This window comes from Streptomyces sp. AK02-01A, from assembly GCF_033795305.1.
Lineage (GTDB): Bacteria > Actinomycetota > Actinomycetes > Streptomycetales > Streptomycetaceae > Streptomyces.
Genome location: NZ_JARBAE010000016.1, coordinates 57,672 through 162,036, shown reverse-complemented (window position 1 = coordinate 162,036; position 104,365 = coordinate 57,672). Strand labels below are relative to the sequence as shown.

At 69.9% G+C, this 104,365-nt stretch carries 92 protein-coding genes and 2 pseudogenes (1 of these 94 running past the window's edge); 47 read left to right on the top strand and 47 right to left on the bottom strand.

All coding sequences use genetic code 11. The features are described 5' to 3' along the window. Positions 1-47 precede the first annotated feature (47 nt). From PV679_RS17680 to PV679_RS17660, 5 genes are read right to left on the bottom strand one after another with little or no spacing between them, the layout of a single operon-like run. Complete coding sequence (locus PV679_RS17680; RefSeq protein WP_319681239.1) at positions 48-1,484, bottom strand: mucin-5B; 1,437 nt, start codon at positions 1,482-1,484, stop codon at positions 48-50. Beyond that, positions 1,484-2,440 carry a substrate-binding domain-containing protein gene (locus PV679_RS17675; RefSeq protein ID WP_319681238.1) on the bottom strand — a complete coding sequence of 319 codons (957 nt, stop codon included), beginning with the start codon at positions 2,438-2,440 and terminating at the stop codon, positions 1,484-1,486. The genes PV679_RS17680 and PV679_RS17675 overlap by 1 nt, the downstream gene beginning before the upstream one ends. Before the next feature lie 11 nt (positions 2,441-2,451). After that, complete coding sequence (locus tag PV679_RS17670) at positions 2,452-3,489, bottom strand: ABC transporter permease (RefSeq protein ID WP_319681237.1); 1,038 nt, start codon at positions 3,487-3,489, stop codon at positions 2,452-2,454. Next, positions 3,486-5,006: a sugar ABC transporter ATP-binding protein gene (locus PV679_RS17665; RefSeq protein WP_319681236.1), complete on the bottom strand. Its 1,521-nt coding sequence runs from the start codon at positions 5,004-5,006 to the stop codon at positions 3,486-3,488. The genes PV679_RS17670 and PV679_RS17665 overlap by 4 nt, the downstream gene beginning before the upstream one ends. Then, a complete protein-coding gene (locus tag PV679_RS17660) occupies positions 5,003-6,406 on the bottom strand; it encodes an aldehyde dehydrogenase family protein (protein WP_319681235.1) in 1,404 nt (467 codons plus the stop codon). Before PV679_RS17660 ends, PV679_RS17665 begins: the two co-directional genes overlap by 4 nt. A gap of 404 nt (positions 6,407-6,810) precedes the next feature. Here PV679_RS17660 and PV679_RS17655 point away from each other — a divergent pair, with 404 nt between their 5' ends. Beyond that, positions 6,811-8,547 (top strand): TIGR03767 family metallophosphoesterase, encoded by a 1,737-nt coding sequence (locus PV679_RS17655; protein ID WP_319681234.1) that lies wholly within the window; start codon positions 6,811-6,813, stop codon positions 8,545-8,547. A 31-nt stretch (positions 8,548-8,578) separates the two neighbouring features. On the opposite strand, the gene PV679_RS17650 is transcribed toward PV679_RS17655, so the two are convergent. Together PV679_RS17650 and PV679_RS17645 are read right to left on the bottom strand one after the other, a co-directional pair. Continuing rightward, a complete protein-coding gene (locus PV679_RS17650) occupies positions 8,579-9,151 on the bottom strand; it encodes a TetR family transcriptional regulator (RefSeq protein ID WP_319681233.1) in 573 nt (190 codons plus the stop codon). Beyond that, positions 9,148-10,632: an MFS transporter gene (locus PV679_RS17645; protein ID WP_319681232.1), complete on the bottom strand. Its 1,485-nt coding sequence runs from the start codon at positions 10,630-10,632 to the stop codon at positions 9,148-9,150. The genes PV679_RS17650 and PV679_RS17645 overlap by 4 nt, the downstream gene beginning before the upstream one ends. A gap of 204 nt (positions 10,633-10,836) precedes the next feature. Here PV679_RS17645 and PV679_RS17640 point away from each other — a divergent pair, with 204 nt between their 5' ends. Continuing rightward, a complete protein-coding gene (locus tag PV679_RS17640) occupies positions 10,837-12,090 on the top strand; it encodes a DUF4032 domain-containing protein (protein WP_319681231.1) in 1,254 nt (417 codons plus the stop codon). 49 nt (positions 12,091-12,139) lie between these two features. On the opposite strand, the gene PV679_RS17635 is transcribed toward PV679_RS17640, so the two are convergent. From PV679_RS17635 to PV679_RS17625, 3 genes are read right to left on the bottom strand one after another with little or no spacing between them, the layout of a single operon-like run. After that, positions 12,140-13,156: an NAD(P)/FAD-dependent oxidoreductase gene (locus tag PV679_RS17635; protein ID WP_319681230.1), complete on the bottom strand. Its 1,017-nt coding sequence runs from the start codon at positions 13,154-13,156 to the stop codon at positions 12,140-12,142. Beyond that, complete coding sequence (locus PV679_RS17630; RefSeq protein ID WP_319681229.1) at positions 13,153-13,704, bottom strand: isoprenylcysteine carboxyl methyltransferase family protein; 552 nt, start codon at positions 13,702-13,704, stop codon at positions 13,153-13,155. The genes PV679_RS17635 and PV679_RS17630 overlap by 4 nt, the downstream gene beginning before the upstream one ends. Positions 13,705-13,720: 16 nt before the next feature. Continuing rightward, entirely contained in the window at positions 13,721-14,773 is a 1,053-nt protein-coding gene (locus PV679_RS17625) for a type III polyketide synthase (protein ID WP_319681228.1), read from the bottom strand. Between the two features lie 172 nt (positions 14,774-14,945). Between PV679_RS17625 and PV679_RS17620 the strand changes: the two genes are divergently transcribed. Together PV679_RS17620 and PV679_RS17615 are read left to right on the top strand one after the other, a co-directional pair. Then, positions 14,946-15,824 (top strand): UbiA family prenyltransferase, encoded by an 879-nt coding sequence (locus PV679_RS17620; protein WP_319681227.1) that lies wholly within the window; start codon positions 14,946-14,948, stop codon positions 15,822-15,824. A 166-nt stretch (positions 15,825-15,990) separates the two neighbouring features. Then, complete coding sequence (locus PV679_RS17615) at positions 15,991-16,167, top strand: hypothetical protein (RefSeq protein ID WP_319681226.1); 177 nt, start codon at positions 15,991-15,993, stop codon at positions 16,165-16,167. Positions 16,168-16,283: 116 nt separating this feature from the next. Here the strand turns inward: PV679_RS17615 and PV679_RS17610 are convergent, their stop codons facing one another. Then, the gene (locus PV679_RS17610; protein ID WP_319681225.1) at positions 16,284-16,988 is read right to left on the bottom strand and encodes a dienelactone hydrolase family protein; all 705 of its coding nucleotides are present in this window, start codon (positions 16,986-16,988) and stop codon (positions 16,284-16,286) included. 76 nt (positions 16,989-17,064) lie between these two features. Continuing rightward, complete coding sequence (locus PV679_RS17605) at positions 17,065-17,706, bottom strand: phospholipase (RefSeq protein ID WP_319681224.1); 642 nt, start codon at positions 17,704-17,706, stop codon at positions 17,065-17,067. Positions 17,707-18,291: 585 nt separating this feature from the next. Between PV679_RS17605 and PV679_RS17600 the strand changes: the two genes are divergently transcribed. Further along, complete coding sequence (locus PV679_RS17600; RefSeq protein ID WP_319681223.1) at positions 18,292-20,265, top strand: ABC transporter ATP-binding protein; 1,974 nt, start codon at positions 18,292-18,294, stop codon at positions 20,263-20,265. Positions 20,266-20,361: 96 nt separating this feature from the next. On the opposite strand, the gene PV679_RS17595 is transcribed toward PV679_RS17600, so the two are convergent. From PV679_RS17595 to PV679_RS17585, 3 genes are all read right to left on the bottom strand, one after another. Beyond that, on the bottom strand, positions 20,362-21,462 hold the full coding sequence (locus PV679_RS17595; protein WP_319681222.1) for an acyltransferase family protein: 1,101 nt from the start codon (positions 21,460-21,462) through the stop codon (positions 20,362-20,364). 229 nt (positions 21,463-21,691) lie between these two features. Next, the gene (locus tag PV679_RS17590; protein WP_319681221.1) at positions 21,692-22,546 is read right to left on the bottom strand and encodes an SRPBCC family protein; all 855 of its coding nucleotides are present in this window, start codon (positions 22,544-22,546) and stop codon (positions 21,692-21,694) included. Next, on the bottom strand, positions 22,543-22,860 hold the full coding sequence (locus PV679_RS17585; RefSeq protein ID WP_319681220.1) for a metalloregulator ArsR/SmtB family transcription factor: 318 nt from the start codon (positions 22,858-22,860) through the stop codon (positions 22,543-22,545). The genes PV679_RS17590 and PV679_RS17585 overlap by 4 nt, the downstream gene beginning before the upstream one ends. A 392-nt stretch (positions 22,861-23,252) precedes the next feature. On the opposite strand from PV679_RS17585, the pseudogene PV679_RS17580 reads away from it, so the two are divergent. Beyond that, positions 23,253-23,660: pseudogene (locus PV679_RS17580) on the top strand (hypothetical protein); the annotation flags it as partial. Between the two features lie 229 nt (positions 23,661-23,889). On the opposite strand, the gene PV679_RS17575 reads toward PV679_RS17580, so the two are convergent. Further along, entirely contained in the window at positions 23,890-24,291 is a 402-nt protein-coding gene (locus PV679_RS17575; protein ID WP_319681219.1) for a BlaI/MecI/CopY family transcriptional regulator, read from the bottom strand. A gap of 313 nt (positions 24,292-24,604) precedes the next feature. On the opposite strand from PV679_RS17575, the gene PV679_RS17570 reads away from it, so the two are divergent. Both PV679_RS17570 and PV679_RS17565 read left to right on the top strand, forming a co-directional pair. Then, the gene (locus PV679_RS17570) at positions 24,605-25,222 is read left to right on the top strand and encodes a phosphatase PAP2 family protein (RefSeq protein ID WP_319681218.1); all 618 of its coding nucleotides are present in this window, start codon (positions 24,605-24,607) and stop codon (positions 25,220-25,222) included. Further along, positions 25,219-25,929, top strand: coding sequence for a phosphatase PAP2 family protein (locus PV679_RS17565; RefSeq protein WP_319681217.1), 711 nt, complete (start codon positions 25,219-25,221; stop codon positions 25,927-25,929). The genes PV679_RS17570 and PV679_RS17565 overlap by 4 nt, the downstream gene beginning before the upstream one ends. 43 nt (positions 25,930-25,972) lie before the next feature. Here PV679_RS17565 and PV679_RS17560 read toward each other — a convergent pair whose 3' ends face one another. After that, positions 25,973-26,461: a GNAT family N-acetyltransferase gene (locus PV679_RS17560; RefSeq protein ID WP_319681216.1), complete on the bottom strand. Its 489-nt coding sequence runs from the start codon at positions 26,459-26,461 to the stop codon at positions 25,973-25,975. 289 nt (positions 26,462-26,750) lie between these two features. On the opposite strand from PV679_RS17560, the gene PV679_RS17555 reads away from it, so the two are divergent. The 3 genes from PV679_RS17555 to PV679_RS17545 all read left to right on the top strand — a co-directional run bounded on the left by PV679_RS17555 (position 26,751) and on the right by PV679_RS17545 (position 28,684). Further along, complete coding sequence (locus PV679_RS17555) at positions 26,751-27,107, top strand: PRC-barrel domain-containing protein (RefSeq protein ID WP_319681215.1); 357 nt, start codon at positions 26,751-26,753, stop codon at positions 27,105-27,107. 27 nt (positions 27,108-27,134) lie between these two features. After that, on the top strand, positions 27,135-27,299 hold the full coding sequence (locus PV679_RS17550; protein WP_319681214.1) for a hypothetical protein: 165 nt from the start codon (positions 27,135-27,137) through the stop codon (positions 27,297-27,299). 320 nt (positions 27,300-27,619) lie between these two features. Continuing rightward, the gene (locus PV679_RS17545) at positions 27,620-28,684 is read left to right on the top strand and encodes a hypothetical protein (protein WP_319681213.1); all 1,065 of its coding nucleotides are present in this window, start codon (positions 27,620-27,622) and stop codon (positions 28,682-28,684) included. Between the two features lie 68 nt (positions 28,685-28,752). On the opposite strand, the gene PV679_RS17540 is transcribed toward PV679_RS17545, so the two are convergent. From PV679_RS17540 to PV679_RS17520, 5 genes are all read right to left on the bottom strand, one after another. Beyond that, positions 28,753-31,614, bottom strand: coding sequence for a discoidin domain-containing protein (locus tag PV679_RS17540; RefSeq protein WP_319681212.1), 2,862 nt, complete (start codon positions 31,612-31,614; stop codon positions 28,753-28,755). A gap of 111 nt (positions 31,615-31,725) precedes the next feature. Next, the gene (locus tag PV679_RS17535) at positions 31,726-34,374 is read right to left on the bottom strand and encodes a hypothetical protein (RefSeq protein WP_319681211.1); all 2,649 of its coding nucleotides are present in this window, start codon (positions 34,372-34,374) and stop codon (positions 31,726-31,728) included. Continuing rightward, positions 34,371-35,234, bottom strand: a complete 864-nt coding sequence (locus PV679_RS17530; protein WP_319681209.1) for a carbohydrate ABC transporter permease — start codon at positions 35,232-35,234, stop codon at positions 34,371-34,373. The genes PV679_RS17535 and PV679_RS17530 overlap by 4 nt, the downstream gene beginning before the upstream one ends. Next, on the bottom strand, positions 35,231-36,121 hold the full coding sequence (locus tag PV679_RS17525; RefSeq protein ID WP_319681208.1) for a sugar ABC transporter permease: 891 nt from the start codon (positions 36,119-36,121) through the stop codon (positions 35,231-35,233). The genes PV679_RS17530 and PV679_RS17525 overlap by 4 nt, the downstream gene beginning before the upstream one ends. Positions 36,122-36,383: 262 nt before the next feature. After that, positions 36,384-37,661, bottom strand: a complete 1,278-nt coding sequence (locus PV679_RS17520; RefSeq protein WP_319681207.1) for an ABC transporter substrate-binding protein — start codon at positions 37,659-37,661, stop codon at positions 36,384-36,386. A 662-nt stretch (positions 37,662-38,323) separates the two neighbouring features. On the opposite strand from PV679_RS17520, the gene PV679_RS17515 reads away from it, so the two are divergent. The 3 genes from PV679_RS17515 to PV679_RS17505 all read left to right on the top strand — a co-directional run bounded on the left by PV679_RS17515 (position 38,324) and on the right by PV679_RS17505 (position 41,052). Further along, a complete protein-coding gene (locus PV679_RS17515) occupies positions 38,324-38,989 on the top strand; it encodes a GntR family transcriptional regulator (protein WP_319681206.1) in 666 nt (221 codons plus the stop codon). A gap of 232 nt (positions 38,990-39,221) precedes the next feature. Continuing rightward, the gene (locus tag PV679_RS17510) at positions 39,222-40,412 is read left to right on the top strand and encodes a hypothetical protein (protein WP_319681205.1); all 1,191 of its coding nucleotides are present in this window, start codon (positions 39,222-39,224) and stop codon (positions 40,410-40,412) included. Between the two features lie 19 nt (positions 40,413-40,431). Beyond that, on the top strand, positions 40,432-41,052 hold the full coding sequence (locus tag PV679_RS17505; RefSeq protein ID WP_319681204.1) for a DUF1796 family putative cysteine peptidase: 621 nt from the start codon (positions 40,432-40,434) through the stop codon (positions 41,050-41,052). A 50-nt stretch (positions 41,053-41,102) separates the two neighbouring features. On the opposite strand, the gene PV679_RS17500 is transcribed toward PV679_RS17505, so the two are convergent. After that, on the bottom strand, positions 41,103-41,663 hold the full coding sequence (locus tag PV679_RS17500) for a helix-turn-helix domain-containing protein (RefSeq protein WP_319681203.1): 561 nt from the start codon (positions 41,661-41,663) through the stop codon (positions 41,103-41,105). Positions 41,664-41,767: 104 nt separating this feature from the next. On the opposite strand from PV679_RS17500, the gene PV679_RS17495 reads away from it, so the two are divergent. The 5 genes from PV679_RS17495 (at position 41,768) to PV679_RS17475 (ending at position 47,196) form a co-directional block, all read left to right on the top strand. Beyond that, positions 41,768-42,685 (top strand): NmrA/HSCARG family protein, encoded by a 918-nt coding sequence (locus PV679_RS17495; RefSeq protein WP_319681202.1) that lies wholly within the window; start codon positions 41,768-41,770, stop codon positions 42,683-42,685. Positions 42,686-42,885: 200 nt separating this feature from the next. Beyond that, positions 42,886-43,659, top strand: coding sequence for a DUF1963 domain-containing protein (locus PV679_RS17490; protein ID WP_319681201.1), 774 nt, complete (start codon positions 42,886-42,888; stop codon positions 43,657-43,659). Between the two features lie 95 nt (positions 43,660-43,754). After that, positions 43,755-44,636 carry a YhjD/YihY/BrkB family envelope integrity protein gene (locus PV679_RS17485; RefSeq protein WP_319681200.1) on the top strand — a complete coding sequence of 294 codons (882 nt, stop codon included), beginning with the start codon at positions 43,755-43,757 and terminating at the stop codon, positions 44,634-44,636. A gap of 197 nt (positions 44,637-44,833) precedes the next feature. After that, the gene (locus PV679_RS17480; RefSeq protein WP_319681199.1) at positions 44,834-46,168 is read left to right on the top strand and encodes a hemolysin family protein; all 1,335 of its coding nucleotides are present in this window, start codon (positions 44,834-44,836) and stop codon (positions 46,166-46,168) included. Then, a complete protein-coding gene (locus PV679_RS17475) occupies positions 46,165-47,196 on the top strand; it encodes a hemolysin family protein (RefSeq protein WP_319681198.1) in 1,032 nt (343 codons plus the stop codon). The genes PV679_RS17480 and PV679_RS17475 overlap by 4 nt, the downstream gene beginning before the upstream one ends. A gap of 103 nt (positions 47,197-47,299) precedes the next feature. On the opposite strand, the gene PV679_RS17470 is transcribed toward PV679_RS17475, so the two are convergent. Next, complete coding sequence (locus PV679_RS17470) at positions 47,300-48,109, bottom strand: SAM-dependent methyltransferase (RefSeq protein ID WP_319681197.1); 810 nt, start codon at positions 48,107-48,109, stop codon at positions 47,300-47,302. A 362-nt stretch (positions 48,110-48,471) separates the two neighbouring features. Here PV679_RS17470 and PV679_RS17465 point away from each other — a divergent pair, with 362 nt between their 5' ends. The 4 genes from PV679_RS17465 (at position 48,472) to PV679_RS17450 (ending at position 52,181) form a co-directional block, all read left to right on the top strand. Continuing rightward, on the top strand, positions 48,472-49,071 hold the full coding sequence (locus PV679_RS17465; RefSeq protein ID WP_319681196.1) for a sigma factor-like helix-turn-helix DNA-binding protein: 600 nt from the start codon (positions 48,472-48,474) through the stop codon (positions 49,069-49,071). Positions 49,072-49,073: 2 nt separating this feature from the next. Continuing rightward, positions 49,074-49,787 carry a hypothetical protein gene (locus PV679_RS17460; RefSeq protein ID WP_319681195.1) on the top strand — a complete coding sequence of 238 codons (714 nt, stop codon included), beginning with the start codon at positions 49,074-49,076 and terminating at the stop codon, positions 49,785-49,787. A 423-nt stretch (positions 49,788-50,210) separates the two neighbouring features. Further along, complete coding sequence (locus PV679_RS17455; RefSeq protein WP_319681194.1) at positions 50,211-50,906, top strand: hypothetical protein; 696 nt, start codon at positions 50,211-50,213, stop codon at positions 50,904-50,906. 81 nt (positions 50,907-50,987) lie between these two features. Further along, positions 50,988-52,181: an MFS transporter gene (locus PV679_RS17450; RefSeq protein WP_319681193.1), complete on the top strand. Its 1,194-nt coding sequence runs from the start codon at positions 50,988-50,990 to the stop codon at positions 52,179-52,181. 61 nt (positions 52,182-52,242) lie between these two features. Here the strand turns inward: PV679_RS17450 and PV679_RS17445 are convergent, their stop codons facing one another. Both PV679_RS17445 and PV679_RS17440 read right to left on the bottom strand, forming a co-directional pair. Further along, entirely contained in the window at positions 52,243-53,766 is a 1,524-nt protein-coding gene (locus PV679_RS17445) for an MFS transporter (protein ID WP_319681192.1), read from the bottom strand. A 311-nt stretch (positions 53,767-54,077) separates the two neighbouring features. Beyond that, positions 54,078-55,703: a M4 family metallopeptidase gene (locus tag PV679_RS17440; RefSeq protein WP_319681191.1), complete on the bottom strand. Its 1,626-nt coding sequence runs from the start codon at positions 55,701-55,703 to the stop codon at positions 54,078-54,080. A gap of 597 nt (positions 55,704-56,300) precedes the next feature. On the opposite strand from PV679_RS17440, the gene PV679_RS17435 reads away from it, so the two are divergent. Then, a complete protein-coding gene (locus PV679_RS17435; RefSeq protein ID WP_319681190.1) occupies positions 56,301-59,021 on the top strand; it encodes a glycosyl hydrolase family 95 catalytic domain-containing protein in 2,721 nt (906 codons plus the stop codon). A gap of 83 nt (positions 59,022-59,104) precedes the next feature. Here the strand turns inward: PV679_RS17435 and PV679_RS17430 are convergent, their stop codons facing one another. The 3 genes from PV679_RS17430 to PV679_RS17420 all read right to left on the bottom strand — a co-directional run bounded on the left by PV679_RS17430 (position 59,105) and on the right by PV679_RS17420 (position 60,997). Further along, entirely contained in the window at positions 59,105-59,305 is a 201-nt protein-coding gene (locus tag PV679_RS17430) for a CDGSH iron-sulfur domain-containing protein (protein WP_319681189.1), read from the bottom strand. Then, entirely contained in the window at positions 59,286-59,939 is a 654-nt protein-coding gene (locus PV679_RS17425) for a HemK2/MTQ2 family protein methyltransferase (protein ID WP_319681188.1), read from the bottom strand. Before PV679_RS17425 ends, PV679_RS17430 begins: the two co-directional genes overlap by 20 nt. Before the next feature lie 68 nt (positions 59,940-60,007). Next, positions 60,008-60,997, bottom strand: a complete 990-nt coding sequence (locus PV679_RS17420) for an iron-containing redox enzyme family protein (protein ID WP_319681187.1) — start codon at positions 60,995-60,997, stop codon at positions 60,008-60,010. Positions 60,998-61,220: 223 nt separating this feature from the next. Between PV679_RS17420 and htpX the strand changes: the two genes are divergently transcribed. From htpX to PV679_RS17405, 3 genes are all read left to right on the top strand, one after another. After that, entirely contained in the window at positions 61,221-62,126 is a 906-nt protein-coding gene (gene htpX, locus PV679_RS17415; protein ID WP_319681186.1) for a zinc metalloprotease HtpX, read from the top strand. 52 nt (positions 62,127-62,178) lie between these two features. Beyond that, positions 62,179-62,763 carry a PspA-associated protein PspAB gene (pspAB, locus tag PV679_RS17410; RefSeq protein WP_319681185.1) on the top strand — a complete coding sequence of 195 codons (585 nt, stop codon included), beginning with the start codon at positions 62,179-62,181 and terminating at the stop codon, positions 62,761-62,763. 266 nt (positions 62,764-63,029) lie between these two features. Continuing rightward, on the top strand, positions 63,030-63,578 hold the full coding sequence (locus tag PV679_RS17405) for an EF-hand domain-containing protein (RefSeq protein ID WP_319681184.1): 549 nt from the start codon (positions 63,030-63,032) through the stop codon (positions 63,576-63,578). Between the two features lie 84 nt (positions 63,579-63,662). Here the strand turns inward: PV679_RS17405 and PV679_RS17400 are convergent, their stop codons facing one another. The 5 genes from PV679_RS17400 to PV679_RS17380 form a co-directional block, all read right to left on the bottom strand. After that, positions 63,663-65,138: a pyridoxal-dependent decarboxylase gene (locus tag PV679_RS17400; RefSeq protein WP_319681183.1), complete on the bottom strand. Its 1,476-nt coding sequence runs from the start codon at positions 65,136-65,138 to the stop codon at positions 63,663-63,665. Continuing rightward, positions 65,020-66,411, bottom strand: a complete 1,392-nt coding sequence (locus tag PV679_RS17395; protein ID WP_319681182.1) for a hypothetical protein — start codon at positions 66,409-66,411, stop codon at positions 65,020-65,022. Before PV679_RS17395 ends, PV679_RS17400 begins: the two co-directional genes overlap by 119 nt. Positions 66,412-66,480: 69 nt before the next feature. Next, positions 66,481-68,157 (bottom strand): carbamoyltransferase N-terminal domain-containing protein, encoded by a 1,677-nt coding sequence (locus PV679_RS17390; protein ID WP_319681181.1) that lies wholly within the window; start codon positions 68,155-68,157, stop codon positions 66,481-66,483. 58 nt (positions 68,158-68,215) lie between these two features. Then, positions 68,216-69,013, bottom strand: coding sequence for a class I SAM-dependent methyltransferase (locus tag PV679_RS17385; protein ID WP_319681180.1), 798 nt, complete (start codon positions 69,011-69,013; stop codon positions 68,216-68,218). 24 nt (positions 69,014-69,037) lie between these two features. Continuing rightward, entirely contained in the window at positions 69,038-69,838 is an 801-nt protein-coding gene (locus tag PV679_RS17380; protein WP_319681179.1) for a class I SAM-dependent DNA methyltransferase, read from the bottom strand. A 262-nt stretch (positions 69,839-70,100) separates the two neighbouring features. Between PV679_RS17380 and PV679_RS17375 the strand changes: the two genes are divergently transcribed. From PV679_RS17375 to PV679_RS17365, 3 genes are all read left to right on the top strand, one after another. Further along, positions 70,101-71,129: a class I SAM-dependent methyltransferase gene (locus PV679_RS17375; RefSeq protein ID WP_319681178.1), complete on the top strand. Its 1,029-nt coding sequence runs from the start codon at positions 70,101-70,103 to the stop codon at positions 71,127-71,129. 1 nt (position 71,130) lies between these two features. Continuing rightward, a complete protein-coding gene (locus tag PV679_RS17370) occupies positions 71,131-72,105 on the top strand; it encodes an alpha/beta hydrolase (protein ID WP_319681177.1) in 975 nt (324 codons plus the stop codon). A 144-nt stretch (positions 72,106-72,249) separates the two neighbouring features. After that, positions 72,250-73,488 (top strand): threonine synthase, encoded by a 1,239-nt coding sequence (locus PV679_RS17365; protein WP_319681176.1) that lies wholly within the window; start codon positions 72,250-72,252, stop codon positions 73,486-73,488. 35 nt (positions 73,489-73,523) lie between these two features. Here PV679_RS17365 and PV679_RS17360 read toward each other — a convergent pair whose 3' ends face one another. From PV679_RS17360 to PV679_RS17345, 4 genes are all read right to left on the bottom strand, one after another. Next, positions 73,524-74,333 carry a family 1 encapsulin nanocompartment shell protein gene (locus PV679_RS17360; protein WP_319681175.1) on the bottom strand — a complete coding sequence of 270 codons (810 nt, stop codon included), beginning with the start codon at positions 74,331-74,333 and terminating at the stop codon, positions 73,524-73,526. After that, complete coding sequence (locus tag PV679_RS17355) at positions 74,314-75,438, bottom strand: Dyp-type peroxidase (RefSeq protein WP_319681174.1); 1,125 nt, start codon at positions 75,436-75,438, stop codon at positions 74,314-74,316. Before PV679_RS17355 ends, PV679_RS17360 begins: the two co-directional genes overlap by 20 nt. 227 nt (positions 75,439-75,665) lie before the next feature. Then, positions 75,666-75,812 (bottom strand): hypothetical protein, encoded by a 147-nt coding sequence (locus PV679_RS17350; RefSeq protein ID WP_319681173.1) that lies wholly within the window; start codon positions 75,810-75,812, stop codon positions 75,666-75,668. Positions 75,813-75,819: 7 nt separating this feature from the next. Then, entirely contained in the window at positions 75,820-77,154 is a 1,335-nt protein-coding gene (locus PV679_RS17345; protein ID WP_319681172.1) for a GAF domain-containing SpoIIE family protein phosphatase, read from the bottom strand. A gap of 210 nt (positions 77,155-77,364) precedes the next feature. Between PV679_RS17345 and PV679_RS17340 the strand changes: the two are divergent. From PV679_RS17340 to PV679_RS17320, 5 genes and pseudogenes are all read left to right on the top strand, one after another. After that, a pseudogene (locus PV679_RS17340) lies at positions 77,365-77,580 on the top strand (cyclase); the annotation flags it as partial. 473 nt (positions 77,581-78,053) lie between these two features. Then, positions 78,054-79,322 (top strand): polyprenyl synthetase family protein, encoded by a 1,269-nt coding sequence (locus PV679_RS17335; RefSeq protein ID WP_319681171.1) that lies wholly within the window; start codon positions 78,054-78,056, stop codon positions 79,320-79,322. 32 nt (positions 79,323-79,354) lie between these two features. Further along, positions 79,355-80,884, top strand: coding sequence for a phytoene desaturase (locus PV679_RS17330; RefSeq protein WP_319681170.1), 1,530 nt, complete (start codon positions 79,355-79,357; stop codon positions 80,882-80,884). After that, the gene (locus PV679_RS17325) at positions 80,881-81,888 is read left to right on the top strand and encodes a phytoene/squalene synthase family protein (protein ID WP_319681169.1); all 1,008 of its coding nucleotides are present in this window, start codon (positions 80,881-80,883) and stop codon (positions 81,886-81,888) included. Before PV679_RS17330 ends, PV679_RS17325 begins: the two co-directional genes overlap by 4 nt. Beyond that, the gene (locus PV679_RS17320; RefSeq protein WP_319681168.1) at positions 81,885-82,880 is read left to right on the top strand and encodes a DUF5914 domain-containing protein; all 996 of its coding nucleotides are present in this window, start codon (positions 81,885-81,887) and stop codon (positions 82,878-82,880) included. Before PV679_RS17325 ends, PV679_RS17320 begins: the two co-directional genes overlap by 4 nt. 25 nt (positions 82,881-82,905) lie before the next feature. On the opposite strand, the gene PV679_RS17315 is transcribed toward PV679_RS17320, so the two are convergent. Both PV679_RS17315 and PV679_RS17310 read right to left on the bottom strand, forming a co-directional pair. Next, complete coding sequence (locus PV679_RS17315; protein ID WP_319681167.1) at positions 82,906-84,519, bottom strand: FAD-dependent oxidoreductase; 1,614 nt, start codon at positions 84,517-84,519, stop codon at positions 82,906-82,908. Between the two features lie 79 nt (positions 84,520-84,598). Further along, positions 84,599-85,789: a lycopene cyclase family protein gene (locus PV679_RS17310; RefSeq protein ID WP_319681166.1), complete on the bottom strand. Its 1,191-nt coding sequence runs from the start codon at positions 85,787-85,789 to the stop codon at positions 84,599-84,601. A gap of 487 nt (positions 85,790-86,276) precedes the next feature. On the opposite strand from PV679_RS17310, the gene PV679_RS17305 reads away from it, so the two are divergent. The 4 genes from PV679_RS17305 (at position 86,277) to PV679_RS17285 (ending at position 90,985) form a co-directional block, all read left to right on the top strand. Then, on the top strand, positions 86,277-88,856 hold the full coding sequence (locus tag PV679_RS17305) for an ATP-dependent Clp protease ATP-binding subunit (RefSeq protein WP_319681165.1): 2,580 nt from the start codon (positions 86,277-86,279) through the stop codon (positions 88,854-88,856). A 353-nt stretch (positions 88,857-89,209) separates the two neighbouring features. Beyond that, complete coding sequence (locus tag PV679_RS17295; protein ID WP_319681164.1) at positions 89,210-89,608, top strand: hypothetical protein; 399 nt, start codon at positions 89,210-89,212, stop codon at positions 89,606-89,608. Between the two features lie 84 nt (positions 89,609-89,692). Further along, entirely contained in the window at positions 89,693-90,283 is a 591-nt protein-coding gene (locus tag PV679_RS17290; RefSeq protein WP_319681163.1) for a TetR/AcrR family transcriptional regulator, read from the top strand. 102 nt (positions 90,284-90,385) lie between these two features. Beyond that, on the top strand, positions 90,386-90,985 hold the full coding sequence (locus PV679_RS17285; RefSeq protein ID WP_319681162.1) for a GDSL-type esterase/lipase family protein: 600 nt from the start codon (positions 90,386-90,388) through the stop codon (positions 90,983-90,985). Between the two features lie 74 nt (positions 90,986-91,059). Here the strand turns inward: PV679_RS17285 and PV679_RS17280 are convergent, their stop codons facing one another. Beyond that, positions 91,060-91,749 (bottom strand): TetR/AcrR family transcriptional regulator, encoded by a 690-nt coding sequence (locus tag PV679_RS17280; RefSeq protein WP_319681161.1) that lies wholly within the window; start codon positions 91,747-91,749, stop codon positions 91,060-91,062. 220 nt (positions 91,750-91,969) lie between these two features. Here PV679_RS17280 and PV679_RS17275 point away from each other — a divergent pair, with 220 nt between their 5' ends. After that, positions 91,970-92,947, top strand: coding sequence for a quinone oxidoreductase family protein (locus PV679_RS17275; protein WP_319681160.1), 978 nt, complete (start codon positions 91,970-91,972; stop codon positions 92,945-92,947). A 92-nt stretch (positions 92,948-93,039) separates the two neighbouring features. On the opposite strand, the gene PV679_RS17270 is transcribed toward PV679_RS17275, so the two are convergent. From PV679_RS17270 to PV679_RS17260, 3 genes are all read right to left on the bottom strand, one after another. Beyond that, positions 93,040-93,861: an alpha/beta hydrolase gene (locus tag PV679_RS17270; protein ID WP_319681159.1), complete on the bottom strand. Its 822-nt coding sequence runs from the start codon at positions 93,859-93,861 to the stop codon at positions 93,040-93,042. A 214-nt stretch (positions 93,862-94,075) separates the two neighbouring features. Then, positions 94,076-95,107, bottom strand: a complete 1,032-nt coding sequence (locus PV679_RS17265) for a zinc-dependent alcohol dehydrogenase family protein (protein ID WP_319681158.1) — start codon at positions 95,105-95,107, stop codon at positions 94,076-94,078. Positions 95,108-95,211: 104 nt separating this feature from the next. Beyond that, positions 95,212-96,078: a helix-turn-helix transcriptional regulator gene (locus PV679_RS17260; RefSeq protein WP_319681245.1), complete on the bottom strand. Its 867-nt coding sequence runs from the start codon at positions 96,076-96,078 to the stop codon at positions 95,212-95,214. 285 nt (positions 96,079-96,363) lie between these two features. Between PV679_RS17260 and PV679_RS17255 the strand changes: the two genes are divergently transcribed. Both PV679_RS17255 and PV679_RS17250 read left to right on the top strand, forming a co-directional pair. After that, positions 96,364-97,824, top strand: coding sequence for an amidohydrolase family protein (locus tag PV679_RS17255; RefSeq protein WP_319681157.1), 1,461 nt, complete (start codon positions 96,364-96,366; stop codon positions 97,822-97,824). Between the two features lie 220 nt (positions 97,825-98,044). After that, a complete protein-coding gene (locus tag PV679_RS17250) occupies positions 98,045-99,016 on the top strand; it encodes a DMT family transporter (protein WP_319681156.1) in 972 nt (323 codons plus the stop codon). A 98-nt stretch (positions 99,017-99,114) separates the two neighbouring features. Here PV679_RS17250 and PV679_RS17245 read toward each other — a convergent pair whose 3' ends face one another. Beyond that, on the bottom strand, positions 99,115-100,596 hold the full coding sequence (locus PV679_RS17245; RefSeq protein ID WP_319681155.1) for an MFS transporter: 1,482 nt from the start codon (positions 100,594-100,596) through the stop codon (positions 99,115-99,117). A 94-nt stretch (positions 100,597-100,690) separates the two neighbouring features. Between PV679_RS17245 and PV679_RS17240 the strand changes: the two genes are divergently transcribed. From PV679_RS17240 to PV679_RS17230, 3 genes are all read left to right on the top strand, one after another. Beyond that, positions 100,691-101,197 (top strand): helix-turn-helix domain-containing protein, encoded by a 507-nt coding sequence (locus tag PV679_RS17240; RefSeq protein WP_319681154.1) that lies wholly within the window; start codon positions 100,691-100,693, stop codon positions 101,195-101,197. 97 nt (positions 101,198-101,294) lie between these two features. After that, positions 101,295-101,738 (top strand): BlaI/MecI/CopY family transcriptional regulator, encoded by a 444-nt coding sequence (locus PV679_RS17235; RefSeq protein WP_416069741.1) that lies wholly within the window; start codon positions 101,295-101,297, stop codon positions 101,736-101,738. 7 nt (positions 101,739-101,745) lie between these two features. Continuing rightward, entirely contained in the window at positions 101,746-102,675 is a 930-nt protein-coding gene (locus PV679_RS17230) for a M56 family metallopeptidase (protein WP_319681152.1), read from the top strand. A 56-nt stretch (positions 102,676-102,731) separates the two neighbouring features. On the opposite strand, the gene PV679_RS17225 is transcribed toward PV679_RS17230, so the two are convergent. Then, on the bottom strand, positions 102,732-103,187 hold the full coding sequence (locus PV679_RS17225; protein WP_319681244.1) for a TerB family tellurite resistance protein: 456 nt from the start codon (positions 103,185-103,187) through the stop codon (positions 102,732-102,734). Between the two features lie 121 nt (positions 103,188-103,308). Beyond that, the gene (locus tag PV679_RS17220; protein ID WP_319681151.1) at positions 103,309-103,434 is read right to left on the bottom strand and encodes a hypothetical protein; all 126 of its coding nucleotides are present in this window, start codon (positions 103,432-103,434) and stop codon (positions 103,309-103,311) included. A 19-nt stretch (positions 103,435-103,453) separates the two neighbouring features. Between PV679_RS17220 and PV679_RS17215 the strand changes: the two genes are divergently transcribed. Together PV679_RS17215 and PV679_RS17210 are read left to right on the top strand one after the other, a co-directional pair. After that, entirely contained in the window at positions 103,454-104,053 is a 600-nt protein-coding gene (locus PV679_RS17215) for an O-methyltransferase (RefSeq protein ID WP_319681242.1), read from the top strand. Between the two features lie 310 nt (positions 104,054-104,363). Continuing rightward, positions 104,364-104,365: a 2-nt sliver of an ABC transporter ATP-binding protein gene (locus tag PV679_RS17210; RefSeq protein ID WP_319681150.1), read on the top strand. The gene runs 790 nt beyond the window's last position; only 2 of the gene's 792 nt are visible here; only part of the start codon is in view: it crosses the right edge, with 2 bases visible at positions 104,364-104,365; its stop codon lies off the right edge, out of view.

Here is a 104,365-nt window from a genome sequence, read left to right as displayed (position 1 = left end):
CCACCCCCCGCCACCAACACCCGCAACCCCCGCCGGACGGCGACCCGTTACTTCTTGGGGACGTACAGCTTGATGTCCGTCAGGCTCGCGCTTCCCTCGTACACGTTGGTGTACAGGTCGCCGATCACGAAGGAGTCCGGGTACGCCGAACCCGCCGGCCACTGGTCGGGCCACTGCGCGCTGCCGTTGTTGTCGTTCTGGACGAGCGTGTTGTTGAAGCGGCCGTCGTACTCGCCCGGTTTGACGTTGTAGTGCCAGATCGGGTCGTTGCCGACGACGAAGTTCCGGTGGAAGCGGAGGGTCTTCTGGCCGGCGCGGGCGAAGTTGCCGCTGGCTTCGAGCGTGTAGCCGGTGGCGTCGCGCTCGATGGCGAACACGTAGTCCTGGCCCGGCATCAGTTCCGGCTGGAGCTCGGCCGCCGAGGAGAGCTGCTGCTCGGCCACGCCGCCTGAGCAACTGGTCATGAACCATTGCGAGTTGCCCGCCAGGCCGCCCTTGCCCGGGGTCCAGTTGGGCAGGCCGCTGATCCACATGTTGACCGTGTTGAAGCTGCTGTCCCGGTAGTTGTAGTACGTGTTCGTGCCCGAGTCGCAGACCCGCCCGCCGGTGCCGGTCCCGACGCGGTCGGGGTGCTGGGCGAAGGAGTCCATGAGCACCTTGCGGCGGTAGTGCCAGAAGTGGTTGTTGCGCGGCGCCGGGTTCGCGAAGTCGACGATCGACAGATAGTGGAAGCCGTTGTATCCGTAGTCGCCTTCGCGTACGTCCTGCCACTCACAGTACGGCGCCGAGGCGTCACCCTCCCAGCCCGGACTGTTGGAGCCCTCGCCCCAAGGATGCTGGGTCTTGCAGCCGTCCTTGCTGTAGCCGTTGATCCGGTTGTCGTAGTCGATGGTCCCGTTACGTTTTCCGCCGAAGTCGAGGGTCTTGAGCCGGTATTCGACACGGTACTGGTCGGGGAGCTGCCTTGTGGGGCGGAAGATGGCGCCGCCGGTGTGGTCGGGGACCTTGAGCTCGGCGACGGTCTTGCCGCCCGCCTTGCCGTTGGTGATGGACGGCGCCTTCTCGATCCGGCCGTCCTTGTTCCAGTCCCGGGCCGACAGTGAGGCGGTGAGCCAGCCGCCGTCGCCGACCTTGAACTCCTTGCGGTAGGTGGCGAAGGAGTTGAACGCGGTGTCCCAGGCGGGCCCGTAGTCGTTGCGGTACCACGCGCCGTTGTCGTCCATGATCGTGTCGAACGGCCGGCTGTATGTCTCGCGTGTCCAGGGCGTGCGGCCGGGGTCGAGCGGCTTGGCGAAGTTCTCGGAGTGCAGTAACCGCCAGGCCGGTGCCTTCGGCTTCTTGGCCGCCGGCCGGTCGTCCGGAGCCGCGGACGCGGTGCCGAGCGAGAGCGGTGCGACGAGTGCGCCGCAGACGAGGGCCGCCAGCGCGTAGTGGTGTTTTCTCCGCAGCCGCGCACGGGTGCGGCTCATGGGGGTGCGGGTCATCAGAAGTTGCCCTCCGGGTCGTAGTACTTCTCCGCGTTCTCCTTGGTGACACGTGGCGAGGGGACGACCGTGTCCTTCTCGGTCTTCTTGCCGTCGAGGATGTCCACGGTCCTGTCCAGTCCGAGGCTGCCGATCACATCGGCGTCGTTGAGGCCCGTGACCAGGTAGTTGGTGCCGTCCAGGATGGCCTTGAGCGCCTCCGCCTGTCCGTCGACGCCCGCCAGCACGATCTTGTCGTCGCGTCCCGCGTCCTTGATCGCGCGCTGGGCGCCCAGGCACATGGCGTCGTTCTCGCAGAAGACGGCGTCGATGTCGGCGTGGGAGGCGAGCAGGCTCTCCATCACGGTGAGTCCGCCGTCGGAACTCCAGTTGCCGAAGTCAGGAGCTTCGACGAGCTTGATGCCGGGTGCCTTCTCCAGCGCGGCCTTCACTCCGTTCGTACGGGCCTGGCCGATGCTGTTGTCGGCGGGGCCGCCCTTGACGAGGGCGACGGTGCCGCCCTCGGGAAGCCGCTGCACCAGGAATTCGCCGTTCTGCTTGCCGATCGCCTCGTTGTCCGGGCCGATCCAACTGCTGTACGTGCCGCTGCGGAATTTACGGTCGACCAGCACGGCCGGCTTGTCCGCCGCCTTGATGGAGTTGAGGACCGCCGGCGCGGACTCCAGCGGGCCGCCCGAGACGATCACGGCGTCGACGTCCTTGCTCAGCAGGTCCTCGACATTGGAGGCGAGCTTGGCCGCGTCGCCGCCCGCGTCCGTACTGACGATCTCGACGCCCTTCTTCTCCGCCTGCGCCTTGATGGCCCGGTCCATACCGTTGAAATAGGGCCCGCTGAGCGTGAAGTTGGCGATGCCGACGGTGTACGAGCCGTCGCCCTCGCCGCCGCCGTCGGAGGAGCAGCCGGCGAGGGCCGCGGTGAGGACTCCGGCCACCAGCACACCCGATGCTCTCTTCATGATCATGACAACTATGCCTTTCCGGGGTTCGGTGCGCCGGCCGGACGGGACAGACCGGTGCGCTGGACGAGGATGACGGCGACGATGATCAGGCCCTTGAGCACCTGCTGCCAGAAGCTCTGCACGTCGTAGAGGTTCAGCAGGTTGTTGATCAGCGCGAGCACGAGTACTCCGGCGAAAGTGGCCCGTACGGATCCCTTGCCGCCGGCCAGACTGGCCCCGCCGATCACACAGGCCGCGATCGCGTCAAGCTCGAAGGCGGTGCCCACGCTGGGCTGGGCGATACCGACCCGGCTGGCGAGGATGACACCGGCGAGTCCCGCGCAGGCGCCGCTGACCGTGTAGGCGAGCACGATATGGCGGCGGACGCCGATGCCCGCCAGGCGCACCGTCTCCGCGCTGCCGCCGATCGCCACCAGCGACCGGCCCGACGGAGTACGGCTGAGAAAGACGCCGCCCGCCAGAAAGACCACCAGCATGATCAGCGTGGAGACGGGCAGCGGTCCGAGCGCGGCCGAGCCGAGCTCGAAGAAGCCCTCCTTCTCCGGCGCGACAGGTGTCTCCGAGTAGACGAAGGCCAGGCCCCGGATGGTGGTGAGCGCGGCCAGCGTCACCACGAACGGCGCCAGCCCGAAGCGTGCCACCAGCGCGCCGTTGACAAGTCCGAAGGCCATCCCGGAGGCCAGACCGATCAGCATCGCGAGCGGCACGGGCAGTCCCGCCGACAGTCCGGCGGCCAGGATGCCGGAGAAGGCGACCACCGAGCCGACCGAGAGATCGATGCCGCCGGTGAGAATCACGGTGAGCATCCCGAAGGCCAGCAGGCCCGTGGTGACCATCTGTTTGAGCAGATTGGTGATGTTGCCCTCGGTGAGGAAGGCGTCGGTGGTCGACCCGGCGACCGCGACGAAGGCGATCAGCAGCGCGGCGAGCCCGGCCTCCACGGTCAGATCGCGCCCGGCCACGATCAGCCTGGGCAGCCGCCGGCGCGACGCGCCGGGCTCGCCCGCATTCCCTTGCTCCGCGGCCTTGGTGAGCTGTTCGGTCATGCGGCGTGTCCGATCGCGTGGGCGAGGACGGTGTCCTCGGTCGTACGGTCCGAAGAGAGGTCCGCGGTGATACGCCCCTCGTGCATCACCAGCACCCGGTCGGTGGCTCCCAGCACCTCGGTGAGGTCCGAGGAGATGAGCAGTACGGCCATTCCGCCGCGGGCGAGTTCATCGAGCATCCGGTAGATCTCGGCGCGGGTGGCCATGTCCACACCTCGGGTGGGCTCGTCGAGAAGAAGCACCCGCGCCCCGGTGAGCAGCCACTTGGCGAGCACGGCCTTCTGCTGGTTGCCGCCGCTGAGGGCGCGTACGGGAAGCTTCGCGGAGTGCGCCGGACGGATGTCCAGCCGCTCGACCATGGCCGCGACATCACGCCGTCGTCTGCCCATGTCCAGCAGTGGTCCCCGGGTGGTGGTGCGGAGCGTGGTGAGGCCGATGTTCTCCGCGGTGGTCAGTCCGAGGACCAGTCCGGTGCGCTTGCGGTCCTCGGTGACCAGGGCGAGTCCGGCGGCGATCGCCTCGCGCGGAGTGCGGAAGCGCTCGGCGTCGCCGCCGGCCGCTCTGACGCTTCCGGAGCGTGCGGGCTCGGCTCCGAAGACGCAGCGCGCCAGCTCGCTCCGGCCCGATCCGACCAGTCCGAACAGACCGGTGATCTCGCCGGCCCGCAAGGTGAAGGAGATGTCCCGGAACTCGCCGGGCCGGCTCAGTCCGGCGACGGTGAGCAGCGGCTCGCCGGTGTCCCGGCGCCGGGCGGGATAGAGCTGTCCCGGTCCCCGGCCCGCCATCAGCCGGATGAGTTCGTTCTCGTCGGTGCGGTCGGGCGCCGTCTCGGCGACCACCCGGCCGTCCTTGATCACCACAATCGAGGTGGCCAGTTCGGTCACCTCGGCCAGGCGGTGCGAGACGTACACGATGAGCACACCGCGCTCCCGCAGTCGGCGGATCAGCGCGAAGAGCGCCTCCAGATCGCTGCCGGCGAGTACGGCGGACGGCTCGTCGAGGACGAGTACCTTCGGCTCGCCGCCCTCGGTGACCAGGGCCTTGGCGATCTCCACCATCTGCTGTCTGGCGACGGTGAGCCGGCCCGCCTTGGTGCGCGGGTCGATGGCGCCGTAGCCGATGGAGTCCAGCAGATCGCGGGCGCGGGCGTGGGCCGCGCGCCAGTCGATGAGCCCGCCGAACCGCCGCGGGAAGTGGCCCATGAGGAGGTTCTCGGTGACGGAAAGCTCCGGGACGAGAGTCAGTTCCTGGTGCACGGTACGGATGCCGTGGACATGGGCGTCGTGCGGTGAGCGCAGCTCGACGCGCCGGCCGTCGAGCCACAGCTCACCGGCGCTCATCGGCTCGGCGCCCGCCAGGATCTTGATCAGCGTGGACTTGCCGGCCCCGTTGGCGCCGACCACGGCGAGCACCTCACCGGCCCGGCCGGTGAGGTCCACGCCGTGCAGGACCTCGGTGGGACCGTACGCCTTGCGCACGCCGCGGAACTCCAGAGCCGTCCGGGTCGTACCGCTCACCCGAACGCCTCCATCACCACGATGGTCTTCTGCCGGGTGAACTCCAGAGCCGTGTCGTGCAGGCCCTCCGCGGAGCCGCCGGTGTCGCCGGGACCGCCGAAGGGCAGGTTCTCGGCGCGCAGCGCGGTGGAGCCATTGATGATCACACCGCCGACGTCGAGCCGGTTGGCGAGAGCGAAGGCGCGCTGGATGTCGCGGGTGAAGACGGCCGCCTGAAGTCCGTACGGGGACTCGTTGGCCATCCGTACGGCGTCCAGCGGATCGGTGAACCGGGCGACGGGCGCCACCGGGCCGAAGATCTCCTCGGCGAGCGCCGGGCTGTCCGGCGGCACGTCGACCAGGACGGCGGGATCGCTGAAGGCGCCGTGCCGGGCTCCGCCGAGCGCCTTGCGGGCGCCGTCCGCGATCAGCGCGGCGACCGCGGCCTCGACCCGCTCCGCGGCCTCTTCGCTGATCAGCGGCCCCACATCGGTGCCGTCCGCGAGCTGGTCGCCGACGGTCAGTTTGGCGGCGCCGGCGAGCAGTGCGTCCACAAAGGCGTCGTGCACTCCGTCCTGGACGTACACCCGCTTCACCGCGCAGCAGATCTGGCCGTTGCCGCGGGCGAGCCGGCCGAGGACGACGGCCCGCGCGGCCTCTTCCACATCGGCGTCGTCACAGACGATCAGCGCGTCGTTGCCGCCGAGTTCCAGGTGCACCTTCTTCAGGGTGTCGGCCGCGCGGCGGGCGATCTCCCGTCCCGCGAACGTACTGCCGGTGAGGCTGACGGCGGCGGCGCCGGGGCGGGCGGCCAGCTCCTGGGAGACGTGGACGCCACCGGTGAGCAGTTGGTGGGCGCCCTCGGGTGCTCCCGCTCGTTCGACCAGTTCACCGATGCGCACCAGGGTGAGCGGGCAGCGTACCGGCGGGTGGACGAGGACGGCGTTGCCCGCGGCGAGTGCGGCGGCGGCCTTGTGGGCGTACAGCTCGACCGGGTAGTTGAAGGGCACCAGCGCGGCGACCGGGCCCAGTGGCTCCCGGACGGTGACGGCGAGGTGGCGCTCCAGGCCCGGGACGGCGCCCAGTGGGATCTGCCGTCCGAACAGCCGGGTCGCCTCGCCGGCGAAGCCCCGGAAGATCCGTACGGCCGCTCTGACCTCCTCGACGGTCTGGAAGAGGGGTTTGCCGTTCTCCGCGGCGAGCAGCCGGGCCAGGCTCTCGGCCTCGGCTTCGATCAAGTCGGCTGTGCGCAGGAGCAGTTGGGCGCGTTCATGGGCGGGCAGCGCGGCCATGGCGCGCTGCCCGCGCACCGCGGCCGCGAGGGCCCCGGTTAATCGTTCCGAGGTGAAGTCCTCGACTTCACCGAGACGTTCACCTGTTCCCGGGTTGTGTACGGACAGCGGTGCGGTACGGGTCGACATGCGTCGCTCTCCCTGTACGGGCCTTGGCGGATGCGGTCGGCTCTGCGGAAAGTGCTGCGATGCTGGCGCACCCCCATCAATTCGTCAACACATCTAACAAAATGGCTCGGCCATTGGCGCAAGGCCATCGGCCGGGTACCGCCGTCCGGGAGGCGCACCGGCCGGTGACGGTGTGGACCGAGGGGCCGCTTCCCTCTCCGGTGAACACAGAGTGACCGATTCCGGTCGGGCGGACGAGAGGCGTGCGACGGTTCTCCGACGCGGTGATCCCTGTGTGGTGATGGGCGCCGGCAGTTGGAATGTCGTTCACGCACAGGCCACGCCGGGTGTCAACCATCAGGAGGTAGCCAGGGGGCCGTCCCCCGGCGCGCTCGCTGATGCGCTCGCACTCGGGAGAACGCACCATGAAACGCATACGTTCCGCAGTCACCGCTGTCGACCGCCGTTCGTTTCTCACCGCGACGGGAGCGGTCGGCATTTCGGCGGGAATCGGACTGGCGCTCGGTGCTGGTGGCGGTTCCGGAGAGGCCGTGGCCGCGCCCGGGGCGACCATCGCACCGGCGGTCCCCCGTCCTCGTACGCCGGCCCAGCCCACACGCACCGTCCCGGCGCGTACGACTCTGGAGTCGGTCGCCGCGCCGCGCGACACCTCGGTGGCGTTCCGGCGGCTCGACGACGGTCCCGGCTGGCGCAGGCTCGTACGCGAGCAGCTCGCCACGCCCAGGGCCGGCCGCGACAGCCGGCGCACGGTGCTCAGCTCCTTCGTCCAGCTCACCGATCTGCACCTGGTGGATGTCCAGCACCCGGTCCGCACCGAGTATCTGCGCTCGCAGCAGCTCTCCGGATGGCGGCCGCAGGAGGCCCTCACCGTGCCGGGAGCGGTGGCCCTGATCGAGCAGATCAACGCTCTGACGGCCGGGCCCGCGACCGGGGCGCCGCTGTCCTTCGCCGTGACGACCGGAGACAACACCGACAACAACTCCCGGTCGGAACTGGACTGGTTCCTCGCGGTGATGAGCGGTGGCCGTATCTCTCCCAACACCGGTGACAGCCGGCTCTACGAAGGTGTGCAGAACTCCGACGAGCGTCTGTTCTGGCACCCCGAGGACGCCCTCCGCGACACCGACAAACACCTCGGCTACCCCAGGATCGACGGATTCCTGGCCGCCGCGATCAGTTCGGTCAACAGTCCTGGCCTGCGGATCCCGTGGTATTCGACCGTGGGAAACCACGACAGCCTGGCCAGCGGTGCCATCGCCGACCGGAGCGGTTTCCTGGCGGAGTTCGCCGTCGGCGCGCGGAAGCTGTACGGCGTACCCGACGCGGACGCCAAGGCCCTGGTGAAGATCCTCTCGAAGGGCAGCAACCCGGCGGGCGGTGAACTGGTCGATCTGCTGCGGCACTCGACGCGCCGGATGCGCTCGATCACTCCTGACCCGAGCCGGGCGCCGTTCGGGCCGCGCGAGTATGTGACGGCGCACCTCGACCCGGCGCGCGCCGGGGCCGGGCCGGTCGGCCATGGCTACACCGCCGCCAATCTCGACAGCGACACGCTCTACTACACCTTTCCCATGGGAAAGAACATCACCGGCATCAGCCTCGACACCACGGACCGCGCCGGGCACTTCACCGGCTCGCTCGACACGACTCAGCTCAACTGGCTGAAGCGGAAGCTGAAGGAGCTCCGCGACGGTTACGTCGTGGTCTTCAGCCACCACAACAGCTGGACGATGACCAACACCCATCCCGACCCCGCCCACCCCGGTCAGGCCCGGCACAACGGTGACGAGGTGGTCGCGCTGCTCAAGCGGAACCGCAATGTGCTGGCCTGGGTCAACGGCCACAGCCACCGCAACTCGATCCTCCCGCACGGCACGTTCTGGGAGATCTCCACCGCGTCGCACATCGACTTCCCGCAGCTCGCGCGGGTCATCGAGATCACCGACAACGGTGACGGCACTCTGTCCCTGTTCACCACTCTGATCGAGTCGGCCGCGCCGCACCGGACCGATTTCGAGGATCTCTCGCAGACCGGACTGGCCGCGCTCTACCGGGAGTTGTCGCACAACGCGCCGGGCTCCACCACCGCTCCCGCCGGTGTGTCCACGGACCGCAACACGGAGCTGCTGCTGAGCCGCTGACACCCGGCGGTAATGGTCACGCGCCGGGCGTTCAGCCGGTCACCAGGCGCTGGAGCGCGGGAGCGTACAGATCCGCGAGCCGCTCGGGCGTGGCCAGTGCCCCGGCGCCCGAGCGGTGCAGGCTGAGGGTGGCTCCCAGGCCGAGGAGCTGGCCGGCGATCAGCTCGGCCCGCAGTGTGCGGTCGTGGCCGGGCAGCAGCGCGGCCAGCCGTTCGGTGACCTGTTCGCGGAAGCGTTCGCGCAGCAGCGTGCGTTCGTCGTCGTTGCCCAGGGAGAACACGACACGCAGCAGCGGGTCGCCCTGCTGCGCGCGGCGGTGGCGCACCAGCGTCAGCACGAGGTGCCGGCCGAGGGTGTCCAGCGGCGCCGCGAGGAGCTGGTCGGCGGCGGGGCCGAAGTCGGCGATGGTGTTGAACAGCCCTTCCTTGGTGCCGAAGTGCTTGACGATGAGAGAGGCGCTCACACCGGCGTCCGCGGCGATGCCCCGCATGGTCACTTCGGCGTAGGGACGGAAGGCGAACGCGCGGCGCGCGGCGCGCAGGATCGCCTCCCGGCCGGTGCCCGCGTCGGCGACGGCCGTACCGTTGCTGACCTGCCCGTTCATGTGCCCTCCTGGGCGAGCGACGTCGACGGACGTCCGTCCTGTCCCGCCGTACGGTCCTGTCCGACGTTACCGGTGGGCAGGGCCCGCTGACGCGGCAGGCAGAGGGTGACGGCCAGCGCGAGGAGTGCCGCGCCGCCGGCGATGAGGAAGACCAGCAGATAGGCGTGGAGCGTGGGTGCCGTACGGCCGCCGACCTGGAAGGTGACATTGGCGAGGACGGCCGCGACGGCCGCGCTGCAGAAGGCCTGTCCGACGGAGCGCATCAGGGTGTTGAGGCCGTTGGCCGCGCCCGTCTCGGTGACCGGCACGGCGCGCATGACCAGGGCGGGCAGCGCGGAGTAGGCGATGGCGGTGCCGGAGGCGACCACGGTGGCGCCGAGGATGATCGTCCAGAGCTGGTGGCTGGTGAAGAAGCGCACTCCGTAGCCCACGGCGAGGATGGCGGAGGCGAGTGCCAGAGCGGTCTTGGGGCCGTACGTGGCGGAGATCCTCGCGGACACCGGCGACAGCGCGACCATCGACAGTCCGCCGGGCAGCAGGCACAGTCCGCTGACCACGATGGACGCGCCCAGACCGTAGCCGGTGTCCTGGGGCTCCTGGACCATCTGGGCGGTGGACAGGGAGTTGGCGTAGAAGGCGAAGCCGATCAGCAGAGCGGCGAGATTGGTCAGCAGTACCGCGGGCCGCGCGGACACCCGCAGATCGACCATGGGAGTGGTGACGCGCAGCTCGTGGAAACCCCAGACCAGTCCGATCACCACGGCGAGGACAAGCAGGCCGAGGGTCCGCGCGGACGTCCAGCCCCAGTCGCCGCCCTGGGTGACCGCCAGCAGCAGGCAGACCAGGGCCGCGGAGAGGCCCAGCGCGCCCAGCGCGTCGAAACGGCCGCGGGTGCGCAGCGGCGATTCGGGGACGCGGAGCAGTACCAGCGCGATGTCGAGCAGGCCGAGCCCGGCCGACGCCCAGAACATGGTGTGCCAGTCGTAGTGCTCGACGACAAGAGCGGCGACGGGCAGTCCGACGGCCGCGCCGATGCCCAGCGTCGAGCTCATCAGCGCGACGGAGGGCAGTACGCGCTCGGGAGGCAGTTCGTCCCGCATGATGCTGATGCCCAGCGGCACGACGGCCAGCGCCGCGCCCTGCAGGGCGCGGCCCGCGATGAGGACCGCGATGTGGGAACTGACGGCGCACAGTACGGACCCGGCGACCAGCACGCCGAGAGAGCAGAGGAGCACCCTGCGTTTGCCGTACATGTCGCCGACCCGCCCGAGCACGGGCGTGCAGATGGCTCCGGTGAGCAGCGTCACGGTGACCAGCCAGCTCGCGGCGGTGGGAGTGGCGCCGGTCAGTGCCGGGACATGCGGCAGGAGTGGTACGACCAGCGTCTGCATGACGGCCACCACCACTCCGCAGAACGCCAGGACGGCGACCATGAAACGGGGATGCGGGGCTTCGGCGGCCTTGGATATCGCTCCGGACATCTCTCTCCGTACGGTGAGTGTCTGACAGGGGTGCACAGGCGTTCACCCCACAGGGTAAACGCCTGTGCACCCCATCGGCGCCCGAAGAGACCCGGGCCCGCCCGGCACAGGCGTCCCCCGGCGCGGTGCGGCGGGTGCGACCCGGCACACTGTTCTGGGCGGTTCCGGTCCGGTCCCCGCCCGACGACCGCCGTGGGAGGCACGATGGCGCTGCAGATCAGCGCGACCAATCCGGAGCAGCCGGCCGTGCTGCTGGACCTGCCGTGGAACACTCCGCTCGACCAGTGGCCGCCGGAATGCCTGGTGGCGCTGCCGCGCGGTATCTCACGCCATGTGGTGCGCTTCGCGTCCGCCGGGCCCGAGGTGGTGGCGGTCAAGGAGGTGACGGAGCGCGGCGCGGTCCATGAGTTCGGGCTGCTGCGTGATCTGCACCGGCTGGGCATTCCCGCCGTCGACCCGGTGGCGGTGGTGACCGGCCGCGTGGACACGGACGGCAATCCGCTGGAGTCGGCGCTGATCACCCGTCATCTCAAGGGGTCCCTGCCGTACCGCTCGATGTTCGAGTCGACGATGCGGCCCACCACCGTCAAGCGGCTGATGGACGCGCTGGCGGTGCTGCTGGTACGACTGCATCTCGCCGGTTTCGCCTGGGGCGACTGCTCGCTGTCCAACGCGCTGTTCCGGCGGGACGCCGGGGCGTACGCCGCGTATCTGGTGGACGCGGAGACCGGTCAGATCCAGCGGAGTCTCAGCCGTGGCCAGCGCGACTACGACATCGAGCTGGCCCGGGTGAACATCGCCGGCGAGCTGATGGACCTGGAGGCGTCCGGTGCGCTGCATCCGTCCGTCGACCCGGTGCCGTTCGGAGCCGCGATCGTCCAGCGCTACGAGGACCTCTGGCACGAGCTGACCCGCGAGTCGGTGTATCCGGTGGACAAGCGGCACTACATCGACCGGCGGATCCGGCGGCTCAACGATCTGGGCTTCGACGTGGCCGAGATGCAGATCGAGCGGTCGCCGGTGGGCGACACCGTGACCTTTCTGCCGAAGGTGGTGGACGCGGGCCACCACCAGCGCCAGCTCCTGCGGCTGACCGGCCTGGACGCCGAGGAGAACCAGGCGCGGCGCCTGCTCAACGACCTGGAGAGCTGGATGGCCGGTGAGGACGACTACGCTCCCGGCGACCCGCTGGGAGCCCGGCCAGAGGTGCTCGCGCACCGCTGGGTCCGCGATGTCTTCCGGCCGACCGTACGGGCCGTGCCGCTGGAGCTGCGCGGCGAGATGGACGCGGCGCAGATCTACCACGAGGTGCTGGAGCACCGCTGGTATCTGTCGGAGCGCGCGGGACACGACGTCGGTCTTGAGACGACGATCGAGGACTACATCGCGCATGTGCTGCCGGAGACCTCGGGCGCGATGACGCCGGCGACGGACTCGTCGGCCGGCCTCTCGCCCTGACCCGGCGAGCGGCGCCCTGTCCGCCCGGAGGCGCCGCGCCGTACCACCGTCACTGGAGAGCGCGGACCGCCGCCGCGAAGACCGACGGCATCCGGGCCGCCGCCGGGACGATCAGGCGGGCTCCGGCCGCGTGCCCGCTGACCCGCAGCAGCCCTTCCGTCAGCAGCCGGTGGCGCCGGGTCAGCTTCCGCCATCGGCCCTCGTAGTCCTGCGGCCGTCCCGCCCGCAGGCATCCCACGGCCGCCTCCGCCGAGGCCAGTGCCAGCGCGATGCCCTCACCGGTGAGCGCGTCGACATAACCCGCGGCGTCACCCACGAGCAGCACGCGGCCCGCGCTGCGGCGGCGCACCCGCTGCCGCAGCGGGCCCGCGCCGCGCACGGCGTTGGCCGGTGGTCCCTCCAGCCGTGCCAGCAGCTCAGGAAAGCCGGCGAGATGGTCGTCGTAGCCGCGCCTGACCGTGCTCAGCACGGCCACCCCCACCAGATCGCCGGCCACCGGTGTCACATACGCCTCTCCCGCCGCCGACCAGTGCACCTCCACGAAGTCGGTCCAGGGCTTCACGTGGTAATGCCGGCGCTGGCCGTAGCGCCGGGGCCGCCGGTCGGGCAGATCCAGGCCGAGACGGTGCCGTACGGGTGAACGCAGCCCGTCCGCGGCCACCAGCCAGCGCGCCCGCAGTCCGCCCGCCGTCACGGAGTCGTCGTCCTGCTCCACCTCGCCGACCCGGCCGGTCACGATCCTGACGCCGGTCTCCTCGGCTCGCCGGGCCAGCGCCGCGTGCAGTTCGGTACGGCGTACGCCGAGCCCGGGTCCGTCGTCGAACGGAGCCTGCGCGCGGTGGAGTCCGCGCACATAACGGATACCGCGCAGCGCGTGGCCGGGAGGGACGTCGAGGCCGAGTGCGGACAGCGCGCGTACACCGCTGGGCATCACGCCTTCGCCGCATGCCTTGTCGACGGGGGTGGTACGCGGTTCGATCACCACCGCCTCCAGGCCGGCCAGCGCGGCGTGGACGGCCGTGGCGAGACCCGCGGGCCCGCCGCCCACGACCAGCAGGTCGATCACGGGCGGACGCCGGCGCTGCCCGGCTCGGCGCCGCCCGCGGCGAATCCCGGAGCGAGGGCGCGGTTCTCGCACCGTATCCGGACGGTCAGCAGCGCCGCGTTGAGAGCGGTGAACAGCAGCGCGGTCAGCCAGGCGCCGTGCACCAGGGGCAGCGCGAGGCCCTCGGCCACCACCGCGACGTAGTTCGGATGCCGCAGCAGGCGGTACGGACCGCCCGTCACCAGCGGGAGGCCGGGCACGACCAGTACCCGGGTGTTCCAGCGCGGCCCCAGCGTGCGGATGCACCACCAGCGCAGCCCCTGCGCGGCCACCACGACGGCGAACATCGTCCAGCCGAGCACCGGCTCGAACGCCCGGTCGGCCAGCCATACTTCGGCGAGACAGCCGAGGAGCAGCCCGGTGTGCAGGGCGACCATTGGCGGGTAGTGGCCCTGCCCGCGCTCGACGGCCCCGCGCGCCAGGCTCCAGCGCGTGTTGCGCCGGGCGACGGCCAGTTCGGCGACGCGCTCCGCACCGACCGCCAGGACCAGCACCGTGTACCAGATCATGTCTCGCCGTACCCCTCTACCAGCGGACCAGGACAAGCTCGGAGCAGAAGCCGGGGCCCATGGCGAGCAGCAGTCCCGGCGTGCCGGCCGGTGGCCGTCGCTCGGCCAGGGTGTCACGCAGGACATGCAGGATGGACGACGAGGACAGATTTCCCACCGCCGCCAGCGAGCGCCAGGTGACGTCGAGCGCGCCGTCGGGCAGATCGAGGACTTCCTCGACGGCTTCCAGCACCTTGGGCCCGCCGGGATGGCACACCCACGCGGTGATGTCCTCGCGGGTGAGGCCGTGGTCGGCGAGAAAGCCGTCGACGTTCGCGGCGAGATTCTTCCGTACGAGATCCGGGACGCTCGCGTCCAGGACGATGCGGAAGCCGGAGCCGCCGATGTCCCAGCCCATCGCCTCTTCGGTGTCCGGGTAGAGATGGCTGCGCGTGTCGATGACGACGGGCCCTTCGGCGCGGCGCCGGGCACCGCAGGCCACGACGGCCGCCGCGCCGTCGCCGAAGAGCGCGGTGGCGACGAGATTGGCCGGTGAGACATCGTCACGCTGGAAGGTGAGCGAGCACAGTTCGACCGAGAGGAGGACGGCCACATCGTCGGGCCGTCCCAGCAGATAGTCATGTATCCGGGCGATTCCCGCCGCTCCCGCGACACAGCCCAGGCCGAACATCGGCACTCTCTTGACGTCGGGACGCAGACCGAGCCGTCCCACCAGCCGCGCGTCCACGGACGGTGCGGCGATGCCGGTCACCGAGGTGAACATCAGGAGGTCCACGTCGCGCGGGGACAGACCCGCCGTGTCCAGCGCACCGCTGACGGTCTCGGCGCCGAGAGGTACGGCCGCCTCGATGAAGGCGTCGTTGACCGCGCCGAAGTCCTTGAAGTCGCCGTACCGCTCCAGAGGCAGTGCCGTGTGGCGCGTGTCCACACGCGCGCCGCGGTGCAGCCGGTCCAGGAGCCGGCGGTCGGCGCCGTCCGGCAGACAGGTCCTGGCGACCATGTCGGTGACGTCGTGTTGGCTGTACCGGTGCGGAGCGAGGGCTCCATGGACGCCTGCGATGCGTGTCATCTACGGTCCGAAGTCGGGAACGATGGACGTGCAATCCCTGCCCCGGCACCGTCACATCACACGCGAAGTCGCCTGTACGGCCCCGCGCCGACCGCCGCACGGGCGAGGCCGGACGGTTCGCCGTCCGGGCGGGCGCGGCCACGACGCGCTCCTCGGCACCTACGATGTGCGCGTGGACGCCATCGACCGGGCAGAGGCAGCCGACGGAGCACCGCGCGGCGCGGCGCCAGGACCGTGGCCGCGACGGGCGGTCGCTCTGCTGGGAGCGTGTCACCCGGGGCCGACGGCCGCGGTGACCCTGCTGGTCGCCGGGCTCGTGGTGGCGGCCGGGCAGGACCTGTCGGGTGGTGTGCTGGCGATCGCCGCCGTACTGACGGGACAGTTGTCGGTCGGCTGGAGCAACGACGCCGTCGACGCGGCGCGTGACATCGCGGCCGGACGCGGCGCCAAGCCGGTGGTGGCCGGGGCTGTGGACGCACGGGCCGTGGCGACGGCGGCCCTGGTCGCGCTGGCCCTGTGCGTGCCGCTGTCCCTGGCGTACGGCCTGCTCGCCGGGACGGTTCATCTCGTGGGCGTGGCGGCGGCGTGGGCGTACAACGTCCGGCTCAAGTCGACGAGGCTGTCCTGGCTGCCTTACGCGATCGGCTTCGCGGCATTGCCCGCCTTTGTCACGCTCGGTCTGCCGGGACGGCCGTGGCCGGCCTGGTGGATCGTCACCGCGGCCGCGCTGGTGGGGGTCGGCGCGCATCTCGGCAATGTGCTGCCGGACATCGAAGCCGATCTGGCGACCGGGGTGCGCGGGTGGCCGCAGCGGCTGGGACCGGGCGCGGTACGGCTGCTGCTGCCGGCTCCCCTGGTGGCGGCCACGGTCCTGCTGGCGGCCGGCCGGCCGGGCGCGGTCGGAGGCGTCGCCGTGGCCGTGGCGCTGGTCGCCGGGATCGGCGGATCGCTGACGGGGCGTCATCGTCCGAGGGTGCCGTTCGCCGCGGCGGTCCTCGTCGCGGCGGTGGATGTCGCGCTGCTGCTGTGGCAGGGAGCGGCGCTCTCCTGATCGCCGCCGGCACGGGTGGCTCGTACCGGCACGACTGATCCGGGTTCCAGCGGGCACCCGGCCGCCAGGGCCTTCGGGTCAGCCCGGCACGATCCGGGAGGTAGGCCCTCACGGTACGGCCACCGCGTTCAGCCGTGGCCGGCCGTCGGACACCAGGAGTGGACAGATGTTGGGCTTCGCGGCAGCAGTGCTCTTTGTCATCGCATTCATCATCAACGCCACCGAGACAGCGGTCGACACCATCTTCGCGCCGACGAGTCTGATGCTTCTCGGACTGGCCCTGCTCGCGCTGCACGTGGCCGGCATAGGGGCCGGCTGGGCGCCTCGGGGCCGCAGGCGCTGACACCTCGCGCCCGGTTTTCGGAACCGGGCTCCGCCGGGACGGGCCGGCCGTCACCTGGCGGGGCGGAACATCCGCCTCGCCGTGTGAGGGCCGGCCCGCCGTGCGCGAGAGGCCGGTCAGCTCGCCTTGGTGAGCTGGGCGCGCAGGAAGTCGAGCGTGCGCTCCCACGCCTCCGTCGACGATTCGGCGTGGTACGCCTCGGGACGGTCGTCGTTGAAGAAGGCGTGCCCGGCACCGGGATAGACATGGAACACCGGGACGATGCCCGACTGGGACTCGATCGTGGTGCGGAGCTCTTCGAGGGACTCGGGCGGCACGGAGGGGTCCAGCTCGCCGTAGTTGCCGAGGATCTCCGCCTTCAGGTTCGAGAAGTCGGGCATACCGTCCTTGATGACTCCGTAGAACGGAACCGCCGCGGAGACCCGCTGCTCCTTGGCGGCAAGGCTGAGCACGAATCCGCCGCCCATGCAGAAGCCGACGGCCCCGACCGTCTCGCCGTCCGTCTCGGGCCGTTCGAGGAGATAACCGACCGCGCCCGACAGCAGCTCCGTGCCTCGGTCGGTGGGCAGCTCGGACATCATGCGCAGCGCCTCGTCGGAGTCGTGCGCGACCTGGCCGCCGTAGAGGTCCGGAGCGAGCGCGACAAAACCGGCCCGCGCGAAGCGGTCGGCGATGTCCTTGATGTGCGAGGTCAGGCCCCACCATTCCTGGATGACGATGACGCCGGGTCCGTGTCCCGAGGGCGGTACGGCGAGATAGCCGTACGCGGTGGCCCCGGCGCTCGGGAACGAGACATTCTGCGGACTGGGTTCGGTGGACATGGAAGGCACTCCAAGTGTCGATCGGTTACATCAAGATCGTATGCCCGGAGCGGTGTGTCTCTCCGGGCGCCCGGGGTCAGCGGCTCGCTTCGGTGAGGAATCCGCGGATGTCGTCGAGTTCTTCGGCGCCGATCGCGTGGCCCAGGGCGGGATAGGTGCGTTCGGCCAGTTCCGCGCCGGACTTCTCGCGCAGCCACTGCCCGGTGCGGGTCAGCAGATCCGCCGGGATGACCGTATCGGCGGCGTCGCGTCCCCAGAGGACCCGGACGCCCGCCAGCCGGCCGGGCTCGGTGGGCAGCCCGGCGTCCCAGGGCAGGGTTCCGGAGAGCAGGACGGCCGAGGCGAAGCGTTCCGGCCGCGCGAGCAGCAGCGCGCCCGCCATGGCCATACCGCCGGAGAAGCCGAGCAGACCGACCGAGCTGTGCCGGGCGGCGACGGTGTCCAGCCAGTCGAAGAGCCGGCCGGAGCTGTCCGCGATGGATTCGGTGACGGGCCGCCCGATCCCCTGGTTGGCGAACCAGGCGTAGCCGTCGCCTTCCGCGATCGGCGCGCGCACGAAGGCGACGGTGATGTCCTGCGGCAGATAGGGAGCGATCCCGGAGAAGGAGCGCTCGTCGGCCCCGCGGCCGTGCAGCGCCACGAGCAGCGGCGTACCGTCGCGGGCGTCCTCCGCCCTCGACCAGTGGACGACGAGCGGGGACTGTTCTGCGTGTGACATGGCGGCGTTCTTCTCCCTTGTGCGGGGCCGCGGGTGACGGGCACGCGACGCGCTGCCGCCGCGGAGGCAGCCTACGCCACGTCATTTAACATTCAAGAAATAGTCCGCGCGCTGCGGCCTCGGACCCGAGTCGATCATGTGCCTTCGCAAGGAGCGACCGATCGCCCACCGCCGGGTCCGGCGGAGCGGGCCACCTTCTCCGTCCGGCGCCGGGACGCCGTTCCTCGTGCGTCGCGAATCGCTCCGGGGCCACGACTTCACGACCGCAACACAATCCCCCGATCGAGTGATCGAGCCCCTCGCGGGTGATTCGAACGCGGCATGACTCCCGGTCGGCCCGAGCCCGCACGGAGTACGGGATTCACTCGAAACTCTGTCCGACGATTCGTCCCTCGCCTCCCGTTACACGCCCTTGATCAGGTCCGTTGTCCGGTCGCCTGTACACGTCGTCGTCAGCTCAGGAGGACTCATGCATCCCGTTCCCACTCCCGTTGGCCGCGTCGGCGCACATCCCGCGTTCGAGTGCGGCGGAGCGGCGCTCACCGTGACCGTACGCCCGGTTGACGGAAAAGGCGGTGCCGCGGCATGAACCCGTTCCGCTTCGGCCGGAAGCCGTACGTCCAGAACTCGCCGCCCGAGCAGCTTCTCTTCGGCGGCCGTCTGAGAGGTTCCTGGGGCTGGACCACCCATGAGGGCGCCCGCCTCCAGACATCGTTCTGGGCGATCCTGCGTCAGGTTCCGAGGCTCATCGGCCACACGGTGTCCCTGGCCTGGCGCGCCGACCGTGTCGCGCTGATCGTCGTCGCGCTCGCGCAGCTCGGCCAGGCCGCGTCGACCGTCTTCGGGCTGCTCGCCACCAACCGGGTCCTGGTCAGTCTGTTCACGGCGGGCCCCACCGCCGAGCGCATCGCGCAGGCGCTGCCCGCACTGCTCTGGGTGGGCGGCGCGGGCGCGGTGACCGCCACGCTGCGCGCGGTCTCTCTCGGTGCCACCGGCCGGCTGGAGCCGAAGGTCGAGCGGGTCGCCGCGCTGACCATGCTCACCCCGGTGATCCGGGTGGAGATGGAGCATCTGGAGCAGCCTGACTTCCACAAGATCCTTGACTCGGGTCAGCACGGCCAGACCGCGGCCCGCCGGCTGATCCAGCACACACTGGGCGTCGTGGAGTCGCTGATGGCGCTGACCGCGGTCAGCGGCGTTCTGGCCGTGCTGCATCCGGTGCTGCTGCCTCTGCTGATCGCCGTCGTGGTCCCCAAGGCCTGGGGCACGGTCAGGGCCGCACGGCGTACCTACGAATCGATCCAGGTGTGGATCGAGCACGTACGGCAGCAGGGCGCGCTGCGCCGGCTGCTGATCTCGCAGAAGGCCGGACCCGAACTCCGGGTGCACGGGGCCGGTCCCTTTCTGCTGGAGCAGTTCGACCGGATGGGAGTCGAGGCGGCCGAGGAGCAGACGCAGTTGGCCCACCGGGAAGCGCGCACCGACCTGGTGACCTCGGCGCTGTCCGGGATGACCGCGGGAGTCACGTACGGACTGCTGGCCTGGCTGCTCACCCATGGCCATATGCCGCTCGCCTCGGGCGCCACGGCGGCGCTGGCGCTGACCAACGGCACCGCGGGCCTGCGCCGCATGGTCACCCATATGCACCAGCTCTACGAGCAGTCGCTGTTCATGACCGATCTGATCAAGGCCAGGGACGAGGCGCTGCTGCGCGCCATTCCGAGCGGCGGCAAGCCGGTGCCCGGACCGCCGGCGCTGATCGAGTTCGACCGGGTCTCCTTCACCTATCCCGGGCGGGAGACTCCGGCACTCGACGCGGTGTCCCTCACCATCCGGCGGGGCCAGATCGTGGCTCTCGTCGGAGTCAACGGCAGTGGCAAGACCACGCTCAGCAAGCTCCTCGCCGGCCTGTATCTGCCGTCGGAGGGACAGGTGCGCTGGGACGGCACCGATGTGCGCGAGCTGGACCGCGACCAGGTCTTCGACCAGGTGGCACTGGTGCTCCAGGACTACCAGCGGTGGCCGTTCACGGCGCGCGCCAATGTGGCCATCAGCCGTCCGTCCGAGATCCATGACCTCGGGCGTCTGGAGGCGGCGGCGGACCTGGCCGACGCGCACACGGTCGTCGGTGAACTCCCGCGCGGCTGGGACACCTTGTGCGAGAAGGGCTACGAGGGCGGAGTGGATCTGTCGGGCGGGCAGTGGCAGCGGCTGGCCCTGGCGCGCGCGTACTACCGGCGGGCCGCCGTCCTGATCTGTGACGAGCCGACCAGCAGCATGGATCCGGCGGCCGAGATCGCGGCGTTCCAGCAGATCCGCGAACTCGCCGGCGACGGGCAGACGGTCATCCTCGTCACGCACCGGCTGCACAGCGTCCGGTCGGCCGATGTGATCTATGTGCTGGACCGAGGACGTCTCGTGGAGGCGGGCGACTTCACCTCGCTGATGGCGGACGGCCATGAAGGCCCTGGTCTGTTCCGGAAGTTGTTCTCGCTGCAGTCCGAGCAGTACCGGATCGGCGGGCCGGGAGTGCCGGCCCAGGCCCGGTCTGACAAGTAGCGCCGTCCGTCCGGTCCGGCCGCTGAGCGGGCGCCGGCAGGTGTGCGGGGCGGTGGCCGTCGGCCACCGCCCCGCGTCACTTCCCGGTGCCCGGCGTCAGCTTCCGCCGCGCCGTCCGACGGGCTCCGCCTTGAACGCCCAGGCCATCTCGGGTTCCAGAGCGAAGCGGAAGATCCGCTGGACCGGTGGCGTGCAGAGCAGGGTGACGACCACGGCGGCGACCAGCGTGACGAAGACGGCGGCCGAAGGCCCGTGCAGCCAGTCGGCGTCGTACCAGTCCCAGGTGCTCGCGCTCTGGGCGAGGAATCCGTGCAGCAGATATCCGCAGAGCGTGCCGGCGCCCAGCGCCGTGAACCACATGCGACGTCCCGGGACCCAGGCGAAGAAGCACGCGGTCAGCACGAGGGAGCAGCCGAAGAGCGCGAAGGTCATCAGAATCCCGCTCCACCAGGGCGCTGCCAGTTCCTGGGCGCTGTCGCGGTGAAAGAACCAGGCCATGTTCATCCGGCTGACGGCCCAGTAGGCGAAGACAACGGTCGCGGCGAAGACCGGCACGGCCAGCACGCGCACTTCCCTGCGGCGGACGAGCTGGAAGTGCTCGGGCTTCAGCCGTAGTCCGAGCACGAAGAACGGCAGGAACTGCAGGACCCGTTGGAGGTCCAGATCGTCCCCGATGTCCGGTGAGACGGAGGCGAGCGCCGCGATCGCCAGGGCCAGCGGGACGGGGTGGCGCACCAGACGCCAGATCGGCGCCGTCATCCGCCAGACGAAGAGCGCGAGCAGGAACCAGGTCAGATACCACGGGTCGAGCAGGCTGACCGGCATGGACGGGTCGTCCGCGGCCCATCGGTGAAAGAGGCTGTAGGCGACCTCGAACAGGATGTACGGCACGGCGATGCCGGTGATCAGACGCCGCACGCGGTCGGGCCTGAAGTCGAAACCGCGCGAGAAGTAGCCGGAGATGATGATGAACGCCGGCATGTGGAAGGCGTAGACGACGACATAGAGCGCGGAGACCGCCCGGCTGCCGTCTCGCAGAGGCTCCCAGGCGTGGCCCACGGCCACCAGCACGATCGCCAGATATTTGGCGTTGTCGAAGAAGGCGTCCCGCTTCTTGGCCCGCGGCGCGGGCGCGGCCGCTTCGGCCGTCTTCTCAGCCGGTACGACTCGCGACGACCGCTCAGTGATCTGTGTCATGTCGCCTCCCGAGAGGAACCTCGGGCCGTGCATGTGCCTCTTAGCAGAAATGTGGGGGGAGAGAAGAGAGCGAACATTCAAGGCACCCTAACGCGGGCTCCCACCTTCCGTTCACGCGGGTGGCACGGACCGGGAAGCCGGTTGCCGGGCCTCCCCGTCCCCGCCTGCCCCGTGTCACGCGCCTCATGGCCTCTCCGCCGCCGGCCGTCCGGGCCCGCTCCGTCCGGGCCTACTGGTCGAGCAGCTCCGCCGCGAGCCGCTCGATCCGGGTCCGCCAGGCGGCCAGGGCCGCGTCCGTGTCGACATCCGGCGGTCCGGTCTGGGTGACGACGAGCCGTGCTCCGTGGCCCGTGCCCTCGCCCAGCTCCCAGCTCACCGCCGCGTCGGGATCCCACGTGTAGGTGAGTGATTTCGGCGCCCGGACCTCGGTGACATGGCCGGCCGGGACCTTCTCGGCGGTGAAACCCTCCGGGACGGGCAGCCCCGCCACCGGCTCGATGCCCGCCGAGAGCACTTCCCAGACCGTCTCGGCCGGCCGCACGAGCTGGCGTTCCAGACGGATCCGTTTGACGCCCGCCTCACTGTCGACGACGCCATGGCCCAGGCCGAACTCGCGTACATAGGACTCGTGCAGTTCGCCGGTGTCCCGGCCCGCCGGGACCGGATCGCCGTCCAGCAGCCGTTCCAGCGCGGCGACGCACAGATGCCAGCCGGAGGCGAAGCTCGCGGCGCCCGGGAGATCGTCGAAGGTGTGCACCAGGGTCAGCAGCGAACCCTCGCCGTCGGGCGTGATGGTCCAGCTCAAGTGGTCGGCGCCCCAGGTGAAGGCGAAGAGGCGCGGTTCGTCGACGCCGGTCACGGTGCCGGTCATCCCCGGCCCGCTGACGCCGGGAAAGCGGAAGCCCATCGCGCCGCCCGGTACGAGTTCGACACTCACCTCGGAGGGAAACCACTGCCGGAGACCGGCTGGATCGGTGATCGCCGCCCACACCTTCTCGGGAGGATGCGCGAGCCTGCGTTCCATCCGCAGCGCGGTCCGGCCGTCGGCGGTGGTCAGGGTGTCGTCGTGCGGGTTCGTGTTCATGAGGAGTCGTCCTCCATCGCGTCGAGATGCCGTTCGAGCGTGTCGAGAGCGCCGGACCAGAGATGCCGGTAGTGGGTGAGCCAGGCGTCGAGCTCCGCGAGAGGCTCCGGCCGCAGCTCGTACCAGCGGCGCTGAGCGTCCTGCCGGACGCGGACGAGTCCGGCCTCACGCAGCACTCGCAGATGCTTCGAGGTGCCGGGCTGGCTCAGCCCGAGGCGTTCCGTGAGTTCACCGACCCTGTGCGGACGCTCAAGGAGCAGGTCGAGGATCTTCCGCCGGTTCGGCTCTGCGAGGACCTCGAACGGTATGGGCATGGCTCGAACATACCGCATCAGCTATATAATCCTACGGACATACAGAGTGTGTCCCGGTTCGGAGCGCGGACGGGCATCCCGAGCGCTCCGGCCGCGCGCGGTCGGCGCCGAGGCCCGGCCAAGGCCTCCGCCGGGTCGGACCCTTCATGGATCATGCGCTTTCTCGTCCCAGGCCGTGGATTTCGGCCATAACACGGGACCGAAACGCCATTCTGGCCAAAATGGCGTCGTGACAGCGCGTCAACAAGGCATCCATAATTGTAATTTGGGGCGACCAAAGGCCAACCGCACTTCTCTCCCGGAAATCGCCCTTCGGCACCGCGTGACGTCACTGCCCAACAATTGCGGCCCAGGCCATCCGGCCCCCACAGAACGGCGCAAGGAGAGCGGCCGTGCATGACGAATTCCTGTGCCATGTCACCGCGTACGGAATCTGCGGCGGACAGCGTGTCGGCGTGCCCCTGGGCACTTATCGTGCTCCCACTCTGGCACTTGCACTGTGGTGGTTGCGAGATCGCGCGACATGGATCGCCGAGCGGCTCGATCCCAGCCCGGAAAGCGATCATTTTCCGGCCGAGGCGCTCGCTCCGGTGGCCGAGAGCGTGCCGGACGTACCGACGACGCTCCGGACATGGCGCGACGACATCGCCCATCAGGAAATGGTCGCGGAGCATCTGGCCGCCGGGCGTCTCATTCGTGTCGCCACCCGCGACGACACCACGGAATACGAACTGCTGGCCGAATCGGTGGACGCACTTCGAATGGACCGGGCACTTCCGGTTCTGATCACCCCGGCCTCGATGCCGGACACTTATCGCCGGGAGCGTCCCCGGGCCGCTTCCTCACTGAGCGCGGCGCATGAGTACCGAGGGAACTCCGGCGACACCGGGCACCGGGCGGCGAGAGAAGAATCGCCTGTCGCTCCCTCCGCGCCGGGCGCCACTTTGCAGTTGGGACAGACGGTACGGGTGATTCAGGGGTGGCGCCGACGGCGTACCTGAGCGCGGCTCGCGACACGATGTCGAACGCTCATTCCCCGGAGCTTCCGCTCCTCTCTTCCCGGTCCTCTCCGCCGTCCAGCAGGGAACGCAGCAAGCGCTCGTCGTCGTCGTTGAGCTGCGAGACAAAACGGGCCAGGACCGCGCCGCGGTCGTCGTCCTTCGCCAGCTCCGAGTGCATACGGCGGGCGGTCAGGCCCGGCGCGTCCTCGGTCGGCGTGTAGGCGAAGCCCCGCCCCGACCGGACGCGGGTGACGCTGCCCTTCTCGTACAGCCGCGACAGAATCGTGGTAACCGTGGTGCGGGCGAGCGACACTCCGAGCGCCTCCTGCACCTGGCCGGGCGTGAGCGGACCCGCGGCGGCCCACAGAGCCGCCAGTACGCCGGCTTCCAGCTCCCCCGCCGGCCGCCGCTCCGCGCTCTCGTCGCCCATGGGCACGATCCTCCGCCTCCTTCGTCTACAGTGACGTAGACCGTCTACAGCACTGTAGTCGGTTGGATCGTCATGCAGGACACCCCTGCCCACCATTATGGGAGCACCCTCCGATGGCCGTATCCGCGCTCGCGGCGACGCCGCAGGCCGTGAATCCCCTTGCCACGGGTTCGCGTCCCGCCGTCTCCGGCGTCCCGGGTGCCTCCCGCCGTCCGCCGCCCCGTGTCGCGCCGGCGGTGACCGTGTCCCCGGTTCCGCTCGCCTCGGAGACGCGGCGCTCGCGCCCCTTTCGCGCGCCCGAAGGAGAGATCCATTGACGCCCGACACCCTGGCGGCCTCGCACAGCGACGGCTGGTTCGACGACGGTGTGTACACCTATGTCAGCGAACTGACTCACCGCTCTCCCGGCTGGCTGGACACCGCGATCTCCGTCTGGTCCGCGTACGGCCTCGCTCTGTTCGCCGTGTTCCTGCTGGCCTCGTGGTGGCGCGCCCGGGCCACCGACCCGGCCAGGACCGCCATGGCCCTGGCGGCGCCTCTCGTGGTGCTCGCGTCCTTCGCGGCCAGTGACGCGCTCAAGGCGCTGGTACAGGAGCGGCGGCCGTGCCAAGTCCTGCACACGGCCACCATCGAGGCATGTCCACCACCGGGCGACTGGTCACTGCCGAGCAATCACGCCGCCATCGCCGCAGCGGCCGCCGTGGCCGTCCTGTTCACCGACCGCGCACTCGCGGCCGCCGCGATTCCCGCGGCGGTTCTGATGGCCGTGTCACGCGTGTGGGTCGGCGCGCACTATCCGCACGACGTGGTCCTCGGGCTGCTCGTGGGCGCGGTCGTGGCCGGTGCCCTGATGATCGCCGCACGGCGCTCCGCGCCGCTGGTGTCGCGACTCCGGGAGACCCGGCTGCGTCCGCTGGTGGCCTCACGGTGACACCGTCCGCGCCGAGGCCGCACCGGACATGGCGTACGCCGGCGCTGGTCGTCGCCGCCTGCTGTGCCGCGCTCTTCGCCGTGCTCGCCGTGGTCGTGAGCGGCCGGCACGGTGCGCCGTTCCCGCTGGACGAGAGCGCGCACACCTGGTCGGTACGGCACCGCCCGCCCGTCGCTCTCGCGGCGGCGCGGGCCGTCACATCCACCGGATCCGGACCCATTCCCTATCTGTGCGCCGTCGCCGCGGGGCTGCTCGCGGGCCGAGGTGTACGGCAGCGGCTGTTCACCGCGGCCGGCACCGTGGCCTTTCTCCTGGTGGAGCAGGCCGCGCGATACGGCGTGATGCGTGCCGTCGGCCGTCCCCGGCCTCCCATGGCGGACTGGGCGGCCCATGCCTCCGTCTTCGCCTTCCCGTCCGGACACACCACGACCTCGGCGGTGGTGGCGGGGCTGCTGATCTGGGCCGTGACCCGGCGCGGCCGCACGGTCCCGGCGTATCTCCTCAGCGCTCTGCTTGTCTGCTGGGCCGTGGCCGTGGGACTGAGCCGGGTCTATCTCGGTGTGCACTGGGCGACCGATGTCCTCGGAGGCTGGCTGTTCGCCGCCGCCTACCTCGGCTTCGCCTCGGTCCTCCTTCGCTCCGGGCGGCGGCCCGGAGCGACAACCGCCGGAAGAACCGAAGGGACCGGGAGGACACCAGGGACCTGACGGAGATGTTCCAGGGCCCATGGCGGCGGGCTGACTGCGGGATTCACAACGCGCGGTGCATGATGTGGAGCCCGACATAGCCCTTCGTCGGATGCCGGAAGCCCTCCGGCAGTGTGCCCAGTACCTCGAAGCCGAGCGACCGGTACAGCTTCACCGCGTGCGCATTGGTCTCGACGACGGCGTTGAACTGCATCGAGCGGAACCCCGCCGTACGGGCCCACTCGATCGTGTACTCACACAGCGCCCGGCCCACGCCTTGTCCCGAGTGCGCCGGGTCGACCAGATAACTGGCGCTCGCGACATGCGCGCCATTGCCCATGTGGTTGTTGTTCATCTTCGCCGTGCCCAGGACCGTGCCGTCCTCGTCGACGGCGACGACGGTACGGTTCGGCGCCGCCAGCAGCCACCAGTCACGGCCATCGGTCTCGCTCAGTCCGAGCGGATAGGTGAATGTCTCGCCCGCGGCGACGATCTCGTGGAAGAACGGCCAGATGGCGGCCCAGTCCTCCGTGGTGGCTTCCCTGATCAGCATGCGGACAGGATGCCGCCTCGGTCCGCGCGGGCGCCAGGCCGTTTCCAGGCGCGGACCGTCCGGCGAAGGTGCCGCCGACCGGGAGAGATCGCCGCGACACGCACCGCCGCGTAGGTCCCGGAACCGACGGAAACGGAAAACTGGGACGTCCGGCTGTTCCGTGCGCCCGCCGTGCGACCCGGGACGGCCCGCCAGGTGCCGGGGCCGGAAACAGGGGTATCCGGCATACAAGGGTGTCCGGCGGTCGGACGACGCACGCACCATCCAGCGGATAAGAGGCGAATCACCCGTGTTCAGAGCTGAAGACATTCGGGAGTGGCGCGGCCACGACGTGGTCGACGCCGACAGAAAGAAGATCGGCTCGCTGGAGGCCGTGTACGTCGACACCGCCACGGACGATCCGTCGTTCGCCACGGTCACCGTCGGTCTGCCCACCAAGCGGCGCCTGATCTTTGTGCCGCTGGCCGAGGCCACGGTCGGTCCGGGCTATCTGAAGGTCCCGTGGGACAAGAAGCTGGCCAAGGAGGCGCCCTCGATCGACACCGACGGGGAATTGCTCGCCGAGGACGAACCACGGGTGTTCGCGCACTACGGCCTGCCGTACAAAACCGGTCTGAACGGCGAGCGCCGCCTCGGCCGGCGCTGAAGCGCGACAGGACTGGAGCACTCCACGATGACCACCTTCCTTCTTCTGCTCCTTGTCGCCGTGGCGCTGGGGATCACCGGCATGACCATCAGCGGGCTGTCGTTTCTCCTGGTCATCGCCGTGATCGTGCTGATCGCCGATCTGGTGCTGCTGGGCGCGCGGTGGGGACGCGGCAGGCGCGTCACCCGTTAGGCCCTGTCCGGTCGGTCCTCGCGGCCCGCGGAACTCGATCTTCGCGGGAGCGGGCCGCTCACGGCGACGGGCGGACGGAGCGGACGCCCGTGCGGCGGACGGGACTTCCGGCGCCGCGCGCCGGAGCCTCCCCGGGCGTGCGACGTGCGGCGGACTTCCGGTGTGCCACTTCACGCCTGTCCGGTCGATTTTCACCGTGCGGAGCGCTGGGGAGGGATGGGACGTCCGTACGAGGCCGAGACGCCGTGACCGGGGGTGGCAGGGTTGGGAAAGCCGTCGAAATCCGCCGAATGTGGCGCGCGGGCCACGCGGGCTCCGCGATGACCGGCCGCACCGGGCCCATACAGGTCAGGCGATTCCGCGGCCCGCGCGGCAGCACCTTCCATCTGACGCTCGCCCAGGGCAATCCGCGGTGGCGCCTGCCGGCCGACGGAGCGCTGCGCATCCGGCCGGGTCCGGCCCATGAACCGGACGCGCGACGGCTCAGCCGCAGGCTCGCCCGGGAGACGCTCGTGCGGCACGAGACGCACCGTACGGGCTTCTGGGGCGCGAAGATCGTGGTCACCGGCGCGGACACGGTCGACGACGACCTTCTGCGCGCGATAGCGGAGATGCTGAACGGCCATGCGGGCACGCTGTACGCCGGTGCCGGGCTGGGTGTGACGGCCCGGCACCTGGAGGTGCTGTCGGAGATGACGCCGTATGTGCTCGGCGCGGCCGGAGGCGGTGTCGAACCCAGCACGGCCACGGCGTTCGGAGTGCTGGGAGCGGTGGAGGCATGGGCGCGTGGGTCCGTCGCGGGGCTGCGGGTACTGGTGCACGGCACCGGCAAGGTCGGGAGTGTGCTGGCCGGAGAGCTGGCCGCCGCCGGAGCCACTGTCCTGACCTGCGACACCGATCCTCGTGCCGCTGAGGTGCCGGGCTGCCGGCCGGTCGCCGACTGGTCCGGGCAGCGGGTCGACGTGCTGGTGCCGTGCTCGGTGAGTGATCTCATCGATGTCCGGCTCGCCCGGCGGCTGCGCTGCGGTGCGGTCATCGGCGCGGCGAGCGCCGTGCTCGCCGACGAGGATGTCACCTCCGGCGTTCTGCACCGGCGCGGAATCGTGCATCTGCCCGCGCCGCTGGTGAACGGCGGGGCCGCCATCGTGGACTCCATACAGCACTACGCGCCGGAGGCGTTCCGCGACGCGTCACCGCACCGCGTCTACGAGTTCGCCAGGGACACCGTCAGATCGGCGGCGGCGGAGCTGACCGCGTCGGCCCTGCGCGCCGGGCTCTCTCCGTCCGAGGCTCTGACCAGGAGAGCCCGGCCGCCGGGCGACGAGTACTGCGGACTGGGATTCGGCCGGACCGCGACGTGCGGGGACACACTTCGCAGTTCCTGACCGCCCGCCGGGCACCGAGGGCGAGTCGCTCCCCCGGTGCCCGGCCAGGACCTGTCAGTCGTGCGCCGTCAGGCCGCCGGGAGGAGGTGGTATGTCTGCCCCACCGCGGTCTGGACCGAGATCACACCGTTCGCCGTGGTGAACGGAACGGCACCGCCGTTCGCGTCGGTCACCGTGAAGGAGGTCGTCCAGGGGTTCTTGAGCTTCAGCGCCCCGCCCGCCTTGCTGATGACATCGACATAGCTGACCTTGTCGGACCGCTTGGCGCTCGACACCACGAACGCGCCCTTCTGACGGAGCTGGTAGAAGCCGGCGTCCTTGCCGGCGGGCCAGTCGGGGAAGAGCGTGATGTACTGCTGGTCGGTCTGGATGAGCATGCTGTTGATCGCCTCGGTCGCCCCGGACTTCTCGATACCGTGGTGCGGGTCGCTGATCCGCAGGTTCGGCGCGATACGCGCGTTGATGACCGACGTGAACTTGTCGATGAGCGACTGCGCCGGATAGCCGACCCTGGCCGCCTGGTTGAACACCTTCGGGAAGCTGTTCTCCTGGCCCCAGGAATTCATGGCGTCGAGAGTGTCGACCGCCGTCCGCAGCAGTGCCGGGTCGGAGTTGATGCCGAGCTGGTCGGCGGGCTGGACGAATTCGAGGTTGATGGTGTTGTCACCGGGATGGATGTCCCGGGTGTCGGAGCCCTGCATGGTGCCGGCGGTCGCCAGTGAGAAGACCGTCTTGCCGTTGTAGACCGTGGTCGGCTGGGCCGGCAGGTTGTTGAGGATGTTCTGCCAGGTCGTACGGCGGTCGGCGTCGACGCCGAGCTTCTGGCTTCCGGCGATCAGCGACGACAGAACCTGCTTGAGCAGCCCGAGGTCGGCGGAGGAGTTCTGACCCCAGGTGCCCTCGTGCGGACCGCTCCACAGGGAGTAGCGGCCGGTCGAGGCGTCGCGCTCCAGATAGCTCTCGAAGAACAACGCGACCTGGTTGAGGAAGGGATAGGCCTTGGTCCGCAGGAAGTCGACGTCCTGCGTGTAGTCGTAGTACTCGATGAACTGCGAGGCGGTGAACAGGGAGTTGGAGACCTGCTGGTGGTACTGGTCGTCCGTGGTCGATCCGTACGGGCCGATGCCCACGGGAAACAGGACTCCGGCCGGGACGCCGCCGCTCGGGAAGCGTCTGCTGATGTAGTCGGGCTTCACACGGTTCAGATCCTGCTTCGCCCGGCGCTGTGCCTCGGGCACATAGGCGAGGATCGTCTCGTGGAAGGGCAGGGAGAGTTCGGGACGGTTGCTGGAGTAGACCCCGTAGAACGGCGCCTGTGCGTTGTAGTTGAGATGGAAGTCACCGCTGAACTGCGGGTTGTCCGTGGTGGTCCAGAGCCCGTAGAGCGCCGGAGCGAGCTTGCCCTGGCGGCTGGCCGCGCCGATGAAGTACTGCGCGCCGTAGTAGAACTTCTCCAGTGTGGCGTCGCCGAGCTCCACACCCGACTGCATCCAGTAGTTCTTCCACCAGTTGACGCGCTGGGTGTCGAGAGTCGCCAGCGACGCGGCGCTCTGCGCGCGTACCTGGGTCACCGCGTCATTGTGCGGAGCGGCCGGATTCTGCCCGCCGCCGCCCACCGTGGTCACCACGGTGACGGTCTGTCCGGCGGGCACGGTGAAAAGAGTCTTCGCGGTCGCGCCCGACACGGTGGGCTGCTGCACGGCGGTCCCGCCGAGGACAGTGGTGGCCAGGGCTCCTCTGGACACCCACTTGCTGCCCGTGGCGGTGGCGCGCTCGGCCCACATCACCTGGCCGTCGGTCCCGGCGGTGTTGCTGTAGGCGGAGTTGGGAGTGGTGGCACCGGCGAAGGTGGACGCCTGGAGCTGCACCGGCGCCGAACCGGTCGAGGTGATCGAGGTGACCAGGACGTTCTTGTCGGCGGCGAGCCAGGTCTTCATCGACACCGGCGCGTTGCCCAGCGTCACCGACGTGCCGATGGTGCCGTCGACGATGTTCTCTTCCTCGCGGAAGGGCGGGGCGGGCGGCGGAGTCGTGCCGCCGCTCTGCTGGTAGAGCTCGATCTGGCCGACGCGGGCGCGCGGGTTCTGGACCGAGTCGCTCGTCGTGCCCTGCGTCGGCTCAGTGATGTTGAACCGGATGTAACGCGCCTGAACAGGCGTGATGGCCCGGTCGATGACATCGGCCGTGTTGTTCTGGACCGTGTCGACGCTGTTCCACGTAACGCCGTCACCGCTGGTCTGGAACGCCAGCGTCTTGGTGTTGAAGGCGGCGTTTCCCGGACGCGCGGCATTGTCGTTGCGTACGACATAGCGGCCGACGGTCTTCACGGAGCCGAGGTCGAGAGAGATCCACTGCGGCTTGCCGACCGCCGAGACCCAGCCCTCGTATCCGCTGCTCCACTGGCCGTTGACGGCGCGGTCGGCGGTGAAGGATCCCTCGGTGCTGCTGGCGGTCGCCCGCGCGCCGAGTGCGAGGTTCCCGCTGGGCTGCGCGGTGGTCCCGGTGATGGTCACACCACCGATGGGAGCCGGTTTCGGGCTGGGATTGGCGTTCCAGAAGTCTCCCTTGGAGACATAGAACGTCTTCACACCGGTGCTGCCGCCCGAGGTGACACCGACGTCACCATTGCCCAGCAGGGCCGTGTCGGGCATGGTGTTCGACAGGGAGCCGGAGTAGCTCTGGTCGGTCCATACGCCCTTGATCCCCGACAGCTTGGCCTTCAGGGTGTCCCACTGCTGGGCGGCGGTCGGCGGACCGGCCGCCAGAGCGCGTGCGGACGAGGTCCCGGCGAGTGCGGTGCCGGGGACGACGAGCGGTACGGCGACGGCCAGGGCCAGCAGCGCCGCGTAACCGCGTGCTCGCCTCCGGCCCTGTCCGCGGCCTCGTCCGAAGTCGCGGGAAGATTCCCGCGTCGTTCTCTGCTGCCCCATGCTGGCTCTCCTTTGAGTCGGGGTCTTGCGAGAGGGCGGTACATGCGCTGTGCGATGCCCCGCGGCCGTGCGCGGACGGCGCGCGACCGCGGGGGCCTTGAGGGAAGGGCCTCAGTCGCGGGAGCCGGGCCTGGCCAGCGCGAAGCCGACGGCCCGGACGTTCTCAAGCCGGCCGTACGCGGTGCTGACGGTCCCCACGTCCTTGCCGAGGCTCTCGATCCCGGCTTCGATTCCGAAGAGTCCGGCGATGACCGCCTCTGTCATGGCGACTCCGGCGTTGCTGTCACGGTTGGCCACGCCCCGGCCCGCGACACGGTAGGTGCCGTCGGCGGTAACCTCCATCGCCTGGCCCCACAGCCCGCCCGAGGTGGCGCGGTGCGCGCGGCGCAGTACACCGGCCGCGATCTCCGGCCGGCCGAGGCGGCACAGGCCGAAGGCCGTGGACCCGGGCCAGGCGCCGAAAGCGCCGGCCGCGCCGTGGTCCGGTCGGTCCGAGAGCGGCGCGATCGGATCCGCCGGGTCGAGGGCGCGCATCCAGTCGCCGTCCAGCAGACGCTCGGTGACGAAGCGGACCATCTCGCCGCGCTGGTCCGCCGAGAGGTCCTCCGCCATGTCGGCGGCGACGAGTTCGAAGTCGAGGCAGTGGCCGATGACTTCGTTGCCCTCGGGATGGGAGATCATCCAGCGTCCGTCTCCCGCGTACTGCCGCAGGACGGCGGCGGACAGCGCGCCGGCCTCTTCCTCCGCCCGCGCCGCCTCGGCCTCGTGGCCGGCGCCGCGTGCGCGCAGGAGGCCGGCCAGTGAGCGCAGCATGCCGACGTATCCGGCGTTCAGCGAGACAACGGCGTCACGGTAGTTGGGCACGCACTCCAGCAGCTCCCAGGCGTCCCGTCCGAAGTCGGCCAGGACTCCTCCGCCGAATGTGGCGCGCAGGCCGCGCGGCCGGAAGGCCATCTCGCGCAGATGGTCCAGCACGCTGCGTCCGCCGGTGATCTCGTCGAGCAGCGTGAGGTCGCCGGTCACTCCCACATACGCCTTCACGGTGCGGAAGAGGGAGTGGTCGTTGGCCGAGTAGTGGTTGCCGACCGGCAGCAGATTGCGGGTGTCGAAGGAGTGACAGCGGTCGTACGGCTGCGCCAGCGCGGCCAGGACCCACCGGCGCAGGCCGTCGGGCTCCAGCAGCGCCGCCGTTCTGGCCCATTCCGAGATGTCCCAAAAGAAGGTGGTGGTGGGACCCAGACGCGGTCCGCCGGTCAGGAACACCGGACCGATCGGGCTGACGGTGGTGTTGCGCAGATAGATGGCCAGCAGCGCGCCGAGATAGTACGTACGGGCGAGGTCGGTGTCCGCGGTGTGCAGGGTGGGCAGATGGCCGGAGAACTCGGTGTTGTCCGGCTGGAACGCGCTGTCCCAGGTGCCGCGCCAGCGGTCCGCCACCGCGTCGAACTCCGTCTGGAAGACGGCCGCGGTGTTCCTCGCGTCGTGTGCCACGTCCTCGGCCGAGCGGCCGATTTCGAGGACGGTGCCCAGCACGGTCTCCTCGCCGGGCTCCAGCGTGACGTTCCAGCGGGCGACCGCGCGTGCTCCGGCGGTTTCGACGGAATCGGGCGCCGTGGCGAAGGCGTAGACGCTACGGGCGACGCTCCTGGTGTCGGCGACGGACACCGTGCCGGCGTCGGAGCTGGCCGTCCAGCGCTGTCCCGCCCACCAGTCGTCGGTGCTCACCAGCGGCACGCCGGCCAGCCGCAGTTCGGCTCCGGCGTCGCCGGTGAGGACCGTCACGGTGTGCCAGACACCGGTGGCCAGGACCTCCGGTGCGGTCAGACGCTCCCCGGCGATCCGCAGCGACAGATGTCCGTCCTCCAGAGCGACCTGGAGCGAGTCGGGATGGTTGCCATGGGTGATGATCACAGCGGTCTGGCCCGGTTCGCCGATCAGTACGTCGAACCGGAGGACATCGCCGTTGCCGAGCCGGACCGTGCCGATCCGGAGGTCGGTGCCGGGCCCGACGGTGTGCTCGGCCGCCGCGCCGACGGGTTCGGTCTCGCCGGTGGCGCGCCGTACGGCGACCTCCCGCACCCGGCAGGCCGCGCCGGGAGCCCGTGTCCGTCCCGAGTCCGGTGTCGAGTGGTCCGGCAGCTCGGATTCCAGCAGCATCGGTTCGGAGTCCTCGTCACGCTGGATTCCGGGAATGCGCGGGCTGCCCAGGCGTATCCACCGTTCACCGATGGGCAGGAACTGCACCTGCCGCGGCCGGTCGGCGACGGCTTCGTCGCGGAGCCGCTCGGTGGTGAAGTAGTCGTGGTAGTGGCCGTCGTTCCAGGGGCTGCCGTAGAGCCAGCCCCAGTCCACCTCCGAGTGGGCGAACGGAGCCAGCAGTTCCTGCTCCACCACGGCCGTCACCGGCGCCGTGGACGGATTGCTCAGGACGAGCCGCCACATCAGCCGGGCGCGCTCGTATCCCATCCGCACCTCGGTGGTCACCGACAGAGCGCCGGCCGTGGCCGCCCGCTCCACGCCCCAGGGTGCCCATCGCATCCGCTCGGCGGCCGGAACGGATCCGTCGATCCGCAGCACGCCCGTGTGGTAGCCGCCGCTGAACGGAGGAAACGCCAGCCAGGACAGCGAGGTGAGATCATCGTTGACATGGCCCTGGCCCCACTGATTGCGCAGCGACGGGAGATGGTGGAGCTCCGCGCGGTCGGTCCAGGCGCCGGCCAGGTCGTCAAGGGCCGGGAGGCCGTTGATCGGCTGGTTCACTTCGAAGCTCCTGACATGAGTCCGTGAATGAACTCGCGCTGGCTGACCAGATATCCCACGACGGGAATGACAGCGGCCAGGAACATGATCCCGAAGAGCTGGCTGTAGTCGGTCGAATAGGCGCCGAGCGAGACATAGATGCCGGTGGTGATGGTCTGGCCCTGGAGCGGGCCGAGGATGAACTGCGGATTGAGGAAGTCGTTCCACACCCAGAGTCCGAGGAAGATCGCGACGGTGGCGGTGGCGGGACGCACGACGGGAAAGACGATGCGCCACCACAGCCGCAGATCACCGGCGCCGTCCATCCTGGCCGCCTCGATGACCTCGCGAGGGATGGTCCGCAGGAATCCGACATAGACGAAGACGGCGAAGGAGAGATATCCGCCGCCCACATTGGAAAGGATCAGACCGGCATAGGAGTTGGCGAGTCCGATCGAGCGCAGCAGCGTCACGATCGGGAGCAGGATCACCTGCGGAGGGACCATCAGTCCCAGCGCGAACACCGCGAGCAGGACGGACCGGAGCCTCGGCGAGCGCTCGGATATGTAGAACGCGAGCATGGAGCTGAGCGGGACGAGGATGACCAGGGTCGCCGTCGTCACCAGGATCGAGTTGAGCAGCCCCGCCTGGACGAGATTGTCCGGCCGGCGCAGCGCGTTGAGAATGTTGTCGAAGGTGAAGGGCACGGGCGGCGCGGCGGGATTCGAGACGATCTGGTCCTGCGTCTTGAACGCGCTGACGAACGCCACGTACACGGGCAGGATGAACACCAGGGTGATCAGCCAGGCGCCCAGCAGATGGGATTTCTTACGGAGGTCCAGTCGTGCGGGCCGGCCGGAGCGGGCAGCGGGAGCACTCACAGGTTCGTCTCCCTTCGGCGGAGCAGGGTGGTGACGCCGTACGAGACGACGGCGGTCAGCGCCAGCAGGAACATGGCGATGGACGAGGCGTAGCCGAACCGGTTGTCGGTGAAGGCCACGGAGATCAGATAGAAGGCGGTCGACCGGGTCGACTCCGCCGGGCCGCCGCCGGTGAGGACGGCGATCACGTCGTAGAGCTTGAGCGTGGTGATCAGGCACAGGACGACGCTGATCGTCATGCCCGGCGCGATCATGGGAACGGTCACATGCCGGAAGCGGCTGAGGACACCGGCCCCGTCCATCCTGGCCGCCTCGTAGAGCTCCTGCGGTACGGACTGGAGCGAGGCGGTGTAGACGACGGTGGCGAACGCGATGGTGATCCAGCTCACGACCGCGCAGACCGAGACGACCGCGAGATTGGCGTCGCCGAGCCAGGCGATGGGCTCGTCGATCAGGCCGAGGCGGGACAGCGCGCTGTTGAGCAGCCCGTTCTGGGTGAGGATGCTGCGCCAGATGAAGCCGACGATCACACCGGAGAGGACCTGCGGGATGAAGATGAGGGTCCGCATGACGCGGTAGTTGGCGGTGGAGCGGTTGAGGACGATGGCCAGCAGCAGTCCGACCGCGTTGGCGATCACGGTGACCGCCACGACCACGATCATCGTGAACAGGAGACTCGACAGCAGCCGGTCGTCCGAGAAGAGCTCGCGGTAGTTGGCGAGGCCGATGAATTCGCTTCCGGCCTGCAGCGGGTTCTTGTCCGTGAAGCTGAGAAAGAGGCTCTGCACCAACGGGTACAGAAGGAACACCCCGTAGAGGATGACCGCGATCCACGCGGCGGGGGCCAGCCCGAGGCTACGGCCCGCTCGTGGAGATCGACTGGGCACAGCTTGATCCTTTCTGCCCCCGTGCCTCGCTGCGGCCGCTCGGGGGATGGTTCGGCGCCCCGGAGGGCCGCACGGCGACCGAGGTGATGAGTACGGGAAAGGCGGGAGCCGCGGCCCCGCGTGATACGGCGTCAGGTCCGTAGGGCGTGAAGGGTCCGCACGGAGTCAGGTCCGTACGTTGTCCGTCATGGCCAGAAAACATCTGACAACGATGTCAGCACCGGCCTGGCCGCGGCTCCGCCCGTCTCTTCGGCGGGCTCGGTTACTTGGCGGCCTTGTCCCAGTCCGCGTCGAACGCAGCGAGCTCACCCTTGGTGTCGGAGCTGGTGAACAGCTTCTGCGAGAGGGAGTTGAACTGGTCGACCACGCCGGGCGGCAGCGCGTCGTCGTTGTTGACCTGGCCGAACGCGCTGACCTTGGCGTTGTCGTCGGTCACGAGCTTGAATCCGTCGGTGTAGACCGGCGTCACCTTCGCGCCGAACTCCTCGAAGGGAACGTTCTTGAGCATCGGGAAGGCGCCGTCGGTCTCGATGAGCGTCTTCAGATTCGGCTTGGAGAGCGACCACGCCTGTGCGAACTTGGCCGCGGAGTCCGCGTCCGAGGACTTCGCGCTCACCGAGGTGGTACCACCGGTGTTGAACGGAACGATCGCCTTGCCGGTCTTGCTCGGCAGCAGGAACGTACCGAAGTCGTCCGCGTCGGCGGCCGGTATCTGTCCGATGAACCAGCTTCCCATCGGATACATGGCGCTCTCGCCGGCCAGGAACTGCTTGTTGGCGTCCGCGTAGCTCACACTCAGCGCGCCCTTGTCGAACGCCCCGGCGTCGACGAGCTGACGGTATTTGCCCACGGCCGCCGCCATGTCGGGATCGGTGAACTTGACCTCACCCTTGTAGCGCTTCTGGATCCACTCCGGGTCCGTGCCCAGGACATCCGCGGTGATGATCCCGGACAGCGGTATCGCGGCCGACCACGGCTCACCGCCCGCCATCTCGACCGGCGTGACGTCGGCCTTCCTGAGCGTGGTGACGATCGTCGTGAACTCCTCCCAGGTCTGCGGGACCTGGAGGTTGTGCTCGGCGAAGATCTTCTTGTTGTAGAAGATCATCGGAATGATCTGGGAGTTGGTGGGCGGGATATAGGTCTTGCCGTCGATCGCGTTGCCGTTGGGGTCGGTGAAGTTCTCGTCCAGCCACTTCTGGTCGAACGGCCTCAGCAGGCCGGCCGCGGTGAAGTCCTTGGGATTGATGGAGGAGAGGATGTCCGGGAACTGCCCCGACGCCTGGAGCTGCTTGGCGTAGGCCGTCCGGTCGGCGTCCGGCGAGACGATCTTCTTGACCTGGACGTCGGGGACCGCCTTCTGCGCCTCCGAGATGGAGGTGTCCCAGAAGGTCGCGGTGAGCGCCGGGGTCTCGAACGTCATGAACGTCAGGCCGCCACCGCCGCCGCCCACCGCCGTCCCGCTGGTGGAGCAGCCCGTGATCGCCACGGCGCTCACCAGACCGGTGACCGCCGCCATGAGGGCAGGTCTGCGCTTCATGTCATCCTCCTTGATGCTTCACGCGTTGCGGCCGGACTCCGGCCGCCATGTGCCGTCGAGCGAATTGCTTGTCCTGAAAACCCGCGTGCGGAGGCGGGGTGAGGCGTACCGCGAGAACCGGCCCGTCGTTCTTCCCATCCCCGCCCACCGGGCACACCGAGCAGCCGGTACGACCTCCGGGCACCCCGCCTGCGCCCACTGGTCGTTCCGCCCGCTCCACCCTGGGCCAGGGATCGAATCCGGACGAACGGAAGGCGGAGCGGTCAGCGCCGTATGGGCTTCGATCGCAACCGGGCCTTCGGTTCGGAGGTCCGGTAAACACCCTCGTTTCGTATACTTTTCAGAAGAGTAGCCAGCATCCCGGCACAGTCAAGGCTCGTACCGTTCTTTACCGGATCGAGATCGGGCCCTGGGCGGACATCGCCGTGCGGTTTCGCCAAAGGCCCAGCTCACACTGGGTGTTGACAATCCGCCAGGGAGAGGGACGACACTGTCCTGGCAGGGACTCGGGGTCCAGTGCGCGCACTGACCTCGATCTCGCGCGACGGCGGAAAAAAATACAATCGCTGGGCGATAGCATCACGGGATGCCAGGGAGGGACGGCGGAGGCCGTCATCCGAGGGCCGTCACTGGGTGTTGGACCGGAACACAGGAGCAGCACGATGGCAGGCACGCCTAGACGGCAGGCACTGGCGGACACCGCCTACGACACGATCCGGCAGCGGCTGGTGGACCACGACATCGAGCCGGGGTCCAAGATGAACATCAATACGCTCGCCCAGGAGCTGGCGATCTCGCCCACACCGCTCAGGGAGGCCCTCGCGCGGCTGGAGGCGGAAGGGCTGGTGCTCAAGCGGTCGTTGGCGGGCTATACGGCGGCCACACTGCTCAGCAGCCGGAGCCTTGGTGAGCTCTTCGAGGTGCGGCTGCTGCTCGAACCGACCGCGGCGGCGCACGCGGCGACCCAGGTGACCGAGGCGGATCTGCTCCAACTCGCCGGCCAGCTCGCCGAGATGCGCACGGCGGCACAGGACTTCCACAGCCGGTCGACACTGCTGCTCTATCTGCACCACGACTCGGTGTTCCACGACCGGATCGCGTGCCTGAGCGGCAACGCGTTCCTCCGCTCGACACTGGAGCGGCTGCACGCGCATACGCATCAGTACCGGCTCTCGTTCCGTGAAGGGTGGGCGGAGGAGACCTGTGCCGAACACGAACGGATCCTGGAGGCGCTGAGCGAGAACGACGAGGAGACCGCCTTCGCCCGGATGCGCACGCATCTGCGCAGGGCGCACGCGCGGTTGACGGACGCGACGGAGCAACTGTAGGCGGCCGGCGGTGTGTTGCCGGGACCGTCGCGGCGCGCGGGCGCCTCGCGAGACCGGCGCCTCTACGGGACTTCCGAGTGGCCGAAACTCAACGATCACTCTTCCGATTGGTCTGGACCACATACGGGCCGACCGCTAAGGTCCTGCCAGCCGACGCCCGTACGAGCCTCCCCCGACCGGCCTCACCCTGTCCCGCTCTCCTCTGTCGGCTCCGTACCAAGGACCGAAGTCCGTGATCGATATCGTTGTCGTACTCCGGGCCGAGGACGCCGTCCTCGACTTCCTGTCCGTGCTCACCGACGACCGTGGCGGAGAGACCCGGGTGGTCCTCGGCGACCACGCCGAGACAGTGACCCTCCCCGCCGGGTCGGGCCCGGCCGAGCGCCTCGCCCTCCTCGCCCCGTACGTCAGGCCCGCGCCGCGAGAGATCACCTCGCCGGAGCCCGCCGTCCTCGCGGGTCTTGTCCGCGACGCGACCGCCGAGGCCGGTCGGGCCGTCCGTGTCTGGACGCACTCTCCGGCGGACAACCGGCGCGGACGGGGACGGCTCGGCCGCGACACCGCGGCGGCCTGCGAATCCGCCGGCGCCGGGAACGGGCCTGGACTCGAAGTGCGCCACGCCGTCGGATACTCGCCGTATCTCCAGTTCGTCAGCGATCTCGACCGCCCGCTGGGACAGCGGCGGATCGAGGCGAAGCTGGGCTTCGTCAATCACTCCTGCGGACATCTGCTGACCGAGGAGAATCCCGAGTACCTCGTCCAGACGCCGCACATCCCGGCCACCGAGCGGTTCTTCGACGCCGATCCGGACCAGCGTGAGCGGCTCTACGCCCTGCTCGCCAGCCTGGACGACGAGGCCGCCTCCGTCGTGGATCCATGGGAGTTCGCGACATCGCCGTACGAGGCGGAACGGCTGGACGCGACCGCGGCCTGGGTGAGGAACCGGTGCCCGGCCGCCGGCAGCACGCTCGTCGAGGTGGGCGCGTGCGAGGGAGCGCTCACCCGGCGGCTCGCCGCCGCCGGTTTCACCGTACGCGCCACCGAGCCGAACCCGGTCTTCCGGCCACGGCTCGCCGCCGCGCTCGCCGGTGCGGACGCGGTCACGGTGGACGAGGCCGGCCTCGCCGAACTGGCCAAGGAGGACACCGGCCCTCGCGCCGACGCCCATCTGCTGATCGAGATGTTCTATTACGGCCAGGATCCCGCGCTCCTCGACGACCTGGCCACGGACTGTCTGTTCGTCGCACTCGAACCGGAGGCCCTCGGCCTGTACATACGGCCCTGGCTGGAGCGGTCGGCGCACTGGCGCGCGGAGGAGGAGGTCGTGCTGGTGCCGCCACGGGTCGAAACGGTGTGCTCGGGACGCGCCTATCTGAGCAAGCGCGGCAGCGTGGGACTGCTCCTTCGGCGTACCACTTCCTGAACCGGCCGGGAGAGCGGACATGTACGACACCTGCGTCGGGCTGGGCTACCACTGCGAGTCCACCCATCAGATCCGGCGGATCACCGGCAACGACCGCGCGCACTTCTTCGACTGGCTCGATCTCGACTTCGAGGCGGTCGTGCGGCTGATCGCCGAGGACTTCGACGGCGTACTCCGGCCCGGCCTGGTCGAACCGTTCAGTGACGGCCTCTGCGCGCTGGACCGTGGCTCCGACATCCGGTTCTTCCACGACTTCCGGCCGTCGTCCGGCGAGCGGCTCAGCCAGGCGGACATCGACCGGCAGCTCACCGGCGTCCACGCCAAGTTCCAGGCGCTGGCCGCCCGTTGGCGCGCGCTCGCTCAGTCTGCCGCGTATGTGCTGTACGTCCACCATGACGCCTTCGACGAAGCCACGGCGGCCGATCTGCGCCGACTGCGGCTGGTCATCGCGACGGCGCGGCCGGGCCACCGGTTCGATCTGCTCTGGCTGCGCCGCACCGCGCCCGAGGACGGCGACGCCCTCGGGCCCGGGATCGCCTGGGGCACGGTGGCGGCCGCGCCCGGGCGGTGGCAGGGCGACGACGCCGAGTGGGACGCCGCGTTCCGCGGCATCACCGTCGGCGGCCTCGGGCGTGCGTAATCGAGGCGGCGGAAGCGGCGCTGAGATGGATCATGGTCGTCGTGTCCCGCTCAGCTCCGAGGGCTGACTCCCGCCATGGTCAGGCCGAGCAGTCGGTGCGCCTCGGCGGCGGGGTCCGGATGGTGTTCCGTGGCCAGGGCGATGCCTGTGACCAGCACGATCAGATCGGCGGCGGTCACCTCCGGCGCCACCGCGCCGGCCCGCTCGGCGTGCCGCAGCAGCGGGTCGACCGCGCCGGTGAGCTTGGCCGAGCAGGCGTTCACATGTTCCGGGTCGTCCATGCCGTCCTGAATGAGCGCGTCGGCCATGCCCCGTGCGGAGGCGGCGTACGCGGTGAGCGCGCCCAGCCAGTCCAGTAGCGCGGCCCGCGCGTCCGCCGCCTCGGCCAGCTCCGCGGCGCGGGCACACAGGGCCTCGATCCGCTCGCTGAAGACCGCCTCCAGCAGCGCGCGCCGGCCGGGAAAGTGCCGGCGCACGGTGGCCGATCCGACTCCCGCGATGCGGGAGATCCGTTCCAGGGAGGCGTCGGCGCCGTGCGCGGCGACCTCTTCCTCGGCGACGGCGAGGATCCGCGCGTAGTTGCGCCGGGCGTCCGCGCGCTGAACGGTCATGGCGTCATCTCCGAGCTTGCTAAGTGGCGGGGCCCTCCGTATCGTACCGGAACGTAAGTGGCGGGCCTCGCCATTTAACTGCGTGTCACCACCCGAGGAACACCATGACGACAGAATCCGCACCCGTCCTGGTCACCGGCGCCACCGGCCGGCAGGGCGGCGCCACCGCCCGCGCCCTGCTCGCGGCGGGCGTTCCCGTCCGAGCCCTGGTCCGCGACCCGGCGAGCGACCGGGCGAAGGCGGTCGAAGCGCTCGGCGCCGAGCTGGTCACCGGCGACCTCGACGACCGCGACTCCGTGACCCGGGCCGCCGAAGGAGCTCGCGCCGTCTTCTCGGTGCAGATGCCCGACATGAACGGACGCGCCTTCGAAGGCGAGTTGACCCAGGCCGTCAATCTGATCGAGGGCGCGAGGGCCGCCGATGTGCCGCAGTTCGTGCACACGTCCGTCTCCGGCGCCGGGCGGCACACCGAGGCTCCCGGCTGGGCCGAAGGCCGCTGGGCCGCGCTGGAGCCGTACTTCACCGCCAAGGCCGGGATCCAGGACCGGGTCCGCGAAGCCGGCTTCAGGCACTGGACACTCATCAACCCCGGCACCTTCATGGAGAACTTCCTGCCCTCCGAGGCGTTCCTGTTGCCCCACGGCGTCGAGGGCGGCCTGGTGAGTGTCCTGAAGCCCGGGACCTGGCTGTCCCTCGTCGCGGTCGACGACATCGGCAGGGCCGCCTCCGCCGCCATCGCCGCGCCGGAGCGGTTCCACGGAGTCGAGCTGGAGCTGGCGAGCGACTATCTGACGATGACCGACATCGCCAAGATCCTCTCCCGCGCTCTGGACACCGAGCTGGCCGCACCCGACATGACCCTGGAGGAGGCCGCCGCCGCCGGGATGCCGGCGGCGGGAGCCGGGCACGAATGGATGAACGTGGCCGGCCAGCCCGCCCGCCCGCGGTACGCGCAGGCCCTCGGCATCCCGCTCACCAGCTTCGAGGAATGGGCACAGGAACACCTGCGGGCCAGGGCCTGACGCCCTCCGGGACCGCGCGTCCCGTCCGTGAGGCCATGGCCTTCGAGGTCGTGCCTTCGGCGCGCGGTGTCAGACCCCGGCTCTACGGTTCCTCCATGACTCCTGAGCTGCGGGACAGGCCATCCGACCGAGAAACCCTGAGTCCCTTCCGTGAAAGGGCGATCGCGCGGGGCATCCCCGCAGGCGACGTGGAGCGGTGGTTGGACACCGCTCGTCCCTGCGCGACGCTGGCGCTGGAAGGAGACGGGCCGGTCGTGGGCCGGTTCGGCGGTCCGCTGATGCTGCCCGCCGGCGCTCCGGGCTCCATATACCCTTTCGTCGCCTCCATCGATCTCGCGGCCCTGCCCGGCGACGCGACCGATCTCCCGCTGCCCATCGACGGCCACCTGCTGCTGTTCGCCTTTCCCGAGGCCGATGGCGGCTTCTCCACCATGGGCGAAGTGGTGTATGTCCCGGCCGGTGCGGCCGTGGAGGAGCGGGACAAGAATTCCGGGGCCTGGTTCGAGATCGAGGAGTACCGGGAGATGGTGGAGGCGTTTCCGCGGGGTCAACTGCGGGCGACGACCCATGCCTCCTTGCCGTACCACTACGCGGTCGAGATCCCCGAGGCTCCGTACAGCGGGCCGCTCCCCGGGCATCCCCGGTCCGAGGAACTGGCCCGGGTGTGGCAGGACACACCCGATGCCATCGCCATCCGCGGACCTCTCCGGATCGGCGGATACGCCTCGGAGGAGGCCGTCCATCATGACCCGGTCGAAGGCGTCGCGCGGTGCGCGGTGAGGGCGGTGGAAGCCGGCGGATGGGGCGCGGGTGGAGTGGTGTCCGATGCCGTCGAAGACTGGGTGCTGCTCGCCGAGTGGAAGCCCGGCATCGAGCGCAGGGAGGGCGCCATCGTCCACTGGGCGATCCAACGCGAGGATCTGGCCGCACGGCGCTTCGGCCGTACGTACACCGCCGTCCGCTGGAACCCCTGACAACCGTGGTCCGGCGGTCTCGCGTGATGCCGGACCGGCACCCATCCGGGGGCCGGTGCACGGAGCATGCCGCCCGCCGGGGTAGTAGACGACACATGACCCGAAAGCGTCTCGGTGCGCCGGCGGACACGTCCCGGTTCCAGAGCCTGTACCGCAGGATCGCCGCCTCTCCCGCGATGCTCGCCTGGAGCCGGGGCCGCGAGATGGAACTGATGCATCGGGCCATGAGCTTCGCCGCACTCGGCTTCCTGACCCTGGTACCGCTGCTGATCCTGGTCGCCGCGGCCGACCCGGCGAGCGGCCAGGGATTCGCCCGCTGGCTGGGCCAGGGTCTGGGGGTGGCGCCGTCCTCGCAGGAAGAGATCGAGCAGCTTTTCGGCAGACCGGGACAGGCACTGCAGCGCACGACGGCGTTCGGCCTCGCCGCGCTCGCCGTGTTCGGTCTGACCTTCGGGTCCGCCGTACAGACCGGCTACGAGAGGGTCTGGGAACTGCCGACGGCCCGGTGGCACACCATATGGCGGCATGTTCTCTGGCTCGCGGTCCTTGTCGTCTATCTCGTCATCTTCGTCAATACACCGGTCACCTCCGAGTCCGTCATCGAGACGGTGCTCGCCACCCTGGGCGATGTGATCGGGACGCTTCTCTTCTTCTGGTGGTCGCAGCATGTGCTGCTGGCCGGCCGTGTGCGCTGGGGCGCGCTCTTTCCCGGCGCCGTGGCGATCTCGCTGGGGCTGCTGGGACTGAGAGTCTTCTCCCGTCTCGTCTTCTCGCCGCTGATCGCCTCGAACGCCGTCACCTACGGTCCGTTCGGTACGGTCCTGGTCATCCAGTCCTGGCTGGTCGGCGTGGGTTTCGTCGTCTACGGCGGCGCGCTGGTGGGCCGCCTCGTCCATGAGCACCGCACGCACCGGCGTCTTGAACAACGGCTCAGGGAGGCCGACGCGGCGGACAGCGCCGGCGGAGGCGCGGAATAGCCAACGGCACGGCGGACGGCCTCGGGTGGCGATCGCCACATTGCTTTGCTTTGCGATTAATTTACTATTGACGGGCGGGGTGCCCACCCCGCCCGTCCGTCTGATCCGAGAAGGAGCTGCGTTCCCGCAATGGGTGAGCCTCCCAGTACGAGCCGTGCCAATTCCGACCCGTCGGCATATGGGCCGGAGGTGGCACGGTGACCGAAGTGCTCCTGCTGATCCTCGCCCTCGCGCTCACCCTCGCCTGTGCGGTGTTCGTCGCGGCCGAGTTCTCCCTGACCACCGTCGAGCGCGGCGAGCTGGAACGCGCCGCCGCCGCCGGCGAGCGCGGAGCCGCCGGCGCGCTGGTGGCGGCCAAGCGTCTGACCTTCCAGCTCTCCGGCGCCCAGCTCGGCATCACCGTGACATCGCTGGTGATCGGCATGCTCGCGGAGCCGTCCCTGGCCGTACTGCTGCGCGGTCCGCTGGAGGCCGCCGGTCTGCCCGGCGGAGCGGTCCCCACCGTCGCCACGCTGCTCGGTGTCGCCGTGACCACCGTGGTGCTGATGGTGATAGGAGAGCTGGTCCCGAAGAACTGGGCGATCTCCAGCCCGCTCGCGGTGGCCAAGGTCGTGGCGGGCCCTCAGCGCGGTTTCACCGCCGCCTTCGCTCCGCTGATCCGGCATCTCAACAACACCGCCAACCGCCTCGTACGGCGGTTCGGCCTGGAGCCCGCCGAAGAGCTGGCCTCCGCCCGTACCCCCGAGGAACTGGTCGCCCTGGCGCGGCACTCCGCACGGGAGGGCGCCATCGAGGAGGACTCCGCCGAGCTGTTCGTACGGACACTGCATCTGGCGGAGCTGACCGCCGAGAACGTCATGACGCCTCGCGTGGACGTCCGGGCGCTGGAAGCCCATGCCACCGCCACGGATGCCGCCCGGCTCACTCTGGCCACCGGCCTGTCGCGCTTTCCCGTCTACCGCCACAGTCTCGACGAGGTGATCGGGACGGTCCATATCCGTGATGTCCTCGCTCTCGACGAGACCAGGCGTGACCACACTCCGGTCACCGCGCTGGCCACCCGCCCGCTGCTGGTGCCCGACTCCCTGCCGGTGGACCGGCTGCTGCGGCGTCTGCGGGAGGCGAGGACGATGGCCGTGGTCATCGACGAGTACGGCGGCACCGCCGGTGTCGCCACCGTGGAGGACATCGTCGAAGAGGTCGTCGGCGAGGTACGCGACGAACACGACCCGGACGAGACGCCCGATCTGGCGCCCGTCGAGACGGCCGTGGACGGCCGCCGCGTCTGGGAGGCGGAGGGCAGCCTCCGGCTCGACCAGCTCGAACAGATCGGCCTCAGCGCGCCGGAAGGTCCCTACGAGACGCTGGCGGGGCTGCTCGCGACCCGGCTGGAACGACTGCCGCTGCCGGCCGACACACTTGAGGTCGACGGCTGGGAGTTCACCGTTCTGCGCGTCGAGCACCGCCGTGCGGACCGGGTCAGGATCACCGCTCCGGCCCGGTCCGCGGAGTTCGCGGAGGACGTCCGATGACCGTGCTGCAACTCGCGGTCGGTGCGCTCACTCTGCTCACCAACGCGTTCTTCGTCGGTGCCGAGTTCGCTCTCATATCCGTACGGCGCAGTCAGATCGAGCCTCAGGCGCTCAAGGGCAGCCGCCGGGCCAAGACCACTCTGTGGGGCCTGCGGCATCTGTCCGCGGCCATGGCCACCGCCCAGCTCGGCATCACCATCTCGTCGCTGGTGCTGGGCGCCGTCGCCGAGCCGGCCATCGCGCACCTGCTGGAACCGCCGTTCCACGCGGTCGGAGTGCCGGAGGCGCTGATCCATCCGATCGCGTTCGTCATCGCGCTCACGCTGGCGACGTATCTGCACATGCTGATCGGTGAGATGGTGCCGAAGAACATCGCGCTGGCCGCACCGGTCCCGACCGCGCTGCTGCTCGGTCCGCCGCTGGTGGCACTCACGCGTGGGCTGCGTCCGGTGATCCACGGGATCAACGCGTTCGCCAACGTCCTGCTGCGCCTGCTCAAGGTGGAGACCAAGGACGAGGTGGCGTCCGTCTTCACGGACGACGAGCTCGCCAGGCTGGTCAAGGACTCCAGCGAGGCCGGGCTGCTGGATCCGGCCGACGGGGAACGGCTGCGTGACGCGCTGGAGCTGGGCACCCGCCCGGCGGGCGAGGTGATGGTCCCGCTCAACCGGACGGTCACCGTCGACCACCGGATCACTCCGCAGGAGCTGGAGCGTGCCGCCGCCTCCTCCGGCTTCTCCAGGCTGCCGGTCACCGGCCCCGACGACACCATCCTCGGCTATCTCCACATCAAGGACGCCCTCGGCGCCGCCGAACGCACCCGTCCCTTCCCGCGCGGTGCGCTGCACACGGTGATCCGTGTCGAGATCGACACCCCGCTCGACGACACCATGACCGCCATGCGCTCCGCCGGTACACATCTCGCCGCCGTCACCGGCGACAAGGGCACCGTCATCGGCTTCGTCACCATGGAGGACGTCCTCGCAGAACTGGTCGGCCCCGCCGCCGGCCCAAGGACCGCCGCCTGAGGCGCGTTTCAGGAACGGCGCCGTCCGCCCGTGAGGCGGAATCGCGGCGGAAGAGCGGCCGGTGCCCCGCCCCGGGCACCGGCCGCTCCCCGTGTCCCGGCGGTCAGGGCTTGCGGGCCACACCGGCGTAGCAGGCCGCTTCCTTGCTGGTGACGTTCTCGTTCTGGTCATCGGGATCGGGACGCCACTGGTGCGAGGGAGTGATCCCGGGGTCGAGAAGCTCCCAGCCGTCGAAGAAGCGGGCGATCTCCGCACGGGTGCGGGCCTGTCCCGGCGTGCCGGAGGCGCGGTACGCGGAGGTGAGCCGCGCGATGCCCTCCGGGTCGAATTCGGGCGTGACATGGGCGATGGCGAGAGTGCTGCCCGAGGGCAGCGCGTCCTTGAGGTACTCGACGATCGCGTGGGCGTCGTGTTCGTCGGTGACGAAGTGCAGCAGCGCGTTGAGGCTCAGCGCGATGGGCCGGCTGAAGTCGAGCGTCTCGCGCACCTCCGCGACCGCCAGCAGTGCTTCGGGAGCGGTGACATCGGCGTGTACGTACGCCGTGCGCCCGGCGGGATGGCTGTGCAGCAGTGCGCGGGCGTGCGCCAGGACGATCGGGTCGTTGTCGGTATAGACGACATGGGCGTCCGGGACTTCCCGCTGCGCCACCTCGTGCAGATTCGGCGAGGTGGGAATGCCCGTCCCGATGTCGAGGAACTGGCTCATGCCGTCACGGGCCAGGTGGCGCACCGAGCGGTGCATGAAACGGCGGTTGATACGGGCCGTGGCCAGGATGGACGGGAACGCGGCCATGGCGCGGCCCGCGGCCTCGCGATCCGCGGGGAAGTTGGTCGTACCGCCCAGGTAATAGTCGTACATACGCGCCGAGTGCGCCCGGTCCAGCTCCAGGTCCACCGTGCTGTCGTCCCCCACTTTGCGACCCCCGTCCTCGTTGAGCGGATGACAGCCCGTTGCTGCCCATCACTCCGCACGCACAACCGTACGAGACGCGCCAACTGCCGTGCCGGGCGGGCCTGAGGGGAAAGAGGGAGTGAATTACCGAAACGCGCCCCGCCCCAGGATTAAGTAATCATATGATGACCATCCGCGAAAAACCCTGAGAGTGCCCTGCACGACGAGGGCGCTCAACCGGTTGGCTGACAGGTGAGAGGGCACGCCTCTCGCGCCGGCGCCCTCCGCCGTGGAGAGGCGCGGTGCCCAGAGAACGGAGCGTCCGTGCAAGCCGATCTGGAAACTCTGGCCGTCCGGTGCGCCGCCGAAGGGAGCTGCGTCTGATGGCCCGCGCCATCAACGGCGGCCGGGGCGTCGCCGACCGTGGCTTACAGCGTTTCTCCGACCGGCCCGAGCGGCGGCTGGCCTTGACTTTCGACGCCTTCGACGCACATCACCACACGCTCTGGCTGCGCTACGCGCACACCCAGGTGGGCAGCCGGGCCGCCGCCGAGACAGTGGTGGACGCCCTGTGCGCCCGGCTGCTGGACGACTGGCCCCATGCGCTGGTCCAGGAATCGGTACCCCAGTACGCCTGGGCGGTTCTGAAGGAAGAGGTGGCGCGATGGCTGAGGGAGCACGATCTCGAACCGGTCCTGGTCGACACCGCCGCGTTCCTCGCCGCGATCCGCAAGCTCCTCCTGTACGAGATGCGCGACCAATTCGCCGTTCTGCAGGGTGAGATCGGCCTGTACGCGGCCATCTCCCGGCTGCCCGAGCGGCAGTACGACGTCGTGGTACTCCGCTATGTCCTGCGGATACCGGACGAAGTCGTCGCCGAGTACATGGGGATCGAAGTGGCCACTGTCCGCTCCCATGTACGCCACGCCAGACGACGTCTGGCCAAGGATCTGGACGTACGAGAAACCAAGACGGAAGAGTAGATGTGGGCCGCACCGACGAAACCGCCGCCATCGAGGGGCTGCTGGACGACGCCGAAGTCCTCACCGACGAGTACGACCACTACGACACCGAGGCCGCCCGCCGGCGTATCGCCGCGCGGCGTGCGGCCGACAGAGCGAGCCGCACGCCGAGCGCGGACGGTGCGCCCCGTCGCTACCACTCCGCCCATGAACAGGCCGCGCACGACCTCAGCCTCGCTGTCGCCCTCGTGGTCAACGCGCCGGAGGCGGCGGCCAGTCTGGCCCGCCTGGTCGACCACGACCGTATCGATCCCGAAGGCGCCGTCGTCTTCGGCGCCCTCCTCCATCTGACCGGCCACCGGGACGCGGCCCAGTTCTGGTGGCAGTTCGCGGCCGGCGGCGGCAACCGGACGGCGGCCTTCTGTCTCTTCCTCGCCCATCAGCAACGAGCCGAGTTCAAGGACGCCGCCTACTGGCGCACGCAGTCCCGCCGTCTTCCCGGACCCGGACGGCCGCGGACTCCGGTCGCGCTGTCCTCGCTGCTGCCGGAGACGGTCAGACACGATCTCCTCAGCCAGTGTCACCTCGGTCACCACCCCACTCTTCCGGCGCCGCTGGAAGCGGTCATCAACCGCCTCCGCGTCGACAGCGCCGACGAGGACTTCGGCGAAGTCCCTCAGCCGGCCGTCGGCTTGACCGACGACCTCACCCGGGAGACCGGCGGCCGCCACGGCTGAGGGCTGTCCCGTCATCCCTGGTGGACCAGCGCGCGGCGTCGGCCGGAGAGCGCACCTCCCGTGCCGTTCAGGCAACGGGCGTGCGTCGCACGGCGGAGAGGCGTCCGCATAGTGGGCGTATCAGGGTCGCCAGGGCTCCCTCCTCCGCCCCGCGACGAGCCCGGCACGGTCCAGCCGACACGCCCTGAGGCTCCGGCGGCCCGGTGGGGCCCAGCGGGTGCGGCGTATCCGCTGGGCGGCACCATGGCCGACCGGCTCGCGGAGCGTACGGCGCCATCTCCTCTTATGCCCGCTCCGGCTGGCGGGCGGGCCCCGGCTGGGCATTGGATGGAACAAGCGCTTGATGTCACGGACCGCACGCCGCACGGCGTTCGGTGAACATCGCTGTGTATCCGTCCATGGAGTCCGGCGAAGGGAGCCGCCATGTCTCTTGATCCCACACCCTCCGACGAGGACCGCTACGACACCCGTCCGCGTCCCGCCGACGCCGGCCGGACCGGGACCCGGGCCCCGGTCGCGGACCGTGGCGACGAGCGGATACGGACGCAGCTCTGGACGGCCTCGACCGGCCGGCCGCTCGCCGAACTGGCCGCGCTGATAAGTCTGCTGGAGCGGACAGGCCGGATTCCCGGCCCCGGGGACGAAGTACCGCGGGCGGCTCCGGTGGAGAGCCCGCCGGACCGGACCGCAGGACCGGTCGCCTGTCGTTCCGTGCTGCGGTGGCCCGTGGCCGCGGTGCTCTTCGCGAGCGGCCTGATCCATCTGCCGACCGACTTCGGCGATCCGCTTTCCGGCCGCTCGGCGAACACGCTGGGTCTGGTCATCACCTTTCTCTGTCTGGCGCTCGGCGTCTGGCTGGCCGTCCAGGACACCGTCCTGGTCTGGGCGGGAAGCGCCGCGACCGCCGTCTGGATCGTCACCGCCCACGCGCTGTCGGGCGCGGGCGGGGTCGAACTGCTGGAGAGCGGTCTGGGCGCCGCCTCCTTCTGGGCCAGAGCGGTGGCGGTGATGTGCGCCGGGGTGGCCGCGGTCCTCGCCGGCTCGGCTCTGATACACCACCAGAGATCCGCCTGGACCGCCGGGACCGCCGGAGACGACCGTGGCGGGACGCGGAAGTAGGGCCTGTTGCGAAAGTGGCACCGTCCGCACGCGGGGCGGCGGTCACGGCGCCGGTGCCGCCCGGCTCGTACTGTGACTCGCATGATCGTTCACAGTGGCCGGAACCGGCGCCTCGGCTGTCCCGCGGCCGCCGGAGTGTTCGCCGTGGGCATGGCCGGCACGACCCTGCCCACCCCGCTGTACGGCCTCTACCGCGCGCAGCTCGGCTTCTCCGAACTGACGGTGACGCTGGTCTTCGCCGTCTACGCGGCCGGTGTCATCACCTCGCTGCTGCTGGCGGGTGATGTCTCCGACGAGATCGGCCGGCGTCCGGTGCTGCTGTTCGCTCTGGGGCTGTCGTCGGCCAGCGCGCTGTGTTTTCTCTTCGAGGGCGGGCTGCCGCTGTTGTTCGTGGGCCGGCTGCTGTCCGGCTTCGCCGCCGGGCTGTTCAGCGGTACCGCCACGGCCACCGTGATGGAGCTGGCCACACCGGGACACGAGGCACGGGCCGGATTCGCCGCCACCGCGGCGAACATGGGCGGGCTCGGCTGCGGCCCTCTGCTGTCCGGGCTGCTCGCCCAGTACGCGCCGTGGCCGCTGCGCCTGCCCTTTCTGGCGCATCTCGCGCTGGTGGCCGTGGCCTGTGCGGTGACCTGGTCGCTGCCGGAGACCGTCAAGAACCGGAAGAGACGGCCCGAGCTGGGCCCTCGGGGACTGGTGGTGCCGCCGCAGGTCCGGGGCGTGTTCGCGGCGTCGGCACTCGCCGCGTTCGCCGGGTTCGCGCTGCTGGGTCTGTTCACCGCCGTGACGCCCGCGTTCCTGTCCCAGACCCTCCGGCAGAACAACCTGGCTGTTTCCGGGACGATCGTCTTCTCCGTCTTCCTGGCCTCCACCGTGGGGCAGTCGCTGATGGGACGGCTCGGAGTGCGCAGGGCGCTGCCGGCCGGCTGTCTGGTGCTGGTGGCCGGTCTGGTGCTGGTGGGTGTCTCCCTCGCGGTGGAGTCGCTGGCGCTGCTTGTGGTCGGAGCGCTCGGCAGCGGTCTCGGCCAGGGGCTGTCCTTCCGCGCCGCCATCGCCGCCGTCAGCGGTGCGGCTCCGCCCGAGCACCGGGGCGGCACGATCTCCGCCCTCTTCGTCGCCGCGTACGTCGGTATCTCGCTGCCGGTCATCGGCGTCGGCGCGCTGACGCTCCGGGTGGGTCTGCGGGACGCGGGACTGATCTTCACCGCCTGCGTGGCCGCGCTCACGGCGTGCGTCGGACTGTACGTACTGCGGCGCCCACCGGCGGAGAACTGACCGGCGGCCGACACGGTCCCCGGCGACCGCTCGGACGGCGACCGCCCAGGACGGCGACCGCTCAGGACTTCCGGGAGGACGAAAGCCTTTCCGTCCGGATCCTCTCCCGGCGGCCGGCGACCACATCGGCGAGCGCGGCGATCAGCGCCGCCACCGTGAACGCCACCACCAGGATCAGCCCGTGATCGTACGCGGCGGACCAGCCGTCGCTCGCCACCCGGGCGAAGAACACCGATCCGACGGCGGCGATACCGACCGCGGAGCCCACTCGCTGGCCGGTCTGGAGTGTGCCTCCCGCGCTGCCTGCCACGGGCACCGGTACCCGCGACAGAGTCAGTGTCTGGTTCGGAGCGATGACGAGACCGCTGCCGATACCGGCCACCAGGAGCGGCGCGGCCATCGCCCAGCCCACACCGCGTCCCGGCACGTGATGCACAGCGAGCGCGGTCATCACCAGACCGAGCGCCACCAGCGTCAGTCCGACCGCGACCAGCGGCCGGCCGAAGCGGCCGACCAGCCGTCCGCCGACACCCGCGGCCGCGGCCGCGCCCAGCGCGAAGGGAGTGATGGCCAGCCCGGCCTGGAGCGCGGTGTAGTGCAGTCCGCTCTGCAGATAGAGCGTGGTGATGAAGAAGATGGACGTGAACCCGGCGAAGTACAGCAGGATCAGCAGACAGCCCAGCCAGAAGGAGCGGACCCGGAACAGCGAGAGGTTCAGGACCGGCTGTGTGCCACCCGTCGCGCACCGGGACTCCCACTTCACGAAGCCGGCCAGCAGCAACGCGGCGAGCGGCACCAGCAGCCATTTCAGCCTGCCGTGCCACTGCCGTTCCTGGACGAAGGGCAGGAGCAGGGTCAGCACTCCGACGCCGAGCAGCAGCACACCGAAAGGGTCGAGCTCACGTACACGGACACGGCCGGCCGCCGGTGTGTCCGGCAGCAGCCGCCGGGCCAGGAACAGGCAGACGATGCCCAGCGGAAGATTGACATAGAACACCCACCGCCATCCGTCCCGCTCACCGGCCGCCGCGATCAACAGCCCGCCCAGGAGCGGGCCGACGGCGGTCGAGATGCTGACCACCGAGCCGAACATGCCGAAGGCCCGGCCCCGCTCATTTCCGGCGAACATCTGCTGGATCAGCGCGGAGATCTGCGGCGCGACCACTCCTCCGGCGAGGCCCTGCACCAGCCTGGAGATCACCAGCCAGGTGCTGGACTGGGCGGCGCCGCAGGCGGCGGACGCCAGAGTGAAGAGGGCCAGTCCCACCATGAACACCACGCGCCGGCCGCGGGCGTCGCCCAGTCGTCCGGCGGGGATGAGGAAGAGTCCGTAGGCGAGTGCGTAACCGGACAGCACCCACTGGAGGTCGGAGGTCGGAGTGTGCAGGCCCTCCCGGATGGCGGGCAGCGCGACATTGACGATGGAGACATCCAGGAGTGTCATGAATCCGGCCACCAGACAGACCGCCAGTGCCTTCCAGCGCCGCGGGTCCGGCGGTGTCTCTCCGCCGCTCCCGGCCGGCCCTGCACCGCCTGGCCGGCCGCCCCGGCCGGGTCCCGGTTCACGCGCGGACTGCGGAGCCATCGGAATGTCCTCTTCTCGGTGCCCGGTCCGGGCCTCGGCGGCGGCCGGTGGATCGGACCCTAGTTCGCGCGCGCCGGTCCCTCATCCGGAGCGCGCCGACCGGCGTAAGGATCCGCGCCGGAGGCGGGCGGCGGCCCGGCGCCGGGCCGGAACGCGGCGCGCCCCGGGCACGGGTCCACGCGCGGAGAACGCGCGGAGCCGTGCCCGGGGCCCGGATGTGTCGTGGTGGTCCTGCCGATGACATGACCCGGCAGGACCACCGGTCGCCTCGGACCGCGAGGTCACATCACACGGTGGTCACACCGTCGGAGTCACTTGACGTTGATCGCGGTCCAGGCCGCGCCCACCGCCTTGTACTCGGCGCCGGTGGTGCCGTACAGCGCGCCGGCGGCGCTCAGTGTCGCGGTGCGCGCCTTCGCGTAGTTGGTGTTGGACGTCATGTACGTGGTGAGCGCCTTGTACCAGATCTTCTGGGCCTTGTCCCGGCCGATTCCGGTGACCTTGGAACCGTCCGACGTGGGACTGTTGTAGCTCACGCCGTTGACGGTCTTCGCGCCGCTGCCCTCGGACAGCAGATAGAAGAAGTGGTTCGCGGGGCCCGAGGAGTAGTGGACGTCGAGATTGCCCAGGGTGGACGACCAGTAGTCCTTCGACGCGCCGTCCTTGCTCGGCTTGTCCTGGTAGCGCAGCGGCGTCCCGTCGCCGTTGATGTCGATCTCCTCGCCGATGAGGTAGTCGCCCGGGTCGCTCGCGGTGTTGGAGTAGAACTCGACCGAGGTGGCGAAGATGTCGGAGGTCGCCTCGTTGAGACCGCCGGACTCACCGCTGTAGGTCAGGTTGGCGGTGGCGGAGGTGACACCGTGGCTCATCTCGTGCGCGGCCACGTCCAGCGAGGTGAGCGGGTTGGCGTTGCCCGAGCCGTCGCCGTAGGTCATGCAGAAGCAACTGTCGTCCCAGAACGCGTTCACATAGCTGTTGCCGTAGTGGACGCGGGAGTAGGACGCCACACCGTTGTTCTTGATGCCGTTGCGGCCCAGCACGTTCTTGTAGAAGTCCCAGGTCTCCGCGGCGCCGTAGTGCGCGTCGACACCGGCGCTCTGCCTGCCGCCGCCCCAGACGTCGTCGGCGTCGGTGAAGAGCGTGCCGGTGCCCGAGGTGCGCTGGTTCAGGTCGTACGTCTTGTGGTTGCCGCGGCCGGCGTCGGTGAGGTTGTACGTGCTGCCGCTCTTGGTGGTGCCGAGCGTCACCGTGCCGTTGTAGTCGCCGGTGCCGGTGCCGGTCTCGATGGCCTCCTCCGAGAACAGCTCCTTGCCGGTGGCCGCGTCGGTGACGACATGCAGCTCACTCGGCGTGCCGTCGGCCTGGACACCCCTGACGACGGTCTCCCAGGCCAGCACGGGCTTGCCGGAGGCCGCCCAGATCACCTTGCGGGGCGCGGTGCCGGCCTCGGCCTCGGCTGTCTGCTCCGCCGAGGCCGCCTTCAGCGCGGTGGCCTTCGCGGTGGCCGAGGTGACCGCGGCGTCGGTGGTGGCCACGGCTATTCGGGCCGTGGTCGACTCGGTGACGCTGCGAGCGCCGGCCGGGGCCTCGTGGACGACGAGGTCGCCGCCGAGGACGGGCAGACCCGCGTAGGTCCGCTCGTAGCGGGTGTGTACGGTGCCGTCCGCGTCCTTGACGACGTCCCGGACGACGAGCTTCTCCTGTGTGCCGAGCCCGAGGGCCCCGGCCTCGCTCGTGGTGTCCGCCTGGGCGGACTTGATGGCCTCGACACGCTGGCTCGGGGTGAGCGCCACGGCGGTGGCGCCGCTCTCCCGGGCCGGGTCGGGCTGAGCGCTGGCCGAGCCGGTCTGGACACCGACGACCACCATCGCGGCGGAGGCGACGAGCGCCGCGACGCGGACGGTCTTCTTGCGGGGGGTGGAAGCTACGAGTCTCACTCAGTCTCCAAGAGAGTCGGGCCGCCGGTGAGCGGCCCTGTGTGGGGAGGCGGCTGCCTGGCTGGGACTGCCGCCCTTTGGTGCTGAGTTGTGCGCGTGCCACAAACAGACTCACCGCGAGGTCTACGCGCGGTGAGCCGTCCAGAGAGTGACATTGATCGGTCTCGTTAGAACAGATCAGAAACCAGAATTTGACCTTGCGTTGCCAGTTGAGTACGGCATTCAGTCATCAAACGGTCGTAGTCGTAAGGCCCGAGGCGCCGGCCGGGCCCAGCAGCCTTATGTCCAGGGCGAGTTGAGCCAGTGGAGCGTCGAAGATCCGATCAATGCGGATATCCGATCGCGTCCAGCAAGGATCCGGAGCGGCGCCACAGAAGGCGGCTCGAACAAGCCACACGTCGGCCGGGCACGCGCGGGCCGCTCTCGGGCATCACCTCCGGAATAGTTCGGCGCCACCACTTGACGGCCCCAAACCTCCGATGTTCACTGCGTGTTGCGCACATGTCACCGCGCTGCTTCGTGGATCACCGGTCCTGACCGGTGATCCACACTGTCGCGTCCTCGCACCCCCCTCGCCGCCCGTGGGAGTGACACTCGATGAGACCCGCCCGATTGCTCGTCCTCGCCCTCGCCGCCATCTGTCTGATGAGCGGTCTCGCCGGTACACCGGCGTCCGCCTCGCCCACCGACGCCGCCTTCAACTCCTCGACCGGCGCGCTGAACGTGGACTACGGGAGCTACCTGTCCAAGCACGACATCGTCTACAACCGGCCGAACACCAACCCGCAGCACGGCCTGACCGTCGGCAACGGCCGCATGGGCGCGATGGCATGGCAGAACAACGGCCTGTCCATGCAGGTGTCCGGAGTGGACACCTCACAGCAGACCGCGTTCGGTGCCGGGACGCTCAATCTGGCCACCACTCCGGCGATGGACAGCGGATACTCCACGTTCCAGCAGCGCCTTTCGCTGTACGACGGGACGCTCACCACCAAGTACGACAACAACCGGACCGTCACGGTGATGGGTTCACCGAATTCCGAGGTCATGGGTGTCCATGTCGAGGACACGCGCGGCGGAGTGTCCAGCATCGCGCTGGAGCTGAGCCTGTGGGACGTCGGCTCGCTGGGCAACAGCGGTGACGTGCCGAACCTCGACACCTGGAAGACCGTGTCGACCTACGCGGACGCCGGCGGTGCCGGCCTCAGCCGTGGTCAGGCCGACCCGCAGAACTTCGGTTACACACTCGCGGCGACCGTGGAGGGCGCACCGTACACGGCGCAGGTCGTCGACGGCCGCAAGGTGCGGCTGACGATCACGCCGTCCACCAGCTACACCATCTGGTTCACCGCCAGCAGCCGGCTGAACGCGCCCGGCCACAACTCCGTCACACAGGCGAAGAACGCGCTGAACTCCGTGAAGAGCACGGGATACACGAACACCCTGAACAGCTTCCGCAACTGGTGGCACGCGTTCTGGGAGAAGTCGTTCGTGCAGTACTCCAACGGGTCCCGCGAAGCGGACTACATGGAGAACGTGTACTACCTCAGCACCTACATGATCGCCGCCGGCGGGTACGGCAACTATCCCTTCCACTTCATCAACGGCGCCTTCCGGGCCACCGGTGACTCGACGAAGTGGAGCAACTCGTACTGGTACTGGAACCAACGGGATGTCTACAACTCGTTCCTGGCGTCCAACCACACCGATCTGCTGGCCGGATTCAACCGGCTGTACAGCCGGAACTTCGACGCGCTGAAGGCCTACACCCGGACCAGATACAACGTGGACGGCATCTGGGTCCCGGAGACCATGGGCTGGGACGGCAACGCCCGCGGCACGGTCAACAGCGAATACACGCAGGACATCTGGTCGACCGGCGCGGAAGCCGCGTACAACATGTACCTGCAGTACAAGTACACCAATGACACCAACTACCTGCGCACCACCGCGTATCCGTTCATGCGCGAGGTCGCCAAGTTCTACCAGGCCAAACTCTCCCGGAACAGCGCCACGGGCCAGTACTACGTCGCCACGTCCAACTCGCACGAGACGTACTGGGACGTCCCCAACGCCATCACCGATCTGGCCGCCGTACGGAACCTGTTCCCGCTGGCCATCCAGGTGGGCCAGCAGCTCGGTCTCGACGCCGACCTCCGTCCGCAGTGGCAGGGGATCCTGGACAATCTGATCCCGTACCCGTCCGACGCGAACACGTATCTGCCGCACACGCCTCCGATAGCGCAGACACGCAACAACGAGAACGTCGCCTCCGAGCTCATCTGGCCCTACGACGTGACCGGCATCGGATACCCCGATCAGCAGAAGGCCATCAACACCTGGAACAGCCGGCCGTTCCCGTACGGAAACGTGTGGGCGAACGACGCCGTGCAGGCGGCCAGGCTCGGTCTGGGAGACCAGACCTTCCAGGGCATGAAGACCATGCTGCGCCAGTACCAGAACTATCCGAACGGTCTGACGGCCAACACCAATGGTGTCTTCGAGTATCTCGGTGTGCATCTGTCGGCGATGAACGAGTCGCTGCTCCAGTCCTACAACGACAAGATCCGTGTGTTCCCCGCCGTGCCCTCGGACTCCTCGTTCGTCGGCAAGTTCAGCCTGCTGGCCAAGGGCGGCTTCACGGTCAGCTCGGAGCGTGAGGCGGGCGAGATCAAGTACGTGGGGCTGAAGAGCCTGTACGGAAACAGCACCCGGATCGTGAATCCCTGGGGAACGCAGCAGGTCCGCGTCCGCCGGGTCTCGGACAACGCGACGGTCCTGACCACCAGCGCCGCCGAGTTCTCACTCAGCACCGCCGCCAACACGGTGTACGTGGTGGAACGCACCGCCAAGCCGCTTACCTCGTACAGCTCGACCCGGCTGACGGGGACGGCCAACCAGGACGCGAAGTCCCTGGCGGGCACCAACTCCACACTCGGCCTCGGCTCGACGCCGAACCCGATGGTCAACAACACCGCGGTGACCTACGACAGCAACTGGTACCTCACGACCGGCCGGGGCTACGGCGACTACAACGACGACACCCATCACAGCACCACGGTGGGCGCCACCGCGCAGTACACCTTCACGGGCACCGGGATCCAGTACCTCTCCGAACGCAATGGAGACATGGGAACGGTCGACGTCTATCTGGACAATGTCCTCCAGGCCACCGTGAACCTGAGAATCTCCGGTGCGCGGCAGGCGCAGCAGGTCGTCTGGGAGAAGTCGGGACTCAGCCGGGGATCGCACACGATCAAGATCGTCAATCAGTCCACCTCGGTCGGCATGATCGACGCCTTCCGTATCACTCCATGACGCTCTGAGCGGCGCGCGAGCGTCCTGACCGCACACGGCGGTGGGCCCCGGCGGACATGCCGCGGCCCACCGTCGTCATCCGTTCAGTCGCGGGCGCGGCGGCGGTGGCTGGTGTCGCACCAGGGATAGCGGCGGCTGCGCCCGCACGCGCACAGTGCGACACAGAAGCGGTCGGAGGTGACGGTGGTGCCGTCCTCCAGTGTGATCTCGACAGGGCCTTCCACCAGCGTGGGACCGTCCCGCTGGACGGTGATACGCCGGGGCTCACCAGGTGCGCCGGGCACGGACGACCACCAGCTCTTCCTTGTTCTGGCCCGCTTCCACCAGGCCCTGGGAGCGCAGCCAGCTCCGCCGGGCGTGCAGGACGGGGCCGAACGCCACATGGCGGCGCTCGCTGACAGCGGCGTCCAGGCCGGCCGCCCGCAGCCGCCGCAGGGTGGTTTCTTCCGCGCACAGCGCGGAGTGGACGATCAGCAGTACGCCGCCCGGTCGAAGGAGCGGAGGCGCTTCCTGGCAGATGCGGTCCAGCAGCAGCCGGCCGTCGTTTCCGGCGTCCCAGGCGCGGGCGGCCCGGTGTCCTGGCCGGCTGCCGGAGGGCGCGGGCACATAGGGCGGATTGGCCAGGATGACATCGAAGGTGCGTCCCGCGACGGGAGCCAGCAGATTTCCGCGCAGCACGCGGACCGGCAGGCGGGCCAGCCGGGCGTTCAGCCGGGCGCTGAACACGGACCGCCAGGAGATGTCGACGGCCGTCACCATGGCGCCGCGTTGGGCGGCGGCCAGAGCGAGCGCTCCGGTGCCGGTGCCGACATCGAGGGTCTCGGCCTGCGGCGGAAGCGCCTCGGCACGCAGCGCTTCGGCCAGCAGGGCCGTGTCGTCTTGCGGGGCGTAAACGCCCGGCAGGGCTATGAGAGTCACAGGGGCCTCACGCCTGAATGTACCGGGATGATCGGCACATTTCGCGTCGAGCGGTCGACGGATCCGGCTCAGACGGCTACCCGCAGTGAGCTTTTCTCCGCTCGCCAGCACGCGAGAAGGTGCTCGCCCAGGCGGTCCTCCAGATGGCCGGTGGCGTCGATGCCGAAGGCGATGTCCGCCGCCAGGTGCGGTTCCTCCTCCAGCAGACCGCCGATGACCTCGTGGCGTACGACCTGTTCGTGCACGGCGTCCGCCTCGACATGTTCGGTGTAGAAGAACTCCGCCGAGGGACCCGCTCCGGTGTTCTTCATGGCGAGCGCGAGACGGCGGGATCCCGGCGAGGAGGTGACCTCGACGGCGGCGAAGTGGCCCACCAGCGCTCCGCGCAGGCTTCGGTGCAGCCCCAGCAGGGACATCAGATTGACCGTGGCCAGCACGTGCGCGCATCCGGCGTCGAGGTAGTGGCCGTACGACGTGTCCAGGTCCAGGTCGGACATCAGGCCGGCGAACAGCCGCGCGTGCACGCGCTCCGCCCGTCCTCCGCCGTACTCGTCGAACTCCACGGCCGCCATGCCGGCCTTGGCCCGTCCCCACAGGCGCGGCAGCACCCAGGCATGCGGATCGGCTTCTTTGAGGTGGTACAGCGACCGCTGAGCCGCGTATTCGCGTATCTGCCAGAGCTGTCCCTCCTTCTGGAGGAAGTACGACACGCCGGTCCCGTTCACCGGTTCCACCAGCAGTTCCGCCAGCGCCGCGGCGGGCTCGTCGTGGCGGGTGGCGTCCGCGCGCAGGGCATCGAGAAACCGTCGCTCCAGGGCCGCGCGCAGCCGCAGCAGCTCCGGGTCCCACTCGTGCGAGGTGTCGACGCCGGCGAAGCCTCGGTAGTGCAGTTCGTAGCAGACATAGAGAGCGAGCTGAAGATCGTCTCCATAGGGATCGGCCCGCCGCGCCGCCGCCTCACCGGGCAGCGCCGCGCCGTCGCGCAGCCGGCCGATCACCGCCGCCGAGAGTCCTCCGCGGTCGCACGGCAGCGTAGGTCCTCGCTGGTCAATGGCCATGTATGAGATGTACCCGGAGATCGCCGCCGCGCAACGGCCGACCGTGTCAGGAAGCGAAAAGCGCCTTGGTCACTCATACGTGGTCCATGTCGAGCCGGTGACATCGGCGGCTGTCCCGCGATTCCGGCGCCATGACACCGCCGGGATCGGCCTTCCATATTTCGTCCTTATTCCGTTTCGTCACAAAAGGAGGAAAATTAACCCGAGAGCCCTGGAGGCGACGATGACAAGGACCCGCTACAGCCCGGACCACGGACTGACCACACGCATGGTGACCACCATGTTCCTGATCGGTCTGCTGTATGTGGTGCTGGTCGGTGTGCTGCTGGCGGTGTTGCGCGGCGCCTGGCCGGTCATCCTGATCGTCGTCGGCCTCCTCTTCATCGCCCAGTTCTGGTTCAGCGACAAGATCGCGGCCTTCGGCATGGGCGCTCACGTGGTCACTCCCGAGGAGGCGCCCGAGCTGCATGGCACCGTCGACAGGATCTGCGCCCTGGCCGACATGCCCAAGCCGCGGGTGGCGATCTCCCGCAGCGACATCCCGAATGCCTTCGCCACCGGACGGAGCGAGCGCAGCGCCCTGGTCTGTGCCACCACCGGCCTGCTGCGAAGACTGGAGCCCGAGGAGCTGGAAGGCGTGCTCGCGCACGAGATGTCGCATGTCGCGCACCGCGATGTCGCCGTCATGACCATCGCCTCGTTCCTGGGCGTGCTCGCGGGTCTGATCACCCGGATAGCACTGTGGAGCGGACTCGCCAGGAGCGCCAGGAACGCGGGCCCCGCCGGCCTGGCGATTCTGCTGATCCCGCTGGTCAGCGCGGTGGTGTATGTGATCGGCTTTCTGCTGACCCGGCTGCTCTCCCGCTACCGCGAACTCTCCGCCGACCGCGCCGCGGCCCTGCTCACCGGCCGTCCCTCGGCCCTCGCCTCCGCGCTGACCAAGGTCAGTGGCCAGATGGCGCGGATCCCGACCGAGGACCTCCGCAAGGCGGAGCCGTACAACGCCTTCTTCTTCGTGCCCGCTTTCGCGTCGAAGGAGAGCCTGGGCCGTCTGCTGTCGTCGCACCCGACGCTGGAACAGCGGCTGGAGCAGCTCGCCCGTATCTCCGTGGAACTCGCCCGCCCGTGACAACCGGCGCTGGGCCGTACTGAACAGCACCGAGCAGCGAGGAGCTTGTCCCGTGGGTCTTCTCGACACCATTCTCGGCCGGAGCAAACCGGTACGCCCCGATCTCGACCAGCTCTTCGCTCTGCCGTCCGCCGCCCTCACCCTCCAGGCCGGCGCCGGCTTCGCTCCCACGGGCCTCGGCTCGGTGTGCTTCGCGGGCGTCGAAGGCGGCGGATTCGCGCGGATCCGGCAGGACGTACGGGATCTGCTCGACGCGGACGCCGGGCGCGCCGGTTCTCCCGTGGAGTTCACCGAGGACTCGTACGGCTACACCTGGCTGCTCGTCCGGCAGGCGGCCGACGACACGGCCGGTCTGGTCAACGATCTGCACGCGGTCAATACGCTTCTCCAGGACGGCGGTTTCGGCCCGCAGCTCCTCTGTTCGCTGCTCGGCTTCCGGGACGGTGAACAACGGCCTCTCGCGCTCGTCTACCTCTACAAGCGCGGCACCTTCTATCCTTTCGCGCCGCTGCCCGGTAGCACCGAGAAGCGTGACAACCAGCGTGAGCTGCAGGTCAGAGCGGTGCTGGGAGAAGACCTGCGGATGGAGCCGGACCTCGCGCGCTGGTTCCCCGTCTGGGGAGCGCCGGGCCTCTGAGCGCCTGTCATGCCCAGTCACGCCTGTCATCAGGACCAGTGAAATCAACGGGTTCAAGGCGTCGTCTCCGGCGGCTGCTGTAAACGGGTGAGCTGGTTGATCAGTCGGGCGGATCGCCTCGCCGCGGCCTTGTATTGGCGTCTGCACACGGGTTCACTTAGTCACACACAGTGTCGACTCGTGCACGCCGCGTGACGTTCTGCATGGCAGTCGGGCGCGGTAGGACGCAGCAGGCGCAGCCCCCGGCGAAAAGAGAGATTCCCAGCATGGTGACCAACGCGATCAAGAACAAGTCCCAGCGACTGTTCGACATGATGGACGAGAACCGCAACGGCGTCATCAGCGCCAAAGACCTCCAGCTCACTGCCGAGCGGCTGATCGACGCGTTCGGCGTCGCCGAGTCGGCCAAGGCCCGCCAGGTCATCAACAGCTACACCAAGGTGTGGGAGGAGCTCGCGGCGCAGGCCGACACGGACGGCGACGGCCAGATCAGCCGTGCGGAGTTCGAGTCGGCTTTCGCGGGCGCCGACCAGGGCAAGGGCCTGCAGGCGATCAACCGTGCCATCGACGCGGAGTTCGAGCTCGCGGACAGTGACGGCGATGGAATGCTCAGCCGGGACGAACTGAGCCGGATGCTGCGCGCGTTCAGGGTTCCGCAGTCCGAGCTGGACACGGCCGTGGCGGCCCTGGACCAGGACGGCGACGGTCAGGTCTCCGCCGAGGAGTACCGCGCGGCGATGCGCGAGTTCTACCTCAGCGACGACCTGACGACGCCCGGCAGCCAGCTCCTCGGCCGTATCCGCGCCGCGGTCTGATCCTGTCCCATCACCGACCGCCCGTCGGCCATCCGGCCGACGGGCGGTTCCGTGTACGGACAGGAAGAGGCCCCAGGCCAGGCCCTACCCGGCGCCTCGTCCGTGAGACTGGTCGAGGCCGGAGGCGAGAAGCCGGTCCGCTTCCCGCACCAGGCACTGCCATGCCTGCTCCACGTGGTGCGGCCGGGTGAAGGTGCCGCCTGTGGCGATGCGCAGTGTGATCCGGCCGTCGATCCTGCTGTGGGTGAGAAAAGTGGTTCCTGAGGCGTTGACCCTGTCCAGCAGTCGTCGGCCCGCTTCGTCCGCGTCGGTGCCCGGTGGTGTGCGCAGCCGGAAACACACCAACGAGAGCGGGTGCGGTGCGGTGAGTTCGAAGCGCTCGTCGGCGCGAATCCATTCGGCGAGCCGGGCCGCCGTGGCGACGCCCTCGCGGATGTGCCGGCGCAGTCCCTCGACGCCGTACCAGCGGATGACCGCCCACAACTTGAGCGCGCGGAATCTGCGGCCCAGTGGGATCTGCCAGTTCCGGTAGTCGGTGACCAGGCCCGATTCCGACGGAGCGTTGCGCAGGTACTCGGGCAGGATCGTCAGCGCGCCGGTGAGCCAGGCGCGGTCGGCGACCCAGAAGGTGTCGCAGTCGAAGTTGGTCAGCAGCCACTTGTGCGGATTGGTGCAGTACGAGTCGGCGTATTCGGCGACACCGTCATTGAGCCAGCGCAGCTCCGGGCAGACCGCGGCGACCCCGGCGTACGCGGCGTCCACATGCAGCCAGATCCCGTGCTCACGGCTGACGCGTCCGATGGCCGCCACCGGGTCGACGGCGGTGGTCGAGGTGGTGCCGACCGTCGCCACGGCCAGCAGCGGAGTGATGTCGTCGGCCAGGTCCCGCAGGACCAGGGTGCGCAGATGGTCGGCATCGAGGGCGAGCGTCGCCGGATCGGTGCGTACGTATCTGACGGTCCGTTCGCCGAGTCCGGTGATCACGGCCGCTTTGACCGCCGAGGAGTGTGTCTCCGCGGTGACATAGATTCCGTACCGCCGCGCGCCGACTCCGTCGCTCCTGACCGCTCCCTTGCCGGCCCGCTGGAGCGCGGCGACAAGGGAGACCAGAAGGGCGCTGGAGGCGGTGTCCTGGATGACGCCGCCGCCGCGGCTGCCGGAGCGGAAATGGTCCGGCAGGCCGAGGATCTCCACCAGCCAGTCGAGGACGTGCTCTTCCATCTCGGTGCACGCGGGGCCGGTGGCCCAGGACATGCCCTGGACACCGAGACCGGCCGAGAGCAGGTCCGCCAGGACGGCCGGGCCGGACGTGTTGGCCGGGAAGTAGCCGAAGAACCGCGGATGCTGCCAGTGCAGCAGGCCGGGAACGACGATGTCGTCCATGTCGCGCAGCAGCGACTCGAAGGGTTCGCCGCGTTCGGGAGGACGGGCGGGAAGCAGGCTACGTACCTGACCCGGCTCGACGTCCGGGGCCACCGGAAGGGATTCGAGGCGTTCCCAGTAGTCGGCGATCCAGTCGACGGTCGCGTGACCGTACTGGCGGAACTCCTGGGGCGTCATGTGGTCCACCCGGTGTCTCCTGCCTGTCGTGGTGCGTCAGCAGCGGTGCGTTCATATGCCGGCTCAGATAGGAGACGCCGTCGGTTCTCCCGGTCCCGGGTACGTCCCCGATGATCCGTCTGGCCACCCCGTGGTGGGCCCGCTTCCAGCGCAGCCACGCGGTGTCCACGGCCGCGACAGCGTCTTCCAGCCGGACTGCGGCCGGCACTTCGAGAGTGAGCCGCAGCCCTTCGAGCGCCTGGCCCAACGGCACGTCCGGGAGCGGCGAACCGGCCACCGGCACCGCCGTCAGCAGCTCGGGCCGCAAGGCCCGCTCTCCGCGGCAGTACCGCTCCAGTGCGGCGAAGGCGGGTGACTGCAGCGCCCCCGTGCCATAGGTGGCGGCGCGGATTCGGGCGAACTGCCCGGCGTCGATGGTGGAGACGATGTGGAACAGCCGCGCGGCGTGACGCAGTGTGCGGGTGAGCGCGCCCAGCCGGGACACCAGCTCGGGCAGTTCGCGCGGTCCGCAGCGGCCGGCGTCGGCGGCCTGCGCGGCGGCCGCGCCGGAGAGGATCTCCATGATCTGCACCGAGCGGTTGAACAGATACTCGTCCGGCTCGGTCGTCGCCGGCAGTGGTGTGCACTCGACGATCCGGCGCAGCGCCGATGGCCGGTTCCGGCAGAGGCCGGAGATCAGCCGGGCACAGAACCGCAGCGCGGTGTCGGGGCCGAGTGGCCGGGGCCGCGCGGAATCCGGGCTCAGCGCCTGGCGCAGGTCGCCCGCCAGCCGGGTCGCGGCGGCCGAACGCGCACCGGACCGGCCGCGGTGAGCCATGCGCAGTTCGTGCTGGATCAGGTCGGCCACGAGCGCCGCGCTCAGCACGTTCGCGGTCTCCTCGTAACCGGTTGTACCGGCTCGGCAGTACTGGTCGAGCAGGCCGCACATGGTGTAGGTCTCGTAGGTCTGTGTCGCGGTGGCGGTGGCGGTCGCGCAGCGCAGCCAGTGGGCGGTGAACCAGCTCTCGGCGGGCGCGGTTCCGGCCCGTGACCACGCCGTGGCGGCGGCCTCCACCAGAGCCGCGGCCAGTTCGGCGGGCAGCGCGCCCGTCCCGTACGCCCGCAGCGTCCGAGTCGCCTCGGTGAACGGGAACTCCGGGGCGGAGGCGGCCGGGCCCGCCGTGTGCGCCGCGCGCGACCAGGCCCGGATCGCCGTCGGCACATGCCCGTGCCGCGCGCTCGCGCGGCCGTCGGCGTGCACCGGGTCCGGTCCGCCGCGGTCCTCGTCAGACATCTCGGCTGGTGCCTTCCTGGTCGGTCCGGGTCTGGTGTGCGCCAGTCCGGCTCCGGCGTGCGGTGACGGTCACGGACGGCGTGTATGGAGGAGTCCGTCGCACCAGATGGAATCGACGCGGTCCCAGCGCGCCGCCGCCTCGACGGAAGGAAAGAAGCCGCGGCCCTTGCGGTTGGCGCTGGTGTTGCACAACACGGGGATTCCGCTGAGCTCTTCGTAGGCGGTCAGCACCTCGGCCAGGAAGGCGTTGTCGCCGGGGCTGACGGTCTGGAGCCTGGCGGTGCCGTCCAGATGCACCACGGCCGGAATCCGGTCGGCCCATCCGGGCCTCACCGCGTGGTCGAAGAGCATGTACGGATCGGGACAGCCCGGCGAGAAGATCTCCGGGGCGCGGCTCTCCAGACAGACGGGAGCGACCGGCCGGTAGAACTCGCGGTCCTTGATGTCATTGAGGACATCCCTGGTCTTCAGGTCGGTGGCCGGCGCGAGAATGCTGCGTCCGCCCAGCGCGCGCGGTCCGAGTTCCGCGCGCCCGTGCAGCACGACGACCGGCTCGCCGCTCTCGTGCAGCACCTTGGCCAGCTCCGCCGCTCCGCACGGCCGGGACCGCCATCCCGACAGCTCCGCCGTGGGAACGACATCGGGACCGCGGTGGACGCTCCAGCGCAGCCGGGTGCCGCCGTGATGCACCATCTCGGCGACGGCTGTGCCCAGAGCCGCCCCGGAGTCGTTGGGAAAGGGCGGGATCCATACATCGGCGAACAGACCGCTGGATCGGACGGCACTGTTCCATTTGATGTTGAGGGCGCATCCGCCGGCCAGACAGAGGTTCGGTGCCGGGCCGCCCGTGGCCTCGGCGGTACGCGCGCGCAGCGCGGCCAGCAGCCTGTCGCCGAGGTAGCCCTGGAAGCTCGCGATGAGATCCGCGTCGGAGGAACCGGGCCACAGCCGGGCACGGTCCCGGCCGATGCGCAGGCCGAGCTCCGTCGCGGTGTCGAAGCTGAGCGGGAGGCGGGCGAGTTCGGCGTCGAAGACCGGATAGAAGTCCGGTTCGTCCTGGCCGAGGGCCGCGTACGCCATGGCCTTGCCCGCGACATCGAGATGGCGCGGGCTCGCGTGCCCGTCGACGGGCCGGTCCTGGACACCGGTCCGGCGGAAGGGCTCGAACTGGGCGGCGAAGTCGGCGAAGGCACTGCCGTAGACCGGGAACAGCGGGCCGAGGCTCGTCACTCGCAGCGGTGCGGGCTCGACCCGGTACAGACGCGGGACCATGCCGCCGTCCCAGACCAGTACCAGGGCCGGTTCCTCGCGGGCGGCGTACGGGCTGGTGCAGTAGGCGCCGAGCAGGTGCTGTGCGGCGTGGTGGTAGCTGCTGTAAGGGACGGTGCACGGGCCCAGTGGCAGTCCGTCGAAGGTGTACCGGCGCAGCGGATCCGGCCGCGGCGCGGTGTCGGGCTCGCAGTAGGGCGCCACCTCCACCGTCACCGGGCGGCCGGTGTGTGTCACCCGCAGCAGAGGGCGCGACTCGCCCGGCGCGGCGAACCAGCCGTCCACCACGAAGCGGTCGATGTCGCCCGGCCGGATGCCCTCGCGCGCCAGGATCTCCTCCACGGCCTCCAGGCGGTTCAGCGGCTGGAAGCGCGGGCTGTCGTCCAGCTTCTCCATCTCGATGCTGAACAGCAGGTCGTTGCCGTCGATGACGGCGATACCGCCGTCATGGGTGAGTTTGAGCCCGCAGAGGAGCACTGGCAGTTCCTTCCCGGTGGCCTGGCGTACGACCGGACACGTTGTGCGGATACGGGCCTCAGGCCCGGGTGAGCGTCCACGTCTCGTAGTGGGTGGAGTCGCCGGCGGGCTCGGACGAGTAGTTGTCGAAGACCGCGATATCGGTGAAGCCCGCTTCCACGGCGGCTTCGCGAACCGCGTCGCGGTCCAGTACGTACAGCCGGTGCAGTTCTCTGGCCGCGGTGTAGGAATCCTTCGCCGGGCCCTCCGTCCTGAGGAACTGGGTGTACGTGAGGTCGGAGAAGGCCCCCGAGCGGTCGTGCTCGAATTTCCAGATGAACGCCAGATCGCCCAGGTCGCCGGCCCAGATCTGAGCGAAGTCGTTTTCCAGCCTGCGGCGGGACAGGATGTCGAAGACGAACGAGCCGCCGTCGCGCAGAGTGAGCGCCACCGCGTGAAATGTCTTGAGGAGACTGTCCAGGTCCGGCATGTAGTTGAGCGCCGCCGCCGGACACACCACGGCGTCGAACTCCTGTCGCACCGGGATCTCCGGGAGCTCCGCCCGGATCAGCGGCACTCGGTCGCCCAGCCGGTTCCTCGCCTCCTGGAGCATGGTCTCCGAGCGGTCGAGACCGGTGACCGAATACCCGAGGGCGGCCAGTTGTTCCAGCATCAGGCCCGTACCGCAGCAGATTTCGAGGACCTCGCCGACCGGCCGGCCACGGTCCGACCACAGGCGTCGCAAGAAGGCCGCCATATGCGGACGCGGGCTCTCTCCCCACTTCTCGATCGCCCATTCGGCCAGCCGGTCATAGGTGTCGGCGGTCGCGGCGTACGGCTCCGGATAACCGGCAGACAGACAGGGCTGTCCCTTCATTTCCACTCCTTGTGGGCTGGTTGGCTACGCACGAGTGAAGGTCCAGGTCTCATAGAGCGTGGCATCATGAGCCGGCCCGTCCGTGTAATTGTCGTGGACAGCCGTGTCGATAAATCCTGAATCGCGTGCGACACGGCGGATCAGCTCGGGATCCAGAACATAGAGCCGATGTAGTTCGATGGTTTTTTCGTACGAATCCGCTGGATTTCCTTCGCGGTGGAGAAACTGCGTATACGTCGCATCGCAGTAATCACCGGAGGGAGCGTTCTCGAATTCCCAGATGAACGCCAGATCGCCCAGGTCGGCCGCCCACACATCACTGCCCGCGTGGCCGTCCATCATCGCCCGGCCGAGGATGTCGAAAACGAACGATCCGCCGGGACGCAGCACACCGGCCACCGACCGGAAGGTCGCGGCGAGGTCGTCCTCGCCCGACATGTAGTTGAGCGCCGCGCCGGAGCTGATCACGGCGTCGAACTGCCTGCTCACAGGGATCGACGGGAGTTCGGCCAGTACCAGCGGCACCTCGGGGCCGAGGCGCTCGCGCGCGTGTCCCAGCATCGCGGCCGACCGGTCAAGACCGGACACCTCGAAACCTCTGAGGGCGAGCTGTTCCAGCATCAGGCCGGTGCCGCAGCAGATCTCCAGAACATTCCTGACGGCGGGGAAACGGCTCGCCCAGTATTTCTGCAGGAAGTCCGCCCGCTCCGGGCGGGGTTTCTCTCCCCACTCGCTGACGATCCAGTCGTCCAGCCGGTCATAGGCGTCCGCGATGGCGTCGTACAGGTCCGGAAATCCTTCCGGCGGGCAAGGTTGCCCCTTCATTCGCTCTCCTTAGGCCGGTCGCGGACCACTGTAAGGGCTGTCCCGTAATCCCTGGTGGATCAGCACGCGGCGGCGGACAAGAGCGGTACCTTCCGCGCCGCACGGGGTTCGTTCACCTGTCCGGCCGAATATCCTCACCCGAACGTGGGCCCGCATTGTCCGGGACCGGAGAACGCCTATAGCCTTCCGCAGCGTTTGCCGGACGCACCACTGCCCGGGGACCGTGTCACGCCCGTCGCCGAAGAACAGGGGTCATCTCGCGATGACGAGTGAGGTCGCACGCCTCTATGAGGCTTTTCCCTTTCCGTCTCCGGAACCGGATTCCGGACTGATCGACGTGGTCGCCCGGGAGATGCCGCTCGTGCTGAGCGACTCGTCGCTGGACGGCCGGCGCGTGCTCGACGCGGGCTGCGGCACCGGGCACACACTGGTGGCGCTCGCCCTGCGGCACCCGGAGGCACGTTTCACCGGAATGGACGCCTGCCGGCGCTCCCTCGGCGTGGCCCGTCACCTCGCCGAGCGGCACGGTGCGACCAATGTCGACTTCGTCCACGGCACCATGCCGCACCTCGGTCTGACGGACCGCTTCGATCTGATCATCTGCTTCGGTGTGCTGCACCACCTGCCCGATCCCCGTGCCGGGCTGAGCTGGCTGACCGAGCACCTCAACACCGACGGCCTGCTGCATCTGTGGCTGTACAACGCCCTCGGAGAGCACGGCCGCATGCTCGACCGTGAACTCGTCCAGCTCCTGGCACCGCCCGGCGGCCCGGCCGCCGGGCTGGAGACCGTGCGCAAGCTCGGACTCACGCTGCCCCTCGCGGAGTACGGCTTTCCCTCCGGCTGGAACGGCTCGGCGCTCAGCCGGGCCGAGCAGGACGTCTTCGACGCGGACGCCTATGTCAACCCCGTGGTCCGGCCCATGCGCTTCGGCGACATGCCCCGGCTCTTCGACGGACTCGGTATGGACTGGCTGGCCGCCGACCGGGTCTACTTCCCGGGAGGCGTGAAGTTCATCGATCTGGACGGCATCGAACCGGACAATGACCTGTACGTACGTCCCGAGAGCCTGATCGGCGACGCGGCCCTGCGCGTACGGCTCGCCGCACTCGGCAGTCTCGACCGGGTCCGCGCGCTGGAACTGCGGTTGCGCCCGACCGGCTTCCGCGTGCTGGCCGGCCGGGGCGCGAGCCTCGACCGCTGTGTCCCCCGGATCAAAGGCAATCTGCTGCCGCTGCCGGGCCGGACACCCGCGGACATGCGGGCCGGCCACCGTGACGAGGTCCGCTGACATGCCACTCGACCCGAGGATCGCCGCTTTTCTGGACGCTCACGCGGCAGGGCCCGCCATGCAGGACATGCCTCTGGAGGATTTCCGCGCGGCCATCGAAGCCATCGTGGAGTGCTGCGCGCCGGCCGCCGCGGTGCCGGTCGTCAAGGATCTGTCGGTACCAGGTCCGGCCGGGCCGGTTCCCGTACGGCTCTACCATCCCAGGCCCGGAACCGTCCTGCCGATCGTCGTGTACTTCCACGGCGGCGGCTGGATGACCGGCAGCATCGACCACATGGACCCGGTGTGCCGGAACCTGGCCGAGGAGACCGAGGCCGTCGTCCTCAACACCGGATACCGGCTGGCACCCGAGCACCCGTTCCCCGCGGCCCTCGACGACGCGCGCGCGGTCACCGCGTGGGCTGCCGCCAACGGCGCCTCGTTCGGCGGCGACGCCGCACGGCTGGCCGTCGCCGGAGACAGCGCGGGAGCCAATCTGGCCACCGTCGTGGCCGCGCTCGCCCGTGACACCGGCGGACCCCGGATCGCTCACCAACTCCTCATCTGCCCGGCGCTCGACACGGCCATGGACACGGAGTCCTACCGGGAACTGGCGGACGGATACGGCTGCACCCACGACCTCATGCGGCTGTGCTGGCGCACCTATCTGGGGATGCCCGAAGAGTCCTTCCGCGACGCGCCGTGGCAGGCCGTGCCCATGCGCGCTCCCGACCTGACGGGGCTGCCACCGGCCACCGTACTGACCATGGAGTACGACCCACTGCGTGACGAGGGCGAGGCCTACGCGCGGAGGCTGGCGGCCGCCGGAGTGCCGGTGGACGTCACACGCTGTCTCGGCCTCATCCACTGCGCTCTGCACATCGAAGGCGTCGCGCCGCGCGCCGGCCGGGTCCGGGAGCTCGCGGTCGGAGCACTTCGGTCGGCCTTCGCGCTCACCGCAGTACCGGTCTCCGGCACCGCGGTCCTCCAGGAGTGACTCGGGCCGCGCCGTGAGCGACCGGAGCGCGACGGTGCGAAGCTCCGCCGGACCGCGCTCCGGCCTTGACGAAACGATCACCGTGGGATCTCCTCGGATCCAGGCGCCGGTCCCCCGGCGTCTCCCGATCGCCTGAGGAGCGTTATGCCGACCGCGTTTTTCTCGGCCCTGTCCCATCTTGAGTGCTCCAGGACCGGCGCGGTCAGCGACGCCGACGTGGTGCAAGGGACCTCCGAGGCGGGCGCGCCGCTGCTGGCCCGCTATGACCTCGAACGGGTCGGGGCCACCGTGAGCAGGGAGGAGATCGCGGGCCGCGCGCCGGATCTCTGGCGCTACCGGGAGCTGCTGCCGGTGCGGGAGCGGCGCCATGTGATCACCCTCGGCGAAGGAATGACACCGCTGCTGGAACTGAGGCGTTACGGTGCGAGCGTCGGCGTGCCCGGACTGCGGATGAAGGACGAGGGCCTCATCCCGACCGGCACCTTCAAGGCGCGCGGCGCCGCCGTCGGCGTCTCCCGCGCGGCGGAGCTCGGTGTGACCGGCATCGCGATGCCCACCAACGGCAACGCCGGCGCGGCGTGGTCGGTGTACGCGGCCCGGGCCGGCCTGCGCAGCCTGATCGCCATGCCGGTCGACGCCCCGGAGATCACCCGTACCGAGTGCGTGGTCTCCGGGGCCGAGCTGTATCTGGTGGACGGTCTGATCGGAGACGCGGGCAAGCTGGTGGCCGCCGCGGTCGCCGAGCGGGACGGCTTCCAGGAGGTCTCCACGCTCAAGGAGCCGTACCGCCTCGAAGGCAAGAAGACGATGGGGTACGAGATCGTCGAGCAGTTGGGCTGGCGGGCGCCCGATGTCATCCTCTATCCGACCGGCGGCGGAGTCGGGATCATCGGCATCTACAAAGCGCTGCTGGAGATGCGGGAACTCGGCTGGCTGACCGGTGACCTGCCGCGGCTGGTCGCCGTGCAGGCGACCGGCTGCGCACCGATCGTCGAGGCCTTCGAGCGCGGTGACAGCGAGAGCGTGGCCTTTCCCGACGCCCGGACGGTGGCCTTCGGCATCACCGTTCCCAAGGCGCTCGGTGACTTCCTCGTGCTGGACGCGGTCCGGCGGACCGAGGGCACCGCCATCGCGGTGACCGACGAGGAACTGCTGGCCGCGCAGGGAGCGCTGGCCCGTATCGAGGGAGCGTTCGTCTGTCCGGAGGGCGCGGCCTGTTTCGCGGCGGTGGACCGGCTGCGTGCGTCCGGCTGGCTGCGCGGCGACGAGAACGTGGTCGTACTCAACACCGGCACCGGTCTCAAGTATCCCGAGACCGTCCCCGTCGATGTCCCCACCCTGCCGGTGCACGGTCGGATCCCCGGTGCGCCGCAGGCGCGTTGAGGCGGATCGGGGACCCGGCTCTCACGCCGTCACCCTCAATCCCGTCCGGTCGCCGCGAGCGCCACCGCGGCCTCGCTCGTGTACATCAGGAAGGTCAGCGTCTCCTGGAAGTAGAGGCGGACGCTCGTGTCGTCGTGGGCCAGATAGCCGATGGAGACGTCCTGGCCGATGCGGAGTTCGAAGTCGCCGCCCCGTGTGGACAGCAGGAAGGCGCCGTCGATGGCGGGCGCCCAGATGATCTCGCCGTCCAGGACCCGGTCTATGTGGTTGTGAATGGGATAGCCGTGGTCGGACGTCTCGTTGACGGCGGTGTAGGCATCGGCGCTGAGCGCCAGCGTGTACGCGCCGCCGACACCCGCGAGCCGAAGAGTGCTCACGGCCTGGCTGATGGCGTCCGGATAGTCGCGTACCTCGGCCGGCAGGGAGAGTTCCGGATGGGACGTGCTCTTCCGGATACCCGCGATGCCCGCTTCCGGGTATCCCTCGAACACCGCGCGGTCCTCGGCGAACGCGATCTTCCGCGCGGCGTCCTTCACCGGCTGCCAGTCCGCGTCCTTGGCCCCGCGCTCGACATCGTCGGCCTGCCGGCGGTCGACCGTGAAGGGCACGCGCAGTTCAAGAACCGGCTGCGACCGGCGCGTACGGGCGACGATTCCGGCCGCCGGAGGGTCGATGTCCGCCAGATGTCCGGTGCCGACCGCCGCCATCTCGGTGCCCGCGGGCTCGGGCACATCGACGATCCGGCGCCCGGCCACATGGCGCTTGAAGGTGCGGCGCGCCTCCTCCTCCAGGTCGGCCCACGCGGCCTCGGAGATGGGCGCCAGTTCACGGTGCAGGTTCCTCATCGAAGGTGCTCCTCTTCAGGTTGCCGATCCCCAGCGAGCCGTCGTCCTCGAATGGAGGCCCGGCCGCCGGTGCGGCGTCCGCCGGTCCGGCGGCCCCGTCCCCGGGCTCTGTCCCGGTCTGCGGACCGGTCTCCACATCGGTCTCCGAATCGAGCGGACCCGGTGGATCCGGCAGGTCGTCGAGGAAGTCGGCGCTCGGTGCGAAGAACAGCGTGCCGGTCACCGCGGTGGAGAAGTCGAGGATCCGGTCGTGATCGGCCGGCCGCTTTCCCAGAAACATGTTCCGCAGCATCTCCTCGGTGACGGCGGGAGTTCGCGCGTAGCCGATGAAGTAGGTGCCGAACTCGCCTCGCCCGGCGCTGCCGAAGGGCATGTTGTCGCGGAGGATCTGACGCTGTGTGCCATCGGGGCCGGTGATCGTGTTCAGTGCGACATGCGAGTCGGCCGGCTTGACGTCGTCGTCCATCTCGATGTCGGTCAGCTTCGAGCGGCCGATCACCATCTCCTGGGCCTCGACCGGCAGGGCGTTCCACGCCTGGAGATCATGCAGATACTTCTGCACGATCACATAGCTTCCGCCGGCGAACTCCGCGTCCTCGTCACCGATCAGGACCGCCGCGCTCGCCGCGGGTCCGACCGGATTCTCGGTCCCGTCCACAAAGCCGAGCAGGTCACGTACGTCGAAGTACTTGAAGCCGTGCACCTCGTCACAGACCGTCACGGAGCCGCGCAGCCGGTCCATGATCTGGGAGGCCAGCGCGAAGCAGAGATCGAGCCGCGCCGCCCTGATGTGGAAGAGCAGATCGCCGGGCGTGGACACGGCACGGTGTCTGGCGCCGACCAGTTCGCGGAGCGGATGCAACTCGGCCGGTCGCGGCCCGCCGAACAGCCGGTCCCACGCCTGTGAGCCGATCCCGGCGACACAGCTCAGCTCGCCGCGCGGCGCCCGGAAACCAACAGCTCGCTGGAGCCCCGACAGGTCGGACAGCAGTCCCCGCACGACGGGTTCACCACCCGTGTCGACCGTCACCACCAGGAAGATCGCCGCTCCGGTCAACGGGCTCAGCACCGGCTGCGGCACCGTCTCCGGGGCGGGAGAGGCCATCGCCGGACACCTCCTCACTCGTCATGTGCGGGGCGGACCCGAAGGCGCGGGCCACTTCCGTACCGCATGACGGGTTGACCGGGACGGCCGCGGGCCCTCCGCCTGCCCGGCATGCCCGGCGGTCCGGGGCCTTCGGTGCCTTCGTGTGCGCCGGACGCCCCGGGCCTTCTTCATTGTCCTTCGGGGCCACACGCCCCGCATCCGGTGGCAGCCGGGGGCGCCGGGAGTCATCCGGCCGAGTCGTCGTCACAAGCGCCTGGTACGGAACGGCTGTCCGCGTCCGGTTCCGGAGCGGTGTCCGCGTCGGCGAGAAGCCGGAACAGGGCCTCGATCCGGCGGGAGAGCTTGGCTGGGTCGGCTTCGCGGAGGACCACGTGCGGTTCAGCCCTCGTGCGCGGCCGGAGGCGTCCGTACGACAAGGACGGCCAGATCGTCGCGCCCGTCGCTGGGATGGTCGTCGGCCAGGAGCCGGCAGAGCTCGTCCACGGGCAGCGCGGCATGCGCGGAAGCCAGGTCGGCGAGCGTGCGCAGACCGGCGTCGATGGGCATGTGGTGATGCTCGATGAGGCCGTCGGTGAAGAACACGACGGTGGCACCGGCCGGAAGGACATGCGTGCGGTCGTGCCGGGGCCGGTCGGGCTCCACTCCCAGAGGCAGACACGGCTCGATGTCGAGATAGCGGGCCGGTTCGCCGGGAGCCAGGAGGAGCGGCGGAGGATGACCGGCGCTGCTCCACCGCACCGTCCAGGCGTCACCGTGTGGCTCGATGAGGGCCACCAGCACGGTGGTGACGAGGTCGGCGCTGACGGTCTTGAGCGTGAAGTCCAGTTGTGTCAGGACGGCGCTGGGCGAGGCGGGCTGCGTACAGAGCAGGGCGCGCAGCATATTGCGGGTCTGGGACATGGCGGCCGCGGCGGTCAGGTCATGACCGCTGACATCGCCGATGACGGCGGCGCAGATGCCGTCGGGCAGGACCAGCACGTCGTACCAGTCACCGCCGAGGTGATTGGGCTTGGCCGCCGGACGGTAGACGGCGGCGGCCGTGAGAGGCCACGGGTCGGGAAGCTGTGGCAGCAGAAGCCGCTGGAACCGCTCGGCCTCCGAGCGGACCCGCTCATAGAGACTGGCCTTTTCGATGGCCACGGCGGCTGCTCCGGCCAGCGCGACGACGACATCCTCGTCATGGGAGTCGAACGGCTGCCCGTCCAGCCTCTCCGACAGATACAGGTTGCCGTAGACACGGCCCTGGACGATGACGGCGACGCCCAGCAGCGTCTTCATGGGCGGATGACCGGGCGGGAAGCCGGCCGCCGCCGGGTGCCCGGCGATGTCCTGGACCCGCAGCGGCTCGGGATCCTGGATCAGCTTGCCCAGCAGCCCCCGGCCGCGTGGAAGCTCGACACCCTCAAGGTCCGCGAGTTCCTCGCTGTTCAAACCCTCGGGAATGAACCGCGAGAGCCATTCGCCGTCCTCGCCGAGCACTCCCATGGCGCCGTAGCGGGCTCGTACGAGTGCCATCGCACTGGTCACGATCCGGCGCAGCAGGACGGACAGCTCGGTCTCACGGCTCAGGGCCAGCATCGCCGTCAGCAGGATCTGGAGCTTTTCCTGGGCCTGCCCCAGCTCGGTGAGTTTCTCGCCGATGCGCCGGAGGTCGTCGTCCAGCGGCAGACGCACCTCGGGATGTCCGGCCGCGCGGCCTTCTTCCGGGTCCACTGGTCACCACTCCCTTGCCCACGGCGGCGTGAGGAGCCGCCGCGCTCCGACCGCCCGGTGTTCAGGCCGGGCCGTACACCCATGGAGCGAAACGCCACATATCTCTCATTCACACCCTTCTCCTTCACACCCTAGAGAAGAGCGGCGGTGCGCACGCAGCGAGCCGGCGGCCGCACGACATCGCGGCTCCGCGAAGCCGCGGTTCCGGAAGCCGTCCACCAGGCCGGTGTCGTCACCTTCCACCGGCTGGATGACGTACACACCAAGATCATGCTGCAGCTCGACCACGACCCCAAGGGCGTGGCCGACACCGTCGGCGACAAGCTCGGCGTCGTACGCCGCCAGGCCAAGGGCGATCTCGAACGCTTCAAGAAGTTCATCGAGGCCCGTGGCAGCGAGACCGGCGCCTGGCGCGGCCAGGTCTGACCCGCGAAGGCGTACGGCGAAGGAAGCCGTGCGTACGTGTGACTCCGGCAACGTGCCCGGTGCCCGGTGCCTCGCCATCCACGGAGGCGGCCGGGCGCCGGGCGCGCCTCGTGCGGCGGATGATCCGGCCGCCTTACGGGGGAAGTTGACCGGGACCGGGACCTCCAGCCGGATGGAACCGCGGCCGCACAGGTGTCAAGCCGCGCCCGGCAAGGAAGTCGAGGTACGTCGGTAAATCGTGACGGAAGGGATGGAACGGTCTGGAAGACCCGTAGCCTGTAGCGGTCGACCGGGCCACGCGGCTTTGTGAGAGACCGGCAGGCACACCGATGAACGCGCCCCGCCGCCGTTCACGCGCGGCTCCGCCTCTCACCGACTCCGCATCGGCCCCACGGCAGCCGGTCCGGCAGCGCCGGGAAGCCGCACCAGCCGGACCGTACGGCCCAGCCGACCCCGCGAGGAGAGGAGACCAGATGCGCCCGACCGGGCTGGAGGAACTCGCGTCCACCGGACGCCGGCCCGACGCGCACCGTGGCCCCGAGCCGTCTCCGTGCGGCGCGGAAGCCGCCGGCCCGGCGCTCCTGGAGCCGGCCTCGTCACCGGACGGCGCGGGGCCGCACGCCTGCCGTCCCGAGGCCGTCGACACGGATGTCCCCGCCGCCGTCGGACGCGTACTCGGCCAGGTGCTGGACGACGCGCTCGCGGAATCCCGCGCGGCCGATCCCGCGTTCGCCCTCGACCTCGCCGAGCGTCTCGCACTCTTCACCCTCCAGGGAGGCAAGCGCATGCGGTCCCAGTTCCTGTGGTGGGGGCTGCGGGCCTGCGCGCCGGAGATGGACGCGACGGACGCGTACCGCGCCCTGCGGCTGGCAGCCGGGCTCGAACTGATCCAGACCTGCGCGCTGGTGCACGACGATGTGATGGACGGTTCCCTCGTCCGGCGCGGCAGACCCGCCGTGCACGCCGCTCTGGCCGAGCAGTACGGCGTCTTTCCCGCCTCCGACGCCGAGCACTTCGGCAAGGCGGCCGCCGTTCTCGTCGGTGACCTCGCCCTGGCGTGGGCGGACGATGTCGTCGCCGACACCGAGCTGCCCGTGGCCGGCCGCCGCCAGGTACGCGCGATCTGGCGGGCCATGCGGACCGAGATGGTGGCGGGCCAGTATCTCGATCTGCGCGGCCAGGTGACCCGGTCCCGTTCGACGTCGCAAGCCCTGCGGACCGCCTGTCTCAAGACCGCTCTCTATTCCGTGGAGCGCCCGCTGGCGCTGGGCGCCGCGCTGGCCGGTGCCGACGAGCACACCACCCTGGCCCTCCGTTCCGCGGGCCGCTGCGCGGGGATCGCCTTCCAGCTTCGTGACGACCTCCTCGGTGTGTTCGGCGCCCCGCACCGCACCGGCAAACCGTCCGGCGAGGACATCCGCGAGGGCAAGCTCACCTATCTGGTGAGCTTCGCGCGGGCACGCGCCGAGTCGAACGGTGACGCCGCGTCGCTGGCCGTCCTCGAAAACGCCCTCGGTGACGCCTCTCTCTCCGAAGAGGGCCTGGACCGGGTACGCCACGTCCTCGACGCGACCGGCGCGCGAGCGGTGGTGGAGAACAAGATCGACCGGCTGGTGACGCGCGCCACCCGCCATCTCGCCGCCGCCTCCGTCGAGCCGGTCGCGGGACGGCGGCTGCACGGTCTGCTGAGCGCGGTCGCCGGTGATCACGCGGCCCTCCTGAAGGACGGACCTTCCGTATGAGGACGCCGAGCACGATGAGGTCGCCGAGCAGGATGAAAACGCTGAAGGGGCCCACCGATCACGTCGTGGTGGTCGGCGCCGGGCTCGCGGGGCTCTCCGCCGCCCTGCATCTGCTCGGCGCGGGACGCCGGGTCACCGTCGTCGAGCGTGACGCCGGTCCCGGCGGCCGGGCGGGCCGCACCGTGCGGAACGGCTACCACATGGACACCGGACCGACCGTCCTGACCATGCCGGACCTGGCCGAGGAGGCGTTCGCCGCCGTCGGTGACACACTCCGTGGCCGCGTCGAGCTCTTACCGCTGCACCCCGCCTACCGGGCCCGGTTCGCGGACGGCTCCGCGATCGACGTGCACACCGGCGCGGCGGCGATGGAGGCGGAGGTCGAACGGCTGGCCGGCGCACGCGAGGCACTCGGCTACCGGCGGCTGCGTGCCTGGCTCGAAGAGCTGTACCGGGTCCAGATCCGCCGCTTCATCGACGCGAACTTCGACTCTCCGCTCCAGCTCCTCCATCCGGATCTGGCCCGCCTCGCCGCCCTCGGTGGTTTCGGCCGCCTCGACACCCGGATCGGCCGGTTCATCTCCGACGAACGGCTGCGCCGGGTGTTCTCCTTCCAGGCCCTGTACGCCGGGGTGCCACCTGCCCGCGCGCTCGCCGCGTACGCCGTCATCGCCTATATGGACACGGTCGCCGGAGTGTTCTTCCCGCGAGGCGGGATGTACGCGCTGCCGCGGGCCATGGCGGACGCGGCGGCCGATGCCGGGGCCGCTTTCCACTACGGCCAGAATGTCGTGCGGCTGGAGCGGGCCGGCGAGCGGATCACCGCCGTCGTCACCGACCAGGAGCGCCTTCCCTGCGACGCTGTGGTGCTCACTCCGGATCTGCCGGTCGCCTACCGGCTGCTCGGACACCGGCCGCGCCGCCCTCTGCGGCTGCGTCACTCGCCGTCCGCGGTGATCCTGCACGCGGGCACCGACCGCACCTGGCCCGGACTGGGCCATCACACCATCTCGTTCGGCTCCGCCTGGAAGTCCACCTTCCGCGAACTGACCCGTACCGGACGGCTGATGACCGATCCTTCGCTGCTCATCACCCGGCCCACGGCCACCGATCCCTCTCTCGCGCCTCCCGGCCGCCACCTGCACTACATCCTGGCGCCCTGTCCGAACACCGATATCGGTCCCGGCCGGCGGGACTGGCGGGAGCTCGCGCCCCGCTACCGCGACAGCCTGCTCACCGAACTCGAACGGCGAGGGCTCACCGGGATCGGCGCCGCGATCGAGGAGGAGTGTCTTGTCACACCGGCCGACTGGACGGCTCAGGGACACGCCGCCGGTACGCCGTTCTCCGCGGCGCACACCTTTCCGCAGACCGGTCCGTTCCGCCCGCGGAACCTGGTGCGCGGCACGGAGAACGCCGTACTCGCCGGATGCGGTACCACTCCGGGCGTCGGAGTTCCGACCGTACTGATCTCCGGCAAACTCGCGGCGGCCCGGGTCACCGGCCTCCGGCCGCCACGGCCCGCGCCGGCCCGCACCGCACCGGAAGGCACCCCGGCATGACCGACCGCGAACTCGACGCGGCGGGCATCACCGAGCCCGCGCTGCGCACCGCCTACGCCCACTGCCGCCGGCTCAACGCCCGGCACGGCAAGACGTACTTCCTCGCCACCAGGCTGCTGCCGGTGGAGCGGCGGCCGGCCGTGCACGCCCTGTACGGCTTCGCCCGGTGGGCCGACGACATCGTCGACGACCTGGCCGGCGGCGCGACCACGGCCGAACGGAGCGACGCGCTCGGCGAGTTGCAGCGGCGGCTGGACACGGGACTGCGTCTCGGTCGGAGCGCGGAGCCGGTGGTGCGGGCGCTCGCGCACACGGCGGCCGTCTATGCCATCGACCACCGGCACTTCGCCGACTTCATGACCGCCATGCGCAGCGACCTGGAGGTGACGGACTATCCGACCTACGAGGATCTGCGCCGTTACATGCACGGATCCGCGGCCGTGATCGGCCTCCAGATGCTGCCGGTGCTCGGCACCGTGAGTCCGCGGGAGGAAGCGGCTCCGCATGCGGCGGCCCTCGGCGTCGCGTTCCAGCTCACCAACTTCCTTCGGGATGTGGGTGAGGACCTCGACCGGGGCCGGGTCTATCTGCCGGCCGATCTGATCGCGGCGCACGGAGTCGACCGGGAGCTGCTCCGGTGGAGCAGGGCCACGGGAGCCCGCGATCCGCGTATCGTCGCCGCGCTGCGGGCCGCCGCCGATCTCACGCGAGGCGTCTACCGCGAGGCGCTGCCCGGCGTGGCGATACTGGATCCGCTGTCCCGGCCGTGCGTCCGTACCGCTTTCGTGCTGTACGGCGGCATCCTGCGGGCCGTCGAGGACGACGGATACTCCGTCCTGCACCGCCGCGCCGTGGTGCGGCGGCGGCGCCGGGCGGCGGTCGCGCTCGACGGCCTGGCCCGGGTGGCGGCGGCCCGGATCCGTGCGGCGTGTACGGCGGCGCCGGCGGCCCGGCCCGCGCCGTCATCCTCCGGCCGGGCGCGCGTACCGCGGGAGACGCGGTGACCGGCCGGGACGGGAGGCGGCTGCTGCGGCTGCGGCGCGGGGCCGTTGCCTGGGAGCGTCAGCGTCCCACCTGGCGCGAGGCCAGACCGGCGCTCATCGACGAGACGCTGAAGCGCGCTCTGGCCCGCCCTTCCGGCAACTGGTACGTGATCGGCTCCGCACGGGACGTCACGAGCCGTCGGCCGTTCGGCCGCACCGTCGCCGGAGTGGAGGTGGTGGCCTGGCGGAACAGCGCGGGCCGGGTCCTGGCCGGTCCTGGCGCCTGTCCACACCTCGGCGCGCCGCTCAAGGACAGCAGGGTGCGCTGCGGCACTCTCGTCTGCCACTGGCACGGACTGGCCCTGCGTGGTGGTCCGTTCGCCGGCTGGGAGCCCTTCCCGGCCCACGACGACGGAGTCCTGGTGTGGGTGCGCCTGGACCGGGCGGGCGGCGAGGCTCCGCTGGCGCGCCCGGTCGTGCCCGCCCGGCCGCGTCCGGCCGGAGCCGTGGATTCCGTCTTCACGGGCACGGGTGTCTGCGAACCGGACGATGTGATCGCCAACCGTCTCGATCCGTGGCACGGCGCGTGGTTCCATCCGTACTCCTTCGTCGATCTCGATGTCGTGAGCACTCCCGGTGACGGCGGCGAGGACGGTTTCGCCGTGGATGTCTCCTTCAAGGTGGCCGGCCGGCTGGTGGTGCCGGTCAGAGCCGTCTTCACGGCGCCGGAACCGCGCACGGTCGTCATGCGGATCACGGAGGGCGAGGGAGCCGGTTCGGTGGTGGAGACCCACGCGACGCCGCTCGGTCCCGACGCCGGAGGCAGGCCGCGCACCGCCGTCATCGAGGCGGTCGTCGCCTCTTCCGAACGCCGGGGATTCGCCGTCGCGCGCGCCACGGCGCCGCTGCTGCGGCCGCTGCTGCGCGCCGCCGCGGGACGCCTCTGGCAGGACGATCTCGCCTATGCCGAACGCCGGTGGGAGCTGCGCGCCACCGGCCGCTTTCCCGGCTGAACCGGCCGCGCCGGCGGCCTGCGGTTCACCGGGCCGTCGAGCGGCGCGCCGCCAGCCGCGCCAGACCGCGCAGCGCGGCCGAGCGGCCTTCGCCGGGAACCGTCCACAGTGTCTGGCCGCGTACGCCCCAGCGCTCCAGCAGCGCGTTGGCCGCGAGGAATCCCGTGGTCGCGGCACGCTCCATCAGCGCCACCGGCAGTTCCGTACGCACCAGGTCACCCGCCACCATCAGGGCCGGGTCCGGAGTACGCACCGTGGGCCGGCCGGTGAATCCGCCCACCGGGAAGAGCGGGCAGTCGGCGCGCCACTCGTGCCGTGCGTCGACGATGCGCGCGTCGCGGGTCTCCGGATAGAGGCGCCGCAGTTGAGCGACCAGACGCTCCTGTACGGTGTCGCGGCCGGCGGCCGGTCCGACGGCGTAGGCATGCAGTTCCACCACCGAGCCGCCGGTCCCGCGGGCCCAGCGGCCCGCCTCCCCTTCCCAGCGCTCCAGCACACTGACATTGTCCAGCGGCGCGAAGCCGCTGGTCCCGAGGAATCCCGGCCGGTCCGCGGCGACCGGCCGGTCCAGCCACAGCCGCGACACCAGGAACGGCGGCGCGGTGCGCAGCCGGGCGATCCGGGCCCGCCACCGCTCGTCGCCGAGTCGCGGCGAGGCCGCGACCACTCGCCGCAGTCCTTCGGTGTCCAGCGCCAGTACGACACCGTCATGGTGACGCGTCGTCCGGTCGCCGGCTGCGACGGTCAGACCGCCGCCGCTCGCGGGTGCGACGCCCTCCACCGGTGTGGCGGTGCGCAGTTCGGTGCCGTGGCTCTCCAGACGGCGGGCCAGCGGTTCCCACAGGGCCCGCGGGAACGGCTCGTCCGGCACATCGAAGAGCAGGCCCTCGCTGGAGCCGAGAAAGTAGATGTGGAACATCATCACGAGTTCGGCGGCGGAGAGTTCCCGGGGATCGGCGAAGAAGCTGCGCGAGAACACCTCGAACGCCAGATGGAGGGCCGCCTCGGGAAAGCGGATCTCCGCCAGGAAGTCCCAGGCGCTGCGTCCGTCGAGCCGCTCGTACACCTCCGGTACCCGTACGTCGAGCAGCGGGAGCGCGGCGGCCGGGTTCATCCTCAGCAGGTCCCGCCAGCCGAAGGCGGGGCTCAGCGCGACAAACCCGAGAGCGCTCCACGGCGGCGTGCGCGGCACGCGCGCGAAGCTGTCGTACATCCCACCGCTGTGCCGCAGCGGATAGTCGGGCAGTGCGGTGAGCATGCGCAGCCCGGGATCCACCCGGCGCAGCAGGGCCCGCAGGTTGTAGTACTGCCGGAAGAAGGCGTGAAAGCCCCGGCTCATGGTCGCCGACGAGCCGTCGGCGAGCTGGACGGGCCACCCGGCCAGCCGTCCGCCGAGGGTGGGTTCACGTTCGTAGACGGTGACCCGGACGCCGCGTTCCGCCAGCGCGGTGGCGGCGGCGAGGCCCGCGATGCCGCCGCCGATCACTCCCACGTCGGGCGCCGGTCCCATGACACGGGGCCGGCCGCCCGGCGGAACCACCCGCTGGGCCCGCCGGTCCCGGCCTCGCGCCGGTCCGCTCGTGTCCCGCGTGCGGTGGCCGAACGTCTCGGCCGGTTCGTCGTCGCGCGGCAAGGTCATCTGCTTCGTTCCTTCCTGGTCGGACGGTACGGCGACGGGCCGCGCCGCGACCGGCGTCGCCGGGACGGGCGCGCGTCCGTCACCGAGGAGCCGGGCGGCGGCGCAGGCGGGGCAGTTCGGCGACGGTGCGCAGCATGGGCACCACCGGGGTGCGCAGGCCGATCAGGAGGTCTTCCGCCATCCGGGAGCGGCCGTCGAGGAAGCGCAGCAGGCGCTTCGTCGGTACGTCGCGGAACAGTCCGGTGAAGAATTCCGCGCCGTCGATCCGGCCGCTGTCCAGGGCCCGGAGCAGCACGGCGTCCATGGCCCGGGAGCGTGCCCGGTGCGGAGGCGGCGGCCTGGGCGTGCGGCCCGCCAGGAGGTCGGCCGCCAGCGCCCGGGTCTGCCGCTGCACGGCGGCGAATGTATAGCCAGTGGCGGGACGGGTCGCGCCACCGGCCGCGCCGACGCGGAACACCGAACGGCCCGCACGGCGCGGGAAGCGGGCGTCCGTCATCGGGATGACGCCTTGCTCGCGAGCCGTGATCCGCGGTTCGCCCAGACCCAGGACGTCCCTGGTGTAGTGGCGCAGCGCCTGGTCGTATCCGGCGTTGTCGAGGACCTCGCGGGAGAATTCCGTGTACTCGACGAGCGCTTCGTGCGGGCTCAGTGGCAGGACATAGCCGAAGGAGAGTCCATGCGCGGGCTGGGTCGTGCGGAAGTCCATCAGATCCGCGACGCGTGGGTCGAAGGCCGGGTGGCCGGTGTGCACGAACCAGCCCCTGAAGTGCTGGAGCAGCGTGGTGCGGGCCGGTGGGAGGCGAGCGGGCGGCCGGGAGTCGAAGGCCCAGCGCGCCCGCAGAGCGATACGGCGTCCGGCCGCGTCGCGCGCGGACACCTCGGCGCCGGCGGGCACATCGCGTACGGACTCCACCACGGCCTCGACACGGCGGCATCCGCCGGGCCCGGCCAGCCGCTCGCCGACGAGCCGCTCGAAGGCGTCCGAGCGGAGCATCTTGTACCGCAGCGGCGCCGTGCGTCCCACCGTCGCGGTCCCGTCGCGTCCGCGCACCCGCAGAGACGACCAGGAGGCGGCGAGCACGGAGTCGTACTCCCCGTCGGCCTCTTCCCAGTAGCACCAGGTGCGCCGGGACGGCCTCAGCGGGCCCTGAGGCGCGTCGACGAGGATCACCGACGGCCGGCGGCCGGGGTGCGACGGTCCGCAGAGCCGGTACGCGAGCGACAGTCCGGCCGCGCCGGCACCAACGATGACGATGTCCGCGTCCGGCACCGTGTCTCCTTCCCCGCGCCGTGCTGTCCGGCACGTGGCACGGCCGGCCGGGACACGTGCCGCTGAAGTCCCGCCCGGCCCGCGACACCTCCGGGCGGACGGCGCTACGTTCGCCACGCGCCCCGGACGCCGATCCTCGCTCAGCTCCCCCGTTCACGACGGCGTGCGACACGCGCGCCCCGGGAGGCGCCGGCGAAAGCCGGGCCGCTCCGGTCTCCGGCGGCCGTCGCCGACGGCGCTCCGGAATCTCCTGACCGGCTCCCCGACATGTCCCTTTGGGCACGATGTGTAACGTAAAGAGAGGGTAGGTGCGGACCCGGGCCGCCACTCGCTCGGCCGTACCGGCACAAGGCTCCGGAAGGGCCGGCCGCGCGCCGCCCATGGCCGGTGTCCGGTCGGGCGAGCCGGTACGGGTACCGGCGCGGGTGTGCTGTGACCCCGACAACACAGTTGTCGCGGCGCCGCCGTGGCAGCGGAACGGACACTCATGAGCAACGGATCCACGGGCTCCGAGGGACGGCGCCCGGACTCGTTCGGCGACTTCCTCGCCCGCTTCCTGAGCAACGACGCGGAGCCTCCCGGCGGGGTGCGGCCCGTTCCACAGCAGGCGGACATCGCCCGGCTGATGAGCGAGCCCGCCCGCGAGATGATCGCCGCCGCGGCCTCGTACGCCGCCAACCACGGAAGCGCGGAACTCGGCACCGAACATCTGCTGCGGGCGGCCCTCGCGGCCGAACCGACACGCGGCCTCGTGGAGCGGGCCGGCGCGGACCCGGACGCGCTGGCGGCCGACATCGACCGCAGCGTCGGCACAGGACCGCTGCAGAAGGCCGTCGCCGTCACTCCGGCGGTCAAGCGGGCCCTGCTCGGCGCGCATGAACTGGCCCGGGCCGCCGGCTCCTCGTACATCGGCCCCGAGCACGTTCTCGGAGCGCTCGCGGCCAACCCCGACTCGGCCGCCGGACGCATCCTGAATGTGATGCGCTTCGAACCGCCCCCGGCCCCGTGGGGCGCCGTGGGATCGCAGGCCACCGCGACGGAGCCGGGAGCCGCGCCGCCGCACGACACGCCGACTCTCGACAAGTACAGCCGCGACCTGACCGATCTCGCCCGGGCCGGCCGTATCGACCCGGTCATCGGCCGCGAGGAACAGATCGAGCAGACGATCGAGGTGCTCTCACGGCGGGGCAAGAACAATCCCGTGCTGCTCGGTGACGCCGGGGTCGGGAAAACCGCGATCGTCGAAGGGCTCGCCCAGCGCATCTCCGAGGGAGAGGCGCCGGACACGCTGCTCGGCCGGCGTGTCGTCGCACTGGACCTGGCCGGCGTCGTCGCCGGCACCCGCTATCGCGGTGATTTCGAGGAGCGGCTGAACAGCATCATCGAGGAGATACGCACGCACTGCGACACGCTCATCGTGTTCATCGACGAGCTGCACACCGTGGTCGGCGCCGGCGGAGGCGGCGGCTCCGAGGGAGGCGGCTCGCTTGAGGCGAGCAATATGCTCAAGCCCGCGCTGGCCCGCGGCGAGCTGCATGTCATCGGTGCCACCACGCTGGAGGAGTACCGGCGCAACATCGAGAAGGACGCCGCGCTGGCCCGCCGCTTCCAGCCCATCCTCGTCCCGGAGCCCACTCCCGCCGACGCGGCGCTGATCCTGCGCGGGCTGCGGGACCGCTACGAGGCCCACCATCAGGTCCGCTACACGAATGAGGCGCTCCTCGCGGCCGTCGAACTGTCGGACCGCTATATCTCCGACCGTTTCCTGCCCGACAAGGCGATCGATCTGATCGACCAGGCCGGAGCCCGCGTCCGGCTGCGCTCGGGAACGAAGACCACCGACATCCGGGAGCTGGAGCGCGAGGCCGAGCGGCTCGCCAGGGACAAGGACCAGGCGGTCGCCTCTGAGCGGTACGAGCGGGCCACCGAGCTGCGGGACCGGATCAGTGAGCTCAGCAGGCGGATCGGAGCCGAGGACGGGGAGCGGCCGGGCGACGGCAGGATCATCGAGGTCACCGCCGAGGACATCGCCGAAGTGGTGTCACGGCAGACCGGCATACCGGTCAGCAGCCTGACCGAGGAGGAGAAGAGCCGGCTGCTGGGTCTTGAGAAGCATCTCCACGGCCGCGTCGTCGGACAGGACGACGCCGTGACGGCCGTCTCGGAGGCGGTCCTGCGCTCCCGGGCCGGGCTCGCCGACCCGAGCCGTCCGATCGGCAGCTTCCTCTTCCTCGGACCGACCGGCGTGGGCAAGACGGAGCTGGCCCGGGCACTCGCCGAGGCGCTGTTCGGCAGCGAGGACCGCATGGTGCGTCTCGACATGAGTGAGTACCAGGAGCGGCACACCGTCAGCCGGCTGGTCGGCGCGCCGCCGGGATACGTCGGTCACGAAGGAGCGGGCCAGCTCACCGAGGCGGTACGCCGCCATCCGTACGCGCTGCTGCTGCTCGACGAGGTGGAGAAGGCGCATCCCGATGTCTTCAACCTGCTTCTCCAGGTGCTCGACGACGGTCATCTGACGGACTCTCAGGGCCGTAAGGTCGACTTCAAGAACACCGTTGTCGTGATGACGAGCAATCTGGGTTCCGACGCTCTCGGCGGAGGCCGTGGCGTGCTGGGCTTCGCTTCCGCGGAGGCCGGGACCGGGACCGGAGCCGACACCGCCGCCGAGGAGCGGGCGCTGAGCACACTGCGCGAACATTTCCGTCCGGAATTCCTGAACCGCCTCGACGAGGTCGTCGTCTTCCGGCGGCTCACCGGGGACCAGCTTCGCCAGATCACCGAGCTGCTCCTCGAAGCGACCCGCCGCAGGCTCCGCGCCCAGGACGTCTCCATCGAGTTCACACCGGAGGCCATCGACTGGCTCACCCAGCGCGGACACCAGCCGGAGTACGGCGCCAGGCCGCTGCGCCGCACCATTCAGCGCGAGGTCGACAACCCGCTCTCCCGGCTGCTGCTCGACGGCGCGCTGTCCGCCGGCGACCGGGTACGGGTGGAGGTGGCGGACGGCGCGCTCGCGTTCCGCACCCGGCGGGCGGCGGAGACGGCCCCGTCGGACGGCGCCTGAGCGGTGTCCGGCCGAACCGGCGGCAGAGTGCGCGAGGGCTGATGCCCCGGCGGAAGGACCTGAGCCTGGCCCGGCCGGGCGAGGGACACCTCGACGCGACGGCGATTCTTCACGAGCTGAACGGCCCTCGGCCCGAACCGGGCGAGCGCTGGGGCGTGTGGGCCGCGCGGCCTCCGGGGCCCGGACTCACCACGGAGCCGGAGCGGCTTCCGGGCTCCTCACGGGCTGGGCGCCTTTCTCCACCTGGTTGCCCGGGAGAACGCTCTCCGGCCCGCGCCCGTCAAGTGATTTGCTTACAATTGTCCATGTATATCCACGCACAACACGCGTGAACGGACAGGAAGGCCCTGCTGATGTCGAAGAAGCGCAGCCAGCCCTCGCACGGTGAAGGCCCGAGCCGGTTCGAAGGACGCGACCAGCACGGGTGGGCACCGGACGTGGACGAGACCAGCCAGCAGCCCAACCCCAGCGCACACCGTTCGTTCGATCCCGACAAGCACGCTCCGGAGCCGGACGCCGGCCGCGCCGCCACCGACGAGGACAAGAAGAAATCGACCGCCGGCACTCCGATGGGAAGCACATCGCGACGCGGCGAGGAACAGGCCGGGAAGTCCAAGGGCGAAGGCATGCACGACACGGGCCGCAAGGGCCGGACGCAGCGCCCGAGCGGCAGCAAGGACGCCTCCGCCTTCTCAGGAGTGGACCCTCAGGATCCCTCGTCGAAGAAGTCCGGAAAGCGATCCGGCCACTGAGCCCGGTCGTTGAGGCACCTGAAGTGCGGAACCGATGGGATCCTTGCAGCCCATAGGGGACGGAACGTTCTGTACCATCGAGGCATGACCAGGACGCCATCCGCCTCAAAAGCTCCCGTGCGGCCGTCGGAGGCACGTGCGCGTTTGCTGTCCACCGCGGCCCGGCTGTTCTACAGCGAGGGAATCCGCTCGGTGGGTGTCGACCGGGTGATCGCGGAGGCCGAGGTCACCCGAGGGACTTTCTACCGCCACTTTCCAGGCAAAGAGGACTTGGTGCGGTCTTATCTGGAGGCCACCGACCAGTCCATCCGCGAACGTTTCGCCGCCGCCGCCCGGCTGGCGGCCGACTCCTCGGAGCTGCTGCGCCTCCTGGTGGACGGCATCGGCCAGGAGTTGTGCGGCCCGGGATTTCGCGGCTGCCCGTTCATCAACGCGGCGGCGGAGTACGGAGATCCGGACAATCCGGTTCATCAGGCCGTCCTCACGCATCGCGCCTGGTTCCACGAGACTCTCACCGAGGCATTCCGGGACGGCGGCAGTCCCGACCCCGAGCGGGCCGCCGATCTCATGGTCGCGCTGCGCGACGGCGCCATGGTGGCCGGCTACCTCGGCGATCCGGAGGCGGCCCGCCGTACCCTCGCTCATGGCACCGAGACACTGATCGCGGCTCACTGACGGCGCCGGCCCGGCCGGCCGACTGAGCCTCCGGTCGAGCGCTCCTTTCGCGGTTCGTTTGGCGATCCGGACACAGTCCGCAGCCGTGCGAAGATCGCTCTCATGACTGGTGACCTGCGCATGTGCTTCATCGGCGACTCCTTTGTCGCCGGCGTCGGCGATCCTCTCTGCCTCGGCTGGGCAGGACGGCTGGCCGCGCAGGCGTTCACCGACGGACAGCCGCTCACTTCCTACAACCTCGGTGTGCGGCGCCAGACTTCCTCCGACATCCTCGCCCGCTGGCAGCACGAATGCGACCAGCGGTTGCGGGATGGCGCCGACCTGCGGCTTGTGCTGTCATTCGGCGTCAACGACACCACCCACGAGGACGGCCGTACGCGCGTGGCACCCGATGAGTCGACGGCCAATCTCGCCGAGATGCTCGGCCGGGCGGCCGACCGGGGATGGCCCGTCCTGATGGTCGCCCCGCCACCCGTCGACGACACCGAACACAACGCCCGCACCGCACTGCTCGACGAGCGGTTCGCCCGTGTCTGCCGTGACGCATCCGTGCCGTACGTGCCCGTCCACCGGCCGCTGCTCGACAGCGCCGCATGGATGCGCGAGGTACGCGCCGGCGACGGCGCGCATCCGGGCGCGGGCGGCTACGACGAGATCGCGGCCCTCATCGCACCTCATTGGCGGGACTGGCTGTCCGCGTGACCGCCGCCATGTCACCGCGCCGCGACGCCGCGTGATCCTCTCGATGACCCGTCGGACAGCAGCCTGGAGTCGGCTCAGGCTTCTCGCTCGGCCGTCTCCAGGGCGCTCCTGTCGCCGGTCAGGCCGTCACAGAGCGCGGTGAGGAGGCGGGTGAGCGCGGGTTCGAAGTCGATGCCGATGTGCGCCATGGCCGGTTCTTCCCGGTACAGGCGAGTGAGGATGTCTCCCGGGTGGCCGGCCTGCCACAGGGAGGCGGCCAGAGCGATGGTGCCGGTGATCAGCTCCCGGGCGGCGGCACCGTCGAGGGCGCTCGCGGCGGCGACGGCGTCGGTGAGGACCGCCACGGCATCGCCGGCCGAGTACTTGAAGGCGCGGACGCGTTCGTAACTCACCTCGCGTTCAAGGCTGAGCGTGACATGTGTGAGCAGGTCGCAGAAGAGCGGACGCTCGGCGAAGGTGGCGACCAGAGTACGGGCCAGTTCCACCGAGGTCAGACCGGCGCGGCCCGTGAACCGCGCGACGACGGCCCGTGACCAAGCGTTGTATCCCTCCTCGGCGAGGTTGAGCAGGATCTCCTCGCGGGACGCGTAGTACCGGCGTACGGCCGAGACATGGACGCCCGCGTGCTGGGCGATAGCGGTGAGAGTGACTCCCCGCACTCCCTCGCGGGCGGCGAGAGTGCGGGCCGCCTCCATGAGGTCGGCGGCCCGCTGCGCCTTGTGCTCGGGAGAGTAGGCGCGCTGGAAGCCGGGTCGATCAGTCATGTCCCACACGGTAAACGCAACCGAGCCACCTGGCTGAGGCCGGACACCTGACCACTAACGCAATGCCCTTGCGTTGACTACGCAAAGGCGTTGCGTTATGTTTCCGGTGTCGCCCGGACGGAGAGCGCGAGAAATGACTCTCGTACGGGACGACGGCCGCCCGGGCGCCATATGCGCCCGCCGCGACGGCGAAACGAACCGACACAGTACGGAGTGCACGATGCGTGCGATCACCATCAACGAGTTCGGCGGACCGCGGGTCCTGACCGAAGTCGAGTTGCCCGATCCCCGGCCCGGTCCGGGACAGCTCACCATCAACACCACGCACGCCGCGGTGGGGCTGGTCGACGTGTTCTTCCGCCGCGGTGACCTCGCCGGACGGCCCGATCTGCCGCAGCCGCCTTTTGTGCCCGGCCTCGAAGCCGCCGGAACCGTGCGTGAACTGGGCCCGGGAGTGACCGGCTTCAAGGTCGGCGAGCCCGTCGTCACACTGTCGCAGGTAAGCCTGGGCGGTTACGCCTCGGTGACTCTCGCCCAGGCCGCCATGACCGTCTCACTCAAGGACGGCGGCATAGACCCCGCGCAGGCCGTTTCGGCGCTGCCGAATGCCACCACCGCCTATCTGGCGCTCACTCGGGTGGCGCACCTTCAGGAGGGAGAGAGTGTGCTGGTGCACGGAGTGGCCGGCGGGCTGGCCGCCACCTTCGTCGCGGTCGCCCGTTCGCTGGGCGCCTCCCGCGTCACCGGCACCGTCTCCTCGCAGGCCCGGATCAAGGACACCGAACACCTGGGTCTGGACGAGGTTTTCACCAGTGACCGGTTGGTGAAAGAGCTGGACGGCCGGCTGGTCGACATCGTGGTCGACCCGGTCGGCGGCGATCTGCGCACCGCCAGCCTGGATGTGCTGGCGCCGCTCGGCCGTATCCTCCTGGTCGGCCACGCCGCCCGCACCCCGGACTCCCCGGTCACCGGCGACGAGCTGTGGCACAGGAGCGCGGGCATGCTCGGCTTCGAGGTCGGCAGCATCCTGCGCGACAATCCGGCCTCCGCCCGACCCGCCGCCGAGAAGGTCGTCGGCCTCCTCACGAGCGGCGAACTGACCTTGCGGGTCGACGAACTCCCTCTCGCCGAGGCCGCGGAGGCACACCGCCGGCTGGAAGCACGCGAGGTCCCCGGACGCCTTGTCCTCACCATCTGACCGGCCGCACCACCCGGACCGCCGGACCGGAACACCGGTACGGCTCCGGCGTGGTGGAGCGGGCGGCGAAAGGGCGCAGCCGAGGGATTGGTTCAAGACCGGGCGGGAGTCCGGCTGACGGCCCAGTCGAGAATGCAGTCGGCCACTTCTTCCCAGCCGTCCTGTCCGACGGTGTAGTGGGAACGCCCCGGAAATTCCTTGTAGTCGGTGATCGCGCCGGACTTGCGATAGAGCCGGACGTTGGCCTTGTTCACTCGCGGCGGGACGACATGGTCGGCCCCTCCGGCGATGAACAGCAGCGGCGCGCGGTCATTGTTGCGGTAGTTGACGCGAGTGGCCGCACGCGGATTGAAGTTGGCGAACGCGGCCTGGAAGAGGACGCGCGCGGTGCCGGGAACGTGGTAGCGGTTGTAGACGGCCTCGGAAGCCCGCGCGCTCAGGGTGTTGGTGAAGGCGTACTGGAACTGACGATGCGTCAGTCCTATCGCTTTGTTCTTGTTGGCGGGATTGCCCAGCACGGGCCACGCGGTTCTCAGTGTGGACAGCGGAAGTGGCAGTACGCCTTTGACCGGGCCGGAGTCGATGGCGATACCGGCACGGCCCAGCCCGCGGTCGAGCAGGATCTGCACCATCACGCCGCCGAAGGAGTGACCGACGAGGATCGGCGGTTCCTCCAGGTCGCGGATGATGCGCTCGTAGTGGTCGGCGATCTCGCGCACTCCGACGCCGGCCAGTGCGGACGGGTCGCGCCTGATCTCTTCGACCTCGCCCACCAATCCGGGCCAGGCCGGAGCGAGCACCCGGTAGCCCTGAGCCGTGTAGTGGTCGACCCACCGCTCCCAACTGCGCGGAGTCATCCACAGGCCATGGATGAGAACGATCGTGCCGGCGTTCGGCACCTCAGTAGCGGACATCAGAACCCCAAGGAGAGAGATAGAACGTTCTGTCCCCCAGGACATTAACGACGCCACCGGCAGAGGTCAAGGGAGAGAAGGACCGTTCTGTTCGCCCGCCCTGAAGTCCCGAGTCGGCCGGACGCGCGGCCGACTGCCGCCAAGGGCTGTCCCGTAATCCGGGCTGGATCAGCGAGTACGCCGATGGTTCAGGCACCACACCGGTGGATCAAGGTCAGGACGGTACGAGCACCGCCGCCCCGTTGACCCGGTCGCCCGCCAGGTCCGCGAGTGCCTGGTCCGCTCGGCTCAGCGGATACGGACTGGTGGTGACCCGGATGCCGATGCGCTCGGCCAGCGCCAGGAAGTCCCGGCCGTCCTGGCGGGTGTTGGAGGTGACGCTGCGCAGATTCCGCTCCTGGAAGAGATGGCGCTGGTAGTTCAGTACGGGAATGTCGGAAAGATGGATACCGGCGACAGCGAGGGTGCCCGATCTGTCGAGCGCCTCCAGCGCCACCGGCACCAGCTCTCCCACGGGAGCGAAGAGGATCGCCGAGTCCAGGGGTTCCGGCGGCTTGTCCTGAGCGCTGCCGACCGACGAAGCGCCGAGTTCCAGGGCGAGTTCACGCGCCTGCTCCGACCGGGTCAGCACATGAACGGTGGCGCCCTCGGCCAGCGCCACCTGAGCCGCCAGATGGGCCGACGCGCCGAAGCCGTAGATTCCGAGCCGGCCGCCCGTCGGAAGCGCGCTGCGGCGCAAAGCCCGGTAGCCGATGATGCCCGCACACAGCAGCGGCGCGAGCAGCACCGGATCCCGCTCGTCCGGCAGCCGGTAGGCGAAGGACTCGGGAACCACGGTCAGGTCCGCGAAGCCGCCGTCGGCGTCCCAGCCGGTGTATGTGGACCACGGGCAGAGGTTCTCGCGTCCGGCCCGGCAGTACCGGCAGGTCCCGCAGGTGCCGCGCAGCCACGCGCCACCGGCTCGGTCGCCGGTACGGAACTGGATCACGCCGTCCCCGACGGCGACCACCCGGCCGACGATCTCATGCCCGGGAATGACCGACGGGTGGTGCGGGTCGAGGTCACCCTCGGCCAGATGCAGGTCCGTACGGCAGACACCGCAGGCTTCCACCCGCAGCAACAGGTCTCCCGGGCCCAGGTCCGGCACCGGTCGGCGAGTGCGCGTCAGAGGCCCGGTGCCGATCGGTCCGGGCGCCTCCACGGCCCAGCCGTGCAGCGTCTCTCCGGCGGAAGCGGGAAAAGCCATACCTCCAGCCTGCGACCGGCGGGCAGTGCGGGCAAACGCTTCCGCCCAAGGGCGGTCCCGTAATCCCTGGTGGTCGCGCGACGACAGGGATTACGGGACAGCCCTTACCGTACGGACGAGCCCGCCACCGCTCCGGCGAGGCTTTGCTCCGACGCCACCGAGGTGTCGGCGAGCGCGAGCAGGCGCCGGTAGGCGTCTTCGGTGCTCCGCGCACCGGATTGGTACATCAGCACTTGCAGGCCAGGTGCCTGCGGAATTTCGAAGAGCTGATACGTCAGTTCGAGCGGGCCCGCCGACTCATGATGGAGCCGTTTGTTTCCACCAGTCTTGCGGGTCACCGGATGCTCGTTCCAGATCCGGTGGAAATCAGGGCTCCTTGCGCTCAGCTCCTGGAATATCTCGGCGAATCGGGCGCTGCGCGGATTCTTTCCGTAAGCCGTGCGAAGGACTCCGGCGGAGCAGCGCGCCGCGCTTTCCCAGTCCGCGTAGAAAGACCGCGCCCTGGGGTCGAGGAATACGGAGAGGATCATATTGCGGTGGTGGCCGCTCGCACCGTACAGGACCGCGCCCGCCGCGTTGCCGCCCAGGATGTCGCCCCACGGACCGACCACCAGTGCCGGGCCGCGTAGCTGGGACTCGACCAGGCGTGACAGCTCCGGCGGGACGCGCTCGCCGCCCGGTGATCCGGGAACGCCGGGCCGGGCCTCGACGCTCTCCGCGAGGTCGAAGAGATGATCGCGTGAGGCGCTGTCGAGATCGAGTGCCCGGCTGATGGCGTGCAGCACTTGCGCGGAAGGACGACGTTCACGGCCCTGCTCCAGCCGCGTGTAGTAGTTGGCGCTCACACCGGCGAGTACGGCGACCTCTTCCCGCCGCAGTCCCGAGGTCTTGCGTCGCTTCGGTGTCTCGCCGGCCGCATACGGCGCCGCCGCCTCGCGCCGGGTTCGCAGGAAAGCGCCCAGCGGTGTCATCGAACCCACAGGCCCTCACCTCATCACGTGAAACGTTCTTGTTCCGTACGGTCCGTCCGCGCCGTCATTCCGGCCACGGCGTCATTCCGGCCACGGCGTCCGCGCCGTCAGATGGAACACCGCACGGGCCGCCGATCATCCCCGCGCCCGGTATCCGCGCGTCACGGCGCACTCCGGATCGCCTCGGAAGGGCCGCCGGGAATTGCCGGGGTGTGGCACACCCACCCATGAGACGGCCACCTTGGAGCATTCCGCCGAGCCAATTCATGGAGCACGCTGGTGACCATGAAAAGCCCCGGACCACACCGGTCCCTCTCGTCGGGTGCGTCCTCCGCACTGCGTTCCGCATTCGCTCACAGTGGCGCGGCCGTCGAATTCCGCGACCGTGCCGCGAAGAATGCCTCGGTACTGGATGATCTCGTCCGCAAGGACGGCGATCCCGACCGCCGCATTCTGTTCCGGAACACCACGATCATCACCGGGAAAGCGGACCAGAGCGTCCTGCGCGGAAACGTTCTCGTCATCGGTTCGAAGATCGCCGACGTCGGGCCCGCCGCGGGCACCGGGGCCGACGGGACCAACGCGGTCGTGATCGACGCCTCCGACTCCATCCTGATGCCCGGGTTCGTCGACTCGCACCTCCATGCCTGGGAGGGGCAGCTTCGCGGCATGTCCCCGGACGCCGACTTCGACCATTATCTGGAGGTCGCGCACAAAACACTGGGCACGCTCTTCCGTCCGCATGACACCTACATCGGAAACCTCGTCAGTTCTCTGGTGAGCCTCTATTCCGGTGTGACCACCATCGTCGACAACTCGCACAACTCGCGTACCGCCGACCACTCTTCGGCGGCCGTCGAGGCGCTGTTCGACTCCGGTATCCGTGGTGTGCACGCCGCCGCCGCTCCGCGCTTCGGCGCGTGGGACCAGCAGTGGCCGGCCGATCTGGACCGGCTGCAGAGCGAGTACTTCTCCTCACCCGACCAACTGGTCACGCTCCGGATGATGGACACCACCGCCGACGCCGAGGCGTGGCGCTTCGCGCACGAGCGCGGCCTCTGGGTCTCCTCGGAGATCGGTTCCGACTGGGTCGACAACATTCCCGAGTTGCACCGGCTGGGCCTGGTCACCGAGACACACACCTTCAACCACTGCCTCGGCCTGAGCGAGGCCGAGTGGCAGATCATCGCGGACACCGGCGTCAAGGTGAACGTCTCTCCGCGTTCCGACACCCTCTTCGGTCTCGGCCCCTCCTTTCCCGCCATCGACGAGGCGCTCGCCCATGGCATCCGTCCGGGGCTGAGCATGGACAACGAACTGAGCTACGGCGTGGACATGTTCACCGAGATGAGTGTGCTCACCCATCTCCAGCGCGGCCGGGTTCATCAGCGGCGCTACGCCGAGGAGGACAATGTCCCCGCGCCGATCACCGCGGGCGACGCCATCGAGTTCGCCACACTGCGCGGTGCCGAGAACGCCGGGCTGATCGACCGCACGGGCTCGATCGAGGCCGGCAAAGAGGCGGACCTCATCCTGATCGACACCACCGCCCCCAACACGATCCCCGCCACCGACCCGGTCGCCACGGTCGTCGCGTACGCCCATCCGGGCAATGTCTCGGCGGTGTTCGTCGGTGGCGAGGTCCGCAAGTGGGACGGGCATCTCGTCGGTGTGGACATGCACACCGTACGGGCCGTGGCCGAGCAGTCGCGCGACTGGCTTCTGGCGGAATCCCGGAAGAACTGACCACACGCGCGCGGCCGTTCACCGTAGGGCAGCTTTCCCTCGCCGTGCTCCTCCCGTGGCGGACGGACCGGCGGTACGCGGTGCGCCCCAGGCGTGCCTTTCCACATCCCGCCCGGTCCGGTCCGCGACGGCGGACGGACCGTCAAAGACGTCAAGACCTCAAAGACCCCAAAGACCTCAAAAACCTCAAAGAAACCGACAGGAAACGAGCGAGAAGAACATGACCGTACTGGAAGCGGAGGTGCGGGCGGACACCCGCTCCTCCTCCCGTCCGCTCGCCATCTCCCTGGCCGTGGTGATCGGTTTGCTGATCCCTGTACAGGCCCGCATCAACGGCGAGTTGAGCACCCGGCTGGACGACGGAATCGCGGCGGCGGCGCTGAGTTTCACCGGCGGACTGCTCATCATGAGCGTGGCCGCCGTGTTCGCTCCGGGTCTCCGCCGTGGCCTGCGCGAGCTCGTCACGGCGACCCGTAGCGGGCGGTTGCCCCGGCGGTATCTGGCCGCGGGCATCCTCGGATCGTCCCTGGCGCTGGCCCAGTCGACCACCGCGCTGATCGTCGGGGTCGCCGTGTTCACGGTGGCGGCCATCGCGGGTCAGACGCTCAGCGGTCTGATCGTGGACTCCATCGGCTACGGCGGAGGTGTGAGAAGGCGGCCGGGATGGCAGCGGCTGGCCGGTGCCGGACTGATCCTGATCGCCGCCGTTGTCGCGGCGCTCCCCCAGCTCACCGGCGCGTCCAGCCTGCTGGGAGTCGTCCTGCCCGCACTGGCCCCGCTGGTCGCCGGGTTTCTGCTCGGCTTCCAGCAGGCCATGAACGGAGTGTCCGGTGCCGTGACCGGTTCGCCGCTCGCGGCGACCTGGGCGAACTTCTTCGTCGGCGCGCTGTTCCTCTCGGCCGTCTGGGCCGTGAAGGCGCTCTTCACCAGTGCTCCTGGAGCCATGCCGGCCGACTGGTGGGTGTATCTCGGCGGCATCTGCGGAGTGCTGTTCATCGGGGCTTCCGCGGTCCTCGTCCGTAAGATCGGCGTACTGCTGCTCGGAATGGGCTCGATCGCCGGGCAGTTGGTGGGATCGACCCTGCTGGACCTGGTCCTCCCGTCGGCGGGCAGCGGCCTGAGCCTCCTGACGGTCGTCGGCGCGGGTCTGACTCTGATCGCGGTCGCCACCGCTTCGCTCCAGCGCTCCTGAGACCCGGCCGTGCCGGTGTCGTTTGCCGTCAGGACGGCTCCCACCTGGTCACGGCGCGCATGGTGGTCGCGGTACCGCCGGCGCTACACGGAAGTGCGCTACGCGGAAGTGGTCGGGACGGTCGCGCCACCGCGGCGGAGCCGTGGAGTGAACAGGACGGCGCCGGCGGCCAGGCCGACCGCCGCGAACACCCACCAGACGCGGTGGAAACCATCAATGGCCAGGGCCGGGGCGGGAGCACCGAGGACGGCGACGAAGAGGCTGATACCGAGAACGGCTCCGAGCTGTCTGAAGCTGGCGTTGACGGCCGAGCCCAGCGCGTAGCGGCCCGGCGGCAGCGAAGCGACGGCCGCTCCCGACTGGACGGGAAGCGTCAGGCCGATACCGATCCCGATGAGCAGGGTCCAGGGAAGCCACTGACTGCCCCAGTGCGGTGCGCTGCCCACTTCGAGTGCGAATCCCGCCGAACCGGCCGCCCAGAAGAGCGCACCGGCCAGCAGCACCGGGCGGTGGCCGATGGAACCGGCGAGCTTGCTGGTCGAGCGCGCTATCGCCGTGACCACCAGCGGGGCGGGGGCACTGGCGAGTGCGGCGCGCAGCACCGAGTAGTGCCATTCCGTCTGCAGAAAGATGATGTTGCCGAGCAGCATGCCGTAGAACGCGGTCGAGAAGAGCAGGGTCGCCGCGTTGGTCAGCCGGAACTCCCTGACCTTGAACAGCGCGAGGTCCATCACCGGATGCGCCACTGTCGCGGACCGCCGCACAAAGACCGGCAGCAGCGCCGCCGCGAGGACAAAGCCGGTGACGACCAGAGGGTCGGACCAGCCTCGGGCCGGACCTTCGATGATGGCGAAGCTGAGCAGCGCGGGCGCGGCGGCGACGAGTACGACTCCGACGGGATCCGGGACTCCGGAGGCGTGCGGATCACGGGACTCACGCAGCGTACGCACACCGAACGCGATCATCAGGACACAGATCGGTACGTTGACCAGGAAGATCCACCGCCATGAGGCGTACTGGGTGAGCAGAGCGCCCAGTGTGGGACCGCAGGCGGCGGCCGCCGCTCCCATCGCTCCCCAGGTGCCGACCGCGACATGACGCCGGGCGGCCGGGAATTCGGGCAGGATCAGCGCCAGCGAGGTGGGCACCACAAGAGCCGCGAAAACGGCTTGCAGCGCCCGGGCGGCGATCAGTGTGCCGGCACTCGGTGCGAGTCCGCAGAGCGCGCTCATCGCGGCGAAGCCCGCCAGCCCGGTCAGGAACATCCGCTTGCGGCCGTACCGGTCGGCGAGCCGTCCCGCCGGGATCAGCATGGCCGCGAAGACAAGGCTGTAGGCGTTCAGCACCCAGGCCAGGTGTCCGGTCGTCGTATCGAAGCTGCGGCTGATCGTCTCGAAGGCGACGTTCACGATCGTGGTGTCCAGAAACACCACGAACACGCCGAGACTGCCCAGGCCCAGCACCCGCAGTGCGTACCGCTTCGCCGCGGACACCTCGGCCGGGCTCGGTGGCTGAGCCTGTCGCTCAAGCGGCGTGGCTCGATGCGCCGCGGCCACGGACTCGGGCTCGGGAGTGGACATGAATCGCCCCATATGAGTGTGTTGTGATTTCCAACTTACTCTCGGTACGCTAGCAAGGGCGTGTTGGAAAACGCAACACACTAGGCTGGGACGCATGGAGAAGAACGAAGAAGGCGGAACCGGCGGCGGAAGGTCCGTCATGGCCGACCAGCCCGTGGCCGTCAGGCCGTGCTCACTCGCCGCCTCACTGGACATCCTGGGTGAGCGGTGGTCCCTGCTGGCGATCCGGGAGATGGGATACGGCGTCCACCGTTTCGCGCGGATCGCCGGATTCACCGGCGCGTCACGCGACATCCTCGCCGACCGGCTGCGCAAGCTCGAAGCCGCCGGGGTCGTCGAGCGCCGTCAGTACAGCGAGCATCCGCCGCGCTACGAGTACCACCTCACCGAAGCCGGCCGGGAGCTGCATCCGGTGCTGCTCTCGCTCTTCCAGTGGGGCGACAAGTGGGCGGTAGCGGAGCCCGCGTTGACGCTCCGCCACGACTGCGGCCAGCTCCTGGAGGTGGACCATGTCTGCCACCACTGCGGCCGGTCGGTGACCCGCGACTCCATCGTCAGGACGGCGGCGCACGGCAGCCGGGACGCGTCCCGGAGCGGATGACACCATGGCCGTACGGCGCGCGGCCGGCGTCCCGTACCGTGCCGCTCCGCACCCGGGCCTCACTTGGCGTCCCGCCGTCCGGGCCGGCCGGCGAAGTATGCTGTGCCACTGTTTTGCTGGAGTGCGGGCGAAGGGGGCCGGGGTGACAGGCGGAGAAGAGGGTGCTCCCACGCGCCGGCGCCGTCAGGGCGAGCTGGAAGCACAAGTACTGTCCGCGTTGTGTCAGGCGCCGGGCCCGGCGACGGCCGCCTGGGTGCAGGAGCGTCTCGACTGCGACCTGGCGTACACCACGGTGATCACGATTCTGACCCGTCTGCTCACCAAGGGCGCTGTGTCGCGCCAGCGGTCGGGCCGATCGTTCGCTTGGCAGGCGACCTCGGACGAGGCGGGGTTGGCGGCTCTCCGGATGCGCCGGGTCCTGGACGGCGAGGCGGACCGCAGAGCCGTCCTGGCCAGTTTTGTCACCGCGCTGTCGGCCGATGACGAGCGGATGCTGCGTACTCTCCTGAACGAAGTGACCGCCGACGGACCGGAAGGCTGAGCGGCACGTGGGCGTCTTCGTCTTTCTTCCGCTGGTCCTGCCGCTGACCGCGTGGCCGATCGCGCGTCTGGCGGAACTGCATCTGCATCCGCGCGGCGCCACCCGACTGCTGAGCTGCGTCAGCGTGGTGCTGGCCCTGTGCAGCACCCTGTGCCTCGGCCTGATCATGGTCGTCGGGACGGCCCAACTGCCCAGCAACCCACTGCCGGACGGCTGGTCCGATCCGGAGGTCCGCGCCGCCGTGCCGTACGACGAGGTGGCGGGCAAGGCCGCGATTCCCGCGCTGATCGCCGTGGCCGCCGCGTGCGCGGCGGCGGTGTGGCGTCACTACCGGGTGCGCCGGAGCGCGGAGCGCGCGCTGGCCGGGATGCCCGAGTCGCCGGTGGCCGTGCTGCCCGACAGCGTCCCGTACGCCTACGCCCTGCCGGGCACTCCGGGACGGGTCGTGGTGTCCTCGGCGATGCTTTCGAGTCTCGACTCCCGGGAGCGCGAGGCTCTGGTCGCCCATGAGCGGGTGCATCTGGCCGCGCGGCACCACCGCTATCTGCTGGCGGTCCAACTCGCGGCGCGCGCGCATCCGTTGCTGCGGCCACTGCGCTCCGCCACGGCTTTCAGCGCGGAACGCTGGGCGGACGAGGAGGCGGCCGCGGCGATGGGAGACCGCCGGCTGATGGCCCGCGCCGTCGGCAAGGCCGCTCTGGTGTCCCACGGGGCGCCGGGCCCGACGCTGGCCGGTTTCGCGATGCCGGGACCCGTGCCGCGCAGGGTCAGAGCGCTGCTCGACCCGCTGCCGGCCGCTCGTGTCTGGCCGCCGGTCCGGACGGCCGCGGGCCTGGCCGCCTGGATCGCCGCGGTGGGTACGGCCGTCTCGGCCGTGTCGTCGGCGAACTCGGCCGTGACCCTGATCGTCCTCCTGCACGCCGCGACCCCGCTGTAGCCGAAGCGGGGCGGGGTCCGCCGGTCACCGGCGCGCCCCGCCCCATCGCCTGCCGGTCAGAGATCGAACTCGGCGGGCGGCAGGTCCAGCGTGTAGCAGGCTTCGCGTACGACGGCCTGCTCGGTCTTGTCGAAGTCGCCGTCGGCGCCGCCGATGACAATGCCGATCTGGATCACCGCGCGCGCCTCGGCCGGCTTCTTCTTGGCCTTGGCGACCTCCTGGAGGACGCTGACCTTTCCGAAGTCGAAGTCGGCCGTCAGCTTGTTCAGATAGCCGTCGAAGCGGCGCTGGAGGTCGTCCGCGGGGAAGTTCTGCAGCACCTCATTACTGGCGATCAACTGCGCCACCCGGCGGCGTTCGGACGGGTCGATCGTGCCGTCCGCGGCGGCGACCAGGGCGCACATCGCCATGCTGGCATCCCGGAACGCCCCGCTCTTGAGGTCGTTCTTCTTGGCGTTGAGCTGGGTCTGCATCGTCGATGCGGATTCCTTGAGGCGATCCCACAGGGCCATCTTCGTCTCCGTCACTCGCTCGGCTCCCGGACCGCCGGCCCGGGACGAAACAAATCTCTACAGCACTGTAGAAGATAGCCTGCGCGACTGTACGAGCCCGCTCCCCCGCCACGAACGGCTGTCACCGCCACGAGCGCGACCGGGCGACCGGGCCCAGTGCGGCCATGAGCTTGCTGGTGAACCGGCGCGTGTGCGGGTCGGACACGCGGAACTCCGTACGGACCTCCCTGCCACCGGATAGCGTCATGTCCACGATAAAAGGGAGCGTGGTCATGGCAGAACGTGCGGTTCCGCCTCGCGTGGCGGCCGCGGAGCGTATCGCCTCCGAGACGGGATTCAAGAAGAGCTGCATCCCTGAAGTGGGCAGGTTGCTCAGACTGGCCGCCGCTGCGAAACCCCACGGCGTCATCGCGGAGAGCGGCACCGGCTCGGGAGTGGGCACGGCCTGGCTGCACAGTGGCCTTGGCGCCGGTGCGCGCCTGGTGACCGTGGAGCGTGACGAGGAGCCGGCCCGTCGAGCGGCCAGTGTTTTCGCGGACGACCAGCGCGTCAGCGTGCTCACCGGTGACTGGCGGCTGCTTGAGCGGCATGCGCCCTTCGACGTCTTTTTCTGCGACGGCGGAGGCAAACGTGACGACCCTCAGGCGGTCGTCGAGCTCCTTGCTCCCGGTGGCCTTCTCATCCTGGACGACTTCACGCCTTCGTCCCATTGGCCGCCTCGTTTCGAAGGCGAAGTGGATGAGCTCCGCCTGTTCTACCTCACTCATCCAGCCCTGGACGCCACTGAAGTACTCACAACGCCGGCCAGTTCGGCGGTTGTCGCGGCACGCCGTCTCCAGAAAAGTGGAGCCGCTGGGGATCGCTGATCTGACGGTACGTCAAGGTCAGTCGTGCGTAGGGTTGTTCAGGATCACGTCGGCCAGGCGGGACTTTCGTGATACGCCCCGGCCGCGGTTCTGACACCTGCCGGAGCCGGCAGCCGCCGTCGCTCCACGGATTCGCTCCAGCCCGTCCTCCGCCGGCACGAGAGGCGCCAGGACCTCACTGGGGCGGGCCCGGTGGGTGAGGGTGTACTCAACGACACCCCGCACTCGGGTCGTACGCCCCATGTGCCGGACCGTCACCGCCCCTAACGTCGTGGATGTGGCACAGCGAGTGTCCGCCAAGGGGGATGACAT

Coding starts and splice junctions, on each gene's coding strand:
- PV679_RS17680 (WP_319681239.1), bottom strand. CDS start 1,484: ATGACCCGCACCCCCATGAGCCGCACCCGTGCGCGGCTGCGGAGAAAA.
- PV679_RS17675 (WP_319681238.1), bottom strand. CDS start 2,440: ATGAAGAGAGCATCGGGTGTGCTGGTGGCCGGAGTCCTCACCGCGGCC.
- PV679_RS17670 (WP_319681237.1), bottom strand. CDS start 3,489: ATGACCGAACAGCTCACCAAGGCCGCGGAGCAAGGGAATGCGGGCGAG.
- PV679_RS17660 (WP_319681235.1), bottom strand. CDS start 6,406: ATGTCGACCCGTACCGCACCGCTGTCCGTACACAACCCGGGAACAGGT.
- PV679_RS17655 (WP_319681234.1), top strand. CDS start 6,811: ATGAAACGCATACGTTCCGCAGTCACCGCTGTCGACCGCCGTTCGTTT.
- PV679_RS17650 (WP_319681233.1), bottom strand. CDS start 9,151: ATGAACGGGCAGGTCAGCAACGGTACGGCCGTCGCCGACGCGGGCACC.
- PV679_RS17645 (WP_319681232.1), bottom strand. CDS start 10,632: ATGTCCGGAGCGATATCCAAGGCCGCCGAAGCCCCGCATCCCCGTTTC.
- PV679_RS17640 (WP_319681231.1), top strand. CDS start 10,837: ATGGCGCTGCAGATCAGCGCGACCAATCCGGAGCAGCCGGCCGTGCTG.
- PV679_RS17630 (WP_319681229.1), bottom strand. CDS start 13,704: ATGATCTGGTACACGGTGCTGGTCCTGGCGGTCGGTGCGGAGCGCGTC.
- PV679_RS17625 (WP_319681228.1), bottom strand. CDS start 14,773: ATGACACGCATCGCAGGCGTCCATGGAGCCCTCGCTCCGCACCGGTAC.
- PV679_RS17615 (WP_319681226.1), top strand. CDS start 15,991: ATGTTGGGCTTCGCGGCAGCAGTGCTCTTTGTCATCGCATTCATCATC.
- PV679_RS17610 (WP_319681225.1), bottom strand. CDS start 16,988: ATGTCCACCGAACCCAGTCCGCAGAATGTCTCGTTCCCGAGCGCCGGG.
- PV679_RS17605 (WP_319681224.1), bottom strand. CDS start 17,706: ATGTCACACGCAGAACAGTCCCCGCTCGTCGTCCACTGGTCGAGGGCG.
- PV679_RS17600 (WP_319681223.1), top strand. CDS start 18,292: ATGAACCCGTTCCGCTTCGGCCGGAAGCCGTACGTCCAGAACTCGCCG.
- PV679_RS17595 (WP_319681222.1), bottom strand. CDS start 21,462: ATGACACAGATCACTGAGCGGTCGTCGCGAGTCGTACCGGCTGAGAAG.
- PV679_RS17590 (WP_319681221.1), bottom strand. CDS start 22,546: ATGAACACGAACCCGCACGACGACACCCTGACCACCGCCGACGGCCGG.
- PV679_RS17585 (WP_319681220.1), bottom strand. CDS start 22,860: ATGCCCATACCGTTCGAGGTCCTCGCAGAGCCGAACCGGCGGAAGATC.
- PV679_RS17575 (WP_319681219.1), bottom strand. CDS start 24,291: ATGGGCGACGAGAGCGCGGAGCGGCGGCCGGCGGGGGAGCTGGAAGCC.
- PV679_RS17560 (WP_319681216.1), bottom strand. CDS start 26,461: ATGCTGATCAGGGAAGCCACCACGGAGGACTGGGCCGCCATCTGGCCG.
- PV679_RS17550 (WP_319681214.1), top strand. CDS start 27,135: ATGACCACCTTCCTTCTTCTGCTCCTTGTCGCCGTGGCGCTGGGGATC.
- PV679_RS17545 (WP_319681213.1), top strand. CDS start 27,620: ATGACCGGCCGCACCGGGCCCATACAGGTCAGGCGATTCCGCGGCCCG.
- PV679_RS17540 (WP_319681212.1), bottom strand. CDS start 31,614: ATGGGGCAGCAGAGAACGACGCGGGAATCTTCCCGCGACTTCGGACGA.
- PV679_RS17520 (WP_319681207.1), bottom strand. CDS start 37,661: ATGAAGCGCAGACCTGCCCTCATGGCGGCGGTCACCGGTCTGGTGAGC.
- PV679_RS17515 (WP_319681206.1), top strand. CDS start 38,324: ATGGCAGGCACGCCTAGACGGCAGGCACTGGCGGACACCGCCTACGAC.
- PV679_RS17505 (WP_319681204.1), top strand. CDS start 40,432: ATGTACGACACCTGCGTCGGGCTGGGCTACCACTGCGAGTCCACCCAT.
- PV679_RS17500 (WP_319681203.1), bottom strand. CDS start 41,663: ATGACCGTTCAGCGCGCGGACGCCCGGCGCAACTACGCGCGGATCCTC.
- PV679_RS17495 (WP_319681202.1), top strand. CDS start 41,768: ATGACGACAGAATCCGCACCCGTCCTGGTCACCGGCGCCACCGGCCGG.
- PV679_RS17485 (WP_319681200.1), top strand. CDS start 43,755: ATGACCCGAAAGCGTCTCGGTGCGCCGGCGGACACGTCCCGGTTCCAG.
- PV679_RS17475 (WP_319681198.1), top strand. CDS start 46,165: ATGACCGTGCTGCAACTCGCGGTCGGTGCGCTCACTCTGCTCACCAAC.
- PV679_RS17465 (WP_319681196.1), top strand. CDS start 48,472: ATGGCCCGCGCCATCAACGGCGGCCGGGGCGTCGCCGACCGTGGCTTA.
- PV679_RS17455 (WP_319681194.1), top strand. CDS start 50,211: ATGTCTCTTGATCCCACACCCTCCGACGAGGACCGCTACGACACCCGT.
- PV679_RS17450 (WP_319681193.1), top strand. CDS start 50,988: ATGATCGTTCACAGTGGCCGGAACCGGCGCCTCGGCTGTCCCGCGGCC.
- PV679_RS17445 (WP_319681192.1), bottom strand. CDS start 53,766: ATGGCTCCGCAGTCCGCGCGTGAACCGGGACCCGGCCGGGGCGGCCGG.
- PV679_RS17435 (WP_319681190.1), top strand. CDS start 56,301: ATGAGACCCGCCCGATTGCTCGTCCTCGCCCTCGCCGCCATCTGTCTG.
- PV679_RS17420 (WP_319681187.1), bottom strand. CDS start 60,997: ATGGCCATTGACCAGCGAGGACCTACGCTGCCGTGCGACCGCGGAGGA.
- htpX (WP_319681186.1), top strand. CDS start 61,221: ATGACAAGGACCCGCTACAGCCCGGACCACGGACTGACCACACGCATG.
- PV679_RS17405 (WP_319681184.1), top strand. CDS start 63,030: ATGGTGACCAACGCGATCAAGAACAAGTCCCAGCGACTGTTCGACATG.
- PV679_RS17400 (WP_319681183.1), bottom strand. CDS start 65,138: ATGACGCCCCAGGAGTTCCGCCAGTACGGTCACGCGACCGTCGACTGG.
- PV679_RS17395 (WP_319681182.1), bottom strand. CDS start 66,411: ATGTCTGACGAGGACCGCGGCGGACCGGACCCGGTGCACGCCGACGGC.
- PV679_RS17385 (WP_319681180.1), bottom strand. CDS start 69,013: ATGAAGGGACAGCCCTGTCTGTCTGCCGGTTATCCGGAGCCGTACGCC.
- PV679_RS17380 (WP_319681179.1), bottom strand. CDS start 69,838: ATGAAGGGGCAACCTTGCCCGCCGGAAGGATTTCCGGACCTGTACGAC.
- PV679_RS17375 (WP_319681178.1), top strand. CDS start 70,101: ATGACGAGTGAGGTCGCACGCCTCTATGAGGCTTTTCCCTTTCCGTCT.
- PV679_RS17370 (WP_319681177.1), top strand. CDS start 71,131: ATGCCACTCGACCCGAGGATCGCCGCTTTTCTGGACGCTCACGCGGCA.
- PV679_RS17365 (WP_319681176.1), top strand. CDS start 72,250: ATGCCGACCGCGTTTTTCTCGGCCCTGTCCCATCTTGAGTGCTCCAGG.
- PV679_RS17360 (WP_319681175.1), bottom strand. CDS start 74,333: ATGAGGAACCTGCACCGTGAACTGGCGCCCATCTCCGAGGCCGCGTGG.
- PV679_RS17355 (WP_319681174.1), bottom strand. CDS start 75,438: ATGGCCTCTCCCGCCCCGGAGACGGTGCCGCAGCCGGTGCTGAGCCCG.
- PV679_RS17335 (WP_319681171.1), top strand. CDS start 78,054: ATGCGCCCGACCGGGCTGGAGGAACTCGCGTCCACCGGACGCCGGCCC.
- PV679_RS17330 (WP_319681170.1), top strand. CDS start 79,355: ATGAAAACGCTGAAGGGGCCCACCGATCACGTCGTGGTGGTCGGCGCC.
- PV679_RS17325 (WP_319681169.1), top strand. CDS start 80,881: ATGACCGACCGCGAACTCGACGCGGCGGGCATCACCGAGCCCGCGCTG.
- PV679_RS17315 (WP_319681167.1), bottom strand. CDS start 84,519: ATGACCTTGCCGCGCGACGACGAACCGGCCGAGACGTTCGGCCACCGC.
- PV679_RS17305 (WP_319681165.1), top strand. CDS start 86,277: ATGAGCAACGGATCCACGGGCTCCGAGGGACGGCGCCCGGACTCGTTC.
- PV679_RS17295 (WP_319681164.1), top strand. CDS start 89,210: ATGTCGAAGAAGCGCAGCCAGCCCTCGCACGGTGAAGGCCCGAGCCGG.
- PV679_RS17290 (WP_319681163.1), top strand. CDS start 89,693: ATGACCAGGACGCCATCCGCCTCAAAAGCTCCCGTGCGGCCGTCGGAG.
- PV679_RS17285 (WP_319681162.1), top strand. CDS start 90,386: ATGACTGGTGACCTGCGCATGTGCTTCATCGGCGACTCCTTTGTCGCC.
- PV679_RS17280 (WP_319681161.1), bottom strand. CDS start 91,749: ATGACTGATCGACCCGGCTTCCAGCGCGCCTACTCTCCCGAGCACAAG.
- PV679_RS17275 (WP_319681160.1), top strand. CDS start 91,970: ATGCGTGCGATCACCATCAACGAGTTCGGCGGACCGCGGGTCCTGACC.
- PV679_RS17270 (WP_319681159.1), bottom strand. CDS start 93,861: ATGTCCGCTACTGAGGTGCCGAACGCCGGCACGATCGTTCTCATCCAT.
- PV679_RS17265 (WP_319681158.1), bottom strand. CDS start 95,107: ATGGCTTTTCCCGCTTCCGCCGGAGAGACGCTGCACGGCTGGGCCGTG.
- PV679_RS17260 (WP_319681245.1), bottom strand. CDS start 96,078: ATGACACCGCTGGGCGCTTTCCTGCGAACCCGGCGCGAGGCGGCGGCG.
- PV679_RS17255 (WP_319681157.1), top strand. CDS start 96,364: ATGAAAAGCCCCGGACCACACCGGTCCCTCTCGTCGGGTGCGTCCTCC.
- PV679_RS17250 (WP_319681156.1), top strand. CDS start 98,045: ATGACCGTACTGGAAGCGGAGGTGCGGGCGGACACCCGCTCCTCCTCC.
- PV679_RS17245 (WP_319681155.1), bottom strand. CDS start 100,596: ATGTCCACTCCCGAGCCCGAGTCCGTGGCCGCGGCGCATCGAGCCACG.
- PV679_RS17240 (WP_319681154.1), top strand. CDS start 100,691: ATGGAGAAGAACGAAGAAGGCGGAACCGGCGGCGGAAGGTCCGTCATG.
- PV679_RS17235 (WP_416069741.1), top strand. CDS start 101,295: ATGCTGTGCCACTGTTTTGCTGGAGTGCGGGCGAAGGGGGCCGGGGTG.
- PV679_RS17225 (WP_319681244.1), bottom strand. CDS start 103,187: ATGGCCCTGTGGGATCGCCTCAAGGAATCCGCATCGACGATGCAGACC.
- PV679_RS17220 (WP_319681151.1), bottom strand. CDS start 103,434: ATGACGCTATCCGGTGGCAGGGAGGTCCGTACGGAGTTCCGCGTGTCC.